This is a genomic window from Vreelandella sp. DA03-1M, from assembly GCF_055725665.1.
The window spans coordinates 739,237-854,579 of sequence record NZ_CM146798.1; the positions used below are offsets into that span (position 1 = coordinate 739,237).

Genomic DNA, 115,343 nt, shown 5'->3' on the forward strand with positions numbered 1-115,343 from the left:
TGGGTCTTTCCCTGTTCCAGCTCTATTCAGCCGGTATTCAGCCCTTGGGGCTTTTCTATCAGCGCAGTATTCACCTGGCACTGATTATGGTGCTGGCATTTTTAATGTTTCCTGCCTTCGGCCCAACTCGCAAACGCGGGGTATTGGGTTGGGGGATTGATCTGCTGTTCTTTGCCGGTGCAGTGCTGACCGGCGGTTACTTAGTACTCAATCTGGATGAGATTTTTAGCCGTGCAGGGTTCTGGAGTGACACCGATATTCTGGTCGCCTGTATCGCCACGGTGACCGTGCTGGAAGCCAGCCGCCGCGCGGTAGGTTTTGGTATGACCGTGATTGGCCTGTTGGCGATTGTCTACGCTTTCGCTGGGCCGCGGGGCGAGCTGCCATGGTTAGGCGAGTGGATGCCGGGCATTCTTGAGCACCGCGGATACACCATTGACCGGGTTGCTGGGCAACTGTACCTGGGGCAAGAGGGCATCTTTGGCCTGCCGCTAGGGGTCGCGGCCACCTATATCTTTATTTTTGTTCTATTTGGCGCTTTTTTGGAATGCACTGGGGCGGGCAAATTCTTTATCGATATGGCCTATGCAGCGACGGGGCACCAGCGCGGTGGCCCGGCTAAAGCAGCCGTATTGGCCTCGGCTGGGATGGGCTCTATTTCTGGTAGCGCGATTGCGAACGTGGTCACCACCGGTGCCTTTACCATACCGTTAATGAAACGGCTGGGCTACAAGGCCAAGCAGGCCGGCGGCATCGAAGCGGCGGCTTCTACCGGCGGGCAGATTATGCCGCCGTTGATGGGCGCAGGGGCTTTCTTGATCGCTGAGTACACCAATACGCCGTATTTGGATATCGTCAAGGTCAGTATCCTGCCGGCGATTATGTACTTCGCTACGGTTTATCTGTTTGTGCATATCATCGCGCTTAAGCAAGGCATGCAAGGCTTGCCCAAAGACGAGCTGCCGCAGATGCGTCAGGTCATGAAAGATGGCTGGCACTTCCTGCTGCCTCTGGCTGTGCTGGTCTGGTTGCTGGCAATGAGCATGTCGCCCATGCGGGTTGGCTACTACGCGGTGGTGACCATGGTGGCCGTAGCGGTTATTCGCTATGCGCTGTGGTTCTTCTTTATCGCGCCCCGCCAGGGCCAACCTGTAACGGCGAGCGCTACCAAGAGCATGTTGGGGGCAGGTTTTGCCAAGCTGATCGAAGGTTTGGAGCTAGGTGCGCGCAATGCGGTGGCGGTTTCCATGGCCTGTGCGGTTGCCGGTATTATCGTGGGCGTTGTGGGCTTAACCGGTCTTGGTCTGAAGTTCTCATCCATGATGATGGCCTTCTCCGGCGGCAACATTCTGCTGGCGCTGTTAATGGTGCTGTTGGCCAGTTTGATTCTGGGTATGGGGCTGCCGGTTACCGCCAGCTACATCGTCTTGATCGTGCTGGTGGGTCCTGCGCTTACGCAGGAGTTTGGCATTCCGCTTCTGGTCGCGCATCTGGTGGTGTTCTGGTACTCCCAGGATTCCAACGTGACGCCGCCCATCGCCTTGGCAGGCTTTGCCGGGGCGGCGATTGCGGGCAGTAAGCCGATGGAAACCAGCTTCCAGGCGTGGAAGTTTGCTAAAGGCCTTTACTTGATTCCGCTGTTTATGGTGTTCAATCCAGAGATCATTATGGGGGGACCGGTACCCGTGGTGATCTGGAACGCAGTGATCGCTATTTTGGCATTGGGTGCTTTTGCCGCAGCCTTGGAAGGGTACCTGTTTACCCGCATGTCCTGGCTGCCGCGCATCGCGATTACCGCAGCGATTATTGCCGTTTTCTACCCCAATTTGCTCAGTGAAATTGCCGGTGTCGCGGTAATGATCGTCGCCATTGGCGCCAACTGGCTGGCTAGCAAGCGCGAACCGGAGGTGACGCCCGTTAGCGGTTGATTGTTAGTGGAACCCCTAGCAAGAAACTAAAAGGCCCGGAGAGATGATCTCCGGGCCTTTTCGTTGGTTTAGCGGATAGCTGAGAGAGCCCGCTCGGTTAGAAGATCGACTCGGCGGTACCTGACCCCTGTGAACCGCTGACTTCTTCCAGCTCACGGCTGATGCGGCGCTGCTGGTAATCCGGCAAGTGATCCTGATGGAACAATTCAGAGATACCACCAGACTGACCGTCCGCTAAACGCTGGCCTGTGCTCGGGTCCACACGTGCCGTAACGACAGTCTCTGGGCGTTCGGGCACGGCACTCGGCGTTCCTTCCAGGGCATCACCCATAAACGCTACCCAGATAGGTAGTGCGGCCTGAGCCCCATATTCAGAAATGGTTTCGTTACTATCCTTACCCACCCATACCGTGGTCACCAAGTTGCTATTAAAGCCTGCAAACCAGGCATCACGCTGGCTGTTGGTAGTGCCGGTTTTGCCGACGATATCGTCACGGTTAAGACTTAGCGCACCGCGGCCAGTGCCCGAGGTAATAACATCACGCAGCATATCGCGCAAGATATACACCGCGGCCGGGTCGGCCACTCGTTTGGCGATCGGGTACTCGCGACCATCAATTTCCACCGTCTCCTGACCCTCGGCACAACTGGAGCAGGCGACCTGTGGGGTAGCTTCATCGATGACTTCGTTATCATCATCACGGGTTACCCGCTCAATAAACCAAGGTGTCACTTGAAAGCCACCATTGGCGAGCACCGCGTAGGCGTTGGTCATTTCCATTGGCGTTAAGCTGGCACTGCCTAGTGCTAATGATAAGCCGTTGGGAAGTTGGTCGGGGGAGAAACCGAAACCTTTTAAAAAGTTAATCGTGTAATCCAGCCCCATGGTCTGCAGCACACGGATCGTCACTAGGTTGCGCGAACGAGCCAGGGCTGGGCGTAAGCGCATGGGGCCTTGGAAGTCGCGGCTAGAGTTGACCGGCCGCCACAATGAGTTACTGCCATCGTCAAGCACCACAGGCGCATCGTTAACCACGCTGGCGGCGTTCATTTCGCCATTTTCAAGGGCCGCTAAATAAATAAACGGTTTGAAGATTGAGCCCGATTGGCGCCTTGCCTGCACGGCACGATTGAACTTACTGGCATTAAAGTCGAAGCCGCCCTGCAGGGCCAAAATAGCGCCTGTTTGCGGGTCTTGGACCACCAGCGAGCCTTCGGCATCCGGGCGCTGAGAGAGGCGAAGCGAGCCGTCATCATTCTCAATCACGCGGATCATATCGCCACGTACCGCAATCTCAGCCGCTGAGCTTGGCTCGGCACCACGGCTACGCGGGCTCAGATAAGGGCGAGCCCAGTTCAAGCCTTCCCAGGCAATGGTCTGTAGGCCACCACGGCGGGTAAGTACCTGCATTTCGCGATCGCTGCTCTCGACCACAATGGCGGGTTGGAGAATGCCGTAATTGGGTGTGCGCTCAAGCACCTGGACCCAGTTACTGACGTCACCCTCGATCCCCTCGACTTCCGTTTGACTGCGCTGGGCGGCCTGGCGGGCGGTCTGACGAATTTCCGGCGACTCGGAAAGCTCTTCTTCAAGCCCTTGGGTCGCGGTTTGCTCCTGCGCTTCCACAAGACTGGAAGCAATGTCGCTCTGCTCTGGCCCGCGCCAGCCATGACGCAGGTCGTAGTCCGTCAAGCCATTGGCCAGTGCTTGGCGGGCGTAGGGCTGCAGCTCGCTATCAATGGTGGTGTAGACACGATAGCCGCCGGTGTAAGCCTCATCGCCAAAGCGCTCTACCGCGTACTGCCGCGCCATTTCCGATACATAAGCGGCATCAACCTCGGCTTGGGTAAAGTGGCGGCGGGCGGTGACAGGGTCCTGTACCGCGACTTGATAAGTCTCGTCGTCGATATAGCCTAGTTCACGCATGCGGAACAGAATCCAGTTACGACGAATCAGCGAACGCTCGGAGTTGGCCAGCGGGTTGAAGGCAGAGGGCGCCTTGGGTAAGCCAGCAATCATCGCCGTTTGTGCCAAACTCAATTCGGCGAGCGGCTTGTCATAATAGGTTTCAGCGGCGGCAGCGATACCGTAAGCGCGATTACCCAAGAAAATCTTATTGACGTAAAGCTCGAAGATCTCCTCTTTATTGAGTACCTGCTCCATTTGCAGAGCCAGCAGAATTTCGCGAATTTTGCGCGTAAAGGTCTGGTCCAGCGTCAGCATGTAGTTACGCGCGACCTGCATGGTGATGGTCGAACCACCCGATTGGATGGTGCCGCCACTCTGCACAAGCTCCACCGCGGCTCTGGCTAAGCCGCGTGGGTCGACGCCAGCATGGTCGAAATAGCTAGCATCCTCGGCAGCGATCAAGGCATTGATCATATCCTGCGGTATTTCATCAAAATTGATCGCCATGCGGCGCTCTTCGCCAAACTCACCAATCAATTTACCGTCTTGGGTAAAAATACGTAGCGGCGTATGCAGTTCGAAATCCTGCAATTGGCGAACGTCGGGAAGACCCGGCGCAAAATAAATGGCGGCGCCTACCACAGCTAACGCAGCAGCACCGACCAACGATACAATCAGAAAAAAGAGCGACACGATAAGGGTTCGAAGAAACGTCATGTACGAAGAGCACCCTGGGAAGAATAAAAAGATCGGCATCTAAACGGCCGTATCATGCAATTGGCTGCCATTATAGGAAGCTGAGGCGGCGGCCACCAGTGTTGATATGCCGTCAGTTCGATCGCGTGTGACTTAACTGAAAATCATGTAACCTCAAACGACATGTGAAGACGGGCGACAAGTAGGCGGAGCCGAACCCAATATGCGCTTTCTGAAATCTGGTAAAGGGTTGATCGGCGTCGATATTACATCAGCGACCGTTAAGCTGCTTGAGCTAAAACAGTGCCACGATAATTACCAAGTAGAAAGTTATGCCGTAAGACCATTACGCGAAGGCGCAGTGGTTGAACGCCGTATCCGCGATATAGATGATGTGGCTAGCGTGCTTAGCCGTGCCGTTGAACATGCCAAGCCCTCCACACGCAAAGCAGCGGTGGCGGTTCCTGCCAGCGCAGCGATTACCAAAACACTCAGCTTTCCCATCGGGCTGAGTGAAGAGGAAATTGAAGAGCGCATCGTGGCCGAATCAGACCGCCATATTCCCTTTCCGTTCAATGAAGTGGCGTTTGATTTTGAGTGTCTGGGCCCTGCTCCCTTTGACGACGGCCAACAGCAGGTAATGCTGGTGGCTTGCCGCCAGCAGGACATCACTCAGCTTACCGAGACGTTAGAGCGCGCTGGCTTGGAACCGGCTGCGGTGGACGTAGAAACCTTTGCCATGGAGCGTTCGCTTGCCGAATTGCGCCGCCAGCTAAACGTAGAGAATGACCCTGCCGCCTGCGTTGGCTTGGTGGACATTGGCGCCAATATGAACGCCTTTCACGTTGTCCGTGGTGGTCATATCGTCTATACCCGCGACACCGTTTTCGGTGGCCGCCAGCTTACCGATGCGATTCGCGAACGCTATGATTTGAGTATGGAGGAAGCGGGCTTCGCTAAAAAACGTGGCGGACTACCTGATGATTACCCTGAGCGCGTCCTCAATCCTTTCCTGGAAACCGTAGTGCAGCAGGTAGGGCGCTCCTTGCAGCTTTACTACACCGCCGGGCGTCAGCAAGAGGTGCAACACATTGTGTTGGCAGGCGGATCGAGCGTGATTCCCGGTCTTGCCGAACGGATTGCTGAAGACAGTGGTATGTCGGTGACCATTGCCAACCCCTTCCAGCGCATGCTGGTCAATAAGCGCTTAAACCTTCAGGCGTTGACCAATGATGCGCCAGCGATGCTCACTGCGGGTGGCCTAGCGATGCGGGTGAGCCAATGAGCATGAACATTAACCTGCTGCCCTGGCGGGAAGCGCAGCGTGAGCGAAATACCCGCAAATTTTATGTTGTCTTGGCCGGTATGCTGATACTGGGCGTCGCGCTGGGGTTGCTGATATCCCATTATTACCAGCTTAAATTGGCGGCCCAGCAGCAGCGCAATGCCTATGTGAGTGACCATATTGAGCGCCTTAATGCGGATATCGCGGGCGTGTCACGCTACGCCAGTGATGCCGAACGCCTAGGTGAGCAGATTGCGGTGTTTAAGGCGTTACAGAGTGAACAAGCAGACACTGTGCAGCTGTTGAATGACGTGGCTAACAGCGTGGCTAACGGCGTTATTTATCAACGATTAGTGAAAAACGGCGCTCAAGTCAGTGTCACTGCGATGGCCGGCAGCGAACGGCAGGTCTCTGAGCAGTTGCGCCGTATTGCAGCGCTGCCAGGGTTGGGAGTGCCTTCGCTGTCGGCGGTGGAGAGCGAACAGAACGGCACTGGTCGCGTGTTTCGTTTTGACGTGGAGCAGACCACGGTAGCGGTGCCGCAAGGTGTTGCTAAAGATGTGGAAGAGCAGGATGTGGCAGAACAGGATGAGAAAGAAGAGGGTTCGTCATGAGCCTTAATCGCGAGCAGTGGGCTATCGAGTGGCAGCGCCTTCGCGATGTCGATTGGCGCGATCTAGATATTAAGGAAGCCGGTGGATGGCCATTGCTGCTAAAAGTGTTGAGCTGTTGTTTGGCACTGCTGGCAGCATTGAGTGTCATGCTGTGGTTCGTTGTGAGCGAGCAGCGGGAATCCTTTAGGGAGGCGCAGCGGGAAGAGGTGGGGCTGCTAAGCGAATACCGCAGTAAAGCCTCGGAAGCCGCCTTTTTACCGGAAATGCGCGAACAGCTAGCGACCTTGGAAGGGCAAATAGCGCGTTTGCGCACAATGCTGCCCACCGATGCGGAGATCCCTTCTCTGCTCGATAGCATTAGCGATGCCGCCATTGACAACCGTCTCACCATTGAAACAATTCGGCTACGTCCAACGCTAACCCAGGCCCACTATGTCGAGCAGCCGCTGGATATACAGGTACGCGGTGACTATCACCAGTTGGCGCGCTTTAGTGCTGATATCGCATCGTTACCCCGCATGGTGACTCAGCACGATTTTACCCTGGAGCCGGTAGAAGAGCGTGGCGACACGCTGCGCCTTTCGCTACTGGCCCGCACTTATCGTTACCTGGAACCGGGCGACCAGCCCCCAACTGACGGGGTGGAGCCACTATGATACGTACAGCAAAGCTCATGGGAATGATGGTTAGTGTGGGGCTACTCACGAGCTGTGCGGATGCAGAGTTAACTCAGCTTGAAAGTACGTTGGCCGATATTCGTCAGTCGCCGGGTGGTCAGCCGCCGGTCATTGCGGTTGCGCTGCCTGAAAGCCGTACCTTGGCTTATCTATATAGCGAAGACCGCAGCCCCTTTTTACCGCCAGATGCCATTGCTCAGGATGATGCTAATCGTAGTGATGGCGCGCTTGCGCCTGACCAGCAGCGCATACCAGAGCCACTAGAACGCTTTTCTCTGCAAGAACTGCGTTTGGTCGGTACGATGCGTATGGCGGGGCGGCAAGTCGCAATGATTGCCTCTCCAGATGGTAATGTAACCAGCGTGAAAGAGGGCAACTATATGGGCGCCGACTATGGACGCATTGCCCAGATAAGCGCTCAAGAAATTCGTGTTACCGAGCGTGTCTTTACCCAGCGCGAAGGTTGGCAAGAGCGGCAAGTGTCGCTTGCTATCAACGAAAACAACGAGTAAACGGATATTAGCTCATGGCAGTTACAGCTTGGCGAATCACTCTTTTAATGGCCATGGTTGCACTACTTTCACTGTTGCCTTCATTGGCAGTAGCATCGGTGCTGACGGATATTGACGTGCAGCCCGCCGACAATGGTGGCGCCAACGTTGACCTTAGCTTCTCTGGTGGCGTGCCCGAACTGCGCAGCTACCGTTTGGAATCACCGCCGCGTGTCACGTTTGATTTGGCCGGCACCCAAAGTGGGCTCGCCACCCGACGCTTGAGCATTAATAGCCACGGCGTCGAACAAATTACCGCCCTTGAGGGCAATGGCCGCACGCGCTTGGTGGTCAATCTCAGCGAACCGCAGGCATTTACGACCAGCGTGCAGGAAGGTCGGCTACGTATTACCTTTGCATCTGGCGCTACCCCCGCGCCGACCGCATCGTTTAATCCTTCGCCCGCTCCCTCAGCCAGTGTTTCTTCGGCGGGGCTAGAAACCGACGAAGGGCCACAAATTGAAAATATCGATTTCCGTCGCGGTGCCGATGGTGCTGGTCGCTTGTTGGTTACCTTTGACCGCGAAGGGGTTGAGGCGAACGTCCGAGAAGGTGGCCCTGACCAAGTGCTGGTTGACCTGCGCGATGTGGCGATTCCGGATTCGCTTAATCAGGTCTACGATGTCACCGACTTTGCTACGCCGATCACCCGGATTACGCCCCGTGCCAACCAGAGCGACACCCAGTTATCCATCGCCACCCAGGGTGCTTATGCGATGATCTCTTCGCAAATTGGCCGCATGCTGACAGTGGAAGTGCAGCCCGCCAGCCAGGAGTCACAGCCCTCTCAGGCGACAGGCGAGCGCTTCAATGGCGAACGCTTGAGCCTTAATTTCCAGGATATCGAAGTGCGTTCAGTGCTAGCGACGCTGGCTGAATTTACCGGGTTGAACTTGGTTGCCAGTGACAGCGTCACCGGCCGCGTGACGCTCAACTTAAACGATGTCCCTTGGGATCAGGCGCTCGCGCTGATTCTGCAAAGCCAGGGGTTATCGAGTCGCGAACAGGGCAATGTAATTGTCGTGGCGCCCGCCAGTGAGCTGGCTGATTTAGAGCGCCAGGAGCTAGAGGCGCGTAACCAGCGTGAGACGCTATCGCCATTAGTCACCGAGTTTATCGAGATCAAGTATGCCCGAGCCGAGGATTTGGCCCAGCTACTGCGTGGCGGTGACGGCGATGGCTTTGGGCTGCTCACCGAGCGCGGCCGTGTCAGTATTGATAACCGCACCAATACGCTGCTGGTGCAGGATACGGCCGATCAGGTACGCGATATTACCCGCACCATTGACCGCCTGGATGTGGCTGTTCGGCAGGTACAGATTGAGGCGCGCATTGTCATTGCAAGGGACACCGCTTCCCGTGAACTAGGCATTAACTGGGGCATGTCGAGCACCCGCGGCTTTCAAGAGGGGGAGGACGGTACCTACAGCCGGCGCGATATCAACCCCGATGGCATTAATCGAGCGCAGGGCGGCCTAACCGTTGATTTAGGCGCCTCATCAGGGACGGGAGCCGGCTTTAGCTTTGGTTATTTAGCCGGCGATATCTTGTTGGATTTGGAGCTTCGTGCGCTGGAAAGCGAAGGGAAAAGCCAAACTATTTCTCAGCCCCGTATTATTACCGCCAACCAGCGTACTGCCCGCATCAGCCAGGGTGAAGAGCGTGCTTTCCAGAGTGTGGATGGCAACGACAATCCTGATACCGAGTTCAAAGAGGCCGAGTTGTCGTTGGAAGTCACCCCGCAGATTACCCCAGATAACCGCATTATTATGGATCTGGTCATCAAAAATGACAGCTTCCGTGAATCAGAGTTTGACGGTGAACCGCCGATTGATACCAATCAGATCGAGACCCAGGTGCTCGTCGATAACGGCCAAACGGTGGTGTTAGGCGGTATTTTGACTACGGAAGAGCTGCGCCAAATCGCCAAAACACCGCTTTTGGGTGATATTCCTTTCCTGGGTAGACTGTTTCGCTATACCGAAGAGAGCAATGAAAAGGTAGAGTTGTTAGTCTTTATTACTCCACGACTCCTAGACGATGGCTTAACGGTTCGCTGATGCAGGATTTACCCAATTTATTTCTTATAGGCCCCATGGGGGCTGGCAAAAGCACCATCGGTCGCCTGTTGGCGGCAGAGCTCGCGCGTCCGTTTTACGACAGTGACCACGCCATTCAAGACCGCTGCGGAGCGGATATTCCGTGGATTTTCGATGTTGAAGGCGAACAGGGCTTTCGGCTGCGCGAAATCCATATGATTGATGAGTTAACCCGTCTCTCCCCCGTGGTCGTCGCTACCGGCGGCGGTGCGGTGCTGCGCGAAGAGAATCGCCGCGCACTGCGCGAGCGCGGCACGGTGGTGTATCTGTTGACCACCGTCGACCAGCAGCTAAAGCGGACGGCGAAAGATCGCAATCGGCCGTTGCTACAGTGCGCTAACCGCGAACAAGTGCTAAACGACATGTTTGCTCAGCGCGACCCGCTCTATCGTGCCACTTCAGATATTGCTGTGCGCACTGATCGGCGCAGCCCGCGAGCGGTGGTCAATGAGATACTGCGCCGGGTGCATCGGCTGGTGGATCCACTTGAGCCCTCCTCTTCGCCTCATTCGGCTGGACCGCTTAACCATAATAAGGTATCGCAATGACCTCGACCGCCAGCGCGCAACGCACACTTCAGGTTGCTTTAGATGAGCGTAGCTACCCGATTCATATTGGCTCCGGGCTGATCGGGCAAACCGATACATTGACGCCTTATCTGGCGGGAAGCCAGGTGATGGTCGTCACTAACGAGACTATCGCGCCGCTCTACCTGGAAACACTCTGCGCTAGCCTGCCGGCGCATTTAGATGTGCGCACGGTCGTACTGCCTGATGGCGAACAGTACAAAACCATTGAGCAGGTCAGCCGTATTTGGGACGCGCTATTAGAGGCCGGTTTTAACCGCCGCTGTACCCTGATCGCCTTAGGGGGCGGGGTGATTGGCGATATGGTCGGCTATGCCGCCGCTTCCTATCAGCGCGGCGTGGCGTTTATCCAGGTGCCCACCACGCTACTTTCCCAGGTAGATTCGTCGGTAGGGGGCAAGACCGGCGTCAATCACCCGCTGGGTAAAAACATGATCGGCGCTTTCTGGCAGCCCAAGGCTGTGCTGGTGGATATCGATACGCTGAAGAGCCTGCCGCGTCGCGAGCTTTCCGCTGGCCTTGCCGAGGTTATCAAGTACGGTTTTATCCGTGATGAAGCGTTTTTAAGCTGGCTGGAAGCCAATATGCCCGCGCTACTCGACGTAGAGCCGGAAGTAGTCGCCGACGCTATTGCGCGCAGTTGCCAAATCAAAGCAGATATCGTGGCCGAAGATGAAACCGAGCAGGGCGTGCGTGCGCTGCTCAACCTGGGCCACACCTTTGGCCACGCCATTGAGGCGCACCAGGGCTACGGCAACTGGCTACACGGGGAGGCAGTGGGCGCGGGCATGGCCATGGCGGCAACGCTTTCCCAGCGCTTGGGCTGGATCGACGACGCAGCGCTAGCACGTAGCCTGGCGGTGATCGAGAGCGCCGAGCTGCCGTTGGCGGCACCGGCGAATATGTCCAGCGATGACTTTTTAGCCCGTATGCGGTTGGACAAGAAAAACATCGATTCGCGGCTGCGCTTAGTGCTGCTTAACGCCCTGGGCGATGCCTGCGTTAGCGATGCCACGCCCGTTGATGTTCTCCGCAACCTGCTGGACGATTACCCGCGCTGCTGAGTGGCCACGTAATCCTTTCGCAACTTAGCCATTTCAAAATCTGGCCATTTAAAAATCTGGCCATTTCAAAACCCAGTCATTTCAAAGCCTAGCCAGCTATAGCCGCCCAATGGATCGCTCCTTACGCAGAGTGGTTTCACTGGGCGGTTTTGTATTCACTTGGCTGCGCCGTGAGACGATTAGTCGAACGCTGTTTTGTATAATCCGTATGCCTTATGCGCTATCGGCATGGGTGTTTGAATGCTATTTAGACTAAAGTTTAATGGAAAATAAGGAGCGTTAAAATAGCGTTTTAACTGACTACAAGTGTTTGAAGTATATGTATTTTTTTCTTGAATGAGAATGCAAATACAGGATTTGAAAAGAGTTTCTCTAACGATGTGGGCGTCAAGAGATTGCGCACAACGTGTGCCAATCGCTATGCTGACCGGCCATTTTCTTGCGGCAGCGAACGTGGGAAAGACCCCATTCTGGGCAGGTTATAAGCATCATAAAAAAAGCAAAACCGTCCTTTATACCATAAGCACGCTGCTAAAAAAATACGCTGACTAGTAGAGGCACGCCCATGAATAGAGGTCTTCACCAGCCTGGCGAGTTTCGCGATAACTGTGGTTTTGGCCTGATTGCCCATATGGAAGGCCAGGCTAGCCACGATTTGCTGAAAACTGCCATTGAATCCCTGACCTGCATGACTCACCGGGGGGGTATCGCTGCCGACGGCAAAACCGGCGACGGCTGTGGTCTGCTGCTTAAAATGCCGACCCCTTTTATGCAGGCGCTGGCCAAAGAGGCGTTTGATGCTGAGCTTGGCGAACACTTTGCCGTGGGCGTGGTGTTTCTGCCCAACGATGACGCCCGTGAAGCGCACGCCCGTGACACTCTGACCGTTGAACTTGAAGCGCGCGGGCTCAATGTAGTGGGTTGGCGCGATGTGCCGACTGACCCCAGCGTTTGCGGCCCTATGGCACTGGACTGCCTGCCACGTATTCGTCAGCTGTTTGTGCAGCCAGGCCAGGGTGAGCACTTCGATGTCGATCTGTTTATGGCCCGCCGCCGCGCAGAACAGACGCTGCGTGACGAAGAGGACTTCTACGTTGCCTCGCTGTCGTCAGAAGTCATCTCCTATAAAGGTTTGATGATGCCGGAGGATCTACCGGCGTTTTATAAAGACTTGAATGACCCGCGCCTGGAAACCGCCATTTGCGTGTTCCACCAGCGCTTCTCGACCAATACTGCGCCGCGCTGGCCGCTGGCGCAGCCGTTCCGCCTGTTGGCCCACAACGGTGAGATCAACACCATTGAGGCCAACCGCGGCTGGGCGAACTCGCGTAAAGCCAATTTTGTTAACGACCGCCTGCCGGATATCGCCGAGCTGGACGAGATCGTTAATACCACCGGCTCTGACTCCTCCAGTATGGATAACATGCTGGAAGTATTGCTGACCGGTGGCATGGAACTGCACCGCGCGGTACGTATGATGGTGCCGCCCGCCTGGCAGAACGTAGAAACCATGGACGCTGAACTGCGTGCTTTCTACGAATACAATTCCATGCACATGGAGCCGTGGGACGGTCCGGCGGGCGTAGTGATGACCGACGGTCGCCAAGCGGTGTGTATGCTGGACCGTAACGGCCTGCGCCCGGCGCGCTGGGTGATTACTAAAAACGGTTATATCACGCTGGCATCGGAAACGGGCACCTACGGCTATAAGCCGGAAGACGTGGTGGCCAAAGGCCGTGTTGGCCCCGGTCAAATGCTTGCCGTAGACACCCAGACCGGCGAAGTGCTGCATACCACCGATATCGATGAGCGCCTGAAATCCGCCTACCCTTATAAGCGTTGGTTAAAGCAGGAAGCCAATTATTTAGAGTCGGCGCTAACTGAGCTTGCGCGTTTCCAGAGCATGGATACCGATTCGCTCAACGTTCAGCAGAAACTGTTCCAAGTGAGCTTTGAAGAGCGCGACCAGGTGCTGCGTCCGCTGGCGGAAAGTGGTCAGGAAGCCGTTGGCTCTATGGGCGACGATACACCGATGGCGGTGCTCTCCAGTCGTCCGCGCCTGCTGACGGATTTCTTCCGTCAGAAGTTTGCCCAGGTCACCAACCCGCCGATCGACCCACTGCGTGAAGCGATCGTGATGTCGCTGGAAACCTGCTGTGGTGCTGAGCTTAACGTCTTTAAAGCGACGCCTGAGCACGCGCATCGCTTGATCTTGACCACGCCGGTACTGTCGCCACGCAAATTTACCGCGTTGGTCAGCCAGGATGATCCGGCGTTTGCCAGCTATACATTGTCGCTGGGTTACGATCCTGAACAGCAGAGCCTGCACCAAGCGCTTAAAGCGCTATGTGAAGAAGCCGAAGCTCAAGTGCGCGCCGGTAAAGTCATTCTGGTACTCACCGATGCCGAGCTGGCGAAAGGGCTGATTCCCATACAGGCCGCCCTGGCCGTGGGTGCCGTGCACTCTCATTTAGGCCGTTTGGCGCTGCGTCCCAACGCCAATATCGTAGTTGAAACCGGCTACGCCCGTGATGCTCATCAAATGGCAGTGCTGTTTGGCGTGGGTGCCACGGCGGTTTATCCGTGGCTCGCTTATCAGGTCATGGCGGATATGCACCGTACCGGCGAGCTAACCGGCAACCCGGCTGATGGCCGCGAGAATTACCGTAAAGGTCTGCAGAAAGGCCTGTTCAAGATCCTGTCTAAAATGGGTATCTCGACGCTGGCCTCCTACCGCGGCTCAATGCTGTTTGAAGCCGTGGGCTTGGCGGACGAAGTCATGGATCTGTGCTTTGTCGGTATGGCGTCGCGGATTCAGGGCGCCGGTTTTGCCGAGCTTCAGATGCAGCAGGCGCTGCTGGCAAAAGATGCCTGGATTCCGCGTAAAGGGATTTCTCAAGGTGGCATGTTCAAGTATGTCCACGGCCACGAGTACCACGCTTATAACCCTGATGTGGTGATGTCACTGCAGGCGGCGGTTCAGGAAGGCAGCTATACCAAGTGGAAGAAGTTCGCTCAATTGGTTAATGAGCGTCCGGTCGCCACCATTCGTGACTTGCTCAAGCTCAAGCCTGCAGAAACGCCGATTGCGCTGGAAGAAGTCGAGCCCGTTGAAGAGCTGCTGCCGCGTTTTGACAGCGCGGGTATGTCACTGGGTGCGCTTTCACCGGAAGCCCACGAAGCGTTGGCGCAGGCGATGAACGAAGCCGGTGGTCGTTCCAACTCTGGTGAAGGCGGCGAAGACCCTGCGCGTTACGGCACTATTCGTAGCTCGAAAATCAAACAGATCGCTTCTGGCCGCTTTGGTGTTACTCCCGCTTACTTGGTCAATGCAGAAGTGCTGCAGATCAAAGTTGCCCAGGGCGCTAAGCCTGGTGAAGGTGGCCAGCTGCCCGGCGGTAAAGTGAACCAGTTGATTGCCCGGCTGCGCTACGCAGTACCCGGCGTGACGCTGATTTCACCGCCGCCGCACCACGATATTTACTCCATCGAAGATTTGGCCCAGCTGATTTTTGACCTCAAACAGGTCAATCCGGATGCCCAGGTGTCGGTGAAGCTGGTATCGGAACCGGGGATCGGCACGATCGCCACCGGGGTGGCCAAGGCCTACGCGGATTTGATTACCGTGTCCGGCTATGATGGCGGCACGGCAGCCAGCCCGCTGACCTCGATCAAGCATGCAGGTTCGCCCTGGGAACTGGGGCTTCCTGAAGTGCATCAGGCGCTGCGTATCAACGGCCTGCGCGACAAGATTCGCCTGCAGACCGATGGCGGCCTGAAAACCGGCCTGGATGTGGTTAAAGCCGCGATTCTAGGTGCCGAGAGCTTCGGTTTCGGCACCGCGCCCATGGTAGCGTTGGGCTGTAAGTACCTGCGTATCTGTCACCTCAATAACTGCGCCACTGGTGTCGCCACTCAGGATGATTTCCTGCGGGGCGAGCACTTCCGTGGCACCGTAGACATGGTCAAAAACTACTTCCGCTTTATCGCCGAAGAAGTGCGTGAGCTGATGGCGGTGTTGGGTGTGCGCAAGCTGACCGATCTAATCGGGCGTACCGATTTGCTTGAAGTGTTGGAAGGCAACACGGCTTCTCAGCGTAAGCTTGATCTAACGCCGCTGTTAGCGAATGACTTTGTGCCTAAAGATGCACCGCAGTTCTGTAAGGTTAGCCGCAACGTGCCGCACGACCCCGGTGCCAAGAACCAGGAAGTGCTGGCGGCGCTGAAAGACGCCATCGAAAATCGCTCGGGCGGTGAGTTCGACTTTACCATCACCAACTGCGACCGCAGTGTGGCGGCGCTAACCTCTGGCGCGATTGCCAAACGCTATGGTGAAGAAGGCCTTGAAGCGGCACCGATCACCGCCCGCTTTACTGGTGTAGCAGGCCAGAGCTTTGGGGTGTGGAATGCGCGTGGCTTGAATTTGTATCTCGAAGGCGATGCCAACGACTACGTCGGCAAGGGCATGAACGGCGGCAGCATCGTGATTGTGCCGCCCAAAGTCAGCCAGTTTGAGAGCCATAAGACGGCGATTATTGGCAATACCTGCCTGTACGGCGCTACGGGCGGGACATTGTTTGCAGCCGGTACGGCGGGCGAGCGCTTCGGGGTGCGTAATTCCGGTGCTTCAGCAGTCATTGAAGGCGCAGGCGACCACTGCTGCGAATATATGACCGGCGGCTTGGTCTGTGTGCTTGGCGAAACGGGCGTTAACTTCGGCGCAGGTATGACCGGTGGCTTTGCCTATGTGTTGGATGAAGAGCGCACCTTTGTGGATAAATACAACCACGAGCTGGTGGAGATTCACCGCGTTAACACAGAGGCCATGGAGGCGTATCGTCGTCACCTGCGTGAAATGATCGAAGCCTATGTGGCCGCGACGGGTTCGGCGCGTGGGGCGGCTATTTTGGAAGACTTCAGCGACTATGCGCGCCACTTCTGGCTGGTGAAGCCAAAAGCGGCCAGCTTGGGTAGTTTGCTGGATCAGTCTCGGCGTCAGCCGCAATAACTCGCTTATGCCCCTCACGCTGACAGGAGAGAGATCATGGCTAACCGTTTAAATAACGATTTTCAGTTTGTCGATGTGGGTCGTAAGGACCCACAGAAGAAAGATGCCCGCGCCCGTGCCAAAGAGTTCGCGGAAATTTATGAACCGTTCAAGCCCACCGATGCGGCCAGTCAGGCGCATCGCTGCCTGCATTGCGGTAACCCGTACTGTGAGTGGAAGTGCCCGGTGCACAACTACATCCCCAACTGGCTACAGCTGGTGGTGGAAGGCAACATCATTGAAGCCGCTGAGCTTTCGCACAAAACCAACTCGCTGCCCGAGGTGTGTGGTCGCGTGTGCCCGCAGGATCGTCTGTGCGAAGGCGACTGCACGCTGAACGACGGCTTTGGCGCGGTGACCATTGGTTCGGTGGAGAAGTACATCACCGATACGGCGTTCGCCATGGGCTGGCGCCCGGATATGTCCCACGTTACCTGGACCGACAAGAAGGTCGCCATTATTGGTGCGGGCCCAGCGGGCTTGGGCTGTGCCGATATTCTGGCGCGTAACGGCGTTAAGCCGGTGGTATTCGATAAGTACCCGGAAATTGGCGGCCTGCTGACCTTTGGTATTCCCGAGTTCAAGCTGGAAAAGAGCGTGATGGAGCGCCGTCGGGCAGTCTTTGAAGAGATGGGCGTCGAGTTTCGCCTCAATACCGAAATCGGCACCGATATCGAGTTTGAAACCCTGATGCAGGAGTACGACGCGGTCTTCCTGGGCATGGGGACTTATAAGTACATGGAAGGCGGGTTCCCTGGTGAAGACCTGCCCGGCGTGTACAAGGCGCTGGACTTCCTGATTGCCAACGTCAATCGCTGCTTAGGCTTCGAGAAGGATCCCAACGACTATATCTCCATGGAAGGCAAGCGCGTGGTAGTGCTCGGCGGCGGTGATACGGCGATGGACTGTAACCGTACTTCCATTCGCCAGAACGCCACCAGCGTGACCTGCGCGTACCGTCGTGACGAAGGCAACATGCCGGGGTCGCGCCGTGAGGTCTCCAATGCTCGTGAAGAGGGCGTGGAGTTTCTGTTCAACCGTCAACCGGTGGCGGTCGTCGGTGAAGAGAAGGTCGAAGGCGTGAAAGTTGTGCGCACACGCTTGGGCGAGCCGGACGAAAACGGCCGTCAGCGTCCTGAAGTAGTGCCCGGCTCTGAAGAGATCATTGCGGCGGATGCTGTGGTTATCGCCTTCGGTTTCCAGGCAAGCCCGGCGCCATGGTTCGATAGCTCTAATATCCAAGTCGACGAGCGCGACCGCGTTACTGCACCGGAGCACGGCCAGTACGCCTTCCAAACCAGCAACGAAAAAATCTTTGCCGGTGGCGACATGGTGCGCGGCTCTGATTTGGTGGTCACGGCGATTTACGAAGGCCGCCAAGCAGCCGAAGGTATTCTGGATTACCTGGGCGTGTAGAGCGCGCCTGATGCATAGAGCAGCTCCAGGGATAGGTCGTAGCGAGGGTCTTTTGTCATGGCCGGAAAATGTTCCCAACAATTCCGGCATTTCCGCCATCCATGGCGGTCAGATGGCGAAAGTAGCGCCCAGGGAAGGGTTCACAGCGCCCTCGCGTAGACCTATCGCTGGGGCGGTTGCACAAGAGTGATTAGGTTGAGTAGGTTTTGACTGCTCAGTTCAAATTGAGCCTTAGGTCGTAATCTGCTAGTCTGTCGACCCATCCTGGCGTGGCTTTCTGCCGTGCCTTCTGATCACGATTCGACAGGCTATCCATGACACGATATATCTTCGTGACCGGCGGCGTTGTGTCCTCTCTTGGGAAGGGCATCGCCTCCGCCTCGCTTGCGGCGATTTTAGAGGCCCGCGGCCTTAAGGTCACCATGCTCAAGCTCGACCCGTACATCAACGTGGATCCGGGCACCATGAGCCCCTTCCAGCACGGTGAGGTGTTCGTCACAGAAGATGGTGCCGAAACCGACCTTGATCTCGGGCATTACGAGCGCTTTATTCGCACCAAAATGACCCAGCGCAACAACTTTACGACTGGTCGTGTTTACGAGCACGTACTGCGTAAAGAGCGCCGTGGCGATTATCTAGGCGGCACCGTTCAGGTGATTCCGCATATCACCGACGAGATTAAAGAGCGCGTTTACGCGGGCGGTGAAGGGTTTGATGTGGCGCTGGTAGAGATCGGCGGCACGGTCGGTGATATCGAATCGCTGCCTTTCCTGGAATCGATCCGCCAAATCCGTAGTGAGCAGGGTGCCAACCGCGCATTGTTTATGCACCTGACCCTGGTGCCCTACATCAAAACGGCGGGTGAGACCAAAACCAAACCGACCCAGCACAGCGTTAAAGAGCTGCGCTCTATCGGTATCCAGCCGGATATTCTGATTTGCCGCAGCGAAGTTGAGCTGGAAGAGAGCGAGCGTCGCAAAATCGCCCTGTTCACCAACGTCGAAGAGCGGGCCGTAGTGCCGCTTCAGGATGCCGATACGATCTACCGCATTCCGTTGATGCTCCACGAGCACGGCCTGGACGAAATCGTTTGCGATAAGCTGCGCCTGGAAGCCCCGGAAGCAGATTTATCCGAGTGGGTGAAGGTACTTGATGCCAAGCTCAACCCGCTCAAGTCGGTCAGCATCGCCATGGTCGGTAAGTACATGGAGCTGCTGGATGCCTACAAGTCGCTCAACGAAGCACTGATTCACGCCGGCATCCAAGGTCGCATTAAGGTCAACGTCGATTATATTGACTCCGAAGACATTGAACGCCACGGCACCGAGCGTTTGGCGGGCAAAGACGCCATTCTGGTGCCAGGCGGTTTTGGTGAGCGCGGTGTGGAGGGCAAGATTATGACCGCCCAATTCGCGCGTGAAAATAACGTTCCCTATCTAGGTATTTGCCTGGGCATGCAGGTAGCGGTGATTGAGTTCGCTCGCAACGTGGCGGGTTGGAAAGACGCCAACTCCACCGAATTCACCCACGATACCCAACACCCGGTGGTGGGGCTGATCACCGAGTGGCTGAATCCGGAAGGCAAAATCGAGTTACGCGATGCAGCGTCTGATTTAGGCGGCACCATGCGTTTAGGTGGCCAGGTGTGTCATTTGACATCGGGCACCAAAGCGCGTGAAGCCTACGGGTCTGAAGAGATTGTTGAGCGCCATCGTCACCGTTTCGAGGTCAATAACCAGTTTATTGATGAGCTTGAAAAGGCAGGTTTGGTTATTTCGGGGAAGAGTGTTGACCAATCACTGGTCGAGGTTATCGAGCTGGCGGATCACCCTTGGTATGTGGCCTGTCAGTTCCACCCGGAGTTCACTTCCACGCCGCGTGATGGTCACCCGCTCTTCTCGGGTTTTGTGAACGCCGCGTTGGAGCATAAAACTGCGCGTAATCGCGCCCATGCGCATTCTCAGGAATAAGAGGGCAACAGCATGGCTTCTCAAGAGCGTCATATTAACGTAGCCGGTTTAACCGCCGGCAATTCCTTGCCGCTAATGCTGCTGGGCGGCATGAACGTGCTGGAATCTGCTGAGCTTGCCGACGAAGTTGCCCAAGCTTACGTCACGGTAACTAAGAAGCTGGGCATGCCTTATGTCTTTAAGGCCAGCTTTGATAAAGCTAATCGTAGCTCGATCCACTCCTATCGCGGCCCGGGTATGGAGAAAGGGCTACAGATACTGGCCGATATCAAAGCCCGCCACAACGTGCCGATCATCACCGACGTGCACGAGCCCTGGCAGGCTGAAGCAGCGGCGGAAGTGGCCGACATTATCCAACTGCCAGCCTTTTTGGCCCGCCAAACTGATTTGGTAGTCGCCATGGCCAAAACCGGCGCGGTCATCAATATCAAGAAGCCGCAGTTTTTGGCGCCCCATGAAATGCGTCATATCCTGAGTAAGTTTCAGGAAGCGGGTAACGACCAGCTGATGCTCTGCGAGCGCGGTTCAAGCTTTGGTTACAACAACCTGATTGTTGATATGCTGGGCTTTGGCGATATGAAGCAAACCGGGTATCCGGTATTTTTTGATGTGACCCACGCGCTGCAGCGCCCGGGTGGGCGTGCCGACAGTGCTGACGGTCGTCGGGCTCAGGTGGCTGAATTAGCGCGCGCAGGCGTGGCTGTTGGCCTTGCAGGGCTGTTTTTAGAAGCTCACCCTGACCCTGATAACGCCAAATGCGATGGCCCTTGTGCACTCCCGCTGGATCAGTTGGAACCGTTTTTAACTCAGCTTGCTCAACTGGATGCGCTGATAAAAGGGTTTAAGCCGCTAACCATTCGTTAGCGTGTGGCTTGATAGGCCGTGTTTTGCTGATTAGGGCGTTATATTAATAATTTTATCTGACTTACCGTTAAGGAAACTGCCATGACCAAAATTGTTGCTATCAGTGCGTTGGAAGTGCTGGATTCGCGTGGTAACCCCACCGTACAGGCGAACGTACGTCTTGCCAGCGGCGCTGTTGGTGAAGCCTGCGCGCCCAGCGGTGCGTCTACCGGTTCACGTGAAGCATTAGAGCTGCGCGACGGTGACAAGTCGCGCTATCTGGGCAAAGGCGTGCTGAAAGCAGTCGATGCGGTTAATGGCAAGATCCGTGATGCGTTGCTGGGTATGGATGCACGTGATCAGCGCGGCTTAGACGATGCCATGCTGGCGTTGGACGGCACGGAGAATAAAGCGAACTTGGGCGCGAACGCAATTTTGGCCGTTTCCCTGGCAGCGGCTAAAGCCGCTGCTAACGCCAAAGGCGTACCGCTATATGCCCACATTGCCGAGCTTTACGGCCAGCCGGGTCAGTACAGCATGCCGGTGCCGATGATGAATATCATCAACGGTGGTGAACACGCTGATAATAACGTTGATATCCAAGAGTTTATGGTTCAACCGGTAGGTGCGCCTAACTTCCGCGAAGGGCTGCGTATGGGCGCGGAAATTTTCCATGCCTTGAAAAAAGTGCTTTCGGCGAAAGGCCTTTCCACCTCCGTTGGCGACGAGGGCGGCTTTGCGCCGAACCTGGCGTCTAACGCTGATGCGCTGGCAGTCATCAAGCAAGCCGTTGCCGATGCTGGCTACGAGCTGGGTAAAGACGTCACGCTTGCGCTGGACTGTGCTTCTTCAGAATTCTACAAAGACGGTCAGTATAACCTTTCCGGTGAAGGCAAAAGCTACGACGCCCAAGGCTTTACTGATTACCTGGCAGGCCTGTGCGCCGATTACCCAATCGTGTCCATCGAAGATGGCATGGACGAGTCCGACTGGGCAGGCTGGAAAACGCTGACTGACAAGCTGGGCGCTAAAGTACAGCTGGTAGGTGATGACTTGTTTGTGACCAATACCAAGATTCTTAAGCGCGGTATTGATGAGCAGATCGGTAACTCTATCCTGATCAAGTTCAACCAGATCGGCTCGCTCTCCGAGACGCTGGATGCCATCAAGATGGCCCAGGATGCAGGCTTTACAGCGGTAATTTCGCACCGCTCTGGTGAAACGGAAGACACCACTATTGCCGATTTGGCGGTAGGCACCTGCGCCGGTCAGATTAAAACGGGTTCACTGTGCCGTTCTGATCGGGTTGCTAAGTACAACCGTTTGCTGGTGATTGAGGCCGAGCTTGAAGATGTCACGTATCCTGGCCTGAAAGCGATCAAAGGTCAGTAAAGTGCCAATATTGAGTGAGGTTTGTAAGTAATATCTCAAGATTTTGTAAGAGATGTCTTACAAATGCCGACGAGAATCGCTTGGTTTGGGGTAAGATAAAACGAAAATTTCCACTAATTCAAATTTAAGCTTTTGTTTTTAAATATAATTGTGGAATTAAGGCGAGTCGCTAAGACTCGCCTTTTTGCATTTTGGCATTGTTGAGAAGCCTACGTGATCTGCCACAATATACGCAGGACAAGGGGAGGCAAGGATGCTTCAGACAGGATGCAACGGGATGTAGGACGGATGCGCCGGGTGATACAGTGAGGTGAGCCCCGGCAGGGAAGTCATCTGAGGAAGTTGATACAGGGAGTGGTCAGAGGAAGTGCTTGGAGCGGGCGGCCTACGGGTCGCCTTTTTTTGCCTCGTTTTGCCTCGTATTTGGCAATAAACGCTTGGTAACGCCATAAAAAACCAGCGCTTTTTCAAAAAAGCGCTGGTTTTAAAGTAAAATAGAGCAGGCGTGAGGAACGCTTAACGCTCTAACTTCTCAAGCTTACCGGGCTTGCCGTCCCACTCTTCGGCGTCAGGCAGCGGATCTTTTCGCTCGGCTATGTTCGGCCAGACTTCGGCCATCTCGGCGTTAATCTCAATAAATGCCTCTTGCCCGTCCGGCAGCTCATCCTCGGAGAATATCGCCTCGGCGGGGCACTCGGGCTCACACAGCGCGCAATCGATACACTCGTCAGGATGAATGACCAGGAAGTTTGGGCCCTCGTAGAAACAGTCGACCGGGCAGACTTCCACACAGTCGGTGTATTTGCACTGGATGCAGTTCTCGGTAACGACAAACGTCATCTTGCTATCCCTCTTGCAGGGCCGAGAGTCTCTCAGCCATGGTCAATCGTGAATGGTTATAAATCAGCCGTTTTTTATAAGCTAAAAGTTTGAGCGACATTCTAGAGGTGCGCCTACCTCGCGGCAAGCGCCTTATGGGCTTCTGTATAACCTACTATATTTACCATTAGATCAGGTCTCGCCACTGATACAACAGCGACAGCGCTTCCCGCGGCGTTAAGTCATCCATATCGACATTTTCCAATGCTTCAACCACCGGGTGTGGCACGGCTGCAAACAGGTCGTTTTGCTGGGGAGCCGTTCGCGGCGCTTGCGCTGTGTTATCTACATCGCGCTGCTCCAGACTCATCAGCTTCTCACGGGCCCGTTTAATCACATGGCCAGGTACGCCCGCTAATTGAGCGACCTGCAAACCGTAACTCTGGCTAGCCGGGCCTGCTTCAATGCGGTGCATGAACACGATGCTGTCGCCATGCTCGGTCGCCGTTAGGTGAATATTGGCCACGCCTTCCATGTGTTCAGGTAGGGCGGTCATCTCAAAATAGTGCGTGGCAAACAGCGTTAGTGCACGCCCCTTGGCAAGATGTTCCGCACTCGCCCAGGCCAGCGATAACCCGTCAAAGGTGCTAGTGCCGCGGCCAATTTCATCCATCAAAATCAAGCTTTGATGCGTGGCATTGTGCAAAATATTGGCCGTTTCGGTCATTTCGACCATAAAGGTGGAGCGCCCGCCCGCGAGGTCATCCGACGAACCAATGCGGGTAAATATCCGATCCAGCGGGCCGATCTCTGCGGCATCGGCGGGCACAAAGCTGCCGCAGTGGGCGAGCAGAGCAATCAACGCTGTTTGCCGCATATAGGTCGATTTACCACCCATATTAGGGCCAGTAATAATCAGCATATGCTGGTCGGGGTTAAGCGTAACGTCATTGGGCACAAAGGGGGTTTCGCTAACCTGTTCAACCACAGGGTGCCGTCCCGCCTCGATACGAATGCCGGTGGCCTCGCTCAGCGTTGGGCGCACCCAGCTTAACGCCTCGGCGCGTTCGGCAAAGGCGCACAGCACATCCAGCTCCGCTAACGCTTGAGAGGTGCTTTGTAGCGCGTGAAGACTGTTATTCAGTTCACCCAGCAGGCGGTCATAAAGCCATTTTTCACGGGTCAGGGCGCGGGATTTAGCCGACAGCGCCTTATCCTCAAACTCTTTGAGCTCGGGGATAATAAACCGCTCGGCGTTTTTAAGCGTTTGGCGGCGAATATAGTCAGCGGGTGCCTGCTGCGCCTGGGAGCGCGGCAGCTCGATAAAGTAGCCGTGTACGCGGTTATAGCCGACTTTGAGATTGGCAAGCCCGGTACGCTCGCGTTCGCGGGTTTCCAGCCGAACAAGGTAGTCGCCCGCATTCTCGGCCATGCCTCGGTGCTCGTCGAGCTCGGCATCAAAGCCGTTGGCGATTACCCCGCCATCGCGGATCACCACCGGCGGATTTTCGACTAGCGCACGGCTGAGCATATCGGCCATTTCTGGGTAGGGGCGAATATGCGGGCGCAGATTGTCTAGCGCGCTGCCGCTCTCTACCTCACTGAGCTGCTGCTCAAGCTCAGGAAGTGTAACCAGTGCATCCCGCAGGCGTGCCAAATCCCGTGGCCGGGCGCTGTACAGCGCGACCCGGGCCAGAATGCGCTCCACATCGCCCACATCGCTCAACGTCTCGCGCAGTGACATGTAAGCGGCATCTAGGCTTAGCAACGCCACGCCTGCATGGCGGTTTTGGACAATCTCTCGTTGGCGCAGCGGACGATTCAGCCAGCGTTTGAGTAGCCGCGAGCCCATCGCGGTGGTGCAGGTGTCCAGCACGCTCGCCAGGGTGTTGTCGCTATTGCCACCCAGGTTAATATCGATTTCCAGGTTACGTCGGCTGGCGGCGTCGATTACCACTGCATCGTCGCGATTCTCAACGCTTATCGCGGTCACGTGGGGCAAGCGCGAGCGCTGCGTGTCGCGGGCGTAATCAATCAGCACTCCGGCGGCAATCAGTGCGGTGGTTAAGTGCGCGCAGCCAAAGCCGCGTAAATCCTGCACTTCAAACTGATCGCACAGGCTGCGGGTGGCGCTCTCCAAATCAAACAGCCACTCGCCTTGGCGGCGCAGGCTGCGCTTTTGCGACCAGGCATCGGGTAGTGTCAGGCTTTCGGGCACCAGCAACTCAGCAGGGGAGAGGCGGGTAAGCTCGGCTAGCATCTCCGCTTCGCTTTCCACTTCCAATACGTTGAAGCGGCCGCTAGAGAGTTCCAGCCAGGCAAGGCCCCAGCTATCTTTACCGGGGGAGACTGATACCAGTACGTTGTCGCGGCGGGCATCGAGCAGCGCTTCATCGTGGAGCGTGCCGGGGGTGACGATACGTACTACCTGGCGATCAACGGGACCTTTGCTGGTAGCGGGGTCGCCAATCTGCTCACAGATGGCAACTGACTCGCCACCGGCGACCAGACGCGCCAAATAGCCTTCAGCGCTATGGTAAGGTACGCCTGCCATCGGGATGGGCTTGCCGCCCGACTGGCCGCGCTGGGTAAGCGTAATATCCAGCAGTGCCGCGGCGCGCTTGGCATCATCGAAAAATAGCTCGTAAAAATCCCCCATCCGGTAAAACAGCAGAACCTCGGGGTGTTCGCGTTTGATCTTTAAATACTGCGTGATCATTGGCGTGTTAGGGGGAATGGCCTGTGACATGGGCGTCCTGATTGAGCAATTTCTTTGAGAAAGCTAAACACAGTATTCTACGCTGAACAGACGACTCACTTGAAGGAGCGACCATAGTGCCCAGCGTATCTAGCCTGAAAAATCTTGATTTGACGCTGTTAGCTCAGCGCCTAGGGCGGCTTTGTCAGCAGTTGAAGGTGGAAGTGACCGCCGCTGAATCCTGCACGGGCGGTGGTATCGCCAGTGCGATTACCAGCACGGCGGGTAGCTCTGCTTACTTTACAACTGGCTATGTGACCTATGCGAACGCGGCTAAGACCCGCCTGCTCGGCGTGCCAGACGCTATACTGGCAGAACACGGGGCGGTGAGCGAAGAAGTAGTGAAAGCGATGGTGCAAGGCGCCTGCCGGGAAAGCGGTGCGGGCTTGGGCGTTGCCGTTAGTGGGGTGGCCGGGCCGGATGGTGGTAGTGCTGAAAAGCCGGTGGGTACCGTTTGGCTCGCCTGGGGTGATACCGCTGAGCAGCAAGCCGAGTGCTTCCACTTCCCCGGGGATCGCCAAGCCGTGCGCGAGCAGGCAGTGCGTCAAGCGCTGGCAGGGCTGGTGGCACGCCTGGATGCACAGGTGAAGGCAGGCAAGCAGGAGTAGGGAAGGAAAATAGTTAAGAGAAAGCGTGATCAAGGATTTGTTTACGGCACAATCTTTGGCATACTACTGGGTAATTATACAGCTTGTTATGAGGAATCTCTGAATGGCTCAGGATGACAACCGCACTAAAGCGCTAAACGCTGCACTCACCCAAATCGACCGTCAGTTCGGCAAGGGCACCGTCATGCGTCTAGGCGACGCACCGCGTGTGGTCATGCCGTCGGTTTCCACGGGTTCTCTGGGGCTGGATATCGCGCTCGGCATCGGCGGTCTGCCGTTTGGTCGTGTTTGCGAAATCTTTGGCCCGGAATCATCGGGTAAAACGACGCTGACCCTTTCGGTGATTGCTCAAGCACAAAAGCAGGGCAAAATATGCGCCTTCGTTGATGCCGAGCACGCGCTTGACCCCAGCTACGCAGAAAAACTGGGCGTTAACCTGGATGATCTGCTGGTTTCCCAGCCGGATACCGGTGAGCAGGCGCTGGAAATTACCGACATGCTGGTACGCTCCGGCGGTGTTGATGTCATCGTTATCGACTCGGTCGCTGCGTTGACCCCGCGCGCTGAAATCGAAGGCGAAATGGGCGACTCTCACGTTGGTCTCCAGGCGCGTTTGATGTCTCAGGCGCTACGTAAAATCACCGGTAATATCAAAAACGCCAACTGCTTAGTGATCTTCATCAACCAGATCCGCATGAAGATTGGCGTGATGTTTGGTTCACCCGAAACCACTACTGGCGGTAACGCGCTTAAGTTCTACGCCAGCGTGCGTCTGGATATTCGCCGCACCGGCTCGGTGAAAGTGGGCGATGAAGTCACCGGTAACGAAACCCGCGTGAAAGTAGTCAAAAATAAGGTGGCGCCGCCATTCCGTCAGGCTGAATTCCAAATCCTTTACGGCAAGGGTATCTACCACGCTGGCGAGGTTATTGACCTGGGTGTGCAGTGCAACCTAGTCGATAAAGCCGGTGCTTGGTACAGCTATAAAGGCAAGAAAATCGGCCAGGGTAAAGCAAACTCCGCGCTTTACCTGGAAGAGCATCCAGACATTATGCTCGAAATCGAAACGCAAATTCGTGAGCAGCTCTTGGCCAAGCCTGATCCTAAAAAGGAGAAGGAAGATGCATCTGCCGAAGCAGCGGCTGAAGTGGATGCCAGCGATGACGATCTGATCTAAGTCTGTTCTAACCGAGACAATCTAATGGCCTTTATGTCTCAGCGCGATGCCACGCCCCGTGACATCGCGATTGGCTTACTGGCTCGGCGCGAATACTCTCGCGCCGAACTAGTCCAGCGCTTGAAGAAAAAAGCCTTCGACGATACCGCTATCGACGAGTGTTTAGACGCTCTGGCCGAACAGGACCTGCAGTCTGATGCGCGTTTTGCGGCTAGTTTCGTACGCTCGCGCATTCTGCGCGGCCAGGGTGTTATTCGTATTAAAGGCGAGCTTCGCCAACGCGGCGTTGATCAGGAAACCCTTAATACCGCTTTTGAAGAGGTGGAAGAAGGGGAGCAGGTTGACTGGTTCGAGCTAGCCCGGGAAACGCTGGCGCGACGCTTCGATAGCCCTGGTGAGACGCCTAAAGAGCGCGCTCGACGCGAGCGCTTTCTGGCTAGTCGTGGCTTCGATTTTGAGCAAATCCGCTACGCGCTCTCCTGTCTGTAATAATTTTTCTCCTGCTTGTAATATATTTTCTCTTGTCTGTAATACTTTCCCCCTGCCTGTAAAACGCCTTCTCTTACCTTTCTAATAGCGCTCTCCTACGCTTTTCTACCTAGTAGTTTGCCTCTCTGCCACTAAGTGCGGCTTTAGTCGTTTGACAACTGCGCTATAATGGCCCCTTTGCGACCCCTGAGGGTAGCGTCGACAGCGCCCTGGGACACCACGCTTTCTTGTTACGGATACCCTATGAAAAGCGCAGAAATCAGACAGGCCTTTCTTACCTTCTTTGAAAAGCAGGGACATACGGTTGTACCCACCAGCTCTTTAGTGCCGGGCAATGACCCGACGCTGCTGTTTACCAATGCCGGCATGGTGCCTTTCAAAGATGTGTTTCTGGGTCGCGACCCACGCCCATACGTGCGTGCAGCATCTGCGCAGCGCTGCGTACGCGCAGGCGGTAAGCATAATGATTTAGACAATGTCGGCTATACCGCACGTCACCACACGTTTTTTGAAATGCTGGGCAACTTCAGCTTTGGCGACTACTTCAAGCACGACGCCATACGCTTTGCCTGGGTATTTCTGACCGAAACGCTAGGTCTGCCTAAAGAGAAGCTGTGGGTCACGGTGCATGTCAGCGATGACGAAGCTGAACGTATCTGGAAAGACGAGATCGGTATTGACCCCGAGCGCTTTTCCAAATTAGACGAAGATAACTTCTGGCAAATGGGCGACACCGGCCCTTGTGGTCCGAGTTCGGAAATCTTTTTTGACCACGGTCCAGAGGTATGGGGCGGCCCTCCCGGTAGCCCGGAAGAAGATGGCGACCGCTACATCGAAATCTGGAACCTGGTGTTCATGCAGTTTGATCGTGATAGCCAAGGTACGCTCAACCCGCTACCCAAGCCCTCTATCGATACCGGTATGGGCTTGGAGCGCGTAGCTGCCGTCATGCAGGGCGTGCATTCCAACTACGAAATTGATCTGTTCCAGAGCCTGCTGCAGGCTGCGGCTAAAGCGACCGGGCATCCTGATACCACTACACCTTCGCTGCGCGTGATTGCCGACCACATCCGCTCCTGTGCCTTCCTGATTGCCGACGGTGTATTGCCTTCTAACGAAGGGCGTGGCTATGTATTGCGTCGCATCATTCGCCGCGCGATCCGCCATGGTCACAAGCTGGGAGCCGTAGAGCCGTTCTTCCACAAGCTGGTGGACGCGCTGGATGCCGAAATGGGTGATGCGTATCCAGAGCTTCGCGAGGCGAATGACCAGATCACTCGGGTGCTGTTGAAAGAAGAAGAGCAGTTTGCTCGCACCCTGGACCATGGCATGGGGCTGTTGAATGCAGCCTTAGCCGAGCTGGATGGCAAGGTGCTGCCCGGTGAAACAGTGTTTAAGCTTTACGACACCTACGGCTTTCCTTTTGATCTCACCGCTGATGTGTGCCGCGAACGCGGCGTCACTCTCGATGAAGAGGGTTTTCAGCAGGCCTTAGAGGCCCAACGCGAGCGTGCCCGGGCGGCTAGCCAGTTCGGCGCTGATTACAGCGCCTCTATTGAGCTTGACGGTGAGACCGCTTTTACTGGCTATGACCGCCTGGAGGATCAAGCCAAGGTAACGGCACTGGTCGACAGCGAAGGCAATGCGCTGGCCGCGCTGGAAGCGGGGCAGAAGGGCGTTGTGGTGCTAGATCGCACGCCATTTTACGGTGAGTCCGGCGGCCAGGTGGGCGATACCGGCTACCTGTATGTCGACGGCGGTCGTTTCCAGGTAACGGATACCCAAAAGCAGAGCGGGCATCACTTACACCAGGGCATTATGGTGGAAGGTTCGCTGAGTGTAGGCGCCAGTGTACGCGGCGAAGTGGATGCCAGCCTGCGTACAGCCACCATCCGTAACCACTCGGCGACCCACCTGCTGCACAAAGCGCTGCGTATGGTGCTGGGTGATCACGTGCAGCAGAAAGGCTCGCTAGTGAATGCCGAGCGCCTGCGCTTCGACTTTAGCCACTTTGAGCCGATGACTGCCGAGCAGTTGGCGGAAGTCGAACGGCTGGTCAATGAGCAGATCCTGGCCAATGCGCCGACTAAAACCGAGCAAATGAGCCTGGATCAAGCCAAAGCCAAAGGGGCGGCGGCGCTGTTTGAGGCCAAATACGCCGAGAATGTGCGGGTACTGACGATTGGTGCCGACGACTTCTCTATCGAGTTGTGCGGTGGTACCCACGTGACACGTAGTGGCGATATCGGCTGCTGTCATGTGATGAGCGAAGTGGGCATTGCCTCCGGTGTACGCCGTATCGAAGCGATCACCGGTGAAAATGCGTTAGCCTACTTCCGCGAGCAGGAAGCCCGCCTTGAGCGTTTGGGCGAACGTTTGAAGACCAAGCCTGAGCAAGTTGAAGCGCGGGTAGAGTCTCTGGTTGAGCGCAACCGTAGCCTAGAAAAAGAGCTTGAGCAGCTTAAAGCTAAACTGGCCAGTGCTGCGGGTAGTGACATGCTGAGTCAGGTGCACGAGGTCAACGGCGTTAAACTGTTAGCGACACAGTTGGAAGGTGTCTCTGGCAAAGACCTGCGAGGCATTCTTGACCAACTGAAGAACAAGCTCAGTTCCGGGGTTATTATCCTTGGGGTTGCCGATCAGGTAGCGGGCAAAGTCAGCCTGATTGCTGGGGTAACCCAAGACCTGACCGGCCGGGTTAAAGCCGGTGAGCTGGTTAACCATGTTGCCTCTCAGGTAGGAGGTAAAGGTGGTGGTCGCGCGGATATGGCTCAGGCAGGAGGTAGCCAGCCCGATGCTCTGCCGGATGCGTTGAAGAGCGTACCGGCATGGTTGGAAAACGCACTTAGCTAAACCCCAAGGCCGGTGGCATGATTGTCACCGGCCTTATTTATTTAGGAGATCTCTGATTAACTATTGCGCTTGTTCATACGGCGTTGAAATTAGCTTCAAAATGCTCATTTACTTTATGTAAACTCCGCTTTTTCATCTAATTTCGCCTTGTCTGAACTGCGCTCATTACGTTAATCAAAGACTCCTAGTGATTAATGTAACTTCACCCTCCATTCCCGAACGCATAGGAAAAACGGCATATGGCACTATACGTACAGAAGTTCGGCGGCACTTCGGTGGGCTCTGTCGAGCGTATCAAGGCCGTAGCGGAAAAGGTTAAGGGCTTCCGCGATCAAGGCCATCAGGTGGTGGTTGTGGTCTCCGCTATGAGCGGCGAAACCAACCGCCTCACGGACATGGCTCAGGCACTTAATGACGATCCCGCACCGCGCGAGATGGATATGCTGCTGTCGACCGGCGAGCAGGTGACGATCTCACTACTCGCTATGGCGCTGCAGCAAATTGGCGTGCAAGCCACTTCACACACTGGCGCCCAGGTAGGTATCCATACGGACAGCGCCTATACCAAGGCGCGTATCCAGCGCATCGAAACCGACGATCTAAAAGCTGACCTGGAAGCAGGGCAGGTAGTTGTCGTTGCCGGTTTCCAAGGGGTCGATGAGGACGGCAACATCACTACCTTAGGTCGTGGTGGCTCTGACACCACGGGTGTAGCCCTGGCCGCCGCACTTGGCGCCGATGAGTGCCAGATTTATACCGATGTTGACGGGGTATACACCACTGACCCCCGCGTATGCTCCAAGGCCCAGCGTCTGGAAAGCATTACGGTAGAAGAGATGCTGGAGCTGGCTAGTCTTGGCTCTAAAGTGCTGCAGATCCGCGCGGTAGAGTTTGCCGGTAAATACAACGTGCCCCTGCGGGTGCTGTCGAGCTTTGAAGACGGCCCCGGTACCCTAATTGTTGCAGAAGCAGACAAAGACGAGGACGCTATGGAAGAACCACTGATCTCCGGTATCGCCTTTACCAAGAATGAAGCCAAACTGACCCTGCTCAATACGCCGGATGTACCAGGCGTCGCTTCACGTATTCTTGGCCCGATTGCCGATGCCAATATCGAAGTCGATATGATCGTACAGAACGTTGCCCCGGCTGGTGACTATACCGATTTCACCTTTACGGTTGCCAAAGGTGATTACAAAGCTACCAAGAAACTGCTTGAAGAGACGGTGATCCCGGATTTAGGTGGTGGTGAGCTGCGTGGTGATGACAACATCGCCAAGGTCTCCTTGGTCGGTGTGGGAATGCGCTCTCACGCGGGTGTGGCATCAAAAATGTTCCGCGTGCTGGCTGATGAGAACGTCAATATTCGTATGGTCTCCACCTCTGAGATTAAAATCTCAGTCGTCATTGATGAGAAGCATATGGAACTTGCCGTCAATGCATTACACAAAGCCTTTGGTTTAGATAAGGCAGATATCGAATCTGAATAACATTAATGCCTTAAATCTTCTACGCTGAAGGGGTACTTGCTGCCATGTGGTGGTGAGCTTTCTTTCAACGGGAAGTTGAGGTGTCATGGAGCCGGAGCCGTTGGTGACAGGCAACGCTATGCCGCATAATGGCCTAGTGTTGCCTCGGGCTGACACATCCCGTTGCATTAAACGTCTGAAAAGGAGATCAGCCATGCTCATCCTAACTCGCCGTGTTGGCGAAACCTTGATGATCGGTGATGAAATCACTGTCACCGTCTTAGGTGTGAAAGGCAATCAAGTGCGTATTGGTGTTAATGCGCCTAAAGATGTTGCGGTTCACCGGGAAGAGATTTATCAGCGCATTCAGCGTGAAAGAAATAGTGAAAACGAAGTGGAATAAGACTTGCGGGTTTGCATGATGACGCGATGCTTAAGACGTAAGCTGATAGGTAAGATATGGTCGGCGCGAAAAAAATCGGCAGAGGACTAGACACAAGATCCCTAAATCGGTAATATTCGCGCCGTGCCGTTGAGGAGAGGTGGCCGAGTGGCTGAAGGCGCTCCCCTGCTAAGGGAGTATAGGGTTTATAGCCCTATCGAGGGTTCGAATCCCTCTCTCTCCGCCAATAGCATGACCATTAAGTACTTAGGTTATAGAATACTTAAAAAAGTACTTAGCTAGAAAGTACATGGTCACAAGGTATGCGCCCGTAGCTCAGCTGGATAGAGTACCTGACTACGAATCAGGGGGTCGGAGGTTCGAATCCTCCCGGGCGCGCCACCTACTTAGTAGCAGTATTAGTATAGATTAGTTGTAACATTACGCGCCCGTAGCTCAGCTGGATAGAGTACCTGACTACGAATCAGGGGGTCGGAGGTTCGAATCCTCCCGGGCGCGCCAGATTTCAAAACCCGCTCTCTTATCGAGAGCGGGTTTTCTGTTTCCAGTCTGCCTGCTTGTTTCTAACCTGACTGACTATTTTCCAGCCTGACCGGTATATAAGCTCGCGCTCCGGTCTTGCGATCGTGTGTAGCGCCCCCGCTTTGCGGTAGGGCGCTTTTTTTTGGCTATAAATTGATAAGGCGTTGCGGAAAGGGCGCTAGGGCTCTGCCTGAAAGGTCGGCTAGCGAAGACAAGACAAGGCAAAAATTGGCGAAGAAACGGAGTTTACGGGGTGTAAATGAGTATTCTGAGCCAATTTTTAACGCCGTATTGTCGAGCTCAGGCACTTTTCAGACAGAGCCTAAGCCAGGGTGGCGTGCTGCTCGTCAACCACAAGTCTATCGAGCAGGTGATCCAGTTCGGTAATGCGCTTCACCCGCTGAAAGTTCTGCTCGGCTTCGGCACTGCCTTGGCGCATTTGGGCAAGCCACTGCTTTACCAGAGAGACGACAACGCGGTCAGGCAGCTGTTGGCGCTGCAGAGCGGCGTACTCTTTGAGTACGTTGGCGCGCATGGACCAGCTGCTTTCGGGCAACCGCTCGCCGGTCTGTAGCCAGTGACGGATGCGTGGCGCAAGCCAGGGGTCTGCCAGTGCACTGCGGCCTAACATCACATCGCGACAGCCTGAAAGCGTTCGAGCTTTCCAGTAATCCTCCAGCGTCCAGATATCCCCATTGGCGACAACGGGGATGCTGACATGGCGGCGTATTTTGCCAATCCATTCCCAGTGCGCAGGCGGTCGGTAGCCTTCATCGCGGGTGCGGGCGTGTACGACCAACTGCGCTGCTCCACCTGCTTCGGTGGCTTGAGCACAGGCAACCGCTAAGCGGCGGTTGGCGAAGCCCAGGCGGATCTTGGCAGTGACTGGGATTTCCCCGCCTAGCGCATCGTGGACGGCTCTAACCGCTTGGTAGACCCGCTCTGGCTGGCGTAGCAGCGAAGCGCCGCCGTCGTGTCGGTTAACCAGTTTGGCTGGGCAGCCGAAATTAAGGTCAACGCTAACTGCGCCAAGTTTGAGCGCCTGCTGCGCATTGGCCGCTAGGGCAGCAGGGTCTGAGCCCAAAAGTTGTAAATGCACAGGAATCCCGCTCGGCGTTGCCACCGACGGTTGCGCAAGTTCCGGGCAATGCTTATAAAACACTCTTGGCGGTAGGCGTGCATCGACGACGCGGACAAATTCGGTAACCGTCCAATCGAACCCCGCGTGACGGGTTAACAGGTCACGCGTCAGTGCGTCGATGACCCCTTCCATAGGGGCTAGGCCAATTCTGCCGTTTTGTAGTAAATTAACAACCATGACTTCCACTATCGCGCCATTGCATTCTATTCTGGGTGTGGCAGGTTAGTGTATTCCCCTCACTGCGCCAAGGGGCTTTAATAGCCGCTGGTGAAATAACGTGTCTAGCAACTGTACTTCGAGAGGTAGGAGCGTCTTATGCAGGATTATGAACTATTGCAGGACGGGTTGGCGTTAATGGCGCTTGGTATGGGTGTTGTGTTTGTTTTTCTTACTATTTTAGTTATTAGCGTTACGCTAATGTCGAAGTTGATTGGCCGTTTTCAGCCTGCCTCCACCGCGGCTGAAGTGAGCAAGAAGTCGCCGTCATCTTCAGCGCCTGCCAGCCAAAATGACGAGATGTTGGCGGTGATCAGTGCTGCAGTGCACCGTTATCGCTCGACACGACGTCGTTAACTTTCCCAATTTTTTCTATCTCAGCCCTCTCTAGGCTATTTTTTTGTTATTTTTACTACAAACTGACAATTCTCTACGGTGAGCTAAGACCATGAACGAAACAAAACGCCCACTAGGCATTACAGATGTCGTGCTACGCGATGCCCATCAATCGCTGTTTGCCACACGTATGCGCTTGGACGATATGCTGCCGATTGCTGAAAAGCTTGATCGCGTTGGCTATTGGTCGCTGGAAACCTGGGGTGGGGCGACCTATGACGCCTGTATCCGCTATTTGGGCGAAGACCCGTGGGAGCGTATTCGTGCCCTGAAAGAGGCCATGCCCAATACGCCCCAAGCGATGTTGCTACGTGGTCAAAACCTGCTGGGCTACCGCCACTACGCCGATGACGTTGTCGATAAATTTGTCGAGCGGGCGAAAACCAACGGTGTTGATGTCTTCCGGGTCTTTGACGCCATGAATGATCCGCGTAATTTGGAGCGCGCCATTCAGGCGGTGCGTAACGTAGAAGGTCATGCCCAGGGCACCATCTCTTATACCGTGAGCCCGGTACATACCCTGGATAGCTGGGTTGATCTCGCCAAGACCATTGCCGGCTTGGGTGCGGATTCATTGGCTATCAAGGATATGGCGGGGCTGCTCACTCCTTACACGGCCTTCGACCTTGTTTCGCGGCTCAAAAAAGAGCTATCGATTCCGGTGCATCTGCACTGTCACGCCACCACCGGCCTTTCTACGTCGACCATTTTAAAAGCGGTAGAGGCCGGGATCGATAACGTCGATACCTCGATCTCCTCCATGTCGATGACCTACGGCCACAGTCCGACCGAATCTGTCGTGGCGATGCTCAAAGACACCGGCCGCGACACCGGGCTGGATCTCGAGCTGCTGGAAGATATTGCCGGTTACTTCCGCGAAGTGCGTAAGAAGTACGCCGCCTTTGAAGGCTCGCTGCGCGGTATTGATTCACGCATTCTGATTGCTCAGGTGCCGGGCGGCATGCTGACCAATATGGAAGGCCAGCTCAAAGAGCAGGGTGCGGGCGATAAGCTTGACGATGTGTTGAATGAAATTCCTCGCGTGCGCGAAGATCTGGGCTTTATTCCGCTGGTGACGCCGACCTCGCAAATTGTCGGCACGCAGGCCGTTATGAACGTGATGATGGGCGAGCGTTACAAGTCTATTTCTAAAGAAGTTCAAGCGCTGCTCAAAGGTGAATACGGCGCGGCGCCCGCACCATTTAACGCCGAATTGCAAAAGCGCGTGTTGGAAGGCAGCGAGCCGATTACCTGTCGCCCGGCGGATAATCTCTCACCGGAAATGGGTCGGTTGGCTGCCGAGTTGAAAGAGAAGGCCAGCGCTGAAGATATTCGTTTGGCCGAAGGTGAGCGCGAAGTGGATGATGTGCTGACCTACGCGCTGTTTCCGCAGATTGGTTTGAAGTTCCTCAAGAACCGCGATAATCCCGATGCCTTTGAGCCCGCTCCCCAGGTAGCTGAAGCAAGCGCTGAAAAGACACCCGCCAACATAGACATCAAAGCGCCCGCCACGAGCAGCGGCCCCGAAACCTACACCGTGAAACTCAACGGCAAATCCTTCGTGGTGGAGGTTTCCGAAGGCGGTGAGTTGGGTGAGGTGCAAGAGCAAACGGCAGCCAGTACTAGCGCACCCAAAGAGGAAACGCCTGCACCCAGTGGTGAAACCATTGATGCACCACTGGCGGGTAATATCTTCAAGGTGAACGTTCGCCCTGGTGAGCAAGTTGCTGAAGGTGATGTAGTCATCATTCTTGAAGCGATGAAAATGGAAACCGAAGTGCGTGCCAGCAGCGCAGGCACAGTGTCTAAGGTCAACGTCAGCGAGGGCGACAGCGTAGCCGTAGGCGATACGTTGATCGAGCTCTAAGGGCCCAGTAATGGATAAATTAGTCACGTTATGGGAAGGGTCTGGGCTCTATAACCTTGAGCTTGGTCAGGCGGTCATGATTCTGGTGGGTCTATTGCTGCTCTACCTTGCCATTTATAAGAAGTTTGAGCCGTTGCTGCTGGTGCCGATTGGCTTTGGTGGCATTCTGGCCAATATCCCTGAAGCCGGGCTAGCCATTTCTGCGCTCGACCAGGCGATTGAAGTGGCAAAACCCGCGGTGCTACAGCAAATGGCGGCAGCGCTGGGTGCGTCCCTTGACCCACTGGCGAACGCTGAAGCTTGGCGGGAGTCGCTGCAGATGATGGCGCACGATGGCGTCGCACCCGACCAACTGCGTGCTGCGCGAGATATCGCCGTGGGCGTTGGCTACAGCGACGGCATGCTTTATAACTTCTATAAAGTCGCAATCGGCTCGGGTATAGCCCCGCTGATTATCTTTATGGGCGTTGGGGCAATGACCGACTTTGGCCCGTTGCTGGCGAACCCGCGCACGCTGTTTTTAGGTGCGGCTGCCCAGTTTGGGATCTTTGCCACGCTGTTTGGCGCTGTGGTGCTTACCTCGATGGGCGTGATGGACTTCTCGCTTAATCAGGCAGCCGCCATTGGTATTATTGGTGGCGCTGACGGCCCAACGTCTATTTACGTTTCTAGCGTGCTGGCACCTGAACTATTGGGAGCGATTGCCGTGGCCGCCTACGCTTATATGGCGTTGGTGCCGCTGATTCAGCCGCCGATCATGCGTCTGCTGACTACCGAGAAAGAGCGGCAAATCAAGATGACTCAGCTGCGGCCGGTCTCCAAGCTGGAAAAAGTGGTCTTCCCACTGATGTTGTTGATTCTGGTCGCGCTGTTTCTGCCCGATGCTGCCCCGCTACTCGGCATGTTCTGCTTCGGTAACTTGATGCGCGAGTGCGGTGTGGTCGAGCGTTTATCGGATACTGCGCAGAATTCCCTGATCAATATTGTGACCATTATTCTTGGGCTGTCCGTCGGCTCCAAGTTAATGGCCGATAGCTTCCTGACGTTTGAAACGTTAGGCATTCTCGGGCTGGGGATTGTCGCCTTTGGGATCGGCACGGCCGCTGGGGTGTTAATGGCCAAGCTGATGAACCTGGTGAGCAAAATGCCCATCAACCCCTTAATTGGTGCTGCCGGTGTTTCTGCCGTACCGATGGCGGCACGGGTGGCCAACAAGGTAGGGCTGGAGTCTAACCCGCATAACTTCCTGTTAATGCACGCCATGGGGCCCAATGTGGCAGGGGTTATTGGGTCGGCGGTTGCGGCCGGGGTGATGATTAAATACCTGGGGTAATGCTGAAAGAGTGAGAAGACGAGCGCGGCGTACTGACAGGTTCAGTATGTCGCGTTTTTTTATGGGCTATTGCGATGGGCTATTTCGATGGGCTATCTAGTGAGTGAGAATATCGATAGCGCTCTTCAAGCGATTTTCTAGCGGGGAAAGGTCAAGTGGGTTGTCCCGTGGCCAACCAATGGTCAGACGAACACCGTCGCCATCGTAATCCGCTTGCTCAATGGGGATAGCCTGCTCATCGCACCAAGCGCGGGCAATCGCTTCGTTGGCAAATCCGAGCCGCAGGGTATAAAGATCGCGCTCGACCACTTCTCGGGTAGGTAGCGTCTCCAAAGCATGGCTAACCGCCTGGGCGTAAGCGCGGGCCAAACCGCCGGTGCCTAGTTTTGTCCCGCCGAAATAGCGGATCACCACGCAACCAATTTGACCTAATTGGCTGCCCTGCAGAACTTGATACATTGGGCGACCCGCGGTGCCGCCAGGTTCGCCATCATCAGAGAAGCCAATCAAATTTTGCTCGCCGGGTGGGCCAGCAATATAGGCAGTGCAGTGATGGCTCGCATTGGGATGCTCGGCTTTAGCCGCCGCCAGTATGCGAGTGAATGCATCGATGTCTGAGGCTTGGCAGGTCCAGGTAATAAAGTGGCTCTTTTCGACTTCGATGTCAGTTGTCTGCCAAGACGAAAGAGGGAGTTCCGGCACCCGGTAGCGCATTAATGCTCCGTGATAGTAGGCTTGTTTTGCAGGCCAGCTCTTGGATGAGATTCAACACCCATCACCATGCCGAGCACCTGAATATCACGGTTATGCAAAAAAAGCGCTGGCTGCAACGTATCCTCAGGCCATAACTCTACGCCAAAGCGGCTGATCGAAAGTTGCTTTAAGACGATTTTTTGCTGGTTGATTTCGGCAACGGCGGTTTCTGTTTGGGCATCATGCTGATAACGCCGAATAATAATGACATCGCCATCGAACAAGTTGCAATCACGCATTGCGTTACCACGCACTTTAAGCGCATAGGTATTGCGACGGGTAATGCTAGGCGTTGGCGCATAGGTACGCGGAACCGAGCGTAAGTGGTTAGGCTTAACGGTAGGTGCTGCTATCGATATGGTCATTGAGAAATCTCCATTGCATGTTCTTTCATACAGTGGTTTTCAGTATAGACCTGTTTTTGCATACAGTGCTAGCAGTAATTGGTCTTACGCCATATTGATTGAGGTCATGCTGCGACCCAGCGCCGCATAGAGTGAGTGGCGAGAAACGGGCTTTCCGTGTAGAGTTCGACGCGAAATCAATGTGCCTGGAGAGACTCTTGAGCCTGTGTCTACAAGCCCGACAGCTGTCCTGCGAACGTGATGATCGCTCACTGTTTAAGGGGCTTGATCTCGACATTCGCAGCGGTGAAATCGTGCGAATTGAAGGGCCTAATGGCAGTGGTAAAACAAGCCTGCTTAAAATTCTCTCCGGGCAACTGAGCGACTATCAAGGCGAGCTGTTCTGGAATGGCGCTGCGATGCAGAGTGTCCGTGAACATTTTCTCGCTAATTTGCTCTATTTAGGACATGCCCCCGGCATCAAGTCGGGGCTATCCCCCTTAGAAAATTTAGCGTGGTATCAGGCGCTGAGTGGCGAGAGAAGTGGAGGACAGGGCAGCGGGGCGCATGAAGGCGAGGAGCAGCGCCTGGATGCCCTTGAACAGGTTGGCCTGGCAGGCTTTGAAGACGTGCCCGCCGGTCAACTTTCGGCAGGCCAGCAGCGCCGCGTGGCGCTGGCGCGATTGACGCTGACACCCCGCGCGCTGTGGGTGCTAGACGAGCCCTTCACCGCCATAGATCGCCACGGCGTTGCAGCCCTTGAAAGGCAACTGATTAGACATGCTCAAGCGGGCGGCTGCGTGCTAGTAACGACACACCACGAGCTAGCCGCGTCATCGCTGTTAAGACGCATAGCGCTTGGGTAGAGGAGACCGGATTGCAGGAAACAGGGTTGCAGGAAACAGGGCTGCACAGCTCTTCAGATAGCTCTCTAAACGGATCAGACTCCGTCATGGATGCCCCTTCAGTGCCACTGCTTGAGCATCAGGGCGGCCTGATGATCGCGGTGAAGGCCACGTTGGTGCGTGATTTGACGCTGCTGCTGAGACGTCGCGGTGAAGTGCTCAATCCGCTGGTGTTTTTTGCTCTGGTGATCACCCTGTTTCCGATCGCTATTTCACCCGACCCGGAGCTGTTGGCGACGATAGCGCCAGGGTTGCTATGGGTGGCGGCACTGCTAGCCGCGCTGCTGTCACTAGATAGCCTGTTTCGCAGCGACTACGACGACGGCAGCCTTGAGCAGCTGTTACTCGCCCCACAGCCGCTGGCTGCATTAAGTGTGGCGAAAGTAGCCGTGCATTGGCTGCTGACCGGGCTGCCGTTGGCACTGATGGCGCCACTGCTGGGCATTATGCTCGCACTGCCTGCGGGTAGCTATGCGGTGTTGGCGCTATCGCTGGCGCTGGGCACGGCGAGCTTGAGCCTGATTGGTGCCATTGGTGCAGCGTTAACCGTCGGCTTGGCGCGGGGCGGCGTACTGCTCTCGCTGCTAGTGCTGCCGCTGTATATTCCGGTACTCATTTTTGGCGCAGGTGCCGTCCAGGCGGCTATTTTGGGCGACGGTGTCTCTGCGCACTTGGCTATCTTAGGCGCGCTGCTGGCCGCTTCACTTATGTTAGCGCCGTGGGCGATTGCCGCATCGCTGCGTATCAGTATTAACGGTTAAGGACAGGACACGCTATGTGGGCCTTTATACACAAACTGGGATCACCTAAGTGGTTCTATGGCATTAGCGCCAAATTACAGCCCTGGTTTTGGGCCGCAGCGGCGCTGTTGCTGGTCACTGGCTCGCTGTGGGGGCTAGCGTTTGCCCCGGCGGATTATCAGCAGGGCAACAGTTTTCGGATCATTTATGTTCACGTGCCCGCGGCTTTTTTAGCACAATCGATTTTTGTCTCCATGGCAGTGTCCGGGCTGGTATTTATGGTCTGGAAAATTAAAGTCGCCGATATGGCGGCGGCGGTGATGGCACCCCTTGGTGCCGCGATGACCTTTGTTGCGCTATTTTCTGGCGCCGTATGGGGTGTACCGACCTGGGGCACCTGGTGGATGTGGGATGCCCGGCTTACTTCCATGCTGATTCTGCTATTTCTCTATTTAGGCGTGATTGCCCTGCGCGGTGCGTTTACCAGCCGCGATAGCGCCTCAAGGGCCGCCTCGGTGCTGGCCATGGTGGGCGTCATCAATATTCCCATCATCAAATACTCGGTGGATTGGTGGTACACCCTGCACCAGCCAGCCTCGTTTACGTTAACCTCGCGCCCGACGATGCCCACCGAGATGTGGCTACCGCTGGTCATTATGGTGCTGGGTTTCTACAGCTTTTTTATTGCCTTGACGCTGATGCGCACGCGCAGCGAGATCCTACGCCGAGAGTCTAACAAGAGCTGGGTACAGGATCTCGTTAACGGCCGGGTAGTGAATGCACAGGCAGAGGAGACGCGCTAATGGCATTTGCCTCATTTTCCGAATTTCTCGCCATGGGTGGCCATGCGCCTTACGTATGGTCTGCCTGGGGGGTAACGGCGCTACTGCTGATTGCTACCGTTTGGCATGCGCGCGTTGAACAGCGTCAGTTATTGAATGGCATAAAGCGTCGGGCACGGCGCGCAAATAGCTTGAGAGGGAACGCCCAATGACCCCTAAACGTAAACAGAAACTCTTCGTCATTTTGGGTTTGGTGTCGTTAACCGCGATTGCTGTCGGGCTAACGCTGTATGCGCTACGTGCCAACATTAATCTGTTTTTTAGCCCGGTGCAGATCGCTCAGGGCGATGCGCCAATGGAACGTCAGATTCGCGCGGGTGGCATGGTGAAAGAGGGCTCGGTGTCCCGTGATCCCGATAGCCTGGACGTAGAGTTTACCGTGACCGATTACGTCGATGACCTAGAGGTGTACTACAGCGGCATCCTTCCCGATCTGTTCCGCGAAGGCCAAGGTGTAGTGGTGGTCGGGGAGCTTCAAGCCGATGGCCGTTTGTATGCCGATAAAGTGCTGGCGCGTCACGATGAAAACTACATGCCGCCTGAAGTAGCGCAGGCACTTGAAGAGGCGGGCTATTCGCCGGCTGATTATCAGGCCAAGGCTGCCGAAGTGGGTAAGCGGCTTGATGAAGAGGGCGTCCCCCAAGCAAGCGAGTATTAACCCCCATCGTTTAACCGACTTGCCCTACCGCCAGTGCTAATTCGGAGCGCACATGCTGATTAAAATGATTCCTGAAATTGGCCACTTCGCCCTCATCATCGCGCTGTTGATGGCGATGGTGCAGGCAGTGATGCCCCTGGCCGGTGCAGCGACCCGGCGCCCACTGTGGATGGCGTATGGTCAGCCCATGGCGGCCGGACAGTTTCTGTTCATTGCCATTGCCTACGCCTGTTTGACCGCGAGCTATATGCTGGATGACTTTAGCGTGGCAAACGTAGCGAATAACTCCAATTCGCTGTTGCCGTGGTACTACAAATTCAGCGCGGTGTGGGGCAACCATGAGGGCTCTGTCCTGCTATGGAGCCTGATGCTGGCAGGCTGGGGGTTTGCAGCCAGCCTGTTCACCGGCACGCTGCCGCGGGATATGGTCGCTCGGGTGATGGGCGTTATGGGCATGGTGTGTGTCGGTTTCTTACTGTTCATCCTGATCACCTCTAACCCTTTTGAACGCTTGCTCCCCGACATGCCTCAAGACGGTGCCGACCTCAACCCGCTGCTGCAAGACTTCGGGCTAGTGGTGCATCCGCCGATGCTTTACATGGGCTATGTGGGTTTTTCCGTGGTCTTTGCCTTTGCGATTGCTGCTCTCATGGGAGGGCGCCTAGACGCCGCCTGGACGCGCTGGGCACGTCCCTGGACGAATCTGGCCTGGGCGTTTTTGACCGTGGGGATCGCCCTCGGCAGTTGGTGGGCCTATTACGAGCTTGGCTGGGGCGGCTGGTGGTTCTGGGACCCGGTCGAAAACGCGTCGCTGCTGCCCTGGTTAACGGGAACCGCGCTGGTGCACTCGCTGGCGGTGACCGAAAAGCGCGGCTCGTTTAAGAGCTGGACCGTGCTATTGGCGATCTCGACCTTTTCGCTGTCGCTGATGGGAACCTTCCTGGTGCGCTCCGGCGTGCTCACCTCGGTACATGCGTTTGCCAACGACCCTGCCCGTGGCTTCTTTATCCTGATGCTGCTGGCGATTACGGTGACGCTCTCGCTGCTGGTATTCGCACTGCGAGCCCCGCGGGTCAGCCACAAAGTGGGCTTTAACTGGCTCTCTCGGGATGCGCTGCTGCTGGTCAATAATATCTTCCTGGTCATCATGACGGTCACCGTTTTACTTGGCACCGTCTACCCGCTGATTCTTGACTCCCTGGGGCTGGGTAAAATCAGCGTGGGCCCGCCTTACTTCAATGCGCTGTTTGTACCGCTCACCGTGATGATGTGCATCTTTATGGGACTAGGCTCGGTAACGCGCTGGAAAGGCATGGCGGTGCGCGACCTAGTCCGTAAGCTCTGGTTGGCGGGCGTTGCTGCGCTGGTGCTGGGCATACTGATGCCGCTGCTGTATCGCGGTGAGTGGAATCTGTTTGTCTCCCTGGGGATCGTCTCTGCGCTATGGATTGTGCTGCCGATGGTGCGCGATGTGTTTGATAAAACCCGTCACGCCAGCTCGTTCATCGCCGGGTTACGCAAGCTTTCACTCTCTTACTGGGGCATGGTGTTAGGGCACATTGGTGTGGCGGTCACGATTGTGGGTGTTGCGGTGGTGTCCAACTACAACATCGAGCGCAACGTGCGCATGTCGCCGGGCACCACGGTCGAAGTGGCGGGCTATCAGTTCACCATGACGGAGTTAGCCGAGCGTCGCGGGCCAAACTTTTTGGCAGACACTACGATCCTTCAGGTACAGCGTGGCGACACCGGTAGCAGTTTCACCATGCGTCCTGAAAAACGCCTTTATCTCGCGACCGGTATGCCGATGACCCAGGTGGCTCTGCGGCCGGGGCTGTTCCGTGATCTCTATGTGGCCATGGGCGAAGACCTTGGCGACGGCAGTTGGGCGATGCGTGTCCAATACAAACCCTTTGTACGCTGGCTATGGCTGGGCGCCCTGTTTATGGCATTTGGTGGTGTACTGGCGGTGCTCGATAAGCGTTACCGCCGCGCGACGGTCACTCGTGAGGCACCGAAAGCGATCGGCAAAGGCGATACTGCGCAGGAGGCCACTGTATGAAGCGTCGGTTATTGCTATTACTGCTGCCGGTTTGCTTTTTAGGCTTGGCGCTGTTCTTTTTCCAGGGCCTATCGCTGGACCCTTCCCAGCGCGATTCCGCGCTGATGGCGCGCGAGTTCCCGGCCTTTGAAGCCACCACGCTGCGCGATAAAAATCAGCGCGTGGACCAATCGCTGCTCCAGGGCGACGTCACCCTGGTTAACGTATGGGGCGAGTGGTGCCCCGCGTGTAAGCAGGAGATGCCTCAACTGCTGGAGCTGGCCGATCAGGACATTCGGATGGTTGGGGTTAACTACCGGGATACCCGCGAAAAAGGCATGGAGTTTCTCAGCGAGTTTGGCGATCCGTTTGAAGTGAATATTTTTGATCCAGAAGGCGAGCTGGGTTTTGACCTTGGCGTTTACGGCGCGCCGGAAACCTTTCTGGTCGATGCCGACGGCGTTATTCGCTATCACCATAAAGGCTACGTATCGCCACAAGACGTCCGCGAACGAATCTTGCCGGAGGTGGAAAAATGGCGCTAATGCGAACCATGGTAGCGCTACTACTGCTGGTTATAGCGTTTGGTGCAGCGGCGGGGGGGATCGAACTACGCGAATTTGACGATCCGGTCATGGAAAAACGCTATCACGATTTAACCGCCTCGATGCGCTGCCCGCTGTGTGAAAACCAAGCTATAAACGATTCCGATGCCCCTATTTCAGGGGACATGCGCGAGCGTGTCTACCAACTGCTGCAAGACGGGCAGTCGGATATCGAAATTGTTAACCATATGGTGCAGCGGTTTGGTGAATATATTCTCTATAACCCGCGATTAGAGAGCCGCACCTACCTGCTTTGGGGGCTGCCTATTGCACTGGTGCTGCTAGGCGCGCTGGTGGTTGTGTTAATGATTCGTGCCCGCCGAAATGCCTCTGCTAAAGCGCTGAGCGCCGAAGAGCGCCAGCGTATAGATGCGCTGATTAACCGTAAGAGGTCTTCATGACGCTGCTCTGGATTGCGATTGCCGTTTTACTGCTCCCCGCGCTGTGGCTGCTGGTAGCGCCGCTAAGAAACGCGCGTCGATTACATGATCAACAACACGCGTTTGAAACCAATGACACCTCTGCCGAGCAGAATGTGGCGATTTTTCAGCGTCGCTTAACGTCACTAGAAGCGGCGCGAGAGCGTGGCGACATTGATGCCGAGCGCTTTGAAGAAGATCGGTTGGAGCTTGAGCGTAGCCTGCTGGAAGACACCGCCGTGCGCGCGCGCCGGCCGCTCAAGCCGGCAGGGGCGGGTCGCCTGGTGGTGCCTGTCGTTATGGTGGCCGTGGTAGTGGTCAGCGTGCTTTGGTATCAGCAGCAGGGCGCCGAGGGCGACCTTGTGTTACTCGCCGTTCAGCAAGAAGTACAGAATGACCCTGAAGGCTCGCTGAGCATGTATATCGAGCGCATGGAAGAGCAGGCTGAGCGTCAGCCGGATAACCCCAACGTATGGAGCGCGCTGTTTCCGGTCTATCGCGAAACCGGGCAGATGCCCAAGGCCGTCGATGCGCTTGAACGCCTGATTGAGATTGAAGGCCGAATTCCACCGCTGCTGGCTCAACTAGCGCAAATTCGGTTCTTTATGGCCGAGCGCGAACTCACCGATGAAGTGCAGGCATTGGTCGATGAGACGTTGGAGCAGGATCCCCGCCAGCCAACCGTGCTGGGTTTGCTAGGGGTTAATGCCTTTGATAAAGGTGATTACGAACAGGCCATTGACCACTGGCGCCGGGCGATTGCCAATATAGAGGATCCCGACACCGTTGACTCGCTGCGCGAGGGTATTCGCGTGGCCCAGGAGCGCATGGGTATTGAGCCTGAAGAAACCGTCGGCGAAAGTAGCGGCATTAGGGTTCGCGTTGCGTTAGACGAAGAGCTCGCCGGGCGCGTTGACGATGACGACACTGTGTTTATCACTGCCCGCGATATTGAGGGTGAGTTACCACCCCTGGCCGTGGTGCGGGCGCAGGTATCCGAGCTGCCCATGACCGTGACGCTAGATAACACTGCTGCGATGTCGCCCCAGGCGCAAATCTCCCAGGTGCAGGAAGCCCGTTTAGTGGTGCGTGTTTCGCCCTCTGGCCAAGCAATGCCCCAGCCGGGAGATCTGTTCGGTGACCTTGAAAGCGTCAGCGTCGAGCCTATTGAAGACGCGGAGGCGGTTGAAGTGGTGATTAACCGTGTTTTTGAATAATCGCAACGGGAACGTCGTCTCGGTATGCGCTTAACCTCGATTCGCTTAGTCGGTTTTAAGTCCTTTGTGGACCCCGTCACGGTGCCCTTCGATGGCAATATGACCGCCATCGTGGGCCCCAACGGCTGCGGTAAATCCAACATTATTGACGCCGTGCGCTGGGTCATGGGGGAGTCCTCCGCTAAAACCCTGCGCGGCGAATCAATGGCTGACGTTATTTTCAACGGCTCCACTGGTCGTAAACCGATCAGCCAAGCCTCCATAGAGCTCAAGTTCGACAACCGAGACGGCGGAATGGGCGGCGTTTATGCGCAGTATGCCGAAATCGTCGTTAGGCGCTTGGTCACGCGGGATGGGCAATCCAACTACTTCTTCAACGGTCAAAAGTGCCGTCGGCGCGATATCGCCGACCTGTTTATGGGCACCGGCCTGGGGCCGCGCTCCTATGCCATCATCGGCCAAGGCATGATTTCGCGGTTGATCGAGGCTCGCCCCGACGACCTGCGCTCGACGCTGGAAGAGGCCGCGGGTATCTCCAAGTACAAAGAGCGCCGCCGGGAAACCGAAAACCGCATGCGGCGCACCCAGGAAAACCTGGAGCGTCTGGACGATATTCGCGAAGAGCTGGATAAACAGCTAGAGCGCCTCAAACGTCAGGCCGAAGCCGCCAAGCGCTATCAGGATCTCAAGGAGCAGGAGTATCGGCTCAAGGGTGAGCTGGCGCTACTGCGCGGCCGCACCCTGCGGGCGGAGCAGTCCCATCAGGAGAGCCGCGTTCGCGAGTTGGAAATCGCGGTCGAAAAAGATGTCTTCGGCGTTCGTCAGTGCGAAACCCGCTTGGAACAAGCCCGCGAACAGCATGACGAACTCTCTGAAGTGCTCGACCGTCACCAACAGCAGTTTTTTGAAACCACCACGCGCATTGCCCGTCTGGAACAGGATCAGGCCCATCGCCGCAGCCGTGAAACTCAACTGGCCAGCGATATTGCTACCGCCCGGCGTGACCTGGACGAGCAGCGCCGGGTTAGCGAAGGCGATCAGGAACGTTTAGCCGCGATTGATGAGCGCTTTGACGACTTGCTTCCCGAGCACGAAGCCTTAGAGGAGCGGCTCGAAAGCCTGGAGCAGTCCCTAGCCGACGCATCTCCCGCCCTGGAAGCCGCTGAACAGCAGTGGACCGATGCCGAAACCCGCTGGCGGGATGCCAGCCGCGACGCTGATCGTAGCCAGGATCAACTGCGCGACCTGGAGCAGCGCATTCAGCGGCTGCAAGCCGAAAATCAGCGCCGCCGCCAGCAGCGCAGTGAGGTCGCTGACCTTACAGGGCTACGCGAGGAGCATGCCGTATGCGAAGAGCAGTTAGCGGATGCCCAGCAGCAGGCGGAAGGCTTTCAGGCCCAGCGGGATCAATGGCAGCAGCGTTATAGCGATGCCAAGGCGGCCTATCAGCAGGTGACTCAAACGCGCGATCATCAACGCGCTGAACTGAGCCAACGTCAGGGGGAGCTGGCCTCCCTGCAAGCGTTGATTGATGCTGCACTGGTGGATCACGACCCTGCGATAGGCACGACCCTGGCAGCGCATGGCTTGGCAGAGGCTCCCCAGCTGGGCGAAGTACTGCAAGTAGCACCAGGTTGGGAAGCGCTTACTTCCTGGTTGCTTGCGCCGTGGCTCAATGCGCGTTTAGTCACTCGCCATCAGTTGGCGGCCTTGCCCGAGGCCTTAGCCACCGATTGGCGTTTGATTGATCAAACCTCGCCAGCTCCCTCCACCTCGGGTCAGCGATTAGACAGTTTGGTCAAAGGCGCAGGCGCGCTGGGCGAGTGGTTAGCAAGCATTCACTATACGCAAACGGCCGAAGAGGCAGAGGCGCAGGTAGCGCATTTGGCGCCTGGCGAAAGCGTGGTGAGCCAGGATGGGGTTTGGTTGGGCCGTGGCTGGCTGCATCAGCAGGCCAACGGTGAAGGCATCGACGGGCTGCTATTGACCCGCCGCCGCTACGACGAGCTTTCCGCTCAGCGCGAAAGTGAAGAAGAGGCCTTGGCGCTGGCAGAGGAGCAGTGTGAGGCGGCCAGAGAGACGATTGAAGCGCTGGAGCAGGCTCGGGAGCAGCAGGCCGAACAGGAGCGTGCTCACGCCACCACCCTGCAGCAGTTGGCGGTGAAAGAGCGTAGTTTGGCCCAGCGCTTGGAACACCTTGAAGGTCGTGCAACGGAGCTCGATGAAGAGCTTGCCCAGCTACAGGAGGATGAAGCAGAGTTAGCGCTTACTCTTGATGAGCAGCGCGCCCGCTGGCATGTAGCAATGGAGCAGCTGGAGAGCACCGCCGAAGCACGGGAAACCAGTGCCGAGCAGCGCAACCGGCAGCGCGAGGCGCGTGATCAGTTGACCCAGCAGCATGCGCCGCTCAAAGCCCAGCAGCAGGCGTTGGCACTTGAGCGTGAACGTTTAAGCGCTGAGCGGGATAGTCTGCGCTCTCAGCAGGCGCGCTCGAACGACTCTGAAGAGCGCCTCTCGCTGCGTATTGCCGAGCTTGAAGAGTCGCGGGAGATGTTGGTCGAGCCCGACGAGCTGGCTGGGGAAGAGCTTGAAGAGTTGCTTCACCAGCGTGAGCAGCAGGAGGGGCGCTTAAACGCGACGCGTCAGCAGGCCCAGGCGCTGGCTGAACAGTTACGCAATGACGAACTTGCCCGCCAGCAGCATGAACGTAACCTGGAGCAGAGTCGCGAACAGCTCCAGCAGCGGCGTATGGACGTTCAGGCGTTGGCACTTAAAGCCGCCACCCAGGATGAGCAGCTAACTGAGCTTGGCCATAACGTCGAGACCCTCGCTGAACAGTTGCCCCATGAAGCGACGGAAACCCGTTGGCAGGAACTTCTGGAAAGTACCACGGACAAGATTCGCCGCTTGGGGGCGATCAACCTCGCCGCCATTGAGGAGTATGATCAACAGGCCGAGCGGCGAAATTATCTGGAAGCGCAGCACGCCGAACTGACCGAAGCGCTGGAAACCCTTGAACGGGCGATTAAGCGTATTGACCAAGAAACCCGGGTGCGCTTCCGTGAGACCTTTGATCAGGTCAATGCCGGATTGCAGGCGCTGTTCCCCCGCGTATTCGGCGGCGGTGCAGCATGGTTAACGCTAACCGGCGATGACCTGCTGGAAACCGGCGTGGCGATTATGGCCCGCCCGCCGGGTAAGAAGAACAGCACCATTCATCTGCTTTCGGGCGGCGAGAAAGCGCTGACCGCACTATCGTTGGTATTCGCGATCTTTCAGCTCAATCCTGCGCCGTTCTGTATGCTGGATGAAGTGGATGCGCCGCTGGATGATGCCAACGTGGGCCGTTACGCCCGGTTGGTCAAAGAGATGTCAGAAAACGTGCAGTTTATCTACATCACTCACAATAAGATTGCCATGGAAGCCGCCGAGCGCTTGATGGGGGTGACCATGCAAGAGCCCGGCGTATCGCGGTTAGTCTCGGTGGGTATTGAAGAAGCGGCAGCGCTGGTCGATTAACCGCCTTCTTCCTTCACCTTCAAAAGTCTTGCTGAGCAAGACATTCACGATAGCCGTTTAGTGCGTGTACTTGATGAGCGTTGGGATATGACGGTGCATATACATCTAACCCGACCGGCCGCCCCATCAGTGCGACAGCAGAAGAATTTTGGAAGAGACTGTAACTATAAACAGCAGTTTGTTAATCATGGAGTGATAAACATTATGCAAATACGCAAAAAAGTGTCCTAACGCGCTCAAGTTAACTATATTACCTCTATTAATGTTTGGTATGAGAACGTTAAGCAGCTTATAAATAGATCTTGCCAATGGGGATGATTAGCACATTAGTAAGCAAAAGGCTGAAACGGTTATGCACTTCCCAACGGTCAAAATGGCTTTTCTAGCTTTCGAGCTTCCTTTATAAGGCTATGTATAACGATTAGATCAAAGGCTCGTGACACTTTCGGCTGAAGTTAAGGTCGGACTTTTGCCTTAACCGGCTTCAATAACAGTTTCAAAAGCGTGAAAATAGCGTAATTATCAGCAAAAATTGGCCCTTTTCATAGCAATCGCGCTATGCTTGGTGGCAAGTACTTATTAAATAGCAGTTACCCATATTTAGGCATGGTGCCTTAGCAACCGGCAAGATGACCATGGAACGTTCGACATGGAACTAAGACCTGAATCCGTGAAGCCGGCGCCGACACTTTCCCTATCACCGCCAGCGAGCACTTTTTGATCATTCGCCCCGTGCAAGTTGGCTTTCGCAAGCCCGTTATTGCCAAAACCCACCGTGCTGATCGGTGCTGACGGCCCGTTTTGTCATGCCTTTCCACCCGCCAGGCACGACATATCTGGCGATCGCGTGTCGCTTGGAACTGCTTGTGGATAGAGTGTCGCCGATTGACGGTCAGCATGGCGTTCCTCGTGGATAACGCAGTCGGCTCCGCAGCGTCTTGAGCACCGTCATGCGCCCGATATCCTGCCCGAAGTCGAGGATGATCTGCCGTGCCTTGTGAATCACGAGAGCCGCACGGTGCACCAACTCTTGTAGCACGGTGCGCAGCCGGCGCCGCTTGGCCGGGTGGCGAACCGGGCTCAGCTCGCCGGTCATGCCCAGCTGTCCCATCAGGCGCAGGATGTTGTAGGCCAACTGGGCGAGATGCAGGATCAGATCGTTGGTGGCGAACTTGCCGGACGGCAAGCGCTCCAGGTCGAGATCGGTCTTGATCTCGCTGTGAAACTGCTCATGGGTGGCATGCGCCTGGTAGCGCTTGATCACCGCCTCCGGCGCCTCGTCCAGGCTGGTCCACCAGCCTTCCAACTCATAGTCCGGTTCGAGCAGCAACTGGCCATCGCGATCGGCGGTGCGCTCGACCAGGCGCATCACGCGTTGGACGACGTATTCGGTCTTGTTGTCGTCGTGGATCGAGACGGTCTGCGTCCACAGCGCCTGGCGCTTGCCAGGACGCAGCTCTTCCCAGTAGTCCGCCGCCACCGCCAGCCAGGTATCTCGATCAGCCGTGGCCGAGCCACGCGGGTTCCATTTGACGACATAGTCGAGCCGGCGCCCCTCGTCGGCAAAGACCTGGCGTTGCTGTTCGAGAAGCGCCAGGTGCGCCTGGCTGTCGAAGCCGCTGTCCTCGCGTAACAGGATCGGTTGCTTGGTCAAGCATTGGGCGCGAGGCAGTACCCGCTCCAGGAAGGCGTTGCTCTCCTTCATGGTGTGCTGCTTGCCAGGCCGCAGTTCCAGACCCAGGCACCACCCTTCGTTGCCCAGATAGGCGGCGATCGGGGTGTAGCCATCGACCTTCTGGTAGGTCCGCGAGACGCCTTCCTTCTTCGAGTTGCTGTTGTCCATGACGAAGGTGTCGATGTCCAGGCAGACGTGCGTCGTCTCGGCGGTGATCGGTGCTTCGATCAGTGACAGCAGGGTCGTGGACCAGGTGGCGGTGCGCGCCTGCAGGTCGTTGGCGGCAAGTTTCTCCAGCCGCTGTCGCAGCGTCGCCGCGCTCGGCACCTTCTGCAGGGTCAGCAGTTGTTGGAAGGGCTTGTCGCGGCGGAAGTTCTCGACAGCGTCATAGTCGCTCATGCCCAGACACAGCAGGCCCAGGTAGCTCTTGATCACGTCACTGGTGCGCATGCCCAGCGTGGTGGGGAAGCGGCTGTCGATGCTGTCGACGCCAGCGATCTCGAAGCATTGCCCGATGATGGACAGCCCGGCGTGGCTGGTGAGGGTGCGGCGACTGGCGCGGAACTTTATGTTGGGCATGGCACTGTCTGGGCGAATGGCGATAATGGCTATATTGCCATGCAGGTCAGTGGGTTAGAAGTGCTTCCGGGGGCCGGTCTCACGGATTCAGGGAAAGGTCAACGGTGCCTTGATGCTCCTGGGAATGACCTAAACTTCCGTCAGCGTACTTAACCCAGCCCTCCCATCCAAGGACTCTCGTAGTCTTTCCTCTAAGAATACGAAGCAATTCCATTGCATCGGCATACCCGACGACTATTTCATCCTCTACCGCTGATCTGTTTATTATTTCTTCGTAGCTATACATGACGGGGACACATTAACGCTTAAGCACAGCGGCGCGAGTTTACGAGCGTCCGGCGCCCGGTAGGGCGCGAACTGGTGCGTATGGTTACGTGTTTAATCACGACTCCGCCTCCCGTGCTTAATGTAATAATGAGGTATCGCTACTGCGCCTAAAAGCACCATGTACGATATCCACCAACCTCGGTTTTGTAGCTTCCGAAGACCGCTATCACGAATGCAAACTGCCAGTGTGATGACGGACATTAATAGCACTACTACCCATAAAGCATCTACTATTCCCTTTGGGACTACCCTTTCTCCCGAACCCCAATAATAGGGCACGTTCATATTGAAAGCGACAATATATGCTACCGCCAAAACGATCGTAACAATCAGTATCGTCTTCTCAAGCTTACTCATAGATACACGTAACAGTGATTATACGCCCTTCAACATAACACTATTTTCATCCGCTGCAATTCTGGCGGCCGCCGCTTTCAGGTCCGCTCTCTGACTCTGTGCCATCTCGACAAGCTGGCTGGTCGGAGGCAGGTCTTCGAGCGTCACATCAAGCTCGCCGGTCACCCCAACGGCATCGGAGGGGGACACCCCGAGCACTTCGGTAAGGTCAATTTTTGATTGCTCGAGCTTTTGTTCCGCCGAGGCTTTTTGATTCCGGGCCCTGGCAAGCCCAATGACTGCGGTATTGAGATCAATCCGGGTTTGTTTACCCTGTTTTACGGACATTTCAACCAGGTCTTTGGTGCGTTGCATAAGTTCAACGGCACGGGTTGCGGTTTCCAACTCTTTCTGAGCCAGCAGTATCCGGAAATAGGCGGCCCGCACCCGCGCCTTGGTGGCTACCTTCAGGTATTCAAGCTCCTGTTGCCGGGACGTGAGATTACTCCGGGCACGCGACTGCCCAAGGTCGCCGCGATTACCCATCCAGATCTCCTGAGTAACCCTCACCCCATATTCCAGGGACTCGTCGGCCTGATCCGGGGCCTGACGGGCCCCCAACTCAAACTCTGGATTGCTCGGCGCCCAGCGGCTGGCATGATCAAGCTGTCCCTGCTGTATCGAGACCGCGGCCCGCCTCAAAGCCAATACCGGGCTATTCTCGAAAGCCATCACCATGGCCTGGTTCAGGGAAACAGCCTGGCTGGCTTTGGCCTGCTGATATTCTTTCAGCGACACACTCTCTTTTGCCTGGGCCGACACCATAGGAGAGACGGCCAAGGCTCCCGGAACTATCATCGCGCACAACAACAATCGTTTGTTCATTCAGTATCATCCTGGCTGTTTGACTGAGGTCAGTGAGTCAGCATTTTTGCGTGGGAATCTGGAACGACCTTACAGACAAACCTTTAATACAGTTTGAAATTCAGGCACCGGATAAGAAATGAGCTTTGGCGGCAGGGGGGGCAGAGGTAAGGGCGAGGATGTCGAGTCACCGGGCGTCAAGGCAGGCGCACGATGGTGGGTTCTTGCATGATAAATAAAAACCGGCCCGTCATTTGGGCCGGCTTTTTATTCTGGATCTGAATTGCTTGTGATCACTTGGCCGATCAGAAACTCCTGCTCCAACCCAGCCAGAACTTCGGATCATCCGAGTTGACAGAGCCAAGCGCGTCGGTTGACTCAATGTCCGCGTACTCCACGTTAACACTGAAAGAACCGAAGTTTCCCGCATCCTTTGTAACGTTGGCGGCGACGTGTGAATAACTTGCCTCGCCGACAGAAGCCTTGCCGTCATCAGCGAAGTCGTAATAGCCAAGCGTCACACCGGCACTGTAGCTGTCCTCCAGAGGCACCCCAACAGAGGCGTAGTAATAGGCATCCCCCTGCACGAACACCCCATCACCACTGGTGTCGCTGTTGATCGTGTAGGCCAGGCCGATGGCCGCAATGCCATAACTGATCTCGCCGTACAGTTCGCCGAAGTCGATGGAGTCCGGCGCGTCAGGATACGCATAATAAATGTACCCAACGTCATAACCCAGTTCTTCCACAGAGCCGGAGAATCCGGCATAAAGATCAAGCTCATAGCTGGTGCCGTCACCAAAATCGACATTGGAACCCCAACCACCGGCGTAGAAGCCCGACGCATGCTCATAATCCAACCCTCCCTGGACAGCCGCAGCCCCGTCTGTCTGGGTGACGCCCCGGAACAGATAGTTGCTGCTGGCGCTCACATTTGAGCTGACGTCAGCGCTAACAATGGCGGGCGCAGCCTGAAGTGCTGCAAGCAAAGTGATACTGATAAATCCGGATTTGGTGAAAAACTGCTTCTTCATAATGGATACCTTCGGTTGGGTTTCATTGCTCCAAATATGATTTAGCAAAAGTCTTGCCACATCTTATTTATTCTTGTTTATCATTATTATAGAGACAAATCGGCACATTCTGAGCTTGCCCCCGAAAAACGACCCAACACCTAGCGCCCCAGAACCTGTCACCGGCCCGGACCAGCGCCCTGTTTTGATGCATTCTCTGTAACCATTCTCCTGAATCCGTGAAGCCGGCGCCGACACTTTCCCTATCACCGCCAGCGAGCACTTTTTGATCATTCGCCCCGTGCAAGTTGGCTTTCGCAAGCCCGTTATTGCCAAAACCCACCGTGCTGATCGGTGCTGACGGCCCGTTTTGTCATGCCTTTCCACCCGCCAGGCACGACATATCTGGCGATCGCGTGTCGCTTGGAACTGCTTGTGGATAGAGTGTCGCCGATTGACGGTCAGCATGGCGTTCCTCGTGGATAACGCAGTCGGCTCCGCAGCGTCTTGAGCACCGTCATGCGCCCGATATCCTGCCCGAAGTCGAGGATGATCTGCCGTGCCTTGTGAATCACGAGAGCCGCACGGTGCACCAGCTCTTGTAGCACGGTGCGCAGCCGGCGCCGCTTGGCCGGGTGGCGAACCGGGCTCAGCTCGCCGGTCATGCCCAGCTGTCCCATCAGGCGCAGGATGTTGTAGGCCAACTGGGCGAGATGCAGGATCAGATCGTTGGTGGCGAACTTGCCGGACGGCAAGCGCTCCAGGTCGAGATCGGTCTTGATCTCGCTGTGAAACTGCTCATGGGTGGCATGCGCCTGGTAGCGCTTGATCACCGCCTCCGGCGCCTCGTCCAGGCTGGTCCACCAGCCTTCCAACTCATAGTCCGGTTCGAGCAGCAACTGGCCATCGCGATCGGCGGTGCGCTCGACCAGGCGCATCACGCGTTGGACGACGTATTCGGTCTTGTTGTCGTCGTGGATCGAGACGGTCTGCGGCCACAGCGCCTGGCTGTCGAAGCCGCTGTCCTCGCGTAACAGGATCGGTTGCTTGGTCAAGCATTGGGCGCGAGGCAGTACCCGCTCCAGGAAGGCGTTGCTCTCCTTCATGGTGTGCTGCTTGCCAGGCCGCAGTTCCAGACCCAGGCACCACCCTTCGTTGCCCAGATAGGCGGCGATCGGGGTGTAGCCATCGACCTTCTGGTAGGTCCGCGAGACGCCTTCCTTCTTCGAGTTGCTGTTGTCCATGACGAAGGTGTCGATGTCCAGGCAGACGTGCGTCGTCTCGGCGGTGATCGGTGCTTCGATCAGTGACAGCAGGGTCGTGGACCAGGTGGCGGTGCGCGCCTGCAGGTCGTTGGCGGCAAGTTTCTCCAGCCGCTGTCGCAGCGTCGCCGCGCTCGGCACCTTCTGCAGGGTCAGCAGTTGTTGGAAGGGCTTGTCGCGGCGGAAGTTCTCGACAGCGTCATAGTCGCTCATGCCCAGACACAGCAGGCCCAGGTAGCTCTTGATCACGTCACTGGTGCGCATGCCCAGCGTGGTGGGGAAGCGGCTGTCGATGCTGTCGACGCCAGCGATCTCGAAGCATTGCCCGATGATGGACAGCCCGGCGTGGCTGGTGAGGGTGCGGCAACTGGCGCGGAACTTTATGTTGGGCATGGCACTGTCTGGGTGAATGGCGATAATGGCTATATTGCCATGCAGGTCAGTGGGTTAGAAGTGCTTCCTGGGGCCGGTCTCACGGATTCAGGTAAGAGAGTGGCTAATCATTTTAGGGCTGGCGTTGGTATCGCTCATCGTTATAGACGGTGCGCGAAGACTTCAACGTCAGCGTCGTGTACCCCGTCTGGATCAGGCGGAAAAGGATCTTTCAGCTAGTCAGCTAGAAGATGATCCCGATGAAGCTGCTAAAGCAGCAGAGATCAATTGGGAACTACCCAATGGCGGTGCACGAGTCGTTAAGCCCGCTGACTATAGTGGCTTAGGTCATAAACCAAAATTAGAGCGTCAAGAGCATCCTGGCCCTTCCAGAGTGCTTTCTGAGTTTAGGCGTTCGGCGTCAGCTAAAGCAGCCAAACGCAAAGCTGCAAAAGCGGAATCCATCGCTAATTCCCAATCAATAGCAGCAGAAAAAACGGAGCGCCCCGTCGTCGCTAAAGCAAATACTGCGACGACTTCACCCTCCATGCCGACTGAGCATGAGCGCCTTGAGCCCAGTATTTCTATGGCAAACACTTCAATGAACAGCACTTCAAAGGCCAGTACCCTAAAGGCTGCTGAGGTTCCCCAGGACAAAGAGGCTGTATCGCAATATGAAGCCGAGCCAACGGCGGCCGCTGATTCTGCTGCAATGGCTAACGCAACCGCTTCTAACGTGAACGCTGAAACAACTGAGCCTGCTCCACAGACCGCTATAAAAGAAGGCTCAACGACCCGTGAGGCAGCTGCTTCGCCTGATGACATGTCTATTCGCGCAAGCGAAACGGATACGGAAGCCTCTGTTCAGCCTGATTATGACGCTGAACCGGTACTACGTGCTGAGCCAGAAGATGCCGTATTTGCAAAACATGCTAATGATCACTCTCCTAAACGTCGTCAGTTGCGCTCCGATACCGCCGGTGACCACGACGAGCTTGACGATGACGAAGTGGATGAATACCGGTTAGTCGACTTTGAAGGCATGGGCCGCTCATTGAAGCGCCGGTTGATCGAGCGTCGTAAAGAGAAACAACGCAAAAAGGCTGAGAAAGCGCTGCGAGATAAGGCGCTGGCCAAGCAGAAAGCTGAGCGTAAAGCAGTGGAAGCGGAACAGCGGCGTGAAGCGAAAGAAGCCGCCGATGCTGAGCGTGCTCGCGTAGCCCAAGAGCAGGCGCAGGCACGTGAAGAGGCAGCCGCCAATGCAGCGGCCGCGGATAGACTGGCTGCTCAGCAGCGAGCGGATGATCAAGCTCGTGAAGCGTCTCGGTATGAAGAACCGCTTTATGAAGAGGGCTACTCTGCTGACTTTGACGAAAACGCCGATTATGCCAGCGATACTGCTTATGACGACCGCGCTGCTGATGAGCGCGGGGAGAATGATAGCGTCCGTATTCATCCCACATTAGAAAAAGCCCTACGTCACGATGTGAGCGGCGAACACGCCAAAGAGACGCTTTCCAGCGCTGAAGAAGTGGTTGTTATCAGCGTTCTCTCCCGTGACCCAGAAGGTTTTGATGGTAGCAAGCTGCTGGAACTCATGATGGTGTGTGGCTTGCGCTATAGCCGTGAAATGGGCATTTTCCACCGCTTTGAAACGGAAAGTGATGACAGCGAACTGCAGTTCTCCATGGTCAATGTCGTTAAGCCAGGCACCTTTCCCATTGAAGAGATGGGCGAGTTCATGACCCCAGGCATCACCTTACTGATGCCACTGCCGGGTGCACTTGATAGCGCTGCCGCGTTCGAGGCGATGGTCGAAACCGCCATGGTCGTGGTACGTCATATGGGCGGCGAACTGAAAGATGAAAACCGCAGTGTGATGACCGCACAAACGATCGAGTTTGCCCGTCAGCGGGTGCGTGAATTTGAGCGTCGCCATCGTCTGCATCGGCATATGCAAGTCCGCTAAATCACCCTGGCTGTTCAACACCCGCCTTCTTGCCAGAAGGCGGGTGTTTTTGTTCAATAAACGCTAATTTTACAGTCGTTCAGTTTTCACGTTCGTTCAATTTTTAAATTGCTTAGGTTTTGCGTTGTCGCTGCCGAGTACTGGAACCCATTCTAATGAGCAAGTCTGATTCTCAACCGTTGGAAGAGATTACCCAGCTGCGGGCCGCCCTGGATGAGGCAAACTACCGCTATTACGTGCTGGATGATCCCACCCTTACCGATGCCGACTACGACCGTCAGCTGCAACGTTTACAGCAATTGGAAGCCAACCATCCAGAACTGATCACCAGCGATTCACCTACCCAACGCGTAGGCGCCGCCCCAGCCGATGGCTTTCCATCAGTGGCGCACGCAATCCCTATGCTGTCGTTGGATAATGCCTTTAGCCGCGAGGATATCCATGCCTTTGCCGAGCGAGTGGCGGAACGGTTGGAGTGCAGTGCAGACGAGGTTGAGTTTACCTGCGAGCCTAAGCTGGATGGCGCGGCGGTGTCGCTGGTTTTTGAGCAGGGCGTGCTGGTGAGCGGCGCCACCCGGGGTGATGGGCGTACCGGTGAAGGCATCACCTCTAACCTGCGCACTTTGCGTTCGGTGCCGTTAAAGCTGATGGGCAAAAACGTACCCGAGCTGCTAGAAGTGCGTGGTGAAGTGATTATGCGCCATGCAGGGTTTGAGGCGTTGAACGAGCGCGCTCGGGAAGAGGGCAGCAAGGTATTTGCCAATCCGCGCAATGCGGCGGCAGGCAGCCTGCGTCAGCTCGACCCGCGTATTACCGCGAAACGTCCACTTGAATTTCACGCCTATCAGGCCGCCCGCTTGGAACCTGATTTAGGCGATACCACCCACAGCGAACTAATGGCACGGTTATCCACGTTAGGATTTCGCGCCAGTGCAGAGCTAAAAGTTGTCAAAGGCCCACAAGCTGTCGCCGACTACTGCGAGCAGTTGGGCGAAAAACGCGATGCGCTTGGCTTTGATATCGACGGCGTGGTGATCAAGGTGAATGACCTGCGCTACCAGCGTGAGCTGGGCTTTGTCGCCCGCGCGCCACGTTGGGCGGTGGCGTTTAAGTATCCTGCTCAGGAAGAGGTCACCACGCTTAACGATGTCGAGTTCCAGGTTGGCCGTACCGGGGCAATCACGCCGGTGGCGCGGCTTGAACCGGTCACCGTGGCAGGCGTGACGGTCTCCAATGCCACGCTGCATAACGCCGATGAAATCACCCGCCTGGACGTGATGATTGGTGATACAGTCTCCATCCGCCGAGCTGGCGACGTTATCCCTCAGGTAGTTAGAGTGCATGTTGAACAGCGGCCTGCGGATGCCAGGGCCATTGTTTTTCCTGAACACTGCCCGGTATGTGGGTCGGATATTGAGCGCGTTGATGGCGAAGCGGTGGCGCGCTGTTCCGGCGGCCTCTACTGCGCCGCCCAGCGCAAAGAGGCGTTGAAGCACTTCGCCAGCCGCAAGGCGCTGGATATCGACGGCCTGGGCGAGAAACTGATTGTGCAACTGGTCGACTTGGATTGGGTCAAAACCCCGGCGGACCTGTTTCATTTGAGTGTTGAGCAGCTAAAAAGCCTGCCGCGGATGGGCGAGAAGTCAGCCAATAATTTGGTCAACTCGCTTGAAAAAGCCAAATCGACCACCCTGGCGCGGTTTATTTACGCGCTGGGGATCCGTGAAGTAGGCGAAGCCACAGCGGCCAACCTTGCTAATCACTTTGGCACGCTTGAAACCGTCCAAACGGCGGAACTGGCAGCGCTGGAAGCAGTCAACGATGTCGGCCCGATTGTCGCCGCCCACGTGCATACTTTTTTCCGCCAGCCACACAACCAGGAAACCATTGCCGCGCTGATTGATGCCGGAGTTACCTGGCAGGAAGCCGTCGTTACCCAAGGCCCAACGCCGCTGGAAGGCCAGACCTGGGTATTGACGGGCTCGCTTGAGAGTATGACCCGCGATGAGGGCAAGGCGCGCTTGCAGGCATTAGGGGCGAAGGTAGCGGGCAGCGTGTCGAAGAAGACTACCTGTCTCGTCGCTGGCGAAGCTGCAGGCAGTAAGCTAACCAAAGCCGAGCAGATGGGTGTAGAAGTGATCGATGAAGCGACCTTTATGGAACGTTTGGCAGAGTGGGAGCAGAGTTAATGAGCCGTTTTATTGAAGTACCCGCAAGAATGCTGCCACCGGAAACCCTCGATGCGCTGCTTGAGGCGTTTGTGACCCGCCAGGGTTACGACACTACCGATACCACGGGCGAGGGCATGCATGGCTGGGTAGCCGAGCTCAAAAAGCAGCTTGAGCGTAACGAACTGATCATCGCCCATGACCTTGAGCTGGAGATGACCGAGGTCATGACCCTAGCTCGCTGGCGCTCGTTTGGCCGAGATATAGCCGATGACGAGGAAGAGGGTGATTTTTAGACGCATCTTGCGAAAAGCCTCCCGGTATGTCGTTGCGAGGAGTACAGCGACGCGGCGAACTTTGCTGGCAGTGGCAGGCAAATCCGAGATCGCCGCGCTTCGCTCGCGATGACATTTAGCTGAAGCATCGAGTCCTGTCATTGTGAGGAGCGTAGCGACGCGGCAATCTCAAGCTTGCCTATTGAGCGTTCTCGCCCCGAATAATTGCGCTGATAATGCGTCGCCCTGGGTGCAGGTGATCGACCAGGGGCGCTTCCAGCGGCATCGGTTCATCGCACATTCTTGAAGCAATCACCTCGGCGCATAGCGGCGCGCTGGCTAGCCCGCGTGAGCCATGAGCCGTCGATATCCACAGGCCTGGGTAGTGCTCGCCTGGCGTCTCTGGCACCCGAGTGGCATCTTTAGCTAGCCGCGCATAGTCGGCCTGCCACGCCTCTGCTACCGGCACAGGCCCGGCATAAGGGGTTTTGTCAGGGCTGGCCGCACGCACCGCCGCGCGACCTTGAAGGTGTTCAGGCGTTAATTCACTACCGGCTTTTTGCAGCTCGGCGACTAAGTTGGGCAATGTCTGACGCAGCTCATCAATATTGCGTTGATGATCGTCGGCGGTTACATCGGTGGTGGCGTTATTGGGTACAAAGCTGGCGCCAAACGTCAGCACGCCATCCAGAGCAGGCGCTACATAGCCTCCGGCGCATATCACGCGGGTTGGGCCTGCTACCCCATCGGGTAGTTTTAGCTCGCTAATCTGGCCGCGGACCGACTGCAGCGGCAGTTCGCTGGTTTGCGCAAAGCGGTTAGCCAAATGCGCACTGGCAATCACCACCTGATCGACATTAAGCGTGCTGGCATCATCTAGATTGAGCTGCCACCCGGCGGCTGTGCGGGTAAGGGAGCTAACGTCACCCTGCTGGAAAGTCACTCCTGGCTGACTAAGTAAGTGCTCACATAGTGCCTTGGGCTGAACCCATCCCGCCTGTGGGTAAAACAGCCCATGGGGTGCGTCAATGGGCATGGCCGCTGCTTCGCTTAGCGCCGGGTTGTTTAGCGCAGTGACAACGTCGCTGGGCAGCGGGTGTTGTTCAATAAAACGCTGCTGGCGGCGCGCTTCTTTATCACTACTCGCCAACTGCACCACGCCGCAGGGCTGCCATAAAGGGGATGTGGACAACGACTGTGTGGATAGCTGTTGGGTAAGCCAGCGCTGGCTGTACAGCAGCCCGGCAAGGTAAACACGGCTCTGGTGATTAGTCTCGGCAGCCAGCTTTACATACAGCGCGCCCTGGCGATTGCCTGAGCCGCCCGCGCCGGGGGCTTCGCGCTCAACAACCGTTACCTGAATACCGCGCCGCGCTAACGCTGCCGCCATCGTGCTGCCCGCCAGCCCAGCACCGACTATCGCAACGTGCTTTACAGCCGCCACGGGCGGCGGGGTAAACCAGGGCGTTGCCTGGCGGCGCTGCTCCACAGGCGGCGTTTCGATACTGCCCGCGAGCATTTCCCGCTTGCGACCATAGCCTGGCACTTTCTTCCAGCTAAAGCCTGCGGCTTTTAATCCCCGTTTGACGATACCAGCGCAGGTAAAGGTGGCGAATGTCGCGCCGGGGCGTGAACGAGCGGCCATGGCGTTAAATAGCGCTGGCTGCCACATATCGGGGTTTTTAGAAGGCGCAAAACCGTCTAAAAACCAGGCGTCGACTTGGCCATCTAATTGCTCCAGGCGCTCAGTGGTATCGCCGAAATGCAGGTCAAGCGTGACGCGCTCGGTTAAGTGCAGGCGGTGAATGCCGCTCACGGCAGCGGACCACTGGGCGCATAGCACCTGTGCATAAGCCGCTAGCGAAGGCCAAGCACTAAGCGCCTGTTCCAGCGCCTCATGCTCAAGAGGAAACTTCTCTGTGGATAACAGGTGCAGCCGCGCATTGGGCGCTGCATGCTGCTCAAAACAAGCCCAAGCGCAGAGTATGTTCAGCCCGGTACCAAAGCCGGTTTCACCAATGACGAACGGCCTTGCTGCTTTCCACTCAGCAAAGCGCTGGGGAAGATGGTTGGCACCCAGAAAAACATGTTCGGTTTCAGCGCGCCCATCGCCACGGGTGAAATAGATGTCATCAAATGCGGTTGCGTGGGGTGCTCCCTCGTTCCAGGTAAGTAGAGGCGTGGTTAACGCCGCGAGGGCAGGCAAAGCATTTGAACGTTGGGTCACGCAGATATCCGTTTAATGAAGAAGTGGTTAAAAAATGATCAATTTGTCGCCGTCGGCGCTGGCTCTGGCTTAGCGCAAAGCGTCCGCCGGGTTTGCACAGAGTTTTCCACAGGCTCTGTGAAAAAGCGGGCGGACCCTCCACACTCGCCTATTGGGGTCAAGGCAAAACTTTCTTGAACGGCTTAACAATTACCTTGGCATAGACCCCCGCAATCATGTATGGGTCGGCATCCGCCCATGCATTAGCCTCTTCCAGGCTCTCAAACTCCGCCACGACCAAGCTGCCGGAAAAGCCAGCATCGCCGGGATTTTCAGCGTCGATGGCAGGGTGAGGGCCAGCTAACACTATCCGGCCTTCGTCACGCAGCGCTTCCAGGCGGGCGAGGTGATCAGGGCGAGCCGCTAAACGACGCTCTAAGCTATTGGGCACGTCTTCACTCATAATGGCGTATAGCATGTGGATATAACTCCTTGAAAAGAAGGGGATGAAAAGTGAGCGTTCATTGACCGCGCAGACAGATGCGCGCACCATATCTTACCCATAGCGAACGATTTATTCACAGCTGAAAAGCGCATTCTGACAAACTGCTCACACGGCGTCATGCTTATGTCTCGACTTCCTTATACCTTTGATGCCGATCAGCGTTACCCGGTTGATTTGCACATGCACTCCACTGCTTCTGATGGCGCGCTATCGCCCACTGAGCTGGTAACACTGTGCGCCGAGCGCGGGCTGACGCATATGTCGCTTACCGATCACGATACCATGGACGGCATTGAAGAAGCGGGCCGCGCCGCCGAGCAAGCAGGGCTGTGTCTTATCCCCGGCTGTGAGTTATCCACACGCTGGCAAGGAGTCAATATTCATGTCGTGGCGCTGATGCCCGGCGGCTTGCAGGGGCCGATGGTGGAAGGCTTGATTCAGCAGCGTGAGGCGCGTATCCAGCGTGCGGAAGTCATTGCCGAACGACTGGAAAAAGTAGGCTTACCCGACGCCCTAGAAAAAGCGCGCCTTCACGCAGGCAGCGACCGCCCCCTAGGCCGCCCGGATTTTGCCCGTGCCTTGGTAGCTGAAGGAGTGGTGCCCGACTGGGCAAGTGCCTTTAAGCGCTACCTGGGCAGCGGCAAGAAGGGCGATGTCAAAGCCCACTGGCCGGAAATCAGCGAAGCCGTGAGCTGGATTGTGGAATCAGGCGGCGTTGCCGTGATCGCCCATCCATTGCGCCATGGACTTACTCGACGCAAGCGTGGGCTGTTGATGGATACCTTCCAGGCGGCGGGCGGCCAAGCGGTTGAGCTGGTTAGCGGCCAGCAGAACCCGGATAGCACCCGTGACTTGGCGCGCCAGCTGGTCGAGCGTGAGTTATACGCTTCCTTGGGCAGCGACTTTCACTTTCCCGGCAGCCATGCAGCACCCGGCAGTATGAGCTTGGTATCGCGCACGGCAGCGCCCCCGATATGGCAGCATCCGCGCTTGGTGCATCTACGCGATGCCGCCCCCGGTCTGTTAGCGAATGGCTAAGTTTTCGTTAGCTTAAGTTCTCGTCAGCTTAAGTTATCACCAGCTATGGTCAGCTATGCTGTAGGAACCGCTAAGACAGTGAGCTATGAAAGGAGTAGTTTTATGAGCCAATATTTCCAGATTCACCCGGAAAACCCGCAAAAGCGGCTGATTGATCAGGCGATTGCAATCATTCGTAAAGGCGGCGTAGTGGCTTACCCCACCGATTCAGGCTATGCCTTGGGCTGCCACCTGGGTGAGAAGAAAGCCATTGAGAAGATTAAATGGCTGCGTTCACTGGACGATAAACACAACTTCACTTTGGTGTGCTCCGATTTATCAGAGATCGGCACCTACGCTAAGGTGGATAACGACGTTTTCCGGTTGTTGAAAGCGCATACGCCGGGGCCGTACACCTATATCTTGGATGCTACTTCAGAAGTGCCGCGGCTATTGTTGCACCCCAAACGCCGCTCCATTGGTGTACGTGTGCCGGATCACCGCATTACGCATGCGTTGCTGGCAGCCTTGGGGGAGCCGTTGATGAGCGTGACGCTCATTCCGGTGGGCGATGATTTTCCCATGAACGACCCGGAGGAGATCCGCGAGCGTTTTGGCGCGCATCTGGATGCCATTATCGATGGCGGCGCTTGCCATCTAGACCCCACCAGCGTTATCGACCTGCGCGAGCTGCCGCCTAAAATCATTCGCGAAGGACGCGGTGATATCACGCCCTTCCAGGCTTAGCGTTAGGCGCAAGCTAGTCAGAAGCGGACTCATCTTTATCGTCTTTTTTACGCGGGTCTTCGCTGTCTTCGTCTAGCCAAGTGCCGCAGCGCAGGCAGTAACGGGCCCGCTTCTCATGGCGGTCGTAACCGCAGCCGGGGCAGGCTTCCTCCGAGTAACGATCCTCGCGTATTGAGCGGATCACCTGAGCGGAGAATACCCCGGTGGGCACAGCAATAATCGAGTAGCCCAGCAGCATCAGGATCATTGTAATCGCTTTACCCAACGCGGTGGCGGGGACGATGTCGCCGTAGCCCACGGTGGTCATGCTAACGATCGCCCAGTACATCGACATAGGAATACTGGTGAAGCCCGCTTCCGGTGATTCAATGGTGTACATCAACGCCGCGAACAGCGTGACCACCATGAAAATGGCAGAGAAAAACAGCAGTATTTGACGCAGGCTGCGTTTTAACGCGTCGAGTAGCAGGCTGGCTTCGCCAACAAATTCCATGAGTCGCAAAATACGGAAAATACGCAGCACTCGCAGCAAGCGAACAATCACCAGCCCATGAGCGCCAGGGACCAGTAGCACTAGCCAAGTAGGTAAAATAGCGATTAAGTCGACGATCCCATAAAAGCTTTTTAGATAGAGCATGGGGCGTTCAAGGCAGTAAATGCGAACTAGTAACTCTAAGCTGAACAGTATCGTTAATGCCCACTCGATGTAGAAGAAAATGGGCCCGTAGCGTTCGGCGTAAATCTCGATACTACCCAACAGGATGACCGCGACACTCAACAAAATAGCCCCGATCAAGGCAATATCAAAGGCTTTAGCGCCCGGTGTGTCGGATTCGAAAATAATATGAAACAGTTGAGCGCGTAGGCCTTCCGCACCGGGGGTTAAGTTTAAATTCATCGCATCATCCTGAAGTGGGCCTCAATACGGTCCTTAAAAACAGTCCTGAAATAGCATTAAGCCGTTAGCGTAGCTCGGTTTGGTACGCCAAGCGATGGGCCAGTGCCAACGCAGCGTTACCGTAAGCCGTGCTGGGCTGACCATGGGCATCTAAGCCGCCGGGTAACGCCTGAGCGTACACGCGGGCATCGGCATCCAGCGCGGGGTGGTCGGCGAGGCTGGCTAACGCCTGTTGGGCATCGCTTAGAAAGCTTGCCTGCTGGCTGTCGTGGTAGGCATCCAGCGCCAGCGTTGCGCGATGTAGCCACTCAGCCGGGGAGTGCGCCTCGGGAAGTGGCCAGTGCTGGTTACTAAGTGCATTGCCCCGAGATGCTTTGCTGCTATCTGAAGGGCGCAGCGGTACCTGTTCTGAAAGTGTCAGTGCCAATGTCCACAGTGCTTCCGGGTCGCCGTCCTTTAATTCCAGTTCTACCTCGCGGATGGGTGTGCGGTAGCCACCGCTGATAATTTCACCTTCATCCAGTACCAGCTCAATATGACTGCGCTGGTTGGTTGAACCTGGGGTTACTAAGCCATCGGTTAGCTGCCAGCTGCGCCGCGTGAAATCGGTGCTGAGTTGGGGGGCGAGGGCGTCTAGCACACCGCTTAGCTCCCCTTGAAAAGGGGGGAGCTTGGCGATGGATTCGAGGTCCAGCTCTGGCCCTGAAACCTGCCACTCCCACTCTTCTCGTTGCGAGAGCCCACCGCCGCCCTGGCCTGCGGTTTTCACCGTTTGTAGCACTTGGCCGTCTACCTGACGCAAGCGCAGCGCAATACGTGCTTTGGCCAGATCGCCCTGGGGGGTATCAAAGTAGGTGTTAGTCAGCGACTGTTTACGCGCAGGGTATGAGGCGAGATGCGGGTGTTGCGTAAGCGCCGCAGGCCCTGCAGGGGCAAGGGCCAGTTTAAGTTCCACTTCCATGGGGTTTAGGTTTTTCATGACGCTCGCCACCTCGTTATCGTGACATTTAAATGAATATTTGATTACATTTATGAACTTTTCATGACGGCGGCGGGCGCACTCTTTATACTGGCGCCGCCGCCATTTCCAGGCTTCCCGAAAACAGGCTAAAAGGCATTATGGTTACCTCCAATCCTTTTTCTTCGATGTTTGGCCGCTCGCCATTCCAGCCGTTATTGGCCCATATCGTCAAGGCCAATGAATGTGCCGATCAGCTGTTGCCGTTTTTTGAAGCAACGCTGGCTGATGACTGGGACAAAGCGGCTGAACTGCGCGAAAACGTCACCCGCTTAGAGCATGACGCCGATACGCTGAAAACAGAGCTGCGGTTGAACCTGCCCAACACCATGTTTCTTCCGGTGTCGCGCTCCGATCTGCTTGATTTGATCAGCGTGCAGGACAAGATCGCCAACAAGGTGCGTGACATTACCGGCATTATGTTAGGGCGTAAAATGCGCGTGCCGGATGAACTGGCCGATGCAATGCGCGATTACATCCGTACCAGTGTTGCTTGTGTTGCCCAAGCCCGCCAGGCACTGGAAGAACTCAAGGATCTGCTTGAGTCCGGCTTTGGAAAAAACGTCTCCGACGTCATGCAGAACATGATCCGTGAACTGCACACCCTTGAGCACCAAGCCGACGATCAACAAGTGACGATCCGTCGCCAACTGTTCTCGCTTGAGAGCCAGTTACCGCCTGTGGACGTGATCTTCCTCTACAAAATCATTGAATGGGTTGGCGAACTATCTGATCGCGCTGAGCGTGTGGGTAGCCGTCTGCAGATACTGACCGCCCGCTAAGGGGATCTTCATGCTGATTATTGCCCAGTACGGTGAAATCTTCATTATCCTGGCCTGTTTGTTTGGCTTCTTTATGGCCTGGGGCGTTGGTGCGAATGATGTCGCCAATGCGATGGGAACCTCGGTGGGGTCGAAAGCGATCACCATCAAACAAGCGATCTTGATCGCTGTTGTTTTTGAATTTCTCGGCGCCTGGTTAGCCGGTGGCGAGGTTACCAATACGATTCGTAAAGGTATTATCGACCCCCAACTACTGCAAGATGATCCGCAGCTGTTGGTATACGGCATGCTGGCGGCACTGCTGGCGGCGGGAACATGGCTGCTTGCCGCGTCTATGAAAGGTTGGCCGGTTTCCACGACGCACTCGATTGTCGGCGCGATTGTGGGCTTTGCTGTCGCAGGGTTAGGCCCCTCCACAGTGGATTGGGGCGCCGTAGGCACGATTGCTGCGAGCTGGGTGGTTTCTCCCTTACTGGCGGGCACCATTGGCTTTTTGCTGTTTAAATCGGTTCACCACCTGATTTTTGAAGATGCCAACCCGTTCACGGCTGCTAAACGCTACGTGCCGGGCTATGTGTTTCTGGTGGGCTTTATCGTTTCGATGGTCACGCTGACCAAAGGGTTGTCCCATGTGGGGCTGGACTTAACCTTTAATCAGAGCCTGCTGCTGTCAATCTTGCTGGGGTTGGTGATTATGGGCATCGGCTTGATTATGCAGCGGCGTATCAAGTTCGAGCACAACGCAAATGATCACTTCGGCTATGCCAACGTAGAGCGCGTGTTCGGCGTGTTGATGATCTTCACCGCCTGTGCCATGGCCTTTGCACATGGTTCAAACGATGTGGCGAATGCGGTTGGCCCGCTGGCAGCGGTGATCAGCGTAGTACAAACCGGCGGCGAAATTGGTGGTTCTGCGCTGGTGCCTTGGTGGGTGCTGGTACTCGGCGGCGGCGGTATCGTTGTGGGTCTGGTCACCTACGGCCATAAAGTCATCGCGACCGTGGGTACCGGTATTACCGAGCTTACCCCCAGCCGTGGTTTTGCTGCCACGCTGGCGGCGGCCACCACGGTCGTACTGGCTTCTGGCACGGGCCTGCCAATTTCCACTACCCACACACTGGTAGGGGCGATTCTTGGGGTGGGGCTTGCACGCGGTATGGCGGCGTTGAACCTGCGGGTTATCGGTACGATTGCCATGTCGTGGCTGATCACACTACCCGCCGGTGCCGGTCTTGCGATTTTGTTCTTCTTTATGTTCAAAGGCATGTTCGGCTAACCACTGGTTGGCTAATAGCTAATCAGCAGTGCCTATAAAACGCAGTACGCCACGGCTCGAAAGACGTTAAGAAGTACCTGAGCGGGAACATCACAGCGGCATCTTCATGTTTATCTGCATTAGATTGAGCAGATTTGCATTAGAAGGTGCCGCTGTTTTTCGTGCTCTGGTAAAGTAACCCATTGGGCGTGGTAAACGTCTGATGTTTCTTTCACCTGCTGCCGGAGAGCGGCCCTTGGATACGCGCTTCCCCTTTGTTGATTGGTTTCGTAACGCCTCCCCCTACATCAATGCCCACCGGGGGCGAACCTTTGTCATCTTAATTGAAGGCGAAGCCATGGCGTCTGGCCGCGGGGAGCAGCTGATTCAGGATTTGGCCCTGTTGCACACCCTGGGTGTGCGCTTAGTCGTGGTGTTTGGCATTCGCCCTCAGGTGCATGAATCGCTCACCGCCGCAGGCGTTGAGCCCACGCGTATCGACGGTCGCTGGGTAGCGGATCGCGCCGTCATGGCCCACGTAGAGCAGGTCGCCGCCCATCAGCGGCTATGGCTGGAAGCGCGGCTTTCATTAGGCCTACCCAGCACGCCGCTACACGGTGTAGAGCTGAGCGTCATCTCTGGCAACCTGGTCACCGCCAAGCCGCTTGGCGTGCGTGAAGGCATCGACTTCGACCACAGCGGTGAAGTACGCCGGGTGCGCGCCAGCGCGATTCAAGGCCTGCTGGAAAAAGGCTCGCTGGTGCTGCTGCCGCCGCTGGGCTTCTCCAGTACCGGCGAAGTGTTCGATCTGGACGCCTCTGAAGTCGCCCAGCACGCCGCCGTGGCGCTGAAAGCCGACAAGCTGATTCTGCTCGGTGAGTCGGAAGGGTTAGAAGATGAGCACGGCGCACTGCTGCGCCAACTCTCGCCAGCAGAAGCCGAGCCGCGTTTAACCAATGCCGTTCCTGGCAGTGAGTTAGCCCGCCATTTACAGGCCGCCTGCACCGCCGCACGGGAAGGCGTGGCGCGCACGCACCTGCTCTCCTGGCACAACCATGACGCCTTACTGGGTGAGCTGTTCACCCGTGACGGCGTGGGTACCATGATCACCCAGCACCGCTACGAACAGCTGCGTCCGGCGACGCTCAACGATGTGGCCGGCCTGCTGGAACTGCTGGAGCCGCTAGAGCGGCGGGGTATGCTGGTCGCCCGCTCCCGCGAGCGCTTGGAGCACGAAATCGATGATTACATGGTGATCGAGCGCGACGGCATGGTGATCGGCTGCGCCGCGCTGCATGTCTTCCCCGATACCAGTATTGCCGAACTCGCCTGCGTAGCCGTGCACGACAGCTACCGTGGCGGCGAGCGCGGCGAGCGCTTGGTGGAAGCCATGGAGCGCCGTGCCCGCCAGCGCGGCTTAAACGAAATGTTCGTGCTGACCACCCACACCGCCCACTGGTTTGTAGAGCGCGGCTTTCGAGCGGCCAGCCTGGAAGACCTGCCCCCGCTGAAACGCGAAACCTATAACCACGCCCGTAAATCGAAGGTATTGGTGAAAACGTTGACGGGGTAGGACGCGGTGAATAGTAAGTAGTAGAAGATGAGCAGTAGATAATGAGTGGTTGGAGTGCCCGAGTGCTTAAGTCATCCAGCGTTTGGTCATTTTTTGGCAGTTTTGCTTAATGCGCTGAGACAGGTGCTCCAACAAAACATGCTCAGTCCCTGGCATCGCGAACTCCTGCAGTGCTCTTACGACAGAAGGCAAAACGCTGATCATTTCATCGGCGATACGCGCTCCTATATGCATGAAGTAAGCAGGTTTAAATCCCAACGTCTGGGCGAGAGACGCCAGATGCTGGCGTTCAATGCTACCCGGCTTATCAATGCCTGCCACCTGGAATGCAAAGCGATTTGAGAGACCGCTATAGAGCGTTGTGCACATTAAGTCATAAAAAGGCGCTAATTGAATGCCCTGTGGCGTCTGAAGTATAGAAAGATTTTTAGCATGGCTATCGTTATTGCCAATAAACAGATTGAAGAAAAACCACTGAACGAAACGCAGTAAATCCTTTGCCGGGACGCCCGCCTCCTGAAGTAACTGTCGGCACTCTATGAGGCTGGGCCCACCATCGCTTTCGTACTTAAGAGTGGAAGGCGTACCTGCTAATTGGCAAACGTCTAACTGGTGATAACGCTGTAAGTTGCCATGGCTATCGTAAAAACGGTCATAGCGCTTGACCAAACAAGCGCGTGTTTCAGGTTGGAAAGTGGCTTCGGCCACCCCGAGCTCTAGCGTGGACGCTAACTGCATGCAGAACGTTTCATTAAGTGCCGAGCACCAAACCCCTTTCAAACCACGAATATCAGGTTTCAAAATATGACTTGAAGGAGCGGCTCCTTCAGGAAGCGCCGGGCTGCCATCGGCGAGTATCATTAACAGCAATTTATTTTGGGCGCCCGCTAATGAAATTCGCGCTTGAGGTGCAAGCTGTCCCGTTAATTCCCCCTGACTTTCGTTATGCAGAAAGTCGTTGATCGCTTTCCAGTGAGTTTCGCGATAGCTAGCGGACTGGGGTATTTCACCTTGCGGGAGCAGGGTGTAGCCACTTGCTGTATCGCCCCCAATCGACCTTAAAAGACCAAAAATAGTGGTGGTGTGATGGCGTAGCTCAATATAGCGGCGTAGCTCACCCTCAGGCAGTAAATTCTCGAAGTACGCCAACACACTATCACCGCTATGTTGCTGTTGAGTCAGCGGTAATTGGGGGGAGAGGCTATTCGCTTGGCTATTAGTTAGCCACTCATGGGTATATTCAAACCGCAGCGGCCGGTTATTATGCAAACGCCCTATATGCAGCTTCCCCCAGAACAGGTCGAGCGCTTCGCTATGGTCAGTCATGGTGACTACCCTTACGACGTATAACTACCTCCAACCCCATTAGATCTAGCACATCGAGCACTTTTTGCAGTTGTAATGTGGGTTTTCCGCGCTCAAGATCGACAATAAAGCGGTTGCCGGTACCCGCAAGCCCGGCGATATCACTTTGCAGCAATGACTGCTCGCGCCGAGCTTGTTGAACCAGCTTGCCTAACTCTTCACTGCTGCGTATACGTTTAGCATTTTCTACAGGCGCGGTCATAGCAATAGTCCAATAAATTACCGTACGGTAATCATAGACCATGCCTGGGGACAAAACCCAGTAATTATTCCCGTCCGGTAATTTTTAGCCTTGGGAGTAGTGCTGAAGAAGAAAATATTCCCGAACGGGAAGTTTGAGGGGCTAAGATACGTCTGTAAGGGCGACGAAGCCGCCCTTGGTAGATTGGCTCTGAGGTAAGCACTTACGTGTTAAGAATCACGCCACCATTCAAGTGCATGGTCTGGCCGCTCATGTAGGACGACTCCTCGCTTGCCAGATAAACATACGCAGGCCCCATTTCACTGGGCTGCCCGGCGCGTTTCATCGGCACTTGGCCGCCAAAGGACGCTACCTTCTCCTCGTCAAAGCTTGCCGGAATCAGCGGTGTCCAAACCGGCCCCGGTGCCACGGTATTAACACGAATGCCGCGATCCATTAGCGACATCGCCAGCGAGCGCACCAACCCCTGAATAGCGCCTTTGGTAGCGGTGTAATCAATCAGCGTATCGTTGCCCTTAAAGGCATTGATAGAGGACGTGCAGATGATCGTATCGCCCTTGTCGAGATGCGGCAGGGCAGATTTAGTGAGATAGAAATGGCTGAAAATGTTGGTCTGAAACGTACGCAGCAGCTGATCATCGGGGATCTCGGTAATATCCCCCCAATCGTACTGCTCCGCGGCATTATTGATCACAATATTAATCTTACCGAAGTGATCGAGCGTGCGCTTAACAATATCGCGGCAAAATTCTGGTTCAGCGACATCGCCTTTTAATACCAAGCAGCGGCGGCCTTCCGCTTCGACTAACCGTTTGGTCTCTTCGGCATCTTTATCTTCGTCTAAATAGGCAATCGTACAGTCCGCGCCCTCGCGGGCATAGTGAACGGCCACGGCACGACCAATGCCGCTGTCGCCGCCGGTAATAATCGCGACTTTGTCTAACAGCTTGTCAGTGCCGCGGTAGCTTTCGCGTATGTACTCAGGCTCCGGGTGCATCGCGTACTCATCGCCCGGCTGCTTATCTTGATGCTGGGGAGGTTGCTTATGATCACTCATGTGCGGTCACTCCATTGTTAGCACGGATGTGTGTCGTTCAAACGGATGGTTACTACTTATGACTGATGGTTAACATTGATGGTTAACACCTAAGGAAAACAGCGAATATTCACTCCTCGAATACTCACCAACATTTAACGTAGACCAAAGGCGTAGAAACAAGCAAGCCACGCTAATGAATGGTCTTTTATTGATTTCAGGGATTTAGCTGAGTTTCGATAACAAGCGTTAAGTTAATAAGCCAATTCTGATAAATAAATAACCTATGTTAAGTAAATGGTTGGGTTTTTAAATGGCGGCGCGCATAAATTGACAATAATAGAAAGAGCGCTATGTTTTAAAGGTGCTCGGTTTTAGAGGTGCTCGATTTTAAAAGAGCTAGGCTTTAAAAGCACTAACTTTTATAAGCGCTATATCAAGCACTATGTTTTGAGGGTAATCAATCTATTAAGGAGGATGAGGATAAGTTCACTAGGATAGGTGCTTATTTTCTCTAAGTGCATAATTTTATTAACGTATTAGGTATTAACCGTCGTAGCGTTAATGAGGTGCACTCGATAGATTCGCAGTGACGCTGATTGTGTTTCACCACGGATGCTGACAAGTGAGACGACAAGGAGGAAGTGACAGATGACCGATCAAGGAAAGCAGCCCAATCCAGGCGCACCCAACCAGACAAGCCACTCAACGGAGTCGCTCAAACAGCAAGGACGCGATACCGCACATGAGGTGAGTGATGCGGCCCATCATCAAGCTGAAAGCTATTTTAATCAACAGCGCGATACTGCTGCAGATCAGTCCCACAAGCTAACCGGCGTTCTACAAAAGATGGCCGACGAGTTTGATAATCAGCAGCAGCCTTATTTTTCTAAACAAGCACGAAAGTTTGCTGACACCACTGAGCGCTTTTCGCATAGTTTGCGGGATAAAGATTTACACACCGTCTGCAATGAAGCGAAGAGTTTTAGCCGCCGCGAACCCGCGCTGTTTATAGGTGGTGTTATTGCCGCTGGTTTCTTGGCTTCCCGCTTTCTGCGTAGTTCTGGCCAGCACTCGCATAGTGACGATTCGCACTCACGTTATTCAAATACCACCGACGAGCGCGCAACGGGTCTTCCGATGCAGGAAAACGTACCTGCCGGGCAGGCGTCACCAGTTAGCCAATCATCAAGTCTTTCAGGCAGCTCCGTTGCCGGTAATGGAGCACTAGGTTCATCGGGTCGAGAAAATGGAATGCCCTAACGTAAGGGCCAGGGAGGCACAGAATGGATTCGGATAACAAACCCACGTCGCAAAGTTCATCGGTCGGTACGCTACTGTCGACGGTGATGCAGGAAATTAGCTCGCTGGTGCGCAACGAAGCCGCGCTCGCCAAGACCGAGATGACCGAGAAAACCCATCAAGCAATGGGCGCCATTGCTTCGATTGCGATGGCCGGTGCGGTACTGATGGGCGGCTTTTTAACCCTGTTGGCAGCGTTAGTCTTTCTGCTTAATGAGGTGCTTCCGCCCGAGACCACACCGTGGCTCTCTGCGTTGATTGTCGGCGTCGTTGTGTCGGTTATCGGTGTGATGATGCTTAAAGCGGGCCAGAAGAAACTGCAGGCGCGTAATTTGATGCCCAGCCGTACGATGCATAGTTTGCAAAGCGACAAAACAACGGCGAAACAGCATCAGCACAACGTCAAGGAGGAGTTGAAATGACGGATCATGATCATCAGCGCAGTCCCGAAGAGATTGAAAAGGATATCAATCAATCGCGCGAGCGCCTTGATTCTACCCTGCATGAAATCGAAGAGCGCTTCTCTCCTCAGCAGCTGTTGAATACCTCCTATGAGTATATTCGCCATGGAGGCGCTAACGAATTCGTGTCTAATTTAGGCACCACCATTAAGCAGAACCCGCTGCCGTTTCTGGTCACCACTGCCGGTCTTGGCTGGTTAATGCTGGCCCAGCGTCACCCAAATGAGCCACACCACAAGCAGCAGTACGCGTCTGATATCGACCAGCGCTTTTACACCGGCGGGCAGTCTTCATCGGGCACTAGCGGCTCCCATGGCGCGCCAGGTATACCCGTGCATGAAGGCACGCATCCCAACGCTGGAACCCCCACCTACAGCGGTGGTTCAGAAAGCCATAGCGATGGTCAAGGCCGTATGAGCCGGGCGAAAGAAGGTGCCAACAGCATGAAAGACGGTGCCAAAGGCAAAGCCCAACACTTAGGCGAAAAAGCCAAGCACACCGCACAGCAATGGGGCAGTAAGGCTCACCAAATGGGGGATAATATGCGCAATTCTTCATCCCATCTTCAGCACAGTGCTCACGATCGCATGCACGATATGGAGCATCGTGCTCACCAGTCCGTGAGCCAAGCCTCCGATTTTATCCAGGACCATCCGCTAGTGGTCGGCGCACTCGGATTTGCGCTGGGTGCCGCCTTAGGCGGTATTTTCCCCGCCACCAAGAAAGAGGATGAGTACATGGGTGAGTATCGCGACCGCGTTATGCATAAGGCCGCCGAAACCGGGCAAGCGCAAGCGGATAAGGCTCAGCATACTGTTCATGAAAAAGCGGAATCCGCCCATGAAAAAGCCGAATCTGCTTCTGCTAAAGGTGATTCCCATCGCGCTAACGATGCGAATGTAAATGCCCCGCAGCATCAGGAGGCGGGAGTTGCAGGCTCACCCACCCCAACGCCCACAACTGAGCGCTCTGCACCTGAGAGCTATGGCCAGAAACATGAGCACCAAAAGCATGACCACCAGAAACATAGCCAGGGCTTGGCGGGGTCGAGCACACCCTCCGGCAACACCCAAGGGTCGGGGACTAACCACACGCCCTAACATTGCTGATGTGGCTGATAAAAAATGAGTGAAACCAGTGGCCGCTTAATGCGGCCACTGTTCTTTAGTAAGGACGGTTTAGTAAGAACGGTTTAGTAAGAACGGTTTAGCAAAGACAGTTTGGCAAGCACATTTGGCATAAAAAGCCAGCACAAAAAGCCGCTAACAACGCTAATCGATAGCGGCAAACCATAAGCGTTATTGGGATTACCAATATGGTCCTCTGAAAGCGTTTTTAAATATTCAACTATCTGTTTTTAAATGGATATTTTTAAAAAGATGATTGATTGGACGCCGCGCTGCTGCATTGCAAGTTAGTCAATAACCGCTACAGTAAAAGCAGCTTGGATAGGAGGCGAAATTATTAGCCTTCATTTTTGCGTTTATCATGCTATTCAAGGAGCCCGGTTGGCTGAGATAGCCAGGGCAATAAGGAAACCCAGACCCTCACCATAAGGAAAAAGCGATGACTCAAGCCTCCGAGCACGATAAAAAAGCGCCTAAAGACCGCGACGATCACCACGATGATGCCAATCCAATGCCGGATACCCATCACGTTAATACCGATTCCGACAGCCAGAAATCAAAGGATGACCAGAAAAAAGGTCACTAACGGCTGCACCAGGCACGGCGAATAACACTTGGCTGGGCCAGAGGCGCTACTGCTTGTAGCGCCTTTTTACTTTTCCCCTTAGCCTACCTTCCTAGCCAGATAACGTCGGCATTCGCCTATTGATCACTCCCCTTGAGGTGAGCGCCGGGGTAGCGTATTCGAGTAGGTTTTAAGCTGTAAGTGGTGGTCATCCGCGTGCTGCAAGGCGTCTAGTGCGGTAGGGCGGTCGCGTTCGGCAAGTAGCGTGCAGAGAACTTCCGAAATGGCTAAGGCGGGGGTCAGGGTATGAAAGAAGCTATAGCTCTCCGTAGGGCAGTAAATCGTCTGCTCGGAAATGCCTGCCAGCGGTGATACTTCGCTGTCGGTGATCGACAGAATCGCCAAGCCCTTATCTTTTGCCAATTGCGCCAGCGCTAGCGAATCCACGGTATACGGTTTGATGGATACGATAAGCACCACCTCATCAGATTTGGCGCGCATTAGCGCGTCGCCCCCGGTGCCCGCTGGGCCATCAAGGTGGACAGAGCGCTCGCCGAGCAGCGACATAACATAATGAAAATGCCAGGCCACCACATGGCTGGAGCGTAAGCCGAGGACATACACTTTGTTCGCCGCCGCTAACCTATCGGCCATGGCGGTTATGCGTTTCAGGGTCTCCGGCGCACAAAGTGTTGTTAGTTGTACGCTTAACCCGTGCAGCATCTGATGGGCAATATCGCTTTCCGTCGTACCAGCGGCTGCTGTGGGGTGTTGGCGCACCTTGGCAGCGAAACCGTCGCTTTTTCGGCGCAATGTTTCTGCGTAGTAGGTACGGATATCATTGTAGCCTTGAAACCCCAATACCTTGGCCAGCCGTGTCATGGTGGCCGGCTGTACCGCCGCATGGCGCGCTAATTCACGCATCGACACCAGCGCCACCTCTTCCGGGTGCTCAAGTAAGTAGCGCGCTGCCTGTTGAAGCTGGGCAGACAGCGTATCGAACTGCGCAATGATCTGATCTCTTAGCGGGTCGCTTTTTGACATATTGCTTTGCCTCTTAGCACGGCGTGGGCATGGGGTAAGTTGAATCGTAACAATGATTCATTTGTTTTAATATAAAATAATATGATTTGATTGTTGCATTATCTCGTCAGGTCGTGCCACTCTTATGCCGATATAGCCGTATATAAAGATCGTCGTATGTCGAGATGATCGGGTTCTAGGTATTTTAAAGGGAAGCTTCCATGACGCGACTTCTTCATCGCAGTATTGGGCAGGTGCTGCCGCGCGCTGCCTCTGCGCGGGGCGTTTATATCACCGATACTGAGGGGCGCCAGTACCTAGACGGGTCGGGAGGGGCGGCTGTGACCAGCGTGGGGCACGCTCACCCGGAAGTGCTGGCGGCCATGCGCGATCAAATCGATAACCTCTGCTACGCGCATACCGGTTTTTTCACCACGGACGCCGCAGAAGCGCTAGCGGAGAAGCTAGTGGATTTGGCGCCTGAGCCGTTAAACCATGTCTACCTGGTATCGGGTGGGTCGGAGGCCGTTGAAGCGGCTTTAAAAATGGCGCGCCAGTATTACGTGGAAGTGGGGGAGCCTCAGCGGTGCCACATTATTGCCAGGCGCCAGAGCTATCACGGCAACACGATTGGTGCATTAGCCACGGGGGGCAATGCCATGCGGCGCCAGCAGTTTCAGCCCCTGCTACCCGAGACCCACCACGTCTCGCCCTGCTACGCCTACCGTGATAAGGGCAACGACGAGACGCCAGAGGCGTATGCCGCTCGGTTGGCAGACGAACTTGACGCCAAAATACGTGAACTGGGTCCTGAAAGCGTGATGGCGTTTGTGGCCGAACCGGTGGTCGGCGCCACCTTGGGCGCAGTGGCCGCGGAGGCGGATTACTTCAAACGTATCCGCAAGATTTGTGACCAGTATGGCGTGTTGCTGATTCTCGACGAAGTGATGTGCGGCATGGGGCGGACAGGAACGATGTTCGCCTGCGAGCAGGAAGGCATAACGCCCGACATTATCACCATCGCTAAAGGCCTGGGCGGCGGCTATCAGCCGATTGGGGCGGTGATGCTGTCGTCGGCTATTTTTGATAGCTTCGCCAACGGCTCCGGCCTTTTTCAACATGGGCATACGTACTTGGGGCATCCGGTCGCTGCCGCCGCCGCCAATAAAGTAGTGGAGATTATTGCCCGGCCAGCAACGCTGGCCAACGTGAACGCCATGGGGGCGCGATTACAAAGCGGCCTCGAAGCGGCGCTGGGCGAGTCCCCCTATGTGGGCGACATTCGGGGAAGGGGGCTGTTCCGCGGCATCGAACTGGTTGCCGATCGAGCGCAAAAGACCCCCTTTGATCCTGCCCGAAAAATCCACGCCAAGATCAAACGCCAAGCAATGGCACGAGGGCTGATCAGCTACCCAATGGGAGGCACGATTGGCGGTGTCTATGGGGACCACGTGTTATTAGCCCCGCCGTATACCATTGAACCTGCCGAGATTGATCTACTGATCGAACGCATTGCCCAGGCCATTGACGCCGCGATAGCTGAATGACCCGATAAGGAATTCTCCGATGAAACCATCTCCCTGCTTACCGATTGCTGACGCTGACTGGCCCGATGACATCGCGGAGCTGCGCGAAGGATTTGCTGGCGCTCTTAACGTCTACCGCACCATGGCGCATCATCCGGCGCTGCTGACCGCGTGGGCGCCTTTTCGTCAGCATGTGGTGAAGGAGAATGCGCTAGGCCCAGAGCTGACCGAAGTGGTGATTCTCCGCGCTGGGTTTCGTCTAGCGTCCGCTTACGAGTGGGCGCACCACGTTAGCCGAGCGCTGGCGTTGGGGTTTTCCGAAGCGCGTATTAACGCTATTCGCGGCGTGCCACAACGGAGTACGGGCGTAGACGGTTTGATCATCGACGCGGTAGATGCATTGCTGGACCAGCACCGCCTGAGCAAGACGCAGGAAGCAGCGCTGGCGGAAGCGATAGGCCGGAAAGCCGTCATTGATCTCATCGCGATGGTCGGCTTTTATTCCGTACTGGGCTATTTACTCAAGACCTATGACACCCCGATTGACGACGCTATTCAAAAGGAGGCGCAGGAAAACCCAGCGCTGTTTTCGATCACGGCACCTTAGCGTAGTACTTAGCGTAGTACCTTTGCGTAGTACGTTAGCGTAGTAACGGTCTTGAGCAGCCGCTTGCGTTGGTATTCACCAGCGCAGCGCTACTTAAAGCGCCGCTTTACCTCGACATTCAGCCTGCCTTCGCCCAGGCGCAGCTTGAGCTTCTGGCCGGGCTGGGTATCTTCCGCGCGCCGTATGACTTGTCCCTGCTCATCCTGAGCAATCGCATAGCCCCGCCCCAATACGGCCAGCGGGCTGACTGCATTGAGCTCCCGTGCAGCACTGGTTAATCGCGCCTGTCGACTTTCGAGCTGGCGCTGCATAGCCGCACCCAAGCGCCGATGTAGTTGGCTTACCCGCTCGCTTTCCGCACGATGCAACCGCGTCATATCCTGGCTGGCTAAGCGTCTATTCAACTGCGCTACCTGGGCTTTCTGCTGAGTCAGCGTTTGCTGCATGGCACGATTTAAGCGCTGATCAAGGGCAGTTAAGTGCTGGCGCTGGCGGTTGAGCTGCTCGCCGGGGTGACGCAGCTTGGCGCGTAATGTATCTAACCGCTGGCTGTCGCGCTCTAACCGTGCCTGCATGGCCCGCTGCAGGCGGCTGTGTTGATGCTCCAGCTGGCGCTTGAGGGTGTTCTGATCCGGCACTAATCGTTCGGCGGCGGCCGATGGGGTGGGCGCGCGCATATCCGCGGCGAAATCCGCCAGGGTAACATCCACCTCGTGACCCACCGCCGACATCACCGGTAGCCGGGAGTGAAAAATCGCCCGCGCCAAGTGCTCGTTATTAAACGCCCAGAGGTCTTCCAGGCTACCGCCGCCGCGAGTGATCAAGATCACATCGCGCTCTGGGTCTAATCGCGCCTGACGGTTAAGCAATGCCAGCGCCGATATCATCGCAGGGGCCGCTTCTGCGCCCTGTACCGGCACCGGAATCAGCGTCACATCCGCCAATGGCCAGCGGGCTTCCAGCACCGCCAGCACATCGCGAATGGCCGCCCCGGTGGCGGAGCTCAATATCAGCAGCTTGCGGGGCGGGAAGGGCAGTGGCCGGGCGTTGGCAAACACGCCTTCGCCTTCCAACTGCGCTTTCAAGCGCTCAAAGGCCGCCAGCAGTTCTCCCAGGCCCGCCGCCTGCACAGCATCGGCAATTAGCTGGTAATCGCCCCGCGGCTCGAACAGCGACACCCGCCCGCGCAGCTTGACCTGATCGCCATCGCGCATCGGCGCCGAGACAAACCGCGCCCGCTGACGAAACAGCGCGCAACGGATCTGCGCCCGGTCATCCTTCAACGTGAAATAGACATGCCCCGACGCCGGGCGGGAAACGTTAGAGAGCTCGCCCTCCACCCACACCTCGCCCACATCGCGTTCAAGGGTTTGCTTGGCGCGCTGGTTGAGTTGGCTGACGGTGAGGGTTTGGGAGGTTGTTTGGGTCATGGCAGCTGTCTGAGTGGGAGGTACTGTATGTAGAGGTAGCCTAGCATCAAATAACAGCTGCCATCGAATAGAGCGGGACAAGTGTGCTGCCTCGCCCTAGTTCTGTGCTAGCGATGCTGAGCACGTCGGCGTATCCACTCACCTGGAAAGGTTAGCAACAGGCAGCAACACATCATCAGCAGCGCGAGAAGAGCTACGGACGCCATATCAGACCCCGCGTCGGAAATATTGCTATAAAGCAGTAGTGGCAGCAGGTTGATCTGTGAACCGGTAAGCGCCAGAGCGGTACCATAGGCGCCGAAGGCAACGGCTGCGCATAGGCTCCATGAGGAGACTAACGCGGGCATTAACGGCGGTAGGTAAACGTCACGAATCTGCTGCCAACGAGTGGCGCCAAAGCTTTCGGCCATCACTAACTGGCGGCGGTTGAGCCCTTGTACCACTGGCAGCATCACCAGAACCACGCGGGGTACCAAGAAGTAGGCATACACGAATACCAGTCCTTGAGGGGTATACACAAAGCGGCCAAACCACGCGGGGTCAACCCCAATCAATGCCAGGGACAGAGTGATAAAGCCCGCTCGCCCCAATAGCAGGATAAAGCCATACGCCACAATCAGGCCGCTGAACACCAGCGGGAGCGAGACCAGCCAAAGCAGGAAAAAGCGCCTGCGCGCTGGCTGGTGGTAAAGAAACTCGGCAATCACAACGCCGACGACGACCGAGAACAGCGCGGTGCTGGCGGATAAGGCGACGCTCGTCATCAGGCTTTTAAGCACCAGCCCCTCACTGAGCAGACGGGCACCGGTGGTGATAGGCGAGTCAAGTGCTGCGATGACCAGGAGCGCCAGCGGCACAATAAAAAACAGCGTATAGATAATGCCGCTGGGTAGAACCAGCGGCAAAACAGTAAAAAAGCGCAGACGAGGCATGGCGTGGCCTTATTGATTAAGGACGTGCTGAGTCCACTGGTGGCTTAGATCAGCGCTAATGCTCGACGCTTTTTGTACATCCAGCGGGCGAATCTGCGGCGCGTCAACCAGTGTGTCGGGCAGCTCGATATCCCCGTTGACAGGGCGAACAAATCCTTCCGCAAAGGTACGCTGGCCTTCGTCCGACATCACATAGTTCAGCCACAACCGTCCGGCATTAGGGTTCGGGCCGTTCTTAACCAGCGAAATAGCATACGGCGCTGCCACTGAAGCCTCTTCGGGGATCACCACCGCAGCGTTGTCGCCCATGCCATCGGTAATGCTGGCTTTTAGACCGTCGTTTTCATAGCCGATCCAGATAGGAATTTCACCGCGCACGAACTGCGCATAGGGCGTGGTACCAACCACACGGGCAACATTGCCGTTGCGGCTCAATTCCGCAAGATAATCGATGCCCGGCGTTAAGTTATCGAGATCGCCCCCCATCGCATAATTGGCCGCCAGGGTGAGGACTTGGCCTTGCCCGGTCGAGCGCGGGTCAAGGTACACAATGCTGTTACGGTACTGCTCATCGAGCAGGTCTTCCCAGCTTTGCGGCACTTCATCAACTAACTGGGTATTAACGATAAAGGCCACGTTCAAAGAGTGAATCGTGAACCACTCACCCGCGTCTGCTTTGAAGACATCTGGAATGCTATCGAAATTGATGGGGGTAAAGGGGCTTAACAGCTCTTTCTCATGCGCATTAATGGCGGAAGAAGCGTAGTAGTAGGCGGTATCGGCCTGGGGGCGGTTGCGGGCCTGCTCCAAAGCAACCACGGTGGCACCCGAGCCCAGGTCGTTAAAAACAATTTGAACACCCGGGTAGCGTTCCGTGAAACGATTGAACTGGCTTTGCCAGTTAGCCCAGGTCGGGCCGGTATCAAACGATACAATCAGCCCTTCTTCCTGGGCAGCTTCGTAGAGTTCCTGTTCGCCATCGTAGAGCTCAGCGTCAAGCGTGTTGGCCGCATACGCCGATAAAGGCAGCAGGCTAAGGGCGGAGAGTAGGCAATAAGCGAAAGCGCGTTGCATGATGGTACCTCAGCGGTTGAAGAGATGAATGTGAGTGGGGGGAGCGCCACGTGAGTGATGTGATCCGGCGTTGACGCCGACTCAAGCGACAACGTGGTAGTGCCGCAGAGAAGGTAGTGACGTTGCTGGGCGCCCAGAAACTGCCGCTCGACCAGCGTGGTGGGCACCCGGTTAACGATATCGCTAACCGGGTTGGCAATAATGGCTTCGGGACGAATCATGGCGCGCACGGTTTGCCCCACTGTAAAGGCGTGTGGTGTCACTTCCAGGATGCCCAGGTCGGCGGTTTGAATGCGCTGCGAATTGATTACCTGAGCGTCGATAAAGTTAGTACGACCAATGAAACGTGCTACGGCTTCACTCACAGGCTGCGTGTAAAGCTGGTGGGGCGCGCTGTGTTGAAGGAGTTCGCCCTGCTCAAGTACGGCGACGTGATCGCCCAGCATCAGCGCCTCTTCCTGATCATGGGTGATCATCAGCGTGGTGACGCCGAATTGACGCTGTATATGCTTGAGCTCCTGGCGCATCGACTCGCGGCGGGAGGCGTCGAGCGCCGAAAACGGTTCATCGAGCAGAAGGGCGCGGGGCTCGAATACCAGCGCCCGGGCAATGGCCACGCGCTGCTGCTGGCCGCCGGAAAGCTGGGAAGGGTAGTAATGTTCCAACGCCTCAAGACCTACATCATGGAGGATCTTGCGGGCGCGTCGGTGGCGCTCTACTTGCCGAACACCTTTCACCTTAAGCGGGTAGGCGACGTTGCCAAGCACCGTCATATGATTGAAGAGCACATAATCCTGCAGCACGATTCCCAGTCCGCGCTCGCCGCAAGAGAGTTGGGTAACATCTTGATGATCAAGCAGAACGCGCCCTTGAAGCGGGGTGAGAAAGCCCGCGATAAGCTGTAAAAGCGTACTTTTTCCCGATCCGCTGGCACCCACCACCACAAGAAATTCGCCCGTTTCTACCTGCAGGTTGATGTCGTGAACACCCACGCTGCTATGGGGGTAGTGGAACTGGATGTTTTCTAGCGCAATCATTGCGGTAACTCCCGGGAAGAGGATCGGCCCAGCCGCCACTGCACCAGGGTGGAAAACAGCGAGAACAGCAGTGCGAGAGAGAGCAGGAAAAGCGTTGCGGCACAGGCGAAGCCCGTGGTGCGGTAAAACGCTTGGATCAACACCACCGGGTAGGGCTGGGTCATAAAACCTGAAATCAGGTTGCTCAGCTCAAACTCGCCAATCGACAGCGCGGCAACCGTTAAGCTGCCGGTGAATACCGAGCGATATACCAGTGGCAAATAGAGGTGCACAAAACGTTGCCACTCGGCTGCCCCCAGGGACTGGGCCATGCGTTCATAGGCCTTGAGTGGAGAGGCCTCTATATCGGCATAGACGGTGTAGAAAAGGTAGGGGAAGGTAACCACCACATGGCCTGCTACCAGCAGCCAGGGGCTACCCAGCCAGGGCAGCATGGCGGTACTAAAAGCCAAAATGAAAGCAAAGCCGATGACCAATTGGGGAACGGCTACGGGCAGCATGACCAAAAGACGCGTGATGCTCTGAGCCACAGCAGGGAATTTAAGCGTTACGCCATATACCAGCGGTACGACTAATAATATATTGATCAGACAGGTGGTTAAGGCCAGTTTGAGCGTCGTCAACATGGCGTTTCGATAGGTGGTTTCTTCCCATACGCTGATAAACCAACGCCAAGTTAACCCCTCAGGTAGCAGCGTGTTGCTCCACTGGTCGCCGAAAGCGCCTACGAGCAGTAGGACGATAGGGGCCAACAAGTAAACCAAGTAACCATAAGTGATCAGTCGCATGTCGGGCCCCTAACCATGGTTAAATATAAATGACCATAATGTAATATTTTGATCGTTTGTTGATATGTTCATGATGGTTGTGTGACTCCCCATAGGTGGGCAGCCGTGAGGTGCAGGGCTTCCTCTACGCTGCTGACAGGTGTAATGCCTTCAGCAGTGGGGGCGTCCGGGAAGGTGAGTACAGGCTTATTAAAATGACGACCAAAGGCTACCTCGGTATGGGTGCCCAAGCTTCCGCCAACGGCGATCAGCAGCACGCTGGCTCGGGCGATAAGCACATTGCGTGCCTCGCCCAAGCCGCTGGCAATAGGCAGGGTGACCCAGGGGTTGGCAGCCTCTGCGTGGGTATCGGGTAGCAGGCCGATGACCTCGCCTCCCTGGAGTGCGGCACCCTTGCTGGCCGCTTCCATAACACCGCTCCGGCCACCGCATAACAGCGGAATGCCCAGCTCGGCCAGCCCCGAGCCTAAGGCATAGGCTATTTCAAGCTGTTGCTGAGTGGCCTCGCGGGGACCAATAACGCCCACCGGAGGCCGCTGCATCGGCGTATTGCTGTGCTTCAGCGCAATCAGCGCTTCGTGAGGCAGGCAGGGAGATTGCAGTACGGCTGGCCAGTCGGCCTCGCCAAGCGGGCGCATTTTTGGCGACAGAGGCTCACCTGCGCGGGTCATGATACGCTGGCATTCATCAAGATAAATTTGTAATGTCTGAGTCATGTTTTGATCAAAATGTAAGAATTTGATCGTTATGGTCGCGCCGCGCTGTGTCAATTTGATGACATACACGTTAATGCCGAACTTTTTATTAAAGGATTGTTGGTTACCGATGACAGACCTAGCGCATTTGAACCCACGCCATCGCGAGTTAATTGCCTTGGTTGAATTACATGGGCATGCCTCGATCGAATTTCTTGCCCAGCGGCTCAACTGTTCCGCACAAACGGTGCGGCGCGACATTCGTAAATTGTGTGACGCTAACGTACTCCAGCGTTTTCGGGGCGGGGCTCGGATCGAAAAACCCCAGGTTAGGCTTGGCTACGCCACCAAACAGGATTCGCAGCAGGTAGAGAAGGGGCGTATGGCGACCCTAGCGGTATCGCAGTTGCAGGAAGGCGAGGCGCTGTTTCTGGATACGGGCACAACCTGCGATCACGTTGCACGCGAGCTACTGAACTACCGTAAAAGGCTGCACGTGGTCACTCATAACCTAACGGCTGCGCTGGCGCTCGCTGTCCAGCATCAGTTGTTCGATATTCATGTGGTGGGCGGAAAGGTGGCGGGGCGGGATGGGGCGCTGACTGGGTCGCGCACCATTAAAGAGCTGGCCAGCTATCGGCTGGATGTGGCGATGATTGCCGTTTCAGGCATAGATGCAGAGGGTTACCTGCTCGACTTCGATAGTGAAAAAATAGAAGTAAAACAAACCATGATGCGCCACGCTGGCCGTAAAGTGCTGCTTATGGGGTCAGCGAAATTATGCCAGCGCGGTATCCAACGTGTTGCTCATCTTGATGAGTTTGATCAAGTGATTTGTGATCTACCTGCACCCGAAGAAATCCAAACGCTCATGACCTACCCCGAACGTTGGCAAGAAGCTTTATAGGCTCGCTGACGAAACAGCGCCCAGCGAATCTGCGCCCGGTCATTCTTCAACGTGAAATAGACATGCCCCGGTGCCGGGCGGGAAACATTAGAGAGATCACCCTCCACTCACACCTCGCCCACATCGCGCTCAAGGGGCTGCTAGGCGCGCTGGTTGAGTTGGCTGACGGCTGTCTCTTATTTGTGCGTGTCTGGAAAGGCTTCATTCAACCATTTGATGAAGTTACGCTTGGCCTTAAATTCATTACGTAACTGCGTCAGCATGTGCGCAAAAGCGGTGTATTGAGCTGGCGTTTCCAGGCTCTTTTTCAGCTCTTTCAGCAATGCGATGCCTTGGCGATATCCCTGCTTGTTGGTTTGTTCCACATACAGCCGTACCAACCGCAGATACAGCGGTAGGCGTGCGTCAGGAGATGGTAAGGCTTTGGCCAATTGGTACAGCAAGTGCGCTGATACTGGGTGCTCAGTGCACAATGCTTGGGCATCGTCCAAACGTCCCTCGTGCAAGTAAATTTCCAATAAGCTGTCTTTTGCCTGTTGTGATTGGTAGAAGGGCATCTTCTTCGACGGCTGGGTGATGCATTTTAATAGCCAGTCACAGGCGCGTTGGCGATAATCGACGACTAGGTCATGCGCTTCCATTAGCGCCACGAGCTGCCGGTAATCCTCCAACTGCTGGGTGTGCTGGTAGATCCCCCACTGTTGCTCCGCCGCTGCGTCTGTTTCACCGCGATGCAGCTTAAGGCGTATCTCAAGCCGGTTGCGTTCAAGGCGCCAGTGATAGCCGTTTTGTTTCTCGCACTTAGCGGCATAGGTTAGCCACGCTTCTACCTGATCCCAGGCTTCATACTCAATACACTGCTCAGCGGCCTCTAAACAATCCTTCTCATCGCTGATGGTTTTCTGATACAGCGCCAATATAGTGGGTAGGTCTCCGGCGGCTTTAGCGCGTTTGAGCAAAGGATCACGCAGGCGAATCAAGCGGTAGCGATCCTCCCATTCCATGGTGGCCGCTTGGTTCGGCAGCGCATCCAGGGCTTGCTGCAGGCGCTCATGGTAAGCGTCTTGGCTCGCTTGGCTCAGCACATCCAAATAGGCATCGGGGATGGGCGGGTATCGATCCTCTTCCCCACCAAAAGATTTTTCATACAGATAGCCTGCTAGCTTGTCGGCAGGCCAATCGAGCCGTTGCACGGTCTGAATATGCAAAGTGTGTAAGAGGTGTTCGCAGTGGAAACGGAAGCCGCCGGAGTCATCAATGGTTTCCAGCGCCTTATCCATACGCGCGAGTGCGTAGTCCACCAACGCCAAACTTTGCTCTGCAGTCAACTGCGGCACTTGTTCGGCCAGCTGTTCAATAACGGCTTCTGCCTTGCTGAAATAGTGGCTCACTTGAGAATAGCGGAACAACCCGCGATTGATGGGAAGCGCAGCAGTGATGCGTTTTTTCAGCGCCTTGTGATCCAGCACGCCAAGTGCAGCATCCGCTTTCAGCGACCACTGTTGATGCAGTACTGGGTCATTTTCAATAAGCGATAGCAGCGCCTCGACCAGCAAGGGTTTGTCTAACGACTCTAAGTAAGCGTGAATGCGATCTGAAGTGTCGCCCTCTACCAGCTGTACTTGTTTGGCTTGCTCGGCGCGGTACGCAAGGGCAACGGCAACGCAGTGCTTGCAGAAATCAATGCCTTCGGAGGCGGGGCAACTACACCCCCCGGTTAAGCCACGCTTGGTTAACTTCAATGCCACGTGATAAAGCTCGCTGCCCTCGACTTCAGCACTAATGATGGCACCGCTTTTATCCCAGTTGATCACCATGCCCTGTTGGTAATACTGAACCCCACGGGCAAAAGCCGCATCACCCGCCAGCATAGTCAGCTGTGAGTCTGAAATTAACGTCTCATCCATTGCTGCCACCTGACACTTCTGTAGAGCTAAATGACGTATAGGCTAACATTAACCGCAGGATGCTGACTGTCACGGCATATGCGCTAGCAGCGAGCCAAGCAGAAGCAGTGACGTAGAGTGGGGGCAGTGGCATTGCTGGGACACCCCTCAAAACGCTATAATAGGGGATTAACCTTTCACGCCCCACTTCCTCTCAATCAGGGTGTTGCCGCTATGCTACGTATGGCCCAAGAAGCACTAACGTTCGATGACGTACTCCTCGTTCCCGGCTTCTCCGATGTCCTCCCCAAGGATGTCAGCCTCAAAACCCGCCTGACCCGCACTCTCTCGCTCAATATTCCCTTGCTCTCTGCCGCGATGGACACCGTTACCGAAGCGCGTCTAGCGATTGCGATGGCCCAGGAAGGCGGCATCGGCATCATCCATAAGAGCATGGCCATGACCCAGCAAGCCGCTGAGGTGCGCAAGGTCAAAAAGCACGAAAGCGTGATTGTTAAAGACCCGGTCACCGTTAGCCCTAAAGCCAAGCTCGAAGACCTGCTCGCCATGGCCCGTGAAAATGGCTTCTCCGGCTTCCCTGTAGTGGAAGGTGAGACGCTAGTGGGTATTGTGACCGAGCGTGATATGCGCTTCCAGCCTAACCACGGCGACAGCGTAGCGGACATCATGACTCCCCGCGAGCGGCTGATTACCGTCAAGGAAGGCACCGATCTCGAAACCAGCAAAGCCAAGATGCGCGAACACCGCATCGAGAAAATGCTGATTGTGGATGACGAGTTCCACCTGCGTGGCCTGGTGACCTTCCAGGATATCGAAAAAGCCCGCACCTACCCAATGGCCGCCAAAGACAGCGATGGCCGTTTGTTGGTAGGTGCCGCCGTAGGCACTGGCCCGGAAACCCCTGATCGCGTCGCGGCACTGGTCGAAGCCGGAGTAGACGTGATTATCGTCGATACCGCCCACGGTCACTCTAAAGGCGTGATCGACCGCGTTCGCTGGATCAAAGAGAACTTCCCGGCCATTCAAGTGATTGGCGGTAACATCGCCACCGCCGCCGCGGCCCGTGCGCTGGCTGAAGCGGGCGCGGATGCCGTCAAAGTCGGTATCGGCCCTGGCTCAATCTGCACCACGCGTATCGTGGCAGGCGTAGGCGTACCGCAAATCACCGCGGTTTCCAACGTGGCCGAAGCGCTCAAAGAGTACGACATTCCGCTGATTGCCGATGGCGGCATCCGCTTCTCCGGTGACCTGGCCAAGGCGATTGCCGCTGGCGCCAGCGCCGTGATGGTCGGTGGCCTGCTGGCCGGTACTGAAGAAGCACCCGGCGAAGTCGAGCTTTACCAGGGCCGTACCTACAAAGCCTACCGCGGTATGGGCTCCATGGGCGCCATGTCGCAAAACCAGGGCAGCGCCGACCGCTACTTCCAGGATAAGAGCGAAGGCGCCGAGAAGCTGGTACCGGAAGGCATTGAAGGCCGCGTTCCCTATAAAGGCATGATGGGCGCTATTGTCCACCAGCTGATGGGTGGGCTGCGCGCTTCCATGGGCTACACCGGCTGCCGCGATATTCAGGAGATGCGCACCAAGCCGGAGTTTGTACAGATTACCGGCGCTGGCTTTAACGAATCCCACGTTCACAACGTGCAGATCACCAAAGAAGCTCCCAACTATCGGGTGAGCTAACCAGCGTAGTTAGTTAAAACGGCGGCGGGCACAACAGCTCGCCGCTTGCTTTTTGGCCTTACCAGCGGCACCCACACCGCTTAACCGAGACCCCGCCATGAGTGACATTCACGCCCATAAGATTTTGATTCTCGACTTCGGCTCGCAGTACACCCAACTGATCGCCCGCCGCGTTCGCGAGATCGGTGTTTACTCCGAAGTCCGCGCGTTTGATATCACCGAAGAAGAGATCCGCGAGTACAACCCCAACGGCATTATCATGGCCGGTGGCCCGGAATCCGTGACGGAACTGGACTCCCCGCGTGCGCCTCAGTGCGTGTTTGAAATGGGCCTGCCGGTGTTTGGTATCTGCTACGGCATGCAAACCATGGCCGAGCAGCTGGGCGGTAAGGTAGAAGGCTCCAACCAGCGTGAATTCGGCTACGCGCAGATTCAGATCGACGAAGATAACGCGCTGTTCAAAGACATCAAAGACCACGTAGACGCGAAAAGCGGCAAAGCCCTGCTGGACGTATGGATGAGCCACGGCGACAAGGTCGCCGAAGCGCCCGCTGAATTCACCGTGACCGCCTCCACGCCGAGCTGCCCGATTGCCGCCATGGCCTGGGAAGAGAGGCAGTTCTACGGCGTACAGTTCCACCCGGAAGTGACCCACACCCTGCAGGGCCAGCGCATTCTTGAGCACTTCGTGCTGGATATCTGCAAAGCCGAAAAGCTGTGGACGCCTGCACAAATCATCGAAGACCAGGTACAGCGCGTACGCGAGCAAGTCGGCGACCGCCACGTACTGCTCGGCCTCTCCGGCGGTGTAGATTCTTCCGTAGTTGCCGCACTGCTGCACAAAGCGATTGGCACCCAGCTGACCTGCGTGTTCGTGGATAACGGCCTGCTGCGTAAAGCGGAAGGCGACCAGGTAATGGAAACCTTCGCCAAGCACATGGGCGTGAAGGTGATCCGCGTAGACGCCGAAGACCTGTTCCTCGGCAAGCTGAAGGGCGAGAAAGACCCGGAAGCCAAGCGCAAAATCATCGGCAACACCTTCATCGACGTATTCGATGAAGAAGCCAGCAAGATCGATGGCGTCGAGTTCCTGGCCCAGGGCACCATCTACCCGGACGTGATTGAATCCGCTGCCTCTAAAACCGGCAAAGCGCACGTGATCAAATCCCACCACAACGTCGGTGGCCTGCCGGAAACCATGAAGCTCAAGCTGGTCGAGCCGCTGCGCGAACTGTTTAAAGACGAAGTGCGCAAACTCGGCCTGGAACTCGGCCTGCCCTACGATATGGTGTACCGCCACCCGTTCCCCGGCCCCGGCCTGGGCGTGCGTATTCTGGGTGAAGTGAAAAAAGACTACGCCGACATCCTGCGCGATGCCGACGCTATCTTCATCGAAGAACTACGCGCCTCCGGCTGGTACGAAAAAACCAGCCAAGCTTTCGCCGTGTTCCTGCCGGTGAAATCGGTAGGTGTCGTCGGCGACGGCCGCCGCTACGAATGGGTCATCGCGCTACGCGCGGTAGAAACCATCGACTTCATGACCGCCCGCTGGGCGCACCTGCCCTATGAGCTGCTGGAGAAGGTTTCTAATCGGATTATCAATGAGTTGGAAGGGGTTTCGCGGGTTACTTATGATGTCTCCAGCAAGCCGCCTGCTACTATTGAGTGGGAATGATCACCCGTTAGGCACTCGCTGGTACTAACTGGCATTAAATGACGTTTAAGCCCATGTTTTCATGGGCTTTTTTGTTTTTGTGTCTGGCAGTATTTGGCAACTAATGGCAGCGGGAAGCACCGCTTGAGCGTGGTATCTAAGGTGGTATTATCGAGACATGATGCCATGAGTGATAGCCGATACCATGCTGCTTGATCCTGTGTGTTCATGGTATCGGAGTTATTTAACTATCTGTTTTTATTGATTTTATGGCCTGATTTTCGGGTGATCTTCCAGCATGGTATTGGAATCGAAGAAGGATAAGACTCTTGCTGACCGATACCAAGCTGCGCAACCTCAAGCCGAGGGATAAACTTTACAAGGTGAATGACCGGGATGGCCTCTATGTGGCTGTCACTCCTGCCGGTTCTATCTCATTCCGTTACAACTACTCGATCAATGGCAGGCAAGAGACAATCACCTTTGGCCGCTATGGCGTTGGGGGGATCACGCTGGCAGAAGCCCGTGAGCGACTAGGTGAAGCCAAGCGGATGGTCGCCGATGGAAAGTCGCCAGCGAAGGAGAAGGCTCGAGACAAGGCGCGTGTTAAAGGGGCTGAAACCTTTGGTGCCTGGGCGGAAAAGTGGCTACGTGGCTACCAGATGGCCGACTCTACCCGTGATATGCGCCGCTCGGTTTATACGAGAGAGCTAGAAACGAAATTCGGCAATCAGAAGCTGACCGAAATCACCCACGAGGACTTGCGAGCACTAACCGATGCCATCGTAGAGCGCGGTGCGCCTGCTACGGCGGTTCATGCGCGTGAGATTGTACTCCAGGTATACCGCTGGGCGACTGAGCGGGGTCAGAAGGTCGAAAACCCGGCAGACCTGGTGAGGCCAGCAAGCATTGCCAGATTTGAGCCGAGAGATCGAACCCTGACACCCGAAGAAATCAGGACCATGTACCAGTACATGGGGCGTATTGGCACATCACCATCGATCCGGGCAGCGGTCAAACTGCTGTTGTTGACGATGGTGCGAAAAAGCGAGCTGACCAATGCCACCTGGAGTGAGATCAACTTCAGCGAAGCGCTCTGGACGATCCCCAAGGAACGGATGAAGCGGCGAAACCCCCACCTGGTGTTTCTATCCAGGCAGGCCATGGACATCTTCATCGCTTTGAAGACGTTCTCAGGAGGATCGGAGTATGTTCTGCCGTCACGCTACGATTCTGACGTCCCCATGAGCAGTGCCACGCTGAACCGGGTGATGACGATGACCTATAAGCTGGCTCAGAAAGAGGGGCAACCGCTTGCTAAATTCGGCCCTCACGACCTGAGACGAACAGCCAGTACCTTGCTCCATGAAGCTGGTTACAACACCGACTGGATAGAGAAATGCCTGGCACATGAGCAAAAAGGTGTGAGGGCGATCTATAACAAAGCTGAGTATCGAGAGCAGCGTACATCGATGTTGCAAGACTGGGCTGACATGATTGATGGATGGATACGATAAAATCGTAAAGGTATGACATATATAAATATATGTTCGATGTTTTGGGATGGATTAATATACTTGATGGAGTTTGAAAATGGATAAGGAAAGAGAAGGTTTTTTATCGACATCATCACCTTTGCTCTCCGATTGTAAAATCGAAAAAGGTGGATTAGCCGTTCGCTATCCTGGAAGTCTAACTTGGCATCCTTTGAATGAAAAAACTTATAAGGAAGTTAAGGGGTTAACAGAGGTTGATGATGAACAGCAGGCTGAAATAAGAAATGCGAGAACAAATCTTTTTACTGTTCTTCAGAAGTCGCTCCAGCTTCCTAATTTAGCATTTTTTGCGGGTAGTGGCACCTCGCTTGGGAAGACTCGGGGGCCACGGATGTGGGACCTTTGGGTAAAGTCAATGTTTATTGATGGGGAAGATAATGATTTAGAAGATAATATATCTCTTATGACCCAGAAGGCAAAAGAAATTTGTGAGAAGGTTAACTATAAAGATTTTGACGAGCCAAATATTGAGCACTTTTTATCTAGTTGTGATGCTTATCAAGTTGTTTTTGATGATGTTGACGTCAAAGAGTTTGTTAGTGATGTCAAATTGAATGTCTTGAATCAGTGCTCAGAATTTTTAAATATGCAGGATAGTGACATATCATCCTATACTGAGCTATTGAGAAAGCTAGCAAAGCGTCGAGTTCGCGATCCAAGACTTAAAGTATTTACAACCAATTATGATATGTGTTTTGAAAAAGCATCCTCAGAACTTGGGATGATGGTTGTAGATGGTTTCTCCTATACAAGGAAAAGAAGGTTTGATGGGAAGTATTTCAATTACGATGTTGTTGATAGAAAAAAAGATGAGCATAATTTTATCCAGGGTGTTATCCAGCTTTATAAACTTCACGGCTCAGTGAGCTGGGAAAGAGATGATAGTAATATATTTGAAGTTTCTTCACCAGAGCCTGACAAGGCTTGCCTTGTTTATCCTGCAAAAGGTAAATATCAACAAGCATTTATTCAGCCACATCTAGAGCTGTTATCAAGATTTCTTGAGTACCTTCGCCAAGCAAATAGCTGTTTGGTTGTCAGTGGCTTTGGGTTTAATGATGATCATTTGTCTGAGCCAATATTGGCAGCGGTAAAATCTAATCCTAGTTTTAAGTTAATTGTTTGCGATTTTGCAGCATGCGATCAAATAAAGAAAGATGGAAAGTATTGGAAATTACTCTCTGATTTGTCTAGCCAGGGCGCGGATGTGACATTTATAAATTCATCGTTTGATGAAATGGTAAGTCTTATACCAAACCTTATCGCATTAAGCCCTGCAGAGCAGTTGGCTGAGTCTATATTTTCATTAAAAGTAGGAGGTCAGCCTGATGAGTGAAGTTGATATTAACATACTTGATTCGTCATTACGCATCGGTTTGATCTCGGGAGTCAGTTCAAGTGGGATTACAATTAATCTATCACACGCTGGTTTAAGATCGGCATCTTATCACCAAGGAGGTCGATATGGTCGTGGTGAGGTAGGGGAAATTGTCCTTATAGAAGGTCAAACGGTAATTGTCATTGGTAAGATAATAGATATAAGGCTTCCCGAAAAAGATAGGACATCATTGCATCCACACGCAGTAAAATCAGAATCTCTTGATGCAATTGCTTATGTGCAGATATTGGGGTCAGTCGATATCAGGAGCTTATCTGTTACGGCGGGAGTGACAAGCTACCCAAGAATTGGCGATGTTGTATATTCAGCTACAACTCAATTTCTATCTATTCTTCCTCAACTTACAGATCACGACTACCTAAGCATAAGGAGTAAAAGTGTATCGATCGATATTGGTAAAGTTTCTGACTCAAGTTTGGATAGTGTAAAAATAACACCAGAGAAATTGTTCGGAAGGCATTGTGCTATATTAGGCTCTACTGGTGGTGGTAAAAGTTGGACTACGGCTCGTTTAATTCAAGAGTGTGCGAGGTTCAAAAATGCAAAAATTATAATACTAGATGCGACTGGAGAGTATCGGAATTTGCCAAGTGCATACACAAAACATATGCATTTAGGAGAGCCGTTAAATAAAAACATAGAGTCTTTGCCATTTCTCATACCACCTACCGATTTTGAAGAGTCTGATTTCTTGACACTTTTTGAACCATCTGGAAGAGTGCAGGGACCTAAGCTTAGAGCTGCGATTAAAAGTCTTAGACTTGCATCGTTGGCTCCAGAAGCTGCGGATAACGGAGTAATAAAAAAAATCAATCAATCTAAAGATCGCTATCGAGCGGCTATGAGATCGAACAATAACGCATCTCTTGTAGATAAGCCTTCACAGCCGTTTGATGTTAAAAAGATTGTTTCTCAAATTCAGGAGGAATGCCATTATGTAAATTCTGACGGGAGCTGGGGAAATCAGAATGCCAATGAGGTGTCGTATTGCTCCTCTCTCTTCACTCGTATACTCGGTGTAATACACTCAAAGTCATTTTCGTCTGTATTTAGCGATGAGCAACTACCATCTTTGGAAGATACGATTAAATCTTTCCTGGAGTCGGATAAAAAAATTCTGAGATTATGCTTGAGTAGTACTAGCTATGAGTTCAATGCTCGAGAAATCCTTGCAAATGTAATAGGAAGAAAATTGCTTGGGTTTGCCCGTCAGGAGCTATTTACTAGTAGACCAATTTTGACTGTAATAGATGAAGCGCATAATTTTCTTGGGAAGAGAGTTGGGTTTGAGGAGTATAGTGTTAAATTAGATGCTTTTGAAATAATAGCAAAGGAGGGCAGGAAGTACGGCTTAAATGTTTGTCTTGCGACTCAGAGACCGAGAGATATTACAGAGGGGGTATTGAGTCAAATGGGAACTTTACTTGTGCATAGACTTACAAACAGCAATGATCGTGAGATCGTAGAGCGGGCTTGCGGAGAAGCCGACAAATCAATCATTTCGTTTCTTCCAAATTTGAAACAAGGTGAGCTTACAATTATAGGTGTTGACTTCCCGATACCGCTAACAGTTCAGGTTCATACTCCGACCCCGCCGCCTTTATCTGATAGCCCAAGCTATCAAGATCTCTGGGGATAAATTAAATAGTTCATGAGTCCAGCTTTGAGATTGAGGCCTCATTTTTTGATATTGGTATGTGCTCCATACACTAAACCGCTAAAATTTCAATTGATGAAGGTAGTTAATATTCATTATGGAAATTTTAGCGGCTAAAATTTTCGCTTCCTAATAGGAATTCTTCTCGTATCGAGCCCAATGCTTTAGACACAGCTTGGCGTGTCATGGGCTGCTGCTTGGCGTTCAGTATTCTTTTTCCAATTTCAGTCTGGCTGAGTCCAGACTGCTTGAGTACCAGCATTTTTTTCTTAGTATCAGATAACTTACAGTTCACCATCCTGCGGGCGAGGTTGCGTAATTCTGCTTTGTCGGCTGACTGAAAAGTTAGACGTAGCATTAATTGGAAGAAGTAGCTGTCAATCAACTCATCACCTGACATGGCGTGAGGCTTGGACCGGTTTGCACACTGATGGGTCAGCCGTGAGAGTTCGATATTAAATTGCGTTAGAGAGCGTTTTGCCTGTCTATAAGTAGGGTTCCAGTCACCATTTGCCAACTTGGGTCTATGCTCTTCGCAGTACTGGTGGCTGAGCTCAAGTTTCTTACGACCCTCTAACTCAACGTCATTGATACGCTGACCTTCTACTGTCGTCATGAATGCTGTGAACTCTGTTTGGTTTCCGCATAGTTCGCAAAAATCGTGTTTACGTTGTGCGTTTAAGTTGACGCCTTTCGTAGAGGATGATCTTTTGGGGCGCTTGCAAGCACAATCCCAAACCAGCCCAATCAAGGATTCGAGAGTCGCTATGAAGAGCTCGTCCGTCGTAGTCTTCTTTTCTACTGTCTTAATGAACTGGCGCAGTAATTGGCGTTGCATTCGCACCATGGCTTCAAGTCCTACCATTCGAATGATAGCGCTGAATCCTAGTCCAGCTCCGGCTCCAGGAACATGGCCAGCGTAGCTTCCTGGAAGGGTATCCATGTAGGTTGCCAGGGCTGGATCGATGACTTCCTCTATCAAGCGCACGATCGGGTAGCGTCTTGAGGACGCAGAGTAAGGATGCCAGCGTTCTTCAAACCGCTGGATAGCTTCTGTGACGACTGGGGCACAACCTTCCCAGATGACGATGCTTGATTCATTTTTCATGTCAACCATTTTAGCCAATTTATAGGCTTAATCAAGTGGCATTGCTGGGCACCATAGAGCTTTCATAAGTAAGTGGAGGCACAAGTATGCAAGCAATGGCAAACAAGACGCTGATCAATCGAAAAGTGCTCTTAGAAATGATTCCTCTCTCCTCACGGACAATTTACAACTTGGAGAAGCGAGGTGAGTTCCCTCGCCGAATTGCACTTACCAGAAGAAACGTCGCGTGGGACTTGTCGGAAGTAGAGCAATGGATTGAAGAGCGCAAGTCGTCTGGAATCCAGGCAGCTCGACCTGGCAACACCATAGAGGCCTAACAGTATGGCCCTTGATCTTATGGCGGCCTTTTCGGAAACGCCGCCGCCTCTTGATTATGTTTTACCTAACATGGTTGCCGGTACGGTGGGAGCCTTGGTTTCACCAGGTGGTGCCGGAAAATCCATGTTGGCTTTACAGCTTGCCATGCAGATCGCTGGAGGCCCGGACTTGCTGGAAGTCGGAGAGTTTACTGTTGGGCGAGTTATCTATCTCCCCGCAGAAGACCCTCCTGCTGCTATCCATCACCGATTACATGCGCTTGGGGCACATCTCACTGCCGAGCAGCGGCAAGCCGTTGCTAAAGGCTTGCTGATTGAGCCGCTGATAGGAAGGTGCCCCAACATCATGTGTCTCGATTGGTTCGATGGCCTTAAGCGAGCGGCTGAAGGCCGTCGCCTGATGATCCTGGACACCTTACGTCGTTTTCATATTGAAGATGAAAACGCCAGCGGCCCAATGGCGCAAGTGATCGGACGTATGGAGGCCATTGCCGCCGATACGGGGTGCTCTATCGTATTTTTGCACCATGCCAGTAAGAGCGCCGCCATGATTGGTGCGGGTGACCAGCAACAGGCCAGCCGTGGGTCGTCTGTTCTGGTCGATAACATTCGCTGGCAATCGTATCTGTCTGGCATGACGCAAACCGAGGCTGAGGAATGGGGTGTTGATGATAGTCAGCGTGGGTACTTCGTCCGCTATGGCGTGAGCAAGGCGAATTATGGCTCTCCTTTCGCAGAGCGTTGGTTCCGGCGTCACGAGGGCGGTGTGCTGAAACCTGCCGTGCTGGAGAGGCAGCGTAAGGCCAAAGGAGTATTGCCGATCAAGAAATCGAAAGCTGTTATGGAAGGCGCTGATGACAACTGGTAACAAGGTCGCTCCAACTAGTACCAGTGCACAGGCACGAGTGATGCTTTACCAGGCCAGCCAGCGCCCGAGCCTGATGGAGGCCAACTGGATGGAAACATCCTTTGGCCGTTGTCGCATTAAGGGAAGGCTTGGCCAGCGGCACGCAGATGTTGTTGAGGCTATTTTGCACTGTGCTGAACGTCGCCGAGATGTGTCAGATGGTGGTGTAGAGTTTTTGGTAGACCCTGCCAAAGTACGGAAAACGTTGTCGGACAGCCGGTATAGTTCCTCCCAGCTTGAGAAGCTTCTGACAGAGCTACGAGCAGCAACCGTAACCATTGAAACGCCACAGTTCGATTTTCCGATAATCGGCGGCTTGATCGATCATGTTATCCCTTCACCTATGACACGTCCTGATCCCTTGACGGGAGGCGAGCGGAATCTGTGGAGAGTTCGGCTTGGTATCGCCTTGGTCATGCTATTGGAGCATGATCTTAGCCTGTACTACGACCCAGCCCCTATTGCTCGCTTGCGGCACGGGATTAGCCAGGCGGTTGCTCGACACATTTTGACTCACAAGAATGACCCAGTCGGAGGGTGGCATGTAGATACCCTCATTCGCGCAGTCTGTGGTGAAAAAATCAATAGTAAGAAGATGCGAAATGGACGTTCCAGGCTTAGGGAAGATGCGGAAAAATTGCATGAAGTTGGAATAACGATAGATGCTGAGAATAGGATAAAGCGCCTCACACCCGCCCGATAGCGTCCCACACCCGCCCGATGGCGACTCACACCCGCCCGGTAGTGACTCACACCCGCCCGATTTTTGGCTGTTTTGGCAGGATATTCAGGATATCTCAGGATATCCAGCAACCTCCAGCTGGGTGCTGGAGGTTGAATATCTATCGGCCTACGGCCGATGTTTTAACGCCAAGAGGGTGGCTGATTCTGCTTCCTCGCAAAGGGCTATCACCTCTTCTTGGCGTTCAATCCGTCCGAAGGACGACCAAAGCCGCCTTATAAGCTCCAGGAGCGTCGTTCAGAGGCCGACTAGGGGTAGCCGGAGGCGATGCCTGAAGCGCCTCTCTGGGCGGCTTAGAAAGCCGTATTCAATGCATCAAGATGAATAGCCACTTAAGCCGGTAGTAGGCTAAAAATATGTACGGTTTTTAGGTTGTAGTATGTAGTAGCACCATACAACATACTACAACACTACATTTCCTATCCGCATTGTCGCTGTGCCCGAAAAGCTGTCCGAAGTTGGGCGCTAGCGGCTCGACACGCACAGGGTGTTGATAGCGGTCCTTCCTGACCTTATGACCCAACCGATACCAATCTGAAACTGTCAAAGAAAAGGCCGACGAGAGTGTCTAGTGAGTTTGAAAACCCATGGAATACAGCGCTCTACATTCGATGAGTTGCTAGCACTCGTACGTTTCATTGACACTTGAGGGGCGCTATCCCTCCTGAATTGGTAAAGCTGTGTATTCCTGTGTTTGTTTGCTGTGTAAACCCCCGCGTTAGCGTAGTAATTGCCTGATATTACGCGTTTATTTTGTGCTTCTGTTCTAGCAATAAGGTGAACAAGCGATTTTATATGGTTTGCACTAAAAAACAGATTTTCGCGGCAACACTTTCCTTGGCGTAAACAACGACGAAAGGCGGGCAGGATAGGTGAAGTTAGCTAATCGGCGGAGCCGATTAACTATCTTCACTCTCCCTTATTCGCGCCAGGGGCGCTCAACGGTAATCCTGCTCTGCGAGGCCATTGGCTGCCGCCGTAGGAGTTGTTGGGTTAAATTTCTCCATGTCAACTTTTATGTCCAATTATTGAGCTTATACGTTATGCATTGAAAGGCACGATAAAGCATTCATTGGTAATGGAGAACAACGAATGCAAAATGTGAAAAGAAAAAATTTAGCCGCTAAAATTGCTCTGGTCGTCGCCATGACGGCCTGCACTTTGCAGCCTGTCCACGCCGGTATTCCTGTAGTTGATGGCACAAACCTATCGCAGAACATCATGACCGCGATGGAAGCGGTTGCGCAGACGCTCAAGCAGATTCAGGAATACCAAACCCAACTCCAGCAGTACGAAAACCAACTACAAAACACGATGGCACCGGCGGCCCATATTTGGGACCAGGCGCAGCGCACCATCAATGACCTGAACCAGGCAACCAACACACTCGCTTATTACCAAAATCAGCTTGGCAGCCTCGATGCCTACCTGGGCAAGTTCCAGGACGTGGCCTATTACCGCAGCTCGCCGTGCTTCTCGTCGGCGGGGTGCAGCGATGCCGAACGGATCGCGATGGCCGAGAACCGCCGCCTGGCGTCTGAATCGCAGAAGAAGGCCAACGATGCACTGTTTAAGGGTTTGGAACAGCAGCAAGACAACTTGGAAGCTGATGCCCGTCAGCTCACCCGCCTGCAATCTGCCGCTCAAGGTGCAGACGGACAACTGGCCGCCATTGGTTACGCCAACCAGCTCGCCAGCCATCAGGCCAACCAGCTCCTGCAAATCCGTAGCTTGCTGATTGCCCAGCAGAATGCCGAAGCGACACGCCTGGCATCTGAACTGGATGACAGTGCCAGAGGGGAGGCCCGGGAAAAGCAGCTTCGCACTTGGGAATACCAACCCAGCTCAGCAGACCGCTACTAAGGAGAGCCGCAATGAAGAAGATTGTCCCACTTGTGGCTGTTGCTGCTGTTTTGCTGACCGGGTGCGAGGACACACCACCGGAACCCAATAAAGCGACCTGCACCGGCAATGCCTATGAACAGGCCCTTACCGAGATCAGCAGTGAAGCGAAACGCCAGGCGTTTGCTGCCGAGTGCGAATCTTTCCACAAAGCTCAGCAGATGGGTGAATGGGAGTTCAAGCCCAGCTCCCCCGACAGATATTGAGGGAGGGCATCATGAAACGATTTGTCTTTGGCGGATTGGGTGTGATGGCCGCCGTCATGCTGTCCGATACGGCAATGGCTCAGGAGCTGTCCAGCAGCAATATCATGGATGATGTGCTAGACCGCTTCCACGCCGCTGCATCAACATGGGGACCGATCATTGAAGCGGCTGCCACCCGTCTGTTCTGGACGCTGGTTGTAATTTCGATGGTCTGGACGTTCGGCATGATGGCACTGCGCAAGGCCGACATTGGCGAGTTCTTTGCCGAGCTCGTCCGCTTCATCATGTTCACCGGCTTTTTTTGGTGGCTGCTTTCCAATGCCACCCATGGCATGAATATCGCCGGAACCATCATTGCTTCATTGCAGCAACTTGGTGCCGAGGCCGGGGGGCTGGGTAGTAGCACTCTTGGACCATCGAGCATCCTGGATATGGGGTTCGAACTTTACAATAAGACTGTCGAGGCCACTTCAGAGCTAAGCTGGCGACAGTTTCCGACCGCGTTAGTGATGGAACTGATGGCTCTAGCCGTGTTGGTGGTTCTCGCTCTTATTGCCGTTAACCTGCTGCTGCTTTTGGCGGCCAGTTGGATACTTCTTTATGCCGGGGTGTTCTTCCTGGGCTTTGGTGGCTCGCGTTGGACCTCGGACATGGCAATCAACTATTACAAGGCCATTCTTGGTTTGGCGGCACAACTGCTGGCAATGGTGCTGATCGTTGCTATCGGCAGGCAGTTTCTCGTGGACTACCACAGCCAAATGCGGGCGGAGAACATGGCAAGCCAGGAGCTGGCCGTCATGTTCGTTATATCCCTGATCTTGCTGTTCCTGGTGAACAAGATTCCCTCAATGATTTCCGGCCTAGTGACTGGCGGTAGCGTCGGCTCTATGGGGGTTGGCTCCTTTGGTGCCGGGGCTGCCATGGGGGCTGCTATGACAGCGGCCAGTATGGGAGTGGCCGGGGCCAAAATGGCCGGTGCGGCGATGCTGGGAGGTGCGGCGAACACCGTAGGTGGGGCGAGTGCCATCAAAGCCGCCTTTACCAAGGCGCAGTCCAATATGTCCGGGGGAGACATGCCGAGTTTCGGCGGTGGTGGCTCCGGTGATACCGGCGGCGGCTGGGGTGGTAGCGACACTGACAGCGATAACGTGAGCACAGGTGACACCCCGTTTGCTCAGGCGGCGGGCTTTACCAGTTCTTCACCGTCTGGGGGATCTGGCTCTTCAGGTGGTGGCTTTGGCAGGGCGGCTTCCTTGGTGGCTGGTACGGCGGGTGAGCTGGCTAAAGGGGCTGGGTCCAAGATGGCCGGTAAGTTTCAGGACAAAGTAAACCAGACTGCCGGCGGTCGTTTGGCGTCCTCGATCCGCGAAAGCATGGAGCCGAAGGGCGATAGCAATGCTGAGGCGGACGGTGCTTCACCGTCGTTCGATAGCGATAGCTTGAGCGGTGGCGACGGCGGCGGCTGGGTAAACCAATTAGGAGGTTTTGATGCTCTGTCCAGCGAGGACCAGGACAAGGCCCGCCAGTCACACGCTGAATGGCAAGAACGCGACTCGGAAAAGCACACCTTCGACGTTGAGGACTACGTTTCGTATGCCCAAGAACGCCAGCAGGAGCGCAATGAAGAGGTTGCCAGCTTTGTGAACCGAGGCCAGCAGGCCACGTAAGGAGATACCACGATGACTCAACGTAATTTCATGGTTGCCCTGGACATGCTCGACGAAGCTCAGGAGGCCCCCACAGAGACGGCTTTTGTGTCGGTTGTCGAACCAACGACCGAGGGAGAGAAAGACGCTGAGGCGGAGATTGCAGCCTTTGTGAACCGTCCGGACCCGACTGTCCGGGTGGAAGCATCGAGCAACACGCGCATTAGTGACGATGCAGGGGCTGGGACCGGAAGTACCCCGTTTTCAGAGGCTGCCGGTTTTTCCCGCAACGGGCTTTAAAAGCACACGGGCCGGTGATGGTGCACCGGCCCGCATTTCCACATACCACCTGTCAGAGAGGTGACACATGACAACCACACATAATATCGAAGTTCAGCAAGCAATTCATCAGGCAGCGACCGAGCTGGCTGCCCTGGAGTTTATCGATCAGGAAACCGCCCAGCAGATTTCGCCCGTCGCGGAAGCCGTCGCCAATATGTTCACGGTCTTGTACTACCAGGCCGAAACAGGCCGAGCGACGCCGGAGGACTTCCAGGAGGCGATAGCAACGATCCGACAGGCTAAGGAAGAAGATGATGAGTGAAATAACAAAACGAATAACGAGGAAAAACAGTACACCTATTAAGGTGTACTGCCTGCCCGAGGAGAAAGAGCTGATTGAGGCGCAAGCAAAGCGAGCTGGTATGAGTGCTGCGCGATATTTACGCGAAGTCGGTCAGGGGTATCACATCTCGGGCGTGATGGATTATGAGCAGGTCCGGGAGTTGGCCAGGATCAATGGTGATCTTGGCCGCTTGGGCGGCCTATTGAAGCTGTGGCTGACAGATGACATACGTACGGCTCAATTCGGCCAGGCAACTATCCTCGCTGTCCTCAGCAAGATTGAGGCTACGCAGGAGGAAATGGGAAAGGTCATGACCAAAATTGTTATGCCGAGGTCCGAGCCATGACCTCCCCGTTTCGCTCCCCAGTTGCTACAGCACTTTTCAGCGCTGCTGTTTGGTTCTTCTGATGTTTCATCAAACTGTCTCGCGTATTTGCATTTCGACCCGGAGGCCTGCCGTTGCAGCCATGTTAACAAGAGCATCGAGGCCGAACAGATCAACTTTTCCTCTTGTGAGGTCTGAAATGCGGGGTTGTGTCACGCCGAAAACCTTGGCGGCCTGTGACTGGCTTAGGTGAGTGCGAGTAATGTGTTCCTTTAGCGCGGACATAAGCGCTTCGCGTAGCTTCATGTTCTCATTGTAAGCAGAGTTTTTTTCGATGGTATCTTGATCTTCCAACTTGGTTTTTTTGACTGGTGAAGTTTCCGCGTCAGCAACATCAAGGGACAATTGTTCTTGGGAAAGGCTTGATATTTTTTCTGATAGATTAATCTTTCCTTCGGCCTTCGCGCGTGCATGGGCAGACATGAATGTAAGAAGGTGGTCGAGTCCAGACTTATCAGAAATGGTCACGAATTCCTTGTTCTTATTGACGAACACAACAGATTTCTTCTTTTCCTTCAATAGCTCGATAACGTTGCTGAGAGTGCCGGTGCTTTTGCAGTCCCAGACCATCAAGCCGTAATCGCTGTTCTTGGCCATCTCCAGGTCTTTTGCCGTGAAGAAGGCGCGAGTTCCAGCTCGGGCCTTCGACTGTACGTGATGTACCGGCCAGCTAGCGATGTTATTGCGCGGTGCTTCGCCCGTACAATAAACCGTGACCTTGCTAGCATTGTAGGTACGTAGACATTCTTGAATAGAAGCATCCGCGCCATCGGCATCGCCAACAACGACCTTGAAGTTCGATGAAACAATCCTGTTGATCCGCTCTTGCACCTTCTCATGCAAGCGGCTGATAGATATTGATCCGGCGATAAATACAGTGGTCATGGCCTATTTCCAAGTAATTGCGGCTGCATAGATTTGGTTGATCTTTCGATAGGTACGTAGCGCTTGGCATACCGCGTCCATCGTCGCACCCGTGTCGAACAGGTCATCGAGCAGCAGTGCGTTCCAGCAGCCTTCATTGTTGATGCTTGGGTTGATGCTGAACCTGCCCTGCAATGCCGCGTCTTTTTCCTCGCGGTTATTAAGATTTTTGAGTTGTGGACTGCCCGCTGGTGCGGGAGCTTTCACAATAATATTGTCGAACACTGGGATTCCGGTAATTCGACCTAGCTCTTTGGCAAGCTCATTCACCGGCTGCCGGTCGCGTGTGGTTGACGCAGGCATGGGGATGATCAAGTCTGTTTTTCCGAACAGGGGCAGCAATGTCGTTTGCACTTGCGCAGCCAGCGGTTCCACCTGTGTCCAGTCGCTCCGGTATTTGAGTTGATATAGGGCCTCCCCTGGTTCCGAGCGGGTGGTGTCGAACTGGAGATACCCATATTCGTTATGCCCTATAGGAACACTCGAAAGAGTGTGCTTGTGCAGGGCATAGCCAAGATCCCAGCTTCCTTCGAGTCTCTTGACCTGGACTTCCATGCTTGGCGCTCCTTCGTGTGTTTGGTTGTGTTGTCGAGGATAACCGGATACCATAGCGTGATCATACAAAATATTGTATAATTCTTCAAGTGCAGTTGCGCAGATGACCAAAGGCATAGCCATGAATGAGAAACGAAACCTGGACATTAGCCCTGCTGTGCGCCGACTGACTCCCTGTGAACTAGCCGAGCTGCGTCGGGACATGGCTGAATCCTCAGCTTGGGCCAAGGCAGAACTAAAGCGCCGGCGAGCAGCAAAGAATCAAAAAAATCTGAGCATGGTATAGATAATGGTATCGAGAAAGTGTGTCTTTCTAACTGACTGTTATATAAATGTATTTTTGTTTCATTGATGTTAGAGTGGGAGTGAGTATTTAACTGATTGATTTTAAAATTGAATAGGTTGCTTATTTTATATCGTTAATGGCCTTTTTCATGGCACGTTAAAATAACGTGCCATGATACATGTACTGATACCATGATGATTATCAACTAGGTGCCTTCATGGTATCCCACAGAGACTTATTTATTAGTAGCGTCCCTTAATATGATGTTGCTTACCATATCTGAGCCAAGGAAGTCGATCAGCATGTTTGAATTTTCAAGATCTTTTTCTGTAAGTGCTCCGATTGCCTGCCCAACCACGACCTCCCAGGGTTTTTTGCATCCGACGATTGCACAGATTAGCTGACGGATCTTTTTGATCTTCTTGTGTCGTAGGCGGTCGACCGATCTGAATAGTTCTTCAATCAAAGTAATGTCGCTGTGTGACGGGTTGTCTTTTGCCCATTTTGTTGCTGCAGTGACTAAGCCCTCCCAAGTCGTATCCATCACAGCAAGACATGAATCAGTCAGAAGAGCATTTTCGATTGCGTAGCATTGCAGGCGGTAGCGTTCGAGAGGAAAGCGATGTTCGAGAGGCTGGTTAACAATACCGTCGCCGTCGCGAAGGGAAAATGCGATCGGGTTGTCGTAGAGTGTGCGGAGCAAGTTGATGCAGAAAGTTTCTAGTTCGCCCTGCTGGTCGACGCTACCGGCTAGTACCGGAAAGACGTTGATCTGGCCCTGCGATGTTCGAGCTGCTTGCTGCCAGACGCGTTCATCATCCTCTCCTTCGAGTATCAATGCTGCGTCATCGCTAAGCGAAAGCGAGAGAGGGTGCCCAAAGAACGGAGCAATCTTACGAAGCTCGGTACTTGCCAGCTTAAGTTTGACCGTATCTACCGAGAAGCTTTTGGTACCGATAGACACATATGGTGAGGCAGCTAGAGAGCAGACTAGCGGAGAGCTGTGTGTGGAGAGACATACAGCGATACTATCTTCGTAGTCCTTGAACTCGTCAAGCATAGCAATAATTAGCTTGCCAAGACGTGCTTGAAGGTCAGGGTGGAGATGCACGTCCGGCTCGTCAAGTAGGAGTACGTTGAACTTCGCAGGGTCTATTGTATCGAAAAAGTATAGAATCTCAGCGGCCAGCGCTACAGCTTCTGATTCGCCGCTGCTAATTTTATCAGGGGAGATTATTTGGCCATTGGTAAGTGAGCGAAACTCAAAATCGGCTTGACCTATTTCAAGTGAGATATTAGTGAGGAGTTGGTTTACTTTGCTCAGCCGGTCTGTGTGAAAATTGCGTTCTGGATCATTCCGAATTTCCGGCGTGTTGGCGAGTCGACGCAAGTAAATTGTCTCAGCTTCGCGGAACAGCATTGCCGAAGCGGCTTTGAAGTTGTCGGCTTGGTTAACAGCCCTTGTACTCCGTAACCATTCGGGGTCGTCATTCATATTTGTGAAAACGCTCCCATTACGCTTAAATGACCCAGCCCGTTCCGGACTGACATAGCGAACGTAAAAATGGTTTTTATCTTGGTTAACTCTATCCTCAATGTCACGTAGGAAGCGGCTCTTTCCTGAGCCGTTTCGACCCATGATTATATTAATGTTGTTAAGGTAGTAGAGCTTAGCGGTCTGCCCCATCAATTCTCTTACTTTCAAAGTGATCACCCTCTAAATTATTTTCTATATATTGTATCTGACACTACGGTGCCCTGTGTGTCTCTTATTGTTTACTATTTCGCTACAGGGTTTAGGTAAGTTAGCGCTCCAGCGTGACCGCATAATTGAGCTATCCAGGCTGGCTATTTCGTCGGGAAATAGATGAGATGGGCTAGACCCCATCAAGGTGCCGACTAGTTTTTTAGGAGTGGTCTTGAATACTATAATTTCTAATTAATTGATATTTATTGTGACTATTTAGTTACTTGCGGCCCCGTTCTATAGCTTAAAACGGGGGTTTTTCTTTCATTAAAATATAGCTTTAAACTTAGAATTCGCGTTGTAGGATCTTTCTTCTCTATCCAGTCTAGACATAGTGTCAGTAAATTCCAAGCATTAATGATGCTAATTTTTTTATCTTTGACAGGTAGAGAAAACTCATGCTTAACTATAATCCCAGATTGTAAGTGCTCAAAGCGACAGAAAATAGCGTTTTCTATAATGTCTGTTTCAATGCTCCGCAATGATGTATAGGCCCAGATTCCAAATTCAATAGCGAATACTTCTAGCTCTGTATTACTTTGAATGGCTTCGATATTGACAGTGTCAGTTAACTGACCGTGCCTTTCACATTCAGTGAGCGTTCTTCGGAGAGTAGTAAGGCAGAGTTGGCTAGAAATAACCGTTGTTGGATAGCTTATGTTGAGAGCTAAAGATGGCTCTTTTTCCAAGCGGTTAGTCATTACTTTGATATTGGTCTGATAACCCGAACTGATAGATAAATCTCGAAATTTGTTAAGAGTTTCAGGAGCATAAATATCATCTAAAGACTCCAAAATAACTATATGCCCCACAATTGAGCCAAGAAATTCTGCTGCCTCTTCATATTCATTTTGTTTGTTAGGATCCCAGCGTTGGGGATTTTTTAGGGAGTGATGACGTAGCTTTCCTCGCAAAAGAACTAGAATTTTTATCTTCTCTTCAATGGAAATGTTCTTGTTAAATAAGCCTTCTAAATGTTTCGATTGCGAAACATTGTTAGGTTGGATATTTGATATCGATTGCTTTAAGGCTTCAATGAATGTGTTGTTTTTAGTTAGAAGTTCAACCTGCTGTGCAGTTTTTGTTTTTCCGTCGCAATAACGAGTTTCCAGAAATAGGAACATATTGTTGTACGAATCTACATAGCGTCCTGCTTCATAAGCTATACGACCTTCGCGGAAATGTGACGAGGACTCGATACGTGATTTTTCTATTGAACTAACACAAAATGCTCGACCTATTTGTTCAAAATCACATGCTGAGTTGAGCGCATCCTTTTGTGTGCGGCGAAAAGAATTGATATGAATATGTTCTTGCTCATCTGGGTTTTCCGCGTGAAATTGTATTTCGTAGTTGTCAAAATCTAAATCAAATATTTGAAGTCCACTTATGACAGTTTGCCAATTAGTTATTTGCTTGATAGCTAAAATGGCATAGCCGCCGTCATTGATTGTTAGTGTAGGGGGTTTTCTAGGTTCAACTGGCTTTAAAAGTTTTGGCGCTTTTTCAATTTCAACTTTTTGGTACGAAATGCAGACCTTATTAACAATATTATCTTTTCGATCCAAGTGAAAAGATGTGTTGCCAATTTTTATCGGCCAGCTTTCGGAGACTTCAATATAGTTTTTTACATCAAACGCTATTGTGATAACCATATGTTATTTTACCTTTTTATGCTTGTTCACTATTTTCTGTTAGGGGTTTATTGTTCTTAATAAAAATGAGGCTGTGATAAATAATTGCTTTCAGTTAATGTTTAGCTAAGAAGCTATAATACTTTAAATGTACCATTAACTCTAAGCACATCTTTATTGCGATCTAGCTCTATCTTATTTACTTTTCTCTCATGGCATCCTTGAACGCTTGGTTCGAGATGGTTTGGAGACGCAATGAGTAGAAGTACATAAGCAGCGGGTAGCCTCAAATTTCCAAGGTTAATTTAGCAAAACGGCGCGGACAAGATTTGAGACGTTCCTCTATCACTGCCGCGCTCGCCTGTTTCAATCGCGCTTGAGCTGGCCACTGCGCGCAAAATGCGCTCGCGGGAAACGATGACTTTATCCGTTGGGATATTACGATTCATTACAACGCTCCTAGAGCAGATCGATAGCTTCCATTATAGAAGTAACATCGCTGGGGTGTCTTGCCCGATCCCTAAAGGTAGTTAATCAGGCAAAAAATAAGAGACGATATCCATCTCTTTATGAGGAATGCCGATTATCTCAATGCACCCTTGGCCAATCAGGTAAAAGATAACGTGCTGGCCCTGGGGGTAGCTGTAATAACCTTCGCTGATGTCAGAGCGATACTTCCCCAGTCGGGGATTTTCTGCCAGCCAGTGAAACCGTTTTTCAAAATTCTTTAGATAAGTATTCCGTTGGCTCTTGCCCCATTGCCACTCTGTATAACGGCCAATATCTTTTAAATCGTCTCTTGCCCTTGGTGTGATATGAAACGTAGGCATTACGTCTCTCTATCTAAATCGTTGATTAATGAATCCATTGAGAAATCGTCCACGAATTCACCGGCTCTAGCTTGCTCGGCGCCTTGGGCTAGATGAGTACGTAGCGCCTCTAATTTGCTTTTGCGTTCCTCCATGGCGCGCAACGCATCCCGCACAACCTCACTAGCGGAGCCGTAGCGACCGCTAGAGACTTCGTTTCTGATAAAGACTTCCCAGTGCTCCCCTAGGCTAAGGCTGGTCGTAGCCATGATTTTCTTCCTATATTCAAAAGTAACAAATATGAATATAGGCGGGGCTGACAAAAAAGACAAGAGTCTTAACTTGTTCGGTCTGCTGAGTATTTCTACTGCTTATCCCACTCTTATTACCCTTAAAAGTCCTCTGACTAGCCTATGAGCCGAATATAAACCATAATCGGCTCATAATATGATCTGAATAGGCGGATTGATCGGCTCATGTATATCTGGGAACAGCGCAACTGGCCGCATTTTGAGTGGGATGAAGCCGTTCTTCGGCCTACGCTGGATGCCGTGCGGTTACTGCAGGGCAGGGTGTTGGGTAAAACTGAGGCTGTCCACGGTCAGGCCGATCTGGAAGTGGAGATGGATGCACTGATCCAGAACGCTATTCGTACCAGCGAAATCGAAGGTGAGCGCCTGGACGTTGGCTCAGTGAGGTCTTCCGTTGCTCGCCAGTTGGGTTTGGAGCAGGCCGGTGTCTCCGCCAGAACAACACCTGAATCTGAAGCGCTGGTCGAGCTATTGCTGCAATCCACGCATCAATTGGATGAGCCGCTTTCTCAGGAACAGTTGTGCCTCTGGCAATCCATGCTTTTTGTGCAAGGCCCCGGCGTGCTTGGCAATGTACGTGTAGGCGAGCTGCGTGGCGATCACTCCATGCAAGTGGTGTCGGGGCGGCTTGATCGGCCTACCGTTCATTTTGAAGCTCCGCCCCGTGGGCAGTTGGAGGCTGAGCTGGATGCCTTTATTACTTGGTTCAACCAGCCGCCTCAGGGGCTTGATGGGCTGGTTCGCGCTGGCATAACCCATCTATGGTTGATTACCTTGCACCCCTTTGATGATGGTAATGGGCGCGTTACCCGCGCGGTGACAGACCGTGCGCTGGCGCAAGCAGAGCGGCAATCCGTGCGCTTCTATTCCTTGAGCGCGGCCATTATGTCGCGCCGCAATGCTTACTACGATCACCTCGAAAGTGCTCAGAAGGGCAGCCTCGATATTACGCCGTGGTTGTTGTGGTTTCTGGACACGCTGAAAGAGGCGCTTGAGCAGGCGCTGTTAAGAATCGACCGTGTGTTAATGAAAGCCACCTTCTGGCAGCGACATGTCACCACCGTACTGAATGAACGGCAAATCAAGGTGCTGAACCGCTTATTGGATGCAGCAGGGGAGGAGTTTGAGCAGGGCATCAACGCGCGTAAGTACCAATCGTTGGCCAAAGTGAGTAAAGCCACAGCCACGCGGGATTTGGCTGAGCTGCTGGAAAAAGGCTGCCTTTCCAAGCTACCCGGCGGTGGGCGCAGCACTCGTTACTCCGTGGTGGTGGGCTAGGGCTGCCTGTTGAGAACTATAGGTTCCAAGGGGTCAGTCAGAGACGCCCTCGCAATTGTCGTGATACAGCGGGGCATCGGTGCCCAACGCTAGGTGCTTGGTGGCGCTGTTGTAGTAGAAGTGGCCGGACTCGGCGCGTGAAAGTGCATAGTCGCCGCACACTCCATAGCCCTTGTTGACTTGCTTCAGGTGCGAGATTTCAGCGGGTGTTTGACTGTTGAGGCGTTCCGATATAGTCGCGGCGATGTGGGTATCACGCTGGGCCTCGGAATAGGCCTGGCTGCCGAATACCAGGCCAGCAACGGCTAAAATGGCGACGACGGGAATCCATAGATTATGCATAGCGTGTCCAGTGAGAGGATATAAAAGTGCATGAACTCGGTAGAAAAATTATTTAGCTGGATAATAACTTTTTGCCCAGCCAATTTCATTGGTTGGCGAGTAGTTGGTTGACACAAGGATCCGCGCCAACCTTACGACACTAAATTGCTTTATGTAGTGGTTCACTGATTCCGGATACCCATCGCCCCAGCACGATGCCATCGCCCTATACACATGCCAAGGCGCGCCTCAACGCGCAGGCAGCGAAGCGTTATTGGGCTGGCTGCGTGAGGTGCTGAGTGATGAGCAAATTGCTGAAGCGATCGGCTTGGCGCTAGATGAAGTGGTTAAACTGCGCACTGAAGGTAAGCGCTGACCTGCTTTCATTTACGTATTCCCGCTTCACACATAAAACGAAAGGGCAGTCCAAATGACTGCCCTTTCTGTATTTGGTTGCTGAGGATGGCAGGCATCCCCATACCATGAAAGCCCCCAGCGTCAGGTTAAGTGTTGCACCTACTGATACTCTTTCTTAAATTTTTATTAGGGAATTAAAAGAGACACTTGGGTCTATCTATTTAGATGAACGCGGCAAGCATATGAACTGCTGCCTCAATGGTTGTCAATTGACAGCCATTGAGGGGGGCTTCATACTCAGAGGCAAATAATGACTCGTCCATCACATCCGAAAAAAGAGATCGAAACTGCCCTCAAACATGCGGAAGCGGAGGGCTGGAGAGTTGAAGTCGGCGGTAGTCACGCCTGGGGCAAGATTTACTGTCCCTATAATGATGATGAATGCCGCTGCGGTGAGTTTTGTATCGCGAGCGTGTGGAGTACACCGAAAAATCCCGGCAGCCACGCCCGGGCAATTCGGAGAGTGGTGGACAAGTGCTCGACCCACAAGCGTCGAGACGAAGCGGAGCCGGAGGATTGAAGAATGGAATATGTTTTTACGCTGAAATACCAACTGGCTGATAGTGACTCCGACCTGGATGCGCTAGTGGAGCGTTTGGGCGCTGCCGGTTGCGACGATGCTCTGGTGGGCGTGGGGCAGCCGGGCCGCTTGGCGCTGGAATTCTCTCGTGAAGCGGGCAGCGCCGCGGAAGCGGTTCGCACTGCCCTGGTTGACGTAAAAAAAGCGATCCCTTCCGCGCGGCTGATCGAGGCCTCGCCGGATCTTGTTGGCCTGACGGATGTAGCAGATGTTGTGGGCGTATCCCGACAGGCAATGCGAAAGTTGATGCTCACCCACCGAGCGACGTTTCCTGTGCCGGTTCACGAAGGCAGTGCCTCAATCTGGCACCTGGCGGAGGTGCTTGACTGGTTGATGACCCGAGGGGGCTACCAAATTGATGTTGGCGTGCTGGATATTGCGAAAGTAGCATTAGAAGTGAATATAGCCAAAGAGGCGATCCGCCATCCGGTTCGTAGCCGCGAGGAAATGGAGTTGCTGACCGCGTAGCCAACAGTTCAATAGTTTGGTGGAGAATAAAGCCAGGCTAAGGCTGGTCGTTGCCATGATGTGCTTCCTATATTCAAAAGTAACAAATATGAATTATAGGTGTGTTAAGAAAGGCAAGCGTCCTAACAAGCCCCTCTGATTAGCTCATGAGCCGAATATAAACCATCATCGACTCATAATATGATCTGAATCGGCGGGGCGATCAAACGGTTGGTTTCAGCCTGATCTGCCGCCCCGATGGCAGCCCACATGCCCGCGTCAGCATTCCCTCCCAGTGTCATCGTGCCGAGGCACAGCTCGGATACATACAGGCCCGTACGGCCAAGTCGGTTGTATTTCATGGCTCCTCCTTCAGATTCGCTGGTTCAAACATCAGCATGGCGCCGGGCCGACATCGTCGGCACGAATGGAGGTCAGATGGGCTGAGACTTTCCGGATCGGAACTGCCCGGCAATCAATGCGACGCGTACGCCATACAGACGTGCCGTCTCCAGATCCCCTAGAGACATCTCTTCCGGAGACGCATCGGCAGGCGTTTGCGCCATGGGTGCGATGTAGGAGCCCATACGATTCAGGTCGTCGCGTTTTGACGCCTTGACGTTCGCCGGTTTGATATCCAAGCCAACCCATATCCCGGCGTGCTGCCCAGAAAGCAGGAAGAAATACTCGAGCGTGCTGAGTTTGTCACCGTTCATGCTCGCGCTGTTGGTGAAGCCGCCGAAGATCTTGTTTTGCCATGTGCCTTCGAACCATGGCTTGGAGGAGGCGTCCGCGAATTTCTTAAACTGCCAGCTAGGGCCGCCCATGTAAGTAGGCGAGCCAAAGACGATCGCATCTGCGTCAGCGAGGGATTGCCAGGCAGCGTCGGAAATATTGCCCTCGGAGTCGATTGCTATTAATACAGCACCGGTGTCTGCGCCTTCGGCGACTGCCGCCGCCATGCGCGTGGTGTGGCCGAAGCCTGAGTGATAAACGATGACCGTTCGGACAGGGGTGGTTTCTGAGTTCATGAGAGTTCCCTACATGTGGTGGAGTGATGGACTACATGGGATACTCTACTGAGTACAAACACGCTATAAACTATCCCAATCTGAACACTCTGTTATCTATCTGGTGAACAATGCCCAATCTTCAGGCACTTTTGATTTTTGCCCGCGTTGCGGAAATGTTGAGTTTCACGCGTGCGGCTGAAAGCCTGGGAATCCAGAAGGGACGGGTGTCGACGGTGA

General features: G+C 54.6%; 100 protein-coding genes, 3 tRNA genes and 1 pseudogene (2 of these 104 only partly in view). 67 read left to right on the top strand and 37 right to left on the bottom strand.

The features are described from left to right. Nucleotides 1-1,928, top strand: the 3' portion of a protein-coding gene (locus ACXUPB_RS03535) for a TRAP transporter permease (RefSeq protein WP_472955395.1). It extends 91 nt beyond the left edge of the window; 1,928 of the gene's 2,019 nt are visible here — the last part of the coding sequence; its start codon lies off the left edge, out of view; it ends in the stop codon at nt 1,926-1,928. Between the two features lie 97 nt (nt 1,929-2,025). On the opposite strand, the gene ACXUPB_RS03540 is transcribed toward ACXUPB_RS03535, so the two are convergent. Next, entirely contained in the window at nt 2,026-4,554 is a 2,529-nt protein-coding gene (locus ACXUPB_RS03540) for a penicillin-binding protein 1A (RefSeq protein WP_472955396.1), read from the bottom strand. A 202-nt stretch (nt 4,555-4,756) separates the two neighbouring features. On the opposite strand from ACXUPB_RS03540, the gene pilM reads away from it, so the two are divergent. From pilM to eno, 12 genes are all read left to right on the top strand, one after another. Beyond that, on the top strand, nt 4,757-5,818 hold the full coding sequence (gene pilM / locus ACXUPB_RS03545; protein ID WP_335597688.1) for a type IV pilus assembly protein PilM: 1,062 nt from the start codon (nt 4,757-4,759) through the stop codon (nt 5,816-5,818). Next, on the top strand, nt 5,815-6,432 hold the full coding sequence (locus ACXUPB_RS03550) for a PilN domain-containing protein (protein WP_472955398.1): 618 nt from the start codon (nt 5,815-5,817) through the stop codon (nt 6,430-6,432). The genes pilM and ACXUPB_RS03550 overlap by 4 nt, the downstream gene beginning before the upstream one ends. After that, nucleotides 6,429-7,088 (top strand): type IV pilus inner membrane component PilO, encoded by a 660-nt coding sequence (locus ACXUPB_RS03555; RefSeq protein ID WP_472955400.1) that lies wholly within the window; start codon nt 6,429-6,431, stop codon nt 7,086-7,088. The genes ACXUPB_RS03550 and ACXUPB_RS03555 overlap by 4 nt, the downstream gene beginning before the upstream one ends. After that, on the top strand, nt 7,085-7,621 hold the full coding sequence (locus ACXUPB_RS03560) for a pilus assembly protein PilP (protein ID WP_472955401.1): 537 nt from the start codon (nt 7,085-7,087) through the stop codon (nt 7,619-7,621). Before ACXUPB_RS03555 ends, ACXUPB_RS03560 begins: the two co-directional genes overlap by 4 nt. Nucleotides 7,622-7,635: 14 nt before the next feature. Then, nucleotides 7,636-9,720 (top strand): type IV pilus secretin PilQ, encoded by a 2,085-nt coding sequence (gene pilQ, locus ACXUPB_RS03565; protein ID WP_472955403.1) that lies wholly within the window; start codon nt 7,636-7,638, stop codon nt 9,718-9,720. Beyond that, complete coding sequence (gene aroK / locus ACXUPB_RS03570; RefSeq protein WP_035564449.1) at nt 9,720-10,307, top strand: shikimate kinase AroK; 588 nt, start codon at nt 9,720-9,722, stop codon at nt 10,305-10,307. Before pilQ ends, aroK begins: the two co-directional genes overlap by 1 nt. Next, nucleotides 10,304-11,410, top strand: coding sequence for a 3-dehydroquinate synthase (gene aroB / locus ACXUPB_RS03575; protein WP_335597691.1), 1,107 nt, complete (start codon nt 10,304-10,306; stop codon nt 11,408-11,410). The genes aroK and aroB overlap by 4 nt, the downstream gene beginning before the upstream one ends. Nucleotides 11,411-11,975: 565 nt before the next feature. Further along, entirely contained in the window at nt 11,976-16,418 is a 4,443-nt protein-coding gene (gene gltB, locus ACXUPB_RS03580) for a glutamate synthase large subunit (RefSeq protein WP_472955405.1), read from the top strand. A 36-nt stretch (nt 16,419-16,454) separates the two neighbouring features. Beyond that, nucleotides 16,455-17,873, top strand: coding sequence for an FAD-dependent oxidoreductase (locus tag ACXUPB_RS03585; protein WP_035564444.1), 1,419 nt, complete (start codon nt 16,455-16,457; stop codon nt 17,871-17,873). 314 nt (nt 17,874-18,187) lie between these two features. After that, the gene (locus ACXUPB_RS03590; RefSeq protein WP_472955407.1) at nt 18,188-19,843 is read left to right on the top strand and encodes a CTP synthase; all 1,656 of its coding nucleotides are present in this window, start codon (nt 18,188-18,190) and stop codon (nt 19,841-19,843) included. A gap of 12 nt (nt 19,844-19,855) precedes the next feature. Continuing rightward, a complete protein-coding gene (kdsA, locus tag ACXUPB_RS03595) occupies nt 19,856-20,707 on the top strand; it encodes a 3-deoxy-8-phosphooctulonate synthase (protein ID WP_472955409.1) in 852 nt (283 codons plus the stop codon). Between the two features lie 81 nt (nt 20,708-20,788). After that, a complete protein-coding gene (gene eno / locus ACXUPB_RS03600) occupies nt 20,789-22,078 on the top strand; it encodes a phosphopyruvate hydratase (RefSeq protein WP_472955411.1) in 1,290 nt (429 codons plus the stop codon). Nucleotides 22,079-22,594: 516 nt separating this feature from the next. Here the strand turns inward: eno and fdxA are convergent. Further along, a complete protein-coding gene (gene fdxA, locus ACXUPB_RS03605) occupies nt 22,595-22,918 on the bottom strand; it encodes a ferredoxin FdxA (RefSeq protein WP_007111508.1) in 324 nt (107 codons plus the stop codon). A 166-nt stretch (nt 22,919-23,084) separates the two neighbouring features. Next, the gene (mutS, locus tag ACXUPB_RS03610; protein ID WP_472955414.1) at nt 23,085-25,646 is read right to left on the bottom strand and encodes a DNA mismatch repair protein MutS; all 2,562 of its coding nucleotides are present in this window, start codon (nt 25,644-25,646) and stop codon (nt 23,085-23,087) included. Between the two features lie 83 nt (nt 25,647-25,729). Here mutS and ACXUPB_RS03615 point away from each other — a divergent pair, with 83 nt between their 5' ends. From ACXUPB_RS03615 to ACXUPB_RS03655, 9 genes are all read left to right on the top strand, one after another. Next, nucleotides 25,730-26,263 carry a CinA family protein gene (locus ACXUPB_RS03615; RefSeq protein WP_472956682.1) on the top strand — a complete coding sequence of 178 codons (534 nt, stop codon included), beginning with the start codon at nt 25,730-25,732 and terminating at the stop codon, nt 26,261-26,263. A gap of 103 nt (nt 26,264-26,366) precedes the next feature. Next, nucleotides 26,367-27,440: a recombinase RecA gene (gene recA, locus ACXUPB_RS03620; RefSeq protein ID WP_472955417.1), complete on the top strand. Its 1,074-nt coding sequence runs from the start codon at nt 26,367-26,369 to the stop codon at nt 27,438-27,440. 24 nt (nt 27,441-27,464) lie between these two features. After that, the gene (locus ACXUPB_RS03625) at nt 27,465-27,929 is read left to right on the top strand and encodes a regulatory protein RecX (RefSeq protein WP_472955419.1); all 465 of its coding nucleotides are present in this window, start codon (nt 27,465-27,467) and stop codon (nt 27,927-27,929) included. Nucleotides 27,930-28,172: 243 nt separating this feature from the next. Then, nucleotides 28,173-30,782 carry an alanine--tRNA ligase gene (gene alaS / locus ACXUPB_RS03630; protein ID WP_472955421.1) on the top strand — a complete coding sequence of 870 codons (2,610 nt, stop codon included), beginning with the start codon at nt 28,173-28,175 and terminating at the stop codon, nt 30,780-30,782. Nucleotides 30,783-31,021: 239 nt separating this feature from the next. Continuing rightward, a complete protein-coding gene (locus ACXUPB_RS03635) occupies nt 31,022-32,272 on the top strand; it encodes an aspartate kinase (RefSeq protein ID WP_472955423.1) in 1,251 nt (416 codons plus the stop codon). Nucleotides 32,273-32,465: 193 nt separating this feature from the next. Continuing rightward, nucleotides 32,466-32,654 (top strand): carbon storage regulator CsrA, encoded by a 189-nt coding sequence (gene csrA, locus ACXUPB_RS03640; protein WP_007111501.1) that lies wholly within the window; start codon nt 32,466-32,468, stop codon nt 32,652-32,654. A gap of 133 nt (nt 32,655-32,787) precedes the next feature. Next, nucleotides 32,788-32,880 (top strand) — tRNA-Ser (locus tag ACXUPB_RS03645). 78 nt (nt 32,881-32,958) lie between these two features. Continuing rightward, nucleotides 32,959-33,035, top strand: a tRNA-Arg gene (locus ACXUPB_RS03650). Nucleotides 33,036-33,078: 43 nt separating this feature from the next. Next, nucleotides 33,079-33,155, top strand: a tRNA-Arg gene (locus tag ACXUPB_RS03655). A 343-nt stretch (nt 33,156-33,498) separates the two neighbouring features. Here ACXUPB_RS03655 and ACXUPB_RS03660 read toward each other — a convergent pair. Next, nucleotides 33,499-34,494, bottom strand: coding sequence for a tRNA dihydrouridine synthase (locus tag ACXUPB_RS03660; protein ID WP_472955426.1), 996 nt, complete (start codon nt 34,492-34,494; stop codon nt 33,499-33,501). A 138-nt stretch (nt 34,495-34,632) separates the two neighbouring features. Between ACXUPB_RS03660 and ACXUPB_RS03665 the strand changes: the two genes are divergently transcribed. The 3 genes from ACXUPB_RS03665 to ACXUPB_RS03675 all read left to right on the top strand — a co-directional run bounded on the left by ACXUPB_RS03665 (nt 34,633) and on the right by ACXUPB_RS03675 (nt 38,129). Next, entirely contained in the window at nt 34,633-34,890 is a 258-nt protein-coding gene (locus tag ACXUPB_RS03665; RefSeq protein ID WP_472955428.1) for an OadG family protein, read from the top strand. 91 nt (nt 34,891-34,981) lie between these two features. Further along, nucleotides 34,982-36,796, top strand: coding sequence for a sodium-extruding oxaloacetate decarboxylase subunit alpha (gene oadA / locus ACXUPB_RS03670; RefSeq protein ID WP_472955430.1), 1,815 nt, complete (start codon nt 34,982-34,984; stop codon nt 36,794-36,796). A gap of 10 nt (nt 36,797-36,806) precedes the next feature. After that, nucleotides 36,807-38,129 (top strand): sodium ion-translocating decarboxylase subunit beta, encoded by a 1,323-nt coding sequence (locus ACXUPB_RS03675; protein WP_472955432.1) that lies wholly within the window; start codon nt 36,807-36,809, stop codon nt 38,127-38,129. A 96-nt stretch (nt 38,130-38,225) separates the two neighbouring features. Here ACXUPB_RS03675 and ACXUPB_RS03680 read toward each other — a convergent pair whose 3' ends face one another. Both ACXUPB_RS03680 and ACXUPB_RS03685 read right to left on the bottom strand, forming a co-directional pair. Beyond that, the gene (locus tag ACXUPB_RS03680; RefSeq protein ID WP_472955434.1) at nt 38,226-38,843 is read right to left on the bottom strand and encodes an IMPACT family protein; all 618 of its coding nucleotides are present in this window, start codon (nt 38,841-38,843) and stop codon (nt 38,226-38,228) included. Then, nucleotides 38,843-39,247, bottom strand: coding sequence for a LexA family protein (locus tag ACXUPB_RS03685; protein WP_472955436.1), 405 nt, complete (start codon nt 39,245-39,247; stop codon nt 38,843-38,845). The genes ACXUPB_RS03680 and ACXUPB_RS03685 overlap by 1 nt, the downstream gene beginning before the upstream one ends. A 197-nt stretch (nt 39,248-39,444) precedes the next feature. Here ACXUPB_RS03685 and ccmA point away from each other — a divergent pair, with 197 nt between their 5' ends. The 10 genes from ccmA (at nt 39,445) to smc (ending at nt 50,172) form a co-directional block, all read left to right on the top strand. Then, nucleotides 39,445-40,092 (top strand): cytochrome c biogenesis heme-transporting ATPase CcmA, encoded by a 648-nt coding sequence (gene ccmA / locus ACXUPB_RS03690; protein ID WP_472955438.1) that lies wholly within the window; start codon nt 39,445-39,447, stop codon nt 40,090-40,092. A gap of 86 nt (nt 40,093-40,178) precedes the next feature. Beyond that, nucleotides 40,179-40,892 (top strand): heme exporter protein CcmB, encoded by a 714-nt coding sequence (gene ccmB, locus ACXUPB_RS03695; RefSeq protein ID WP_008957503.1) that lies wholly within the window; start codon nt 40,179-40,181, stop codon nt 40,890-40,892. A gap of 14 nt (nt 40,893-40,906) precedes the next feature. Further along, nucleotides 40,907-41,674, top strand: coding sequence for a heme ABC transporter permease (locus ACXUPB_RS03700; protein WP_472955440.1), 768 nt, complete (start codon nt 40,907-40,909; stop codon nt 41,672-41,674). Then, entirely contained in the window at nt 41,674-41,865 is a 192-nt protein-coding gene (gene ccmD, locus ACXUPB_RS03705; RefSeq protein WP_176303252.1) for a heme exporter protein CcmD, read from the top strand. The genes ACXUPB_RS03700 and ccmD overlap by 1 nt, the downstream gene beginning before the upstream one ends. Further along, nucleotides 41,862-42,371, top strand: coding sequence for a cytochrome c maturation protein CcmE (ccmE, locus tag ACXUPB_RS03710; protein ID WP_472955443.1), 510 nt, complete (start codon nt 41,862-41,864; stop codon nt 42,369-42,371). The genes ccmD and ccmE overlap by 4 nt, the downstream gene beginning before the upstream one ends. A gap of 52 nt (nt 42,372-42,423) precedes the next feature. Continuing rightward, nucleotides 42,424-44,433, top strand: coding sequence for a heme lyase CcmF/NrfE family subunit (locus tag ACXUPB_RS03715; RefSeq protein WP_472955445.1), 2,010 nt, complete (start codon nt 42,424-42,426; stop codon nt 44,431-44,433). Beyond that, nucleotides 44,430-44,957: a DsbE family thiol:disulfide interchange protein gene (locus tag ACXUPB_RS03720; RefSeq protein ID WP_179916482.1), complete on the top strand. Its 528-nt coding sequence runs from the start codon at nt 44,430-44,432 to the stop codon at nt 44,955-44,957. Before ACXUPB_RS03715 ends, ACXUPB_RS03720 begins: the two co-directional genes overlap by 4 nt. Further along, complete coding sequence (locus ACXUPB_RS03725; protein WP_179916481.1) at nt 44,948-45,418, top strand: cytochrome c-type biogenesis protein; 471 nt, start codon at nt 44,948-44,950, stop codon at nt 45,416-45,418. Before ACXUPB_RS03720 ends, ACXUPB_RS03725 begins: the two co-directional genes overlap by 10 nt. Beyond that, entirely contained in the window at nt 45,415-46,653 is a 1,239-nt protein-coding gene (ccmI, locus tag ACXUPB_RS03730) for a c-type cytochrome biogenesis protein CcmI (RefSeq protein ID WP_472955448.1), read from the top strand. Before ACXUPB_RS03725 ends, ccmI begins: the two co-directional genes overlap by 4 nt. Nucleotides 46,654-46,677: 24 nt before the next feature. Then, a complete protein-coding gene (smc, locus tag ACXUPB_RS03735) occupies nt 46,678-50,172 on the top strand; it encodes a chromosome segregation protein SMC (protein WP_472955450.1) in 3,495 nt (1,164 codons plus the stop codon). An 892-nt stretch (nt 50,173-51,064) separates the two neighbouring features. Here smc and ACXUPB_RS03740 read toward each other — a convergent pair. The 4 genes from ACXUPB_RS03740 to ACXUPB_RS03755 all read right to left on the bottom strand — a co-directional run bounded on the left by ACXUPB_RS03740 (nt 51,065) and on the right by ACXUPB_RS03755 (nt 56,621). Beyond that, nucleotides 51,065-52,426 carry an IS1380 family transposase gene (locus ACXUPB_RS03740; RefSeq protein WP_074210231.1) on the bottom strand — a complete coding sequence of 454 codons (1,362 nt, stop codon included), beginning with the start codon at nt 52,424-52,426 and terminating at the stop codon, nt 51,065-51,067. A gap of 702 nt (nt 52,427-53,128) precedes the next feature. Beyond that, on the bottom strand, nt 53,129-53,974 hold the full coding sequence (locus ACXUPB_RS03745) for a TolC family protein (RefSeq protein ID WP_197746125.1): 846 nt from the start codon (nt 53,972-53,974) through the stop codon (nt 53,129-53,131). Between the two features lie 284 nt (nt 53,975-54,258). Continuing rightward, on the bottom strand, nt 54,259-54,987 hold the full coding sequence (locus ACXUPB_RS03750; RefSeq protein ID WP_062363658.1) for a TorF family putative porin: 729 nt from the start codon (nt 54,985-54,987) through the stop codon (nt 54,259-54,261). 440 nt (nt 54,988-55,427) lie between these two features. Next, complete coding sequence (locus tag ACXUPB_RS03755) at nt 55,428-56,621, bottom strand: transposase (RefSeq protein ID WP_172416275.1); 1,194 nt, start codon at nt 56,619-56,621, stop codon at nt 55,428-55,430. Nucleotides 56,622-56,706: 85 nt separating this feature from the next. Here ACXUPB_RS03755 and zipA point away from each other — a divergent pair, with 85 nt between their 5' ends. From zipA to ACXUPB_RS03770, 3 genes are all read left to right on the top strand, one after another. Then, a complete protein-coding gene (zipA, locus tag ACXUPB_RS03760; RefSeq protein ID WP_472956684.1) occupies nt 56,707-58,569 on the top strand; it encodes a cell division protein ZipA in 1,863 nt (620 codons plus the stop codon). Nucleotides 58,570-58,724: 155 nt separating this feature from the next. Next, complete coding sequence (gene ligA, locus ACXUPB_RS03765; protein ID WP_472955452.1) at nt 58,725-60,758, top strand: NAD-dependent DNA ligase LigA; 2,034 nt, start codon at nt 58,725-58,727, stop codon at nt 60,756-60,758. After that, nucleotides 60,758-61,033 (top strand): YheU family protein, encoded by a 276-nt coding sequence (locus ACXUPB_RS03770; protein ID WP_035564400.1) that lies wholly within the window; start codon nt 60,758-60,760, stop codon nt 61,031-61,033. Before ligA ends, ACXUPB_RS03770 begins: the two co-directional genes overlap by 1 nt. 178 nt (nt 61,034-61,211) lie before the next feature. Here the strand turns inward: ACXUPB_RS03770 and mnmC are convergent, their stop codons facing one another. Beyond that, nucleotides 61,212-63,239 (bottom strand): bifunctional tRNA (5-methylaminomethyl-2-thiouridine)(34)-methyltransferase MnmC2/FAD-dependent 5-carboxymethylaminomethyl-2-thiouridine(34) oxidoreductase MnmC1, encoded by a 2,028-nt coding sequence (mnmC, locus tag ACXUPB_RS03775; protein ID WP_472955455.1) that lies wholly within the window; start codon nt 63,237-63,239, stop codon nt 61,212-61,214. A gap of 157 nt (nt 63,240-63,396) precedes the next feature. Further along, on the bottom strand, nt 63,397-63,696 hold the full coding sequence (locus tag ACXUPB_RS03780) for a YciI family protein (protein ID WP_035564396.1): 300 nt from the start codon (nt 63,694-63,696) through the stop codon (nt 63,397-63,399). 150 nt (nt 63,697-63,846) lie between these two features. Here ACXUPB_RS03780 and ACXUPB_RS03785 point away from each other — a divergent pair, with 150 nt between their 5' ends. Continuing rightward, a complete protein-coding gene (locus tag ACXUPB_RS03785; RefSeq protein WP_472955457.1) occupies nt 63,847-64,761 on the top strand; it encodes a PHP domain-containing protein in 915 nt (304 codons plus the stop codon). A gap of 102 nt (nt 64,762-64,863) precedes the next feature. Continuing rightward, the gene (locus ACXUPB_RS03790) at nt 64,864-65,487 is read left to right on the top strand and encodes an L-threonylcarbamoyladenylate synthase (RefSeq protein WP_035564393.1); all 624 of its coding nucleotides are present in this window, start codon (nt 64,864-64,866) and stop codon (nt 65,485-65,487) included. Between the two features lie 13 nt (nt 65,488-65,500). Here the strand turns inward: ACXUPB_RS03790 and ACXUPB_RS03795 are convergent, their stop codons facing one another. Together ACXUPB_RS03795 and ACXUPB_RS03800 are read right to left on the bottom strand one after the other, a co-directional pair. Then, on the bottom strand, nt 65,501-66,385 hold the full coding sequence (locus ACXUPB_RS03795) for an ion transporter (protein WP_472955459.1): 885 nt from the start codon (nt 66,383-66,385) through the stop codon (nt 65,501-65,503). 64 nt (nt 66,386-66,449) lie between these two features. Continuing rightward, a complete protein-coding gene (locus ACXUPB_RS03800; RefSeq protein ID WP_472955461.1) occupies nt 66,450-67,364 on the bottom strand; it encodes a CYTH domain-containing protein in 915 nt (304 codons plus the stop codon). 140 nt (nt 67,365-67,504) lie between these two features. Here ACXUPB_RS03800 and ACXUPB_RS03805 point away from each other — a divergent pair, with 140 nt between their 5' ends. From ACXUPB_RS03805 to argA, 3 genes are all read left to right on the top strand, one after another. Then, the gene (locus ACXUPB_RS03805) at nt 67,505-68,185 is read left to right on the top strand and encodes a TIGR00153 family protein (RefSeq protein ID WP_035564387.1); all 681 of its coding nucleotides are present in this window, start codon (nt 67,505-67,507) and stop codon (nt 68,183-68,185) included. 10 nt (nt 68,186-68,195) lie between these two features. Further along, nucleotides 68,196-69,461: an inorganic phosphate transporter gene (locus ACXUPB_RS03810; protein WP_035564385.1), complete on the top strand. Its 1,266-nt coding sequence runs from the start codon at nt 68,196-68,198 to the stop codon at nt 69,459-69,461. A 235-nt stretch (nt 69,462-69,696) separates the two neighbouring features. After that, nucleotides 69,697-71,013, top strand: a complete 1,317-nt coding sequence (gene argA / locus ACXUPB_RS03815; RefSeq protein ID WP_035564805.1) for an amino-acid N-acetyltransferase — start codon at nt 69,697-69,699, stop codon at nt 71,011-71,013. A gap of 66 nt (nt 71,014-71,079) precedes the next feature. Here argA and ACXUPB_RS03820 read toward each other — a convergent pair whose 3' ends face one another. The 3 genes from ACXUPB_RS03820 to ACXUPB_RS03830 form a co-directional block, all read right to left on the bottom strand. Next, on the bottom strand, nt 71,080-72,339 hold the full coding sequence (locus ACXUPB_RS03820) for a HipA domain-containing protein (RefSeq protein WP_472955463.1): 1,260 nt from the start codon (nt 72,337-72,339) through the stop codon (nt 71,080-71,082). Beyond that, nucleotides 72,332-72,580: a helix-turn-helix domain-containing protein gene (locus tag ACXUPB_RS03825; RefSeq protein ID WP_035564802.1), complete on the bottom strand. Its 249-nt coding sequence runs from the start codon at nt 72,578-72,580 to the stop codon at nt 72,332-72,334. Before ACXUPB_RS03825 ends, ACXUPB_RS03820 begins: the two co-directional genes overlap by 8 nt. A 202-nt stretch (nt 72,581-72,782) precedes the next feature. Next, complete coding sequence (locus ACXUPB_RS03830) at nt 72,783-73,637, bottom strand: SDR family oxidoreductase (RefSeq protein ID WP_035564383.1); 855 nt, start codon at nt 73,635-73,637, stop codon at nt 72,783-72,785. Between the two features lie 630 nt (nt 73,638-74,267). Between ACXUPB_RS03830 and ACXUPB_RS03835 the strand changes: the two genes are divergently transcribed. From ACXUPB_RS03835 to ACXUPB_RS03850, 4 genes are all read left to right on the top strand, one after another. Then, nucleotides 74,268-74,879 (top strand): hypothetical protein, encoded by a 612-nt coding sequence (locus ACXUPB_RS03835; RefSeq protein WP_035564381.1) that lies wholly within the window; start codon nt 74,268-74,270, stop codon nt 74,877-74,879. A 23-nt stretch (nt 74,880-74,902) separates the two neighbouring features. Further along, nucleotides 74,903-75,340, top strand: a complete 438-nt coding sequence (locus tag ACXUPB_RS03840; protein WP_008959026.1) for a phage holin family protein — start codon at nt 74,903-74,905, stop codon at nt 75,338-75,340. Then, entirely contained in the window at nt 75,337-76,479 is a 1,143-nt protein-coding gene (locus ACXUPB_RS03845; protein WP_179916679.1) for a DUF3618 domain-containing protein, read from the top strand. The genes ACXUPB_RS03840 and ACXUPB_RS03845 overlap by 4 nt, the downstream gene beginning before the upstream one ends. 466 nt (nt 76,480-76,945) lie before the next feature. After that, nucleotides 76,946-77,092, top strand: a complete 147-nt coding sequence (locus tag ACXUPB_RS03850) for a hypothetical protein (protein WP_179916680.1) — start codon at nt 76,946-76,948, stop codon at nt 77,090-77,092. 123 nt (nt 77,093-77,215) lie between these two features. Here ACXUPB_RS03850 and ACXUPB_RS03855 read toward each other — a convergent pair whose 3' ends face one another. Continuing rightward, nucleotides 77,216-78,115 (bottom strand): MurR/RpiR family transcriptional regulator, encoded by a 900-nt coding sequence (locus tag ACXUPB_RS03855; RefSeq protein ID WP_035564378.1) that lies wholly within the window; start codon nt 78,113-78,115, stop codon nt 77,216-77,218. A gap of 200 nt (nt 78,116-78,315) precedes the next feature. Here ACXUPB_RS03855 and ACXUPB_RS03860 point away from each other — a divergent pair, with 200 nt between their 5' ends. Then, a complete protein-coding gene (locus ACXUPB_RS03860) occupies nt 78,316-79,641 on the top strand; it encodes an aspartate aminotransferase family protein (RefSeq protein ID WP_472955467.1) in 1,326 nt (441 codons plus the stop codon). Nucleotides 79,642-79,660: 19 nt separating this feature from the next. Then, entirely contained in the window at nt 79,661-80,227 is a 567-nt protein-coding gene (locus ACXUPB_RS03865) for a carboxymuconolactone decarboxylase family protein (RefSeq protein ID WP_179916682.1), read from the top strand. A gap of 89 nt (nt 80,228-80,316) precedes the next feature. Here the strand turns inward: ACXUPB_RS03865 and xseA are convergent, their stop codons facing one another. From xseA to ACXUPB_RS03895, 6 genes are all read right to left on the bottom strand, one after another. Continuing rightward, a complete protein-coding gene (xseA, locus tag ACXUPB_RS03870; RefSeq protein WP_179916683.1) occupies nt 80,317-81,657 on the bottom strand; it encodes an exodeoxyribonuclease VII large subunit in 1,341 nt (446 codons plus the stop codon). 107 nt (nt 81,658-81,764) lie between these two features. Then, nucleotides 81,765-82,589 carry an ABC transporter permease gene (locus ACXUPB_RS03875; RefSeq protein WP_179916684.1) on the bottom strand — a complete coding sequence of 275 codons (825 nt, stop codon included), beginning with the start codon at nt 82,587-82,589 and terminating at the stop codon, nt 81,765-81,767. A gap of 9 nt (nt 82,590-82,598) precedes the next feature. Next, complete coding sequence (locus ACXUPB_RS03880) at nt 82,599-83,621, bottom strand: extracellular solute-binding protein (RefSeq protein WP_472956686.1); 1,023 nt, start codon at nt 83,619-83,621, stop codon at nt 82,599-82,601. Then, nucleotides 83,525-84,700, bottom strand: a complete 1,176-nt coding sequence (locus ACXUPB_RS03885; RefSeq protein WP_472955470.1) for an ABC transporter ATP-binding protein — start codon at nt 84,698-84,700, stop codon at nt 83,525-83,527. Before ACXUPB_RS03885 ends, ACXUPB_RS03880 begins: the two co-directional genes overlap by 97 nt. Then, nucleotides 84,697-85,488 (bottom strand): ABC transporter permease, encoded by a 792-nt coding sequence (locus ACXUPB_RS03890; RefSeq protein ID WP_179916687.1) that lies wholly within the window; start codon nt 85,486-85,488, stop codon nt 84,697-84,699. The genes ACXUPB_RS03885 and ACXUPB_RS03890 overlap by 4 nt, the downstream gene beginning before the upstream one ends. A gap of 68 nt (nt 85,489-85,556) precedes the next feature. Beyond that, nucleotides 85,557-86,204 (bottom strand): SLOG cluster 4 domain-containing protein, encoded by a 648-nt coding sequence (locus tag ACXUPB_RS03895; RefSeq protein ID WP_179916688.1) that lies wholly within the window; start codon nt 86,202-86,204, stop codon nt 85,557-85,559. A 109-nt stretch (nt 86,205-86,313) separates the two neighbouring features. Between ACXUPB_RS03895 and ACXUPB_RS03900 the strand changes: the two genes are divergently transcribed. Then, nucleotides 86,314-87,090 carry a DeoR/GlpR family DNA-binding transcription regulator gene (locus ACXUPB_RS03900; RefSeq protein ID WP_179916689.1) on the top strand — a complete coding sequence of 259 codons (777 nt, stop codon included), beginning with the start codon at nt 86,314-86,316 and terminating at the stop codon, nt 87,088-87,090. On the opposite strand, the pseudogene ACXUPB_RS03905 reads toward ACXUPB_RS03900, so the two are convergent. Beyond that, nucleotides 87,090-87,260: pseudogene (locus tag ACXUPB_RS03905) on the bottom strand (exodeoxyribonuclease VII large subunit); the annotation flags it as partial. The gene ACXUPB_RS03900 and the pseudogene ACXUPB_RS03905 sit on opposite strands and share 1 nt — an antisense overlap. Before the next feature lie 6 nt (nt 87,261-87,266). Beyond that, nucleotides 87,267-88,997: an SWIM zinc finger family protein gene (locus ACXUPB_RS03910; protein WP_179916690.1), complete on the bottom strand. Its 1,731-nt coding sequence runs from the start codon at nt 88,995-88,997 to the stop codon at nt 87,267-87,269. Between the two features lie 213 nt (nt 88,998-89,210). On the opposite strand from ACXUPB_RS03910, the gene guaB reads away from it, so the two are divergent. The 5 genes from guaB to ACXUPB_RS03935 all read left to right on the top strand — a co-directional run bounded on the left by guaB (nt 89,211) and on the right by ACXUPB_RS03935 (nt 96,928). Beyond that, nucleotides 89,211-90,680: an IMP dehydrogenase gene (gene guaB / locus ACXUPB_RS03915; protein WP_035564359.1), complete on the top strand. Its 1,470-nt coding sequence runs from the start codon at nt 89,211-89,213 to the stop codon at nt 90,678-90,680. A gap of 97 nt (nt 90,681-90,777) precedes the next feature. Then, a complete protein-coding gene (guaA, locus tag ACXUPB_RS03920; protein ID WP_179916691.1) occupies nt 90,778-92,355 on the top strand; it encodes a glutamine-hydrolyzing GMP synthase in 1,578 nt (525 codons plus the stop codon). Between the two features lie 308 nt (nt 92,356-92,663). After that, nucleotides 92,664-93,851, top strand: coding sequence for a tyrosine-type recombinase/integrase (locus tag ACXUPB_RS03925; RefSeq protein WP_472955474.1), 1,188 nt, complete (start codon nt 92,664-92,666; stop codon nt 93,849-93,851). Nucleotides 93,852-93,927: 76 nt separating this feature from the next. After that, entirely contained in the window at nt 93,928-95,226 is a 1,299-nt protein-coding gene (locus tag ACXUPB_RS03930) for an SIR2 family protein (protein ID WP_472955475.1), read from the top strand. After that, on the top strand, nt 95,219-96,928 hold the full coding sequence (locus ACXUPB_RS03935) for an ATP-binding protein (RefSeq protein ID WP_472955477.1): 1,710 nt from the start codon (nt 95,219-95,221) through the stop codon (nt 96,926-96,928). Before ACXUPB_RS03930 ends, ACXUPB_RS03935 begins: the two co-directional genes overlap by 8 nt. 124 nt (nt 96,929-97,052) lie before the next feature. On the opposite strand, the gene ACXUPB_RS03940 is transcribed toward ACXUPB_RS03935, so the two are convergent. After that, nucleotides 97,053-98,054: a hypothetical protein gene (locus ACXUPB_RS03940; RefSeq protein ID WP_472955479.1), complete on the bottom strand. Its 1,002-nt coding sequence runs from the start codon at nt 98,052-98,054 to the stop codon at nt 97,053-97,055. A 137-nt stretch (nt 98,055-98,191) separates the two neighbouring features. Between ACXUPB_RS03940 and ACXUPB_RS03945 the strand changes: the two genes are divergently transcribed. The 9 genes from ACXUPB_RS03945 (at nt 98,192) to traJ (ending at nt 104,745) form a co-directional block, all read left to right on the top strand. Continuing rightward, a complete protein-coding gene (locus ACXUPB_RS03945) occupies nt 98,192-98,371 on the top strand; it encodes a helix-turn-helix transcriptional regulator (protein ID WP_472956688.1) in 180 nt (59 codons plus the stop codon). 4 nt (nt 98,372-98,375) lie between these two features. Continuing rightward, nucleotides 98,376-99,239 (top strand): helicase RepA family protein, encoded by an 864-nt coding sequence (locus ACXUPB_RS03950; RefSeq protein ID WP_472955480.1) that lies wholly within the window; start codon nt 98,376-98,378, stop codon nt 99,237-99,239. Then, a complete protein-coding gene (locus ACXUPB_RS03955; RefSeq protein WP_472955482.1) occupies nt 99,226-99,981 on the top strand; it encodes a hypothetical protein in 756 nt (251 codons plus the stop codon). The genes ACXUPB_RS03950 and ACXUPB_RS03955 overlap by 14 nt, the downstream gene beginning before the upstream one ends. Before the next feature lie 1,131 nt (nt 99,982-101,112). After that, complete coding sequence (trbJ, locus tag ACXUPB_RS03960; RefSeq protein WP_472955484.1) at nt 101,113-101,883, top strand: P-type conjugative transfer protein TrbJ; 771 nt, start codon at nt 101,113-101,115, stop codon at nt 101,881-101,883. An 11-nt stretch (nt 101,884-101,894) separates the two neighbouring features. Further along, a complete protein-coding gene (trbK, locus tag ACXUPB_RS03965; RefSeq protein WP_472955487.1) occupies nt 101,895-102,128 on the top strand; it encodes an entry exclusion lipoprotein TrbK in 234 nt (77 codons plus the stop codon). 11 nt (nt 102,129-102,139) lie between these two features. Then, nucleotides 102,140-103,795, top strand: coding sequence for a P-type conjugative transfer protein TrbL (trbL, locus tag ACXUPB_RS03970; RefSeq protein ID WP_472955489.1), 1,656 nt, complete (start codon nt 102,140-102,142; stop codon nt 103,793-103,795). Nucleotides 103,796-103,807: 12 nt separating this feature from the next. Next, nucleotides 103,808-104,074 (top strand): hypothetical protein, encoded by a 267-nt coding sequence (locus ACXUPB_RS03975; protein ID WP_472955491.1) that lies wholly within the window; start codon nt 103,808-103,810, stop codon nt 104,072-104,074. A 67-nt stretch (nt 104,075-104,141) separates the two neighbouring features. Further along, the gene (locus ACXUPB_RS03980; RefSeq protein ID WP_472955494.1) at nt 104,142-104,378 is read left to right on the top strand and encodes a type I toxin-antitoxin system ptaRNA1 family toxin; all 237 of its coding nucleotides are present in this window, start codon (nt 104,142-104,144) and stop codon (nt 104,376-104,378) included. Next, nucleotides 104,371-104,745 (top strand): conjugal transfer transcriptional regulator TraJ, encoded by a 375-nt coding sequence (gene traJ / locus ACXUPB_RS03985; RefSeq protein ID WP_472955495.1) that lies wholly within the window; start codon nt 104,371-104,373, stop codon nt 104,743-104,745. The genes ACXUPB_RS03980 and traJ overlap by 8 nt, the downstream gene beginning before the upstream one ends. 69 nt (nt 104,746-104,814) lie before the next feature. On the opposite strand, the gene ACXUPB_RS03990 is transcribed toward traJ, so the two are convergent. The 7 genes from ACXUPB_RS03990 to ACXUPB_RS04020 form a co-directional block, all read right to left on the bottom strand. Beyond that, nucleotides 104,815-105,669 (bottom strand): helix-turn-helix domain-containing protein, encoded by an 855-nt coding sequence (locus ACXUPB_RS03990; RefSeq protein WP_472955497.1) that lies wholly within the window; start codon nt 105,667-105,669, stop codon nt 104,815-104,817. Nucleotides 105,670-105,672: 3 nt separating this feature from the next. After that, the gene (locus ACXUPB_RS03995; RefSeq protein WP_472955499.1) at nt 105,673-106,263 is read right to left on the bottom strand and encodes a ComF family protein; all 591 of its coding nucleotides are present in this window, start codon (nt 106,261-106,263) and stop codon (nt 105,673-105,675) included. 521 nt (nt 106,264-106,784) lie between these two features. Further along, the gene (locus ACXUPB_RS04000) at nt 106,785-108,236 is read right to left on the bottom strand and encodes an AAA family ATPase (protein ID WP_472955501.1); all 1,452 of its coding nucleotides are present in this window, start codon (nt 108,234-108,236) and stop codon (nt 106,785-106,787) included. Between the two features lie 272 nt (nt 108,237-108,508). Further along, entirely contained in the window at nt 108,509-109,951 is a 1,443-nt protein-coding gene (locus ACXUPB_RS04005; protein ID WP_179916693.1) for a hypothetical protein, read from the bottom strand. A gap of 284 nt (nt 109,952-110,235) precedes the next feature. Next, nucleotides 110,236-110,379: a hypothetical protein gene (locus tag ACXUPB_RS04010; protein ID WP_179916694.1), complete on the bottom strand. Its 144-nt coding sequence runs from the start codon at nt 110,377-110,379 to the stop codon at nt 110,236-110,238. Nucleotides 110,380-110,460: 81 nt separating this feature from the next. Next, nucleotides 110,461-110,760, bottom strand: a complete 300-nt coding sequence (locus tag ACXUPB_RS04015; RefSeq protein WP_179916695.1) for a type II toxin-antitoxin system RelE/ParE family toxin — start codon at nt 110,758-110,760, stop codon at nt 110,461-110,463. Beyond that, the gene (locus ACXUPB_RS04020) at nt 110,760-111,008 is read right to left on the bottom strand and encodes a type II toxin-antitoxin system ParD family antitoxin (RefSeq protein WP_179916696.1); all 249 of its coding nucleotides are present in this window, start codon (nt 111,006-111,008) and stop codon (nt 110,760-110,762) included. The genes ACXUPB_RS04015 and ACXUPB_RS04020 overlap by 1 nt, the downstream gene beginning before the upstream one ends. Nucleotides 111,009-111,215: 207 nt before the next feature. Here ACXUPB_RS04020 and ACXUPB_RS04025 point away from each other — a divergent pair, with 207 nt between their 5' ends. Further along, nucleotides 111,216-112,328 (top strand): Fic family protein, encoded by a 1,113-nt coding sequence (locus ACXUPB_RS04025; protein WP_179916697.1) that lies wholly within the window; start codon nt 111,216-111,218, stop codon nt 112,326-112,328. 33 nt (nt 112,329-112,361) lie between these two features. Here the strand turns inward: ACXUPB_RS04025 and ACXUPB_RS04030 are convergent, their stop codons facing one another. Then, nucleotides 112,362-112,670, bottom strand: a complete 309-nt coding sequence (locus ACXUPB_RS04030) for a hypothetical protein (RefSeq protein WP_472955507.1) — start codon at nt 112,668-112,670, stop codon at nt 112,362-112,364. A gap of 919 nt (nt 112,671-113,589) precedes the next feature. Between ACXUPB_RS04030 and ACXUPB_RS04035 the strand changes: the two genes are divergently transcribed. After that, nucleotides 113,590-114,114, top strand: coding sequence for a helix-turn-helix transcriptional regulator (locus ACXUPB_RS04035; RefSeq protein WP_179916699.1), 525 nt, complete (start codon nt 113,590-113,592; stop codon nt 114,112-114,114). Nucleotides 114,115-114,287: 173 nt separating this feature from the next. On the opposite strand, the gene ACXUPB_RS04040 is transcribed toward ACXUPB_RS04035, so the two are convergent. Both ACXUPB_RS04040 and ACXUPB_RS04045 read right to left on the bottom strand, forming a co-directional pair. Further along, nucleotides 114,288-114,455: a hypothetical protein gene (locus tag ACXUPB_RS04040; RefSeq protein WP_218927748.1), complete on the bottom strand. Its 168-nt coding sequence runs from the start codon at nt 114,453-114,455 to the stop codon at nt 114,288-114,290. A 72-nt stretch (nt 114,456-114,527) separates the two neighbouring features. Next, nucleotides 114,528-115,124 carry a flavodoxin family protein gene (locus ACXUPB_RS04045; RefSeq protein WP_472955510.1) on the bottom strand — a complete coding sequence of 199 codons (597 nt, stop codon included), beginning with the start codon at nt 115,122-115,124 and terminating at the stop codon, nt 114,528-114,530. 110 nt (nt 115,125-115,234) lie between these two features. Here ACXUPB_RS04045 and ACXUPB_RS04050 point away from each other — a divergent pair, with 110 nt between their 5' ends. Beyond that, nucleotides 115,235-115,343: the start of a LysR family transcriptional regulator gene (locus ACXUPB_RS04050; protein ID WP_472955512.1), read on the top strand. The gene runs 797 nt beyond the window's last position; 109 of the gene's 906 nt are visible here — the first part of the coding sequence; it begins with the start codon at nt 115,235-115,237; its stop codon lies off the right edge, out of view.

Coding starts and splice junctions, on each gene's coding strand:
- ACXUPB_RS04045 (WP_472955510.1), bottom strand. CDS start 115,124: ATGAACTCAGAAACCACCCCTGTCCGAACGGTCATCGTTTATCACTCA.
- ACXUPB_RS04020 (WP_179916696.1), bottom strand. CDS start 111,008: ATGGCTACGACCAGCCTTAGCCTAGGGGAGCACTGGGAAGTCTTTATC.
- ACXUPB_RS03590 (WP_472955407.1), top strand. CDS start 18,188: ATGACACGATATATCTTCGTGACCGGCGGCGTTGTGTCCTCTCTTGGG.
- ACXUPB_RS03840 (WP_008959026.1), top strand. CDS start 74,903: ATGGATTCGGATAACAAACCCACGTCGCAAAGTTCATCGGTCGGTACG.
- ACXUPB_RS04000 (WP_472955501.1), bottom strand. CDS start 108,236: ATGGGGCAGACCGCTAAGCTCTACTACCTTAACAACATTAATATAATC.
- ACXUPB_RS03980 (WP_472955494.1), top strand. CDS start 104,142: ATGACAACCACACATAATATCGAAGTTCAGCAAGCAATTCATCAGGCA.
- ACXUPB_RS03780 (WP_035564396.1), bottom strand. CDS start 63,696: ATGCTATACGCCATTATGAGTGAAGACGTGCCCAATAGCTTAGAGCGT.
- csrA (WP_007111501.1), top strand. CDS start 32,466: ATGCTCATCCTAACTCGCCGTGTTGGCGAAACCTTGATGATCGGTGAT.
- ACXUPB_RS04015 (WP_179916695.1), bottom strand. CDS start 110,760: ATGCCTACGTTTCATATCACACCAAGGGCAAGAGACGATTTAAAAGAT.
- guaA (WP_179916691.1), top strand. CDS start 90,778: ATGAGTGACATTCACGCCCATAAGATTTTGATTCTCGACTTCGGCTCG.
- ACXUPB_RS03975 (WP_472955491.1), top strand. CDS start 103,808: ATGACTCAACGTAATTTCATGGTTGCCCTGGACATGCTCGACGAAGCT.
- fdxA (WP_007111508.1), bottom strand. CDS start 22,918: ATGACGTTTGTCGTTACCGAGAACTGCATCCAGTGCAAATACACCGAC.
- ACXUPB_RS03725 (WP_179916481.1), top strand. CDS start 44,948: ATGGCGCTAATGCGAACCATGGTAGCGCTACTACTGCTGGTTATAGCG.
- smc (WP_472955450.1), top strand. CDS start 46,678: ATGCGCTTAACCTCGATTCGCTTAGTCGGTTTTAAGTCCTTTGTGGAC.
- gltB (WP_472955405.1), top strand. CDS start 11,976: ATGAATAGAGGTCTTCACCAGCCTGGCGAGTTTCGCGATAACTGTGGT.
- recA (WP_472955417.1), top strand. CDS start 26,367: ATGGCTCAGGATGACAACCGCACTAAAGCGCTAAACGCTGCACTCACC.
- eno (WP_472955411.1), top strand. CDS start 20,789: ATGACCAAAATTGTTGCTATCAGTGCGTTGGAAGTGCTGGATTCGCGT.
- ACXUPB_RS03755 (WP_172416275.1), bottom strand. CDS start 56,621: ATGCCCAACATAAAGTTCCGCGCCAGTTGCCGCACCCTCACCAGCCAC.
- ACXUPB_RS04040 (WP_218927748.1), bottom strand. CDS start 114,455: ATGAAATACAACCGACTTGGCCGTACGGGCCTGTATGTATCCGAGCTG.
- ACXUPB_RS03940 (WP_472955479.1), bottom strand. CDS start 98,054: ATGAAAAATGAATCAAGCATCGTCATCTGGGAAGGTTGTGCCCCAGTC.
- ligA (WP_472955452.1), top strand. CDS start 58,725: ATGAGCAAGTCTGATTCTCAACCGTTGGAAGAGATTACCCAGCTGCGG.
- ACXUPB_RS04005 (WP_179916693.1), bottom strand. CDS start 109,951: ATGGTTATCACAATAGCGTTTGATGTAAAAAACTATATTGAAGTCTCC.
- ACXUPB_RS04010 (WP_179916694.1), bottom strand. CDS start 110,379: ATGAATCGTAATATCCCAACGGATAAAGTCATCGTTTCCCGCGAGCGC.
- aroK (WP_035564449.1), top strand. CDS start 9,720: ATGCAGGATTTACCCAATTTATTTCTTATAGGCCCCATGGGGGCTGGC.
- ACXUPB_RS03845 (WP_179916679.1), top strand. CDS start 75,337: ATGACGGATCATGATCATCAGCGCAGTCCCGAAGAGATTGAAAAGGAT.
- trbJ (WP_472955484.1), top strand. CDS start 101,113: ATGCAAAATGTGAAAAGAAAAAATTTAGCCGCTAAAATTGCTCTGGTC.
- ACXUPB_RS03885 (WP_472955470.1), bottom strand. CDS start 84,700: ATGATTGCGCTAGAAAACATCCAGTTCCACTACCCCCATAGCAGCGTG.
- ACXUPB_RS03750 (WP_062363658.1), bottom strand. CDS start 54,987: ATGAAGAAGCAGTTTTTCACCAAATCCGGATTTATCAGTATCACTTTG.
- ACXUPB_RS03950 (WP_472955480.1), top strand. CDS start 98,376: ATGGCCCTTGATCTTATGGCGGCCTTTTCGGAAACGCCGCCGCCTCTT.
- ACXUPB_RS03850 (WP_179916680.1), top strand. CDS start 76,946: ATGACTCAAGCCTCCGAGCACGATAAAAAAGCGCCTAAAGACCGCGAC.
- ACXUPB_RS04030 (WP_472955507.1), bottom strand. CDS start 112,670: ATGCATAATCTATGGATTCCCGTCGTCGCCATTTTAGCCGTTGCTGGC.
- ACXUPB_RS03715 (WP_472955445.1), top strand. CDS start 42,424: ATGCTGATTAAAATGATTCCTGAAATTGGCCACTTCGCCCTCATCATC.
- ACXUPB_RS03995 (WP_472955499.1), bottom strand. CDS start 106,263: ATGGAAGTCCAGGTCAAGAGACTCGAAGGAAGCTGGGATCTTGGCTAT.
- ACXUPB_RS03860 (WP_472955467.1), top strand. CDS start 78,316: ATGACGCGACTTCTTCATCGCAGTATTGGGCAGGTGCTGCCGCGCGCT.
- ACXUPB_RS03635 (WP_472955423.1), top strand. CDS start 31,022: ATGGCACTATACGTACAGAAGTTCGGCGGCACTTCGGTGGGCTCTGTC.
- ACXUPB_RS03810 (WP_035564385.1), top strand. CDS start 68,196: ATGCTGATTATTGCCCAGTACGGTGAAATCTTCATTATCCTGGCCTGT.
- aroB (WP_335597691.1), top strand. CDS start 10,304: ATGACCTCGACCGCCAGCGCGCAACGCACACTTCAGGTTGCTTTAGAT.
- ACXUPB_RS04035 (WP_179916699.1), top strand. CDS start 113,590: ATGGAATATGTTTTTACGCTGAAATACCAACTGGCTGATAGTGACTCC.
- mutS (WP_472955414.1), bottom strand. CDS start 25,646: ATGTCACAGGCCATTCCCCCTAACACGCCAATGATCACGCAGTATTTA.
- ACXUPB_RS03660 (WP_472955426.1), bottom strand. CDS start 34,494: ATGGTTGTTAATTTACTACAAAACGGCAGAATTGGCCTAGCCCCTATG.
- ACXUPB_RS03720 (WP_179916482.1), top strand. CDS start 44,430: ATGAAGCGTCGGTTATTGCTATTACTGCTGCCGGTTTGCTTTTTAGGC.
- ccmE (WP_472955443.1), top strand. CDS start 41,862: ATGACCCCTAAACGTAAACAGAAACTCTTCGTCATTTTGGGTTTGGTG.
- oadA (WP_472955430.1), top strand. CDS start 34,982: ATGAACGAAACAAAACGCCCACTAGGCATTACAGATGTCGTGCTACGC.
- guaB (WP_035564359.1), top strand. CDS start 89,211: ATGCTACGTATGGCCCAAGAAGCACTAACGTTCGATGACGTACTCCTC.
- ACXUPB_RS03550 (WP_472955398.1), top strand. CDS start 5,815: ATGAGCATGAACATTAACCTGCTGCCCTGGCGGGAAGCGCAGCGTGAG.
- ACXUPB_RS03990 (WP_472955497.1), bottom strand. CDS start 105,669: ATGACCACTGTATTTATCGCCGGATCAATATCTATCAGCCGCTTGCAT.
- ACXUPB_RS03680 (WP_472955434.1), bottom strand. CDS start 38,843: ATGCGCTACCGGGTGCCGGAACTCCCTCTTTCGTCTTGGCAGACAACT.
- ACXUPB_RS03890 (WP_179916687.1), bottom strand. CDS start 85,488: ATGCGACTGATCACTTATGGTTACTTGGTTTACTTGTTGGCCCCTATC.
- ACXUPB_RS03770 (WP_035564400.1), top strand. CDS start 60,758: ATGAGCCGTTTTATTGAAGTACCCGCAAGAATGCTGCCACCGGAAACC.
- ACXUPB_RS03555 (WP_472955400.1), top strand. CDS start 6,429: ATGAGCCTTAATCGCGAGCAGTGGGCTATCGAGTGGCAGCGCCTTCGC.
- ACXUPB_RS03895 (WP_179916688.1), bottom strand. CDS start 86,204: ATGACTCAGACATTACAAATTTATCTTGATGAATGCCAGCGTATCATG.
- ACXUPB_RS03790 (WP_035564393.1), top strand. CDS start 64,864: ATGAGCCAATATTTCCAGATTCACCCGGAAAACCCGCAAAAGCGGCTG.
- ACXUPB_RS03625 (WP_472955419.1), top strand. CDS start 27,465: ATGGCCTTTATGTCTCAGCGCGATGCCACGCCCCGTGACATCGCGATT.
- xseA (WP_179916683.1), bottom strand. CDS start 81,657: ATGACCCAAACAACCTCCCAAACCCTCACCGTCAGCCAACTCAACCAG.
- ACXUPB_RS04025 (WP_179916697.1), top strand. CDS start 111,216: ATGTATATCTGGGAACAGCGCAACTGGCCGCATTTTGAGTGGGATGAA.
- ACXUPB_RS03935 (WP_472955477.1), top strand. CDS start 95,219: ATGAGTGAAGTTGATATTAACATACTTGATTCGTCATTACGCATCGGT.
- ACXUPB_RS03560 (WP_472955401.1), top strand. CDS start 7,085: ATGATACGTACAGCAAAGCTCATGGGAATGATGGTTAGTGTGGGGCTA.
- pilM (WP_335597688.1), top strand. CDS start 4,757: ATGCGCTTTCTGAAATCTGGTAAAGGGTTGATCGGCGTCGATATTACA.
- ACXUPB_RS03945 (WP_472956688.1), top strand. CDS start 98,192: ATGATTCCTCTCTCCTCACGGACAATTTACAACTTGGAGAAGCGAGGT.
- ACXUPB_RS03930 (WP_472955475.1), top strand. CDS start 93,928: ATGGATAAGGAAAGAGAAGGTTTTTTATCGACATCATCACCTTTGCTC.
- ACXUPB_RS03805 (WP_035564387.1), top strand. CDS start 67,505: ATGGTTACCTCCAATCCTTTTTCTTCGATGTTTGGCCGCTCGCCATTC.
- kdsA (WP_472955409.1), top strand. CDS start 19,856: ATGGCTTCTCAAGAGCGTCATATTAACGTAGCCGGTTTAACCGCCGGC.
- ACXUPB_RS03835 (WP_035564381.1), top strand. CDS start 74,268: ATGACCGATCAAGGAAAGCAGCCCAATCCAGGCGCACCCAACCAGACA.
- ACXUPB_RS03955 (WP_472955482.1), top strand. CDS start 99,226: ATGACAACTGGTAACAAGGTCGCTCCAACTAGTACCAGTGCACAGGCA.
- ACXUPB_RS03865 (WP_179916682.1), top strand. CDS start 79,661: ATGAAACCATCTCCCTGCTTACCGATTGCTGACGCTGACTGGCCCGAT.
- trbL (WP_472955489.1), top strand. CDS start 102,140: ATGAAACGATTTGTCTTTGGCGGATTGGGTGTGATGGCCGCCGTCATG.
- ACXUPB_RS03900 (WP_179916689.1), top strand. CDS start 86,314: ATGACAGACCTAGCGCATTTGAACCCACGCCATCGCGAGTTAATTGCC.
- ccmI (WP_472955448.1), top strand. CDS start 45,415: ATGACGCTGCTCTGGATTGCGATTGCCGTTTTACTGCTCCCCGCGCTG.
- alaS (WP_472955421.1), top strand. CDS start 28,173: ATGAAAAGCGCAGAAATCAGACAGGCCTTTCTTACCTTCTTTGAAAAG.
- ACXUPB_RS03820 (WP_472955463.1), bottom strand. CDS start 72,339: ATGACTGACCATAGCGAAGCGCTCGACCTGTTCTGGGGGAAGCTGCAT.
- trbK (WP_472955487.1), top strand. CDS start 101,895: ATGAAGAAGATTGTCCCACTTGTGGCTGTTGCTGCTGTTTTGCTGACC.
- ACXUPB_RS03855 (WP_035564378.1), bottom strand. CDS start 78,115: ATGTCAAAAAGCGACCCGCTAAGAGATCAGATCATTGCGCAGTTCGAT.
- ACXUPB_RS03830 (WP_035564383.1), bottom strand. CDS start 73,637: ATGAGTGATCATAAGCAACCTCCCCAGCATCAAGATAAGCAGCCGGGC.
- ACXUPB_RS03740 (WP_074210231.1), bottom strand. CDS start 52,426: ATGCCCAACATAAAGTTCCGCGCCAGTCGCCGCACCCTCACCAGCCAC.
- ACXUPB_RS03700 (WP_472955440.1), top strand. CDS start 40,907: ATGTGGGCCTTTATACACAAACTGGGATCACCTAAGTGGTTCTATGGC.
- ACXUPB_RS03665 (WP_472955428.1), top strand. CDS start 34,633: ATGCAGGATTATGAACTATTGCAGGACGGGTTGGCGTTAATGGCGCTT.
- ccmD (WP_176303252.1), top strand. CDS start 41,674: ATGGCATTTGCCTCATTTTCCGAATTTCTCGCCATGGGTGGCCATGCG.
- ACXUPB_RS03685 (WP_472955436.1), bottom strand. CDS start 39,247: ATGACCATATCGATAGCAGCACCTACCGTTAAGCCTAACCACTTACGC.
- ACXUPB_RS03540 (WP_472955396.1), bottom strand. CDS start 4,554: ATGACGTTTCTTCGAACCCTTATCGTGTCGCTCTTTTTTCTGATTGTA.
- ACXUPB_RS03745 (WP_197746125.1), bottom strand. CDS start 53,974: ATGAACAAACGATTGTTGTTGTGCGCGATGATAGTTCCGGGAGCCTTG.
- ACXUPB_RS03910 (WP_179916690.1), bottom strand. CDS start 88,997: ATGGATGAGACGTTAATTTCAGACTCACAGCTGACTATGCTGGCGGGT.
- ACXUPB_RS03585 (WP_035564444.1), top strand. CDS start 16,455: ATGGCTAACCGTTTAAATAACGATTTTCAGTTTGTCGATGTGGGTCGT.
- ACXUPB_RS03785 (WP_472955457.1), top strand. CDS start 63,847: ATGTCTCGACTTCCTTATACCTTTGATGCCGATCAGCGTTACCCGGTT.
- ACXUPB_RS03800 (WP_472955461.1), bottom strand. CDS start 67,364: ATGAAAAACCTAAACCCCATGGAAGTGGAACTTAAACTGGCCCTTGCC.
- ACXUPB_RS03795 (WP_472955459.1), bottom strand. CDS start 66,385: ATGAATTTAAACTTAACCCCCGGTGCGGAAGGCCTACGCGCTCAACTG.
- ACXUPB_RS03875 (WP_179916684.1), bottom strand. CDS start 82,589: ATGCCTCGTCTGCGCTTTTTTACTGTTTTGCCGCTGGTTCTACCCAGC.
- ccmB (WP_008957503.1), top strand. CDS start 40,179: ATGGATGCCCCTTCAGTGCCACTGCTTGAGCATCAGGGCGGCCTGATG.
- pilQ (WP_472955403.1), top strand. CDS start 7,636: ATGGCAGTTACAGCTTGGCGAATCACTCTTTTAATGGCCATGGTTGCA.
- ACXUPB_RS03825 (WP_035564802.1), bottom strand. CDS start 72,580: ATGACCGCGCCTGTAGAAAATGCTAAACGTATACGCAGCAGTGAAGAG.
- ACXUPB_RS03675 (WP_472955432.1), top strand. CDS start 36,807: ATGGATAAATTAGTCACGTTATGGGAAGGGTCTGGGCTCTATAACCTT.
- traJ (WP_472955495.1), top strand. CDS start 104,371: ATGAGTGAAATAACAAAACGAATAACGAGGAAAAACAGTACACCTATT.